The 112,442-nt window shown below is 61.9% G+C and carries 110 protein-coding genes (1 of these 110 running past the window's edge); 52 read left to right on the forward strand and 58 right to left on the reverse strand.

The window, feature by feature from the left end; genetic code table 11:
- The 6 genes in view from EI293_RS09360 to EI293_RS09385 are tightly spaced (at most 13 nt apart) and all read left to right on the forward strand, a layout consistent with a single transcriptional unit that may run on beyond the window.
- Positions 1-159, forward strand: partial view of a hypothetical protein gene (locus EI293_RS09360; protein WP_125436860.1) — the 3' portion only. The gene continues 1,236 nt to the left of window position 1, outside the view; the window shows 159 of its 1,395 coding nt (coding positions 1,237-1,395); the start codon falls outside the window, past its left edge; the stop codon is at positions 157-159.
- The gene (locus tag EI293_RS09365) at positions 137-1,153 is read left to right on the forward strand and encodes a DUF6712 family protein (protein WP_125436861.1); all 1,017 of its coding nucleotides are present in this window, start codon (positions 137-139) and stop codon (positions 1,151-1,153) included. The genes EI293_RS09360 and EI293_RS09365 overlap by 23 nt, the downstream gene beginning before the upstream one ends.
- On the forward strand, positions 1,153-1,680 hold the full coding sequence (locus tag EI293_RS09370; RefSeq protein ID WP_125436862.1) for a phage holin family protein: 528 nt from the start codon (positions 1,153-1,155) through the stop codon (positions 1,678-1,680). The genes EI293_RS09365 and EI293_RS09370 overlap by 1 nt, the downstream gene beginning before the upstream one ends.
- Positions 1,677-2,135 carry a lysozyme gene (locus EI293_RS09375; protein ID WP_125436863.1) on the forward strand — a complete coding sequence of 153 codons (459 nt, stop codon included), beginning with the start codon at positions 1,677-1,679 and terminating at the stop codon, positions 2,133-2,135. The genes EI293_RS09370 and EI293_RS09375 overlap by 4 nt, the downstream gene beginning before the upstream one ends.
- A complete protein-coding gene (locus tag EI293_RS09380) occupies positions 2,132-2,527 on the forward strand; it encodes a hypothetical protein (RefSeq protein WP_125436864.1) in 396 nt (131 codons plus the stop codon). The genes EI293_RS09375 and EI293_RS09380 overlap by 4 nt, the downstream gene beginning before the upstream one ends.
- A 13-nt stretch (positions 2,528-2,540) precedes the next feature.
- The gene (locus EI293_RS09385) at positions 2,541-2,840 is read left to right on the forward strand and encodes a hypothetical protein (protein ID WP_125436865.1); all 300 of its coding nucleotides are present in this window, start codon (positions 2,541-2,543) and stop codon (positions 2,838-2,840) included.
- Between the two features lie 58 nt (positions 2,841-2,898).
- Here the strand turns inward: EI293_RS09385 and EI293_RS09390 are convergent, their stop codons facing one another.
- Positions 2,899-3,867, reverse strand: coding sequence for a hypothetical protein (locus EI293_RS09390; protein ID WP_125436866.1), 969 nt, complete (start codon positions 3,865-3,867; stop codon positions 2,899-2,901).
- A gap of 196 nt (positions 3,868-4,063) precedes the next feature.
- Here EI293_RS09390 and EI293_RS09395 point away from each other — a divergent pair, with 196 nt between their 5' ends.
- Genes EI293_RS09395 through EI293_RS09420 form a run of 6 tightly spaced genes read left to right on the forward strand, consistent with a single transcriptional unit; the run spans position 4,064 to position 12,445 of the window.
- Entirely contained in the window at positions 4,064-4,873 is an 810-nt protein-coding gene (locus EI293_RS09395; RefSeq protein WP_125436868.1) for a hypothetical protein, read from the forward strand.
- A gap of 11 nt (positions 4,874-4,884) precedes the next feature.
- Positions 4,885-5,427, forward strand: coding sequence for a hypothetical protein (locus EI293_RS09400; RefSeq protein WP_125436870.1), 543 nt, complete (start codon positions 4,885-4,887; stop codon positions 5,425-5,427).
- A gap of 3 nt (positions 5,428-5,430) precedes the next feature.
- Positions 5,431-7,374, forward strand: a complete 1,944-nt coding sequence (locus EI293_RS09405) for a SprB repeat-containing protein (RefSeq protein WP_125436872.1) — start codon at positions 5,431-5,433, stop codon at positions 7,372-7,374.
- A complete protein-coding gene (locus EI293_RS09410) occupies positions 7,371-8,846 on the forward strand; it encodes a hypothetical protein (RefSeq protein WP_125436874.1) in 1,476 nt (491 codons plus the stop codon). Before EI293_RS09405 ends, EI293_RS09410 begins: the two co-directional genes overlap by 4 nt.
- A complete protein-coding gene (locus tag EI293_RS09415) occupies positions 8,843-9,292 on the forward strand; it encodes a hypothetical protein (protein WP_125436876.1) in 450 nt (149 codons plus the stop codon). The genes EI293_RS09410 and EI293_RS09415 overlap by 4 nt, the downstream gene beginning before the upstream one ends.
- 12 nt (positions 9,293-9,304) lie before the next feature.
- Positions 9,305-12,445: a hypothetical protein gene (locus EI293_RS09420; RefSeq protein WP_125436878.1), complete on the forward strand. Its 3,141-nt coding sequence runs from the start codon at positions 9,305-9,307 to the stop codon at positions 12,443-12,445.
- A 91-nt stretch (positions 12,446-12,536) separates the two neighbouring features.
- Here the strand turns inward: EI293_RS09420 and EI293_RS09425 are convergent, their stop codons facing one another.
- Positions 12,537-13,943 carry a hypothetical protein gene (locus tag EI293_RS09425; RefSeq protein WP_125436880.1) on the reverse strand — a complete coding sequence of 469 codons (1,407 nt, stop codon included), beginning with the start codon at positions 13,941-13,943 and terminating at the stop codon, positions 12,537-12,539.
- Between the two features lie 42 nt (positions 13,944-13,985).
- Positions 13,986-14,735, reverse strand: a complete 750-nt coding sequence (locus EI293_RS09430) for a porin family protein (RefSeq protein ID WP_125436882.1) — start codon at positions 14,733-14,735, stop codon at positions 13,986-13,988.
- 291 nt (positions 14,736-15,026) lie between these two features.
- Here EI293_RS09430 and EI293_RS09435 point away from each other — a divergent pair, with 291 nt between their 5' ends.
- Positions 15,027-15,590: a recombinase family protein gene (locus EI293_RS09435; protein ID WP_125436884.1), complete on the forward strand. Its 564-nt coding sequence runs from the start codon at positions 15,027-15,029 to the stop codon at positions 15,588-15,590.
- A gap of 70 nt (positions 15,591-15,660) precedes the next feature.
- Positions 15,661-16,035, forward strand: a complete 375-nt coding sequence (locus EI293_RS09440) for a hypothetical protein (RefSeq protein WP_125436886.1) — start codon at positions 15,661-15,663, stop codon at positions 16,033-16,035.
- Between the two features lie 98 nt (positions 16,036-16,133).
- On the opposite strand, the gene EI293_RS09445 is transcribed toward EI293_RS09440, so the two are convergent.
- The 3 genes from EI293_RS09445 to EI293_RS09455 all read right to left on the reverse strand — a co-directional run bounded on the left by EI293_RS09445 (position 16,134) and on the right by EI293_RS09455 (position 17,850).
- A complete protein-coding gene (locus EI293_RS09445; RefSeq protein ID WP_125436888.1) occupies positions 16,134-16,697 on the reverse strand; it encodes a hypothetical protein in 564 nt (187 codons plus the stop codon).
- 166 nt (positions 16,698-16,863) lie between these two features.
- Positions 16,864-17,226, reverse strand: a complete 363-nt coding sequence (locus EI293_RS09450) for a hypothetical protein (RefSeq protein ID WP_125436890.1) — start codon at positions 17,224-17,226, stop codon at positions 16,864-16,866.
- A 120-nt stretch (positions 17,227-17,346) separates the two neighbouring features.
- Complete coding sequence (locus EI293_RS09455) at positions 17,347-17,850, reverse strand: hypothetical protein (protein WP_125436892.1); 504 nt, start codon at positions 17,848-17,850, stop codon at positions 17,347-17,349.
- Positions 17,851-17,980: 130 nt separating this feature from the next.
- Between EI293_RS09455 and EI293_RS09460 the strand changes: the two genes are divergently transcribed.
- Together EI293_RS09460 and EI293_RS09465 are read left to right on the forward strand one after the other, a co-directional pair.
- A complete protein-coding gene (locus EI293_RS09460) occupies positions 17,981-18,958 on the forward strand; it encodes an NAD(P)H-quinone oxidoreductase (protein ID WP_125436894.1) in 978 nt (325 codons plus the stop codon).
- A gap of 168 nt (positions 18,959-19,126) precedes the next feature.
- A complete protein-coding gene (locus tag EI293_RS09465; RefSeq protein ID WP_125436896.1) occupies positions 19,127-19,786 on the forward strand; it encodes a Rossmann-fold NAD(P)-binding domain-containing protein in 660 nt (219 codons plus the stop codon).
- Positions 19,787-19,858: 72 nt separating this feature from the next.
- Here the strand turns inward: EI293_RS09465 and EI293_RS09470 are convergent, their stop codons facing one another.
- Positions 19,859-20,485, reverse strand: coding sequence for a thioredoxin family protein (locus tag EI293_RS09470; RefSeq protein WP_125436898.1), 627 nt, complete (start codon positions 20,483-20,485; stop codon positions 19,859-19,861).
- 27 nt (positions 20,486-20,512) lie between these two features.
- Positions 20,513-21,001, reverse strand: coding sequence for a TlpA disulfide reductase family protein (locus EI293_RS09475; protein WP_125436900.1), 489 nt, complete (start codon positions 20,999-21,001; stop codon positions 20,513-20,515).
- Between the two features lie 142 nt (positions 21,002-21,143).
- Here EI293_RS09475 and ispG point away from each other — a divergent pair, with 142 nt between their 5' ends.
- The 3 genes from ispG to EI293_RS09490 all read left to right on the forward strand — a co-directional run bounded on the left by ispG (position 21,144) and on the right by EI293_RS09490 (position 24,504).
- Entirely contained in the window at positions 21,144-23,225 is a 2,082-nt protein-coding gene (gene ispG / locus EI293_RS09480) for a (E)-4-hydroxy-3-methylbut-2-enyl-diphosphate synthase (protein ID WP_125436902.1), read from the forward strand.
- Between the two features lie 65 nt (positions 23,226-23,290).
- On the forward strand, positions 23,291-23,806 hold the full coding sequence (locus EI293_RS09485) for a hypothetical protein (protein WP_125436904.1): 516 nt from the start codon (positions 23,291-23,293) through the stop codon (positions 23,804-23,806).
- Positions 23,807-23,838: 32 nt separating this feature from the next.
- Positions 23,839-24,504, forward strand: coding sequence for a Rossmann-fold NAD(P)-binding domain-containing protein (locus EI293_RS09490; protein ID WP_125436906.1), 666 nt, complete (start codon positions 23,839-23,841; stop codon positions 24,502-24,504).
- Positions 24,505-24,818: 314 nt separating this feature from the next.
- Here the strand turns inward: EI293_RS09490 and EI293_RS09495 are convergent, their stop codons facing one another.
- Positions 24,819-25,277: a nuclear transport factor 2 family protein gene (locus EI293_RS09495; protein WP_125436908.1), complete on the reverse strand. Its 459-nt coding sequence runs from the start codon at positions 25,275-25,277 to the stop codon at positions 24,819-24,821.
- 349 nt (positions 25,278-25,626) lie between these two features.
- On the opposite strand from EI293_RS09495, the gene EI293_RS09500 reads away from it, so the two are divergent.
- Positions 25,627-27,396: an AMP-dependent synthetase/ligase gene (locus EI293_RS09500; protein ID WP_125436910.1), complete on the forward strand. Its 1,770-nt coding sequence runs from the start codon at positions 25,627-25,629 to the stop codon at positions 27,394-27,396.
- A gap of 110 nt (positions 27,397-27,506) precedes the next feature.
- On the forward strand, positions 27,507-27,680 hold the full coding sequence (locus tag EI293_RS22085; protein ID WP_170170322.1) for a DUF6728 family protein: 174 nt from the start codon (positions 27,507-27,509) through the stop codon (positions 27,678-27,680).
- A gap of 75 nt (positions 27,681-27,755) precedes the next feature.
- Here EI293_RS22085 and EI293_RS09505 read toward each other — a convergent pair whose 3' ends face one another.
- The gene (locus tag EI293_RS09505) at positions 27,756-28,427 is read right to left on the reverse strand and encodes an LEA type 2 family protein (RefSeq protein WP_125436912.1); all 672 of its coding nucleotides are present in this window, start codon (positions 28,425-28,427) and stop codon (positions 27,756-27,758) included.
- A gap of 159 nt (positions 28,428-28,586) precedes the next feature.
- Between EI293_RS09505 and EI293_RS09510 the strand changes: the two genes are divergently transcribed.
- Complete coding sequence (locus tag EI293_RS09510; RefSeq protein ID WP_125436914.1) at positions 28,587-28,946, forward strand: MmcQ/YjbR family DNA-binding protein; 360 nt, start codon at positions 28,587-28,589, stop codon at positions 28,944-28,946.
- Between the two features lie 76 nt (positions 28,947-29,022).
- Here the strand turns inward: EI293_RS09510 and EI293_RS09515 are convergent, their stop codons facing one another.
- A complete protein-coding gene (locus EI293_RS09515; RefSeq protein WP_125436916.1) occupies positions 29,023-29,943 on the reverse strand; it encodes a bestrophin family protein in 921 nt (306 codons plus the stop codon).
- Positions 29,944-30,081: 138 nt separating this feature from the next.
- On the opposite strand from EI293_RS09515, the gene EI293_RS09520 reads away from it, so the two are divergent.
- Positions 30,082-30,522, forward strand: coding sequence for an Rrf2 family transcriptional regulator (locus tag EI293_RS09520; RefSeq protein ID WP_125436918.1), 441 nt, complete (start codon positions 30,082-30,084; stop codon positions 30,520-30,522).
- Between the two features lie 75 nt (positions 30,523-30,597).
- Positions 30,598-31,248, forward strand: coding sequence for an NAD(P)-dependent oxidoreductase (locus EI293_RS09525; protein ID WP_125436920.1), 651 nt, complete (start codon positions 30,598-30,600; stop codon positions 31,246-31,248).
- A 342-nt stretch (positions 31,249-31,590) separates the two neighbouring features.
- Here the strand turns inward: EI293_RS09525 and EI293_RS09530 are convergent, their stop codons facing one another.
- A complete protein-coding gene (locus EI293_RS09530; protein ID WP_125436922.1) occupies positions 31,591-34,575 on the reverse strand; it encodes a leucine--tRNA ligase in 2,985 nt (994 codons plus the stop codon).
- A gap of 721 nt (positions 34,576-35,296) precedes the next feature.
- Here EI293_RS09530 and EI293_RS09535 point away from each other — a divergent pair.
- Positions 35,297-36,742, forward strand: coding sequence for a TIGR00341 family protein (locus EI293_RS09535; RefSeq protein WP_125436924.1), 1,446 nt, complete (start codon positions 35,297-35,299; stop codon positions 36,740-36,742).
- Between the two features lie 28 nt (positions 36,743-36,770).
- Here the strand turns inward: EI293_RS09535 and EI293_RS09540 are convergent, their stop codons facing one another.
- Positions 36,771-37,454, reverse strand: coding sequence for a spheroidene monooxygenase (locus tag EI293_RS09540; RefSeq protein WP_246010589.1), 684 nt, complete (start codon positions 37,452-37,454; stop codon positions 36,771-36,773).
- Positions 37,455-37,693: 239 nt separating this feature from the next.
- Positions 37,694-38,206 (reverse strand): pyridoxamine 5'-phosphate oxidase family protein, encoded by a 513-nt coding sequence (locus tag EI293_RS09545; RefSeq protein WP_125436926.1) that lies wholly within the window; start codon positions 38,204-38,206, stop codon positions 37,694-37,696.
- Positions 38,207-38,345: 139 nt separating this feature from the next.
- On the opposite strand from EI293_RS09545, the gene EI293_RS09550 reads away from it, so the two are divergent.
- Positions 38,346-38,954 (forward strand): acyl carrier protein phosphodiesterase, encoded by a 609-nt coding sequence (locus EI293_RS09550; RefSeq protein WP_125436928.1) that lies wholly within the window; start codon positions 38,346-38,348, stop codon positions 38,952-38,954.
- On the opposite strand, the gene EI293_RS09555 is transcribed toward EI293_RS09550, so the two are convergent.
- Together EI293_RS09555 and EI293_RS09560 are read right to left on the reverse strand one after the other, a co-directional pair.
- Positions 38,951-39,535 carry a hypothetical protein gene (locus EI293_RS09555; protein WP_125436930.1) on the reverse strand — a complete coding sequence of 195 codons (585 nt, stop codon included), beginning with the start codon at positions 39,533-39,535 and terminating at the stop codon, positions 38,951-38,953. The genes EI293_RS09550 and EI293_RS09555 overlap by 4 nt on opposite strands.
- Positions 39,536-39,568: 33 nt before the next feature.
- Positions 39,569-40,009, reverse strand: a complete 441-nt coding sequence (locus EI293_RS09560) for a hypothetical protein (RefSeq protein ID WP_125436932.1) — start codon at positions 40,007-40,009, stop codon at positions 39,569-39,571.
- Between the two features lie 191 nt (positions 40,010-40,200).
- On the opposite strand from EI293_RS09560, the gene EI293_RS09565 reads away from it, so the two are divergent.
- From EI293_RS09565 to EI293_RS09575, 3 genes are all read left to right on the forward strand, one after another.
- Positions 40,201-41,196, forward strand: a complete 996-nt coding sequence (locus EI293_RS09565; protein WP_125436934.1) for an aldo/keto reductase — start codon at positions 40,201-40,203, stop codon at positions 41,194-41,196.
- A 369-nt stretch (positions 41,197-41,565) separates the two neighbouring features.
- Positions 41,566-42,477, forward strand: coding sequence for a helix-turn-helix domain-containing protein (locus tag EI293_RS09570; protein WP_125436936.1), 912 nt, complete (start codon positions 41,566-41,568; stop codon positions 42,475-42,477).
- A gap of 173 nt (positions 42,478-42,650) precedes the next feature.
- Positions 42,651-43,712, forward strand: a complete 1,062-nt coding sequence (locus EI293_RS09575) for an aldo/keto reductase (RefSeq protein WP_125436938.1) — start codon at positions 42,651-42,653, stop codon at positions 43,710-43,712.
- A gap of 242 nt (positions 43,713-43,954) precedes the next feature.
- Here the strand turns inward: EI293_RS09575 and EI293_RS09580 are convergent, their stop codons facing one another.
- The 12 genes from EI293_RS09580 to eat all read right to left on the reverse strand — a co-directional run bounded on the left by EI293_RS09580 (position 43,955) and on the right by eat (position 53,272).
- On the reverse strand, positions 43,955-44,470 hold the full coding sequence (locus EI293_RS09580; RefSeq protein WP_125436940.1) for an FKBP-type peptidyl-prolyl cis-trans isomerase: 516 nt from the start codon (positions 44,468-44,470) through the stop codon (positions 43,955-43,957).
- A 228-nt stretch (positions 44,471-44,698) separates the two neighbouring features.
- Positions 44,699-46,681 carry an AAA domain-containing protein gene (locus tag EI293_RS09585; protein ID WP_125436942.1) on the reverse strand — a complete coding sequence of 661 codons (1,983 nt, stop codon included), beginning with the start codon at positions 46,679-46,681 and terminating at the stop codon, positions 44,699-44,701.
- Between the two features lie 92 nt (positions 46,682-46,773).
- Positions 46,774-47,049: a hypothetical protein gene (locus EI293_RS09590; RefSeq protein WP_125436944.1), complete on the reverse strand. Its 276-nt coding sequence runs from the start codon at positions 47,047-47,049 to the stop codon at positions 46,774-46,776.
- On the reverse strand, positions 47,024-47,389 hold the full coding sequence (locus EI293_RS09595; RefSeq protein ID WP_211339533.1) for a DUF7710 domain-containing protein: 366 nt from the start codon (positions 47,387-47,389) through the stop codon (positions 47,024-47,026). The genes EI293_RS09590 and EI293_RS09595 overlap by 26 nt, the downstream gene beginning before the upstream one ends.
- Positions 47,390-47,403: 14 nt before the next feature.
- Positions 47,404-48,165 (reverse strand): ethanolamine ammonia-lyase subunit EutC, encoded by a 762-nt coding sequence (gene eutC / locus EI293_RS09600; protein WP_125436946.1) that lies wholly within the window; start codon positions 48,163-48,165, stop codon positions 47,404-47,406.
- Positions 48,166-48,176: 11 nt separating this feature from the next.
- Complete coding sequence (locus EI293_RS09605; RefSeq protein WP_125436948.1) at positions 48,177-48,578, reverse strand: hypothetical protein; 402 nt, start codon at positions 48,576-48,578, stop codon at positions 48,177-48,179.
- Between the two features lie 17 nt (positions 48,579-48,595).
- Positions 48,596-48,904, reverse strand: a complete 309-nt coding sequence (locus EI293_RS22640; RefSeq protein ID WP_125437171.1) for a DUF433 domain-containing protein — start codon at positions 48,902-48,904, stop codon at positions 48,596-48,598.
- Between the two features lie 30 nt (positions 48,905-48,934).
- On the reverse strand, positions 48,935-49,189 hold the full coding sequence (locus EI293_RS09615; protein WP_125436950.1) for a hypothetical protein: 255 nt from the start codon (positions 49,187-49,189) through the stop codon (positions 48,935-48,937).
- 10 nt (positions 49,190-49,199) lie between these two features.
- Positions 49,200-49,676, reverse strand: coding sequence for a cupin domain-containing protein (locus EI293_RS09620; RefSeq protein ID WP_125436952.1), 477 nt, complete (start codon positions 49,674-49,676; stop codon positions 49,200-49,202).
- Between the two features lie 167 nt (positions 49,677-49,843).
- The gene (locus EI293_RS09625) at positions 49,844-50,212 is read right to left on the reverse strand and encodes a VOC family protein (RefSeq protein WP_125436954.1); all 369 of its coding nucleotides are present in this window, start codon (positions 50,210-50,212) and stop codon (positions 49,844-49,846) included.
- 80 nt (positions 50,213-50,292) lie between these two features.
- Positions 50,293-51,675, reverse strand: coding sequence for an ethanolamine ammonia-lyase subunit EutB (locus EI293_RS09630; protein WP_125436956.1), 1,383 nt, complete (start codon positions 51,673-51,675; stop codon positions 50,293-50,295).
- A gap of 193 nt (positions 51,676-51,868) precedes the next feature.
- Positions 51,869-53,272: an ethanolamine permease gene (eat, locus tag EI293_RS09635; protein ID WP_125437173.1), complete on the reverse strand. Its 1,404-nt coding sequence runs from the start codon at positions 53,270-53,272 to the stop codon at positions 51,869-51,871.
- Between the two features lie 250 nt (positions 53,273-53,522).
- On the opposite strand from eat, the gene EI293_RS09640 reads away from it, so the two are divergent.
- From EI293_RS09640 to mgrA, 3 genes are read left to right on the forward strand one after another with little or no spacing between them, the layout of a single operon-like run.
- Positions 53,523-54,038: an SRPBCC family protein gene (locus EI293_RS09640; RefSeq protein WP_125436958.1), complete on the forward strand. Its 516-nt coding sequence runs from the start codon at positions 53,523-53,525 to the stop codon at positions 54,036-54,038.
- Entirely contained in the window at positions 54,025-54,474 is a 450-nt protein-coding gene (locus EI293_RS09645) for an SRPBCC family protein (RefSeq protein WP_125436960.1), read from the forward strand. Before EI293_RS09640 ends, EI293_RS09645 begins: the two co-directional genes overlap by 14 nt.
- A gap of 53 nt (positions 54,475-54,527) precedes the next feature.
- Positions 54,528-55,517 carry an L-glyceraldehyde 3-phosphate reductase gene (gene mgrA, locus EI293_RS09650; protein WP_125437175.1) on the forward strand — a complete coding sequence of 330 codons (990 nt, stop codon included), beginning with the start codon at positions 54,528-54,530 and terminating at the stop codon, positions 55,515-55,517.
- 159 nt (positions 55,518-55,676) lie between these two features.
- On the opposite strand, the gene EI293_RS09655 is transcribed toward mgrA, so the two are convergent.
- Positions 55,677-56,102: a DUF1810 domain-containing protein gene (locus EI293_RS09655; RefSeq protein ID WP_125436962.1), complete on the reverse strand. Its 426-nt coding sequence runs from the start codon at positions 56,100-56,102 to the stop codon at positions 55,677-55,679.
- 98 nt (positions 56,103-56,200) lie between these two features.
- Positions 56,201-58,003, reverse strand: a complete 1,803-nt coding sequence (locus tag EI293_RS09660; protein WP_125436964.1) for a S41 family peptidase — start codon at positions 58,001-58,003, stop codon at positions 56,201-56,203.
- 206 nt (positions 58,004-58,209) lie between these two features.
- Between EI293_RS09660 and EI293_RS09665 the strand changes: the two genes are divergently transcribed.
- Positions 58,210-60,642, forward strand: coding sequence for a zinc-dependent metalloprotease (locus EI293_RS09665; protein WP_125436966.1), 2,433 nt, complete (start codon positions 58,210-58,212; stop codon positions 60,640-60,642).
- A gap of 140 nt (positions 60,643-60,782) precedes the next feature.
- Here EI293_RS09665 and EI293_RS09670 read toward each other — a convergent pair whose 3' ends face one another.
- The 11 genes from EI293_RS09670 to EI293_RS09720 form a co-directional block, all read right to left on the reverse strand.
- Positions 60,783-62,387 (reverse strand): TolC family protein, encoded by a 1,605-nt coding sequence (locus EI293_RS09670; RefSeq protein ID WP_125436968.1) that lies wholly within the window; start codon positions 62,385-62,387, stop codon positions 60,783-60,785.
- 9 nt (positions 62,388-62,396) lie between these two features.
- The gene (locus EI293_RS09675) at positions 62,397-65,576 is read right to left on the reverse strand and encodes an efflux RND transporter permease subunit (protein WP_125436970.1); all 3,180 of its coding nucleotides are present in this window, start codon (positions 65,574-65,576) and stop codon (positions 62,397-62,399) included.
- 190 nt (positions 65,577-65,766) lie between these two features.
- Positions 65,767-66,915, reverse strand: a complete 1,149-nt coding sequence (locus EI293_RS09680) for an efflux RND transporter periplasmic adaptor subunit (RefSeq protein WP_125436972.1) — start codon at positions 66,913-66,915, stop codon at positions 65,767-65,769.
- Between the two features lie 94 nt (positions 66,916-67,009).
- Entirely contained in the window at positions 67,010-67,336 is a 327-nt protein-coding gene (locus tag EI293_RS09685) for a four-helix bundle copper-binding protein (RefSeq protein ID WP_125436974.1), read from the reverse strand.
- Between the two features lie 51 nt (positions 67,337-67,387).
- Positions 67,388-67,666 (reverse strand): hypothetical protein, encoded by a 279-nt coding sequence (locus tag EI293_RS09690; protein WP_125436976.1) that lies wholly within the window; start codon positions 67,664-67,666, stop codon positions 67,388-67,390.
- Positions 67,667-67,979: 313 nt separating this feature from the next.
- Positions 67,980-69,353: a sensor histidine kinase gene (locus tag EI293_RS09695; protein ID WP_125436978.1), complete on the reverse strand. Its 1,374-nt coding sequence runs from the start codon at positions 69,351-69,353 to the stop codon at positions 67,980-67,982.
- Between the two features lie 166 nt (positions 69,354-69,519).
- Positions 69,520-70,197, reverse strand: coding sequence for a response regulator (locus EI293_RS09700; protein WP_125436980.1), 678 nt, complete (start codon positions 70,195-70,197; stop codon positions 69,520-69,522).
- 119 nt (positions 70,198-70,316) lie between these two features.
- Complete coding sequence (locus tag EI293_RS09705) at positions 70,317-70,676, reverse strand: Imm51 family immunity protein (RefSeq protein ID WP_044002222.1); 360 nt, start codon at positions 70,674-70,676, stop codon at positions 70,317-70,319.
- A 32-nt stretch (positions 70,677-70,708) separates the two neighbouring features.
- Positions 70,709-71,398 carry a 2'-5' RNA ligase family protein gene (locus EI293_RS09710; RefSeq protein ID WP_125436982.1) on the reverse strand — a complete coding sequence of 230 codons (690 nt, stop codon included), beginning with the start codon at positions 71,396-71,398 and terminating at the stop codon, positions 70,709-70,711.
- Positions 71,399-71,417: 19 nt separating this feature from the next.
- Positions 71,418-71,768 carry a hypothetical protein gene (locus tag EI293_RS09715; RefSeq protein ID WP_125436984.1) on the reverse strand — a complete coding sequence of 117 codons (351 nt, stop codon included), beginning with the start codon at positions 71,766-71,768 and terminating at the stop codon, positions 71,418-71,420.
- 283 nt (positions 71,769-72,051) lie between these two features.
- Positions 72,052-72,591, reverse strand: coding sequence for a hypothetical protein (locus tag EI293_RS09720; RefSeq protein WP_125436985.1), 540 nt, complete (start codon positions 72,589-72,591; stop codon positions 72,052-72,054).
- 113 nt (positions 72,592-72,704) lie between these two features.
- Between EI293_RS09720 and EI293_RS09725 the strand changes: the two genes are divergently transcribed.
- Positions 72,705-73,196: a 2-dehydro-3-deoxyphosphooctonate aldolase gene (locus EI293_RS09725; RefSeq protein WP_125436987.1), complete on the forward strand. Its 492-nt coding sequence runs from the start codon at positions 72,705-72,707 to the stop codon at positions 73,194-73,196.
- A gap of 75 nt (positions 73,197-73,271) precedes the next feature.
- On the opposite strand, the gene EI293_RS09730 is transcribed toward EI293_RS09725, so the two are convergent.
- The gene (locus EI293_RS09730) at positions 73,272-75,572 is read right to left on the reverse strand and encodes an efflux RND transporter permease subunit (RefSeq protein ID WP_125436989.1); all 2,301 of its coding nucleotides are present in this window, start codon (positions 75,570-75,572) and stop codon (positions 73,272-73,274) included.
- A 182-nt stretch (positions 75,573-75,754) separates the two neighbouring features.
- Here EI293_RS09730 and EI293_RS22090 point away from each other — a divergent pair, with 182 nt between their 5' ends.
- The 4 genes from EI293_RS22090 to EI293_RS09750 all read left to right on the forward strand — a co-directional run bounded on the left by EI293_RS22090 (position 75,755) and on the right by EI293_RS09750 (position 78,558).
- Positions 75,755-75,985, forward strand: a complete 231-nt coding sequence (locus tag EI293_RS22090; protein WP_170170323.1) for a hypothetical protein — start codon at positions 75,755-75,757, stop codon at positions 75,983-75,985.
- Between the two features lie 107 nt (positions 75,986-76,092).
- Positions 76,093-77,205 carry a type I restriction endonuclease gene (locus EI293_RS09740; protein ID WP_125436991.1) on the forward strand — a complete coding sequence of 371 codons (1,113 nt, stop codon included), beginning with the start codon at positions 76,093-76,095 and terminating at the stop codon, positions 77,203-77,205.
- A 139-nt stretch (positions 77,206-77,344) separates the two neighbouring features.
- Complete coding sequence (locus tag EI293_RS09745; RefSeq protein ID WP_125436993.1) at positions 77,345-77,641, forward strand: TIGR03643 family protein; 297 nt, start codon at positions 77,345-77,347, stop codon at positions 77,639-77,641.
- Between the two features lie 122 nt (positions 77,642-77,763).
- Complete coding sequence (locus tag EI293_RS09750; protein WP_125437177.1) at positions 77,764-78,558, forward strand: thymidylate synthase; 795 nt, start codon at positions 77,764-77,766, stop codon at positions 78,556-78,558.
- 162 nt (positions 78,559-78,720) lie between these two features.
- On the opposite strand, the gene EI293_RS09755 is transcribed toward EI293_RS09750, so the two are convergent.
- Positions 78,721-79,356 (reverse strand): alpha/beta fold hydrolase, encoded by a 636-nt coding sequence (locus EI293_RS09755; protein ID WP_125436995.1) that lies wholly within the window; start codon positions 79,354-79,356, stop codon positions 78,721-78,723.
- Between the two features lie 25 nt (positions 79,357-79,381).
- Positions 79,382-80,197: a hypothetical protein gene (locus EI293_RS09760; RefSeq protein WP_125436997.1), complete on the reverse strand. Its 816-nt coding sequence runs from the start codon at positions 80,195-80,197 to the stop codon at positions 79,382-79,384.
- Between the two features lie 694 nt (positions 80,198-80,891).
- Here EI293_RS09760 and EI293_RS09765 point away from each other — a divergent pair.
- Positions 80,892-81,095 (forward strand): hypothetical protein, encoded by a 204-nt coding sequence (locus EI293_RS09765; protein WP_125436999.1) that lies wholly within the window; start codon positions 80,892-80,894, stop codon positions 81,093-81,095.
- A 37-nt stretch (positions 81,096-81,132) separates the two neighbouring features.
- Here the strand turns inward: EI293_RS09765 and EI293_RS09770 are convergent, their stop codons facing one another.
- The 3 genes from EI293_RS09770 to EI293_RS09780 form a co-directional block, all read right to left on the reverse strand.
- On the reverse strand, positions 81,133-81,969 hold the full coding sequence (locus tag EI293_RS09770; protein ID WP_125437001.1) for an aminotransferase class IV: 837 nt from the start codon (positions 81,967-81,969) through the stop codon (positions 81,133-81,135).
- A gap of 263 nt (positions 81,970-82,232) precedes the next feature.
- A complete protein-coding gene (gene dprA / locus EI293_RS09775; protein WP_125437003.1) occupies positions 82,233-83,375 on the reverse strand; it encodes a DNA-processing protein DprA in 1,143 nt (380 codons plus the stop codon).
- Positions 83,376-84,023: 648 nt separating this feature from the next.
- On the reverse strand, positions 84,024-84,386 hold the full coding sequence (locus EI293_RS09780) for a MerR family transcriptional regulator (RefSeq protein ID WP_125437005.1): 363 nt from the start codon (positions 84,384-84,386) through the stop codon (positions 84,024-84,026).
- A 213-nt stretch (positions 84,387-84,599) separates the two neighbouring features.
- On the opposite strand from EI293_RS09780, the gene alaS reads away from it, so the two are divergent.
- The 8 genes from alaS (at position 84,600) to EI293_RS09820 (ending at position 94,467) form a co-directional block, all read left to right on the forward strand.
- Positions 84,600-87,284 (forward strand): alanine--tRNA ligase, encoded by a 2,685-nt coding sequence (gene alaS, locus EI293_RS09785; RefSeq protein WP_125437007.1) that lies wholly within the window; start codon positions 84,600-84,602, stop codon positions 87,282-87,284.
- A 103-nt stretch (positions 87,285-87,387) separates the two neighbouring features.
- Positions 87,388-88,131, forward strand: a complete 744-nt coding sequence (locus tag EI293_RS09790) for an energy transducer TonB (protein WP_125437009.1) — start codon at positions 87,388-87,390, stop codon at positions 88,129-88,131.
- Positions 88,132-88,151: 20 nt separating this feature from the next.
- Positions 88,152-89,123 carry an LIC11966 family surface protein gene (locus EI293_RS09795; RefSeq protein ID WP_125437011.1) on the forward strand — a complete coding sequence of 324 codons (972 nt, stop codon included), beginning with the start codon at positions 88,152-88,154 and terminating at the stop codon, positions 89,121-89,123.
- Positions 89,124-89,298: 175 nt separating this feature from the next.
- A complete protein-coding gene (gene gatB, locus EI293_RS09800; RefSeq protein ID WP_125437013.1) occupies positions 89,299-90,756 on the forward strand; it encodes an Asp-tRNA(Asn)/Glu-tRNA(Gln) amidotransferase subunit GatB in 1,458 nt (485 codons plus the stop codon).
- Between the two features lie 296 nt (positions 90,757-91,052).
- Positions 91,053-91,577, forward strand: coding sequence for a TlpA family protein disulfide reductase (locus EI293_RS09805; protein ID WP_125437015.1), 525 nt, complete (start codon positions 91,053-91,055; stop codon positions 91,575-91,577).
- Between the two features lie 98 nt (positions 91,578-91,675).
- Positions 91,676-92,707 (forward strand): TlpA disulfide reductase family protein, encoded by a 1,032-nt coding sequence (locus EI293_RS09810; protein WP_170170324.1) that lies wholly within the window; start codon positions 91,676-91,678, stop codon positions 92,705-92,707.
- A gap of 141 nt (positions 92,708-92,848) precedes the next feature.
- Positions 92,849-94,006 (forward strand): TlpA disulfide reductase family protein, encoded by a 1,158-nt coding sequence (locus tag EI293_RS09815; protein WP_125437019.1) that lies wholly within the window; start codon positions 92,849-92,851, stop codon positions 94,004-94,006.
- Positions 94,007-94,113: 107 nt separating this feature from the next.
- The gene (locus EI293_RS09820) at positions 94,114-94,467 is read left to right on the forward strand and encodes a hypothetical protein (protein WP_125437021.1); all 354 of its coding nucleotides are present in this window, start codon (positions 94,114-94,116) and stop codon (positions 94,465-94,467) included.
- 3 nt (positions 94,468-94,470) lie between these two features.
- Here the strand turns inward: EI293_RS09820 and EI293_RS09825 are convergent, their stop codons facing one another.
- The 3 genes from EI293_RS09825 to EI293_RS09835 form a co-directional block, all read right to left on the reverse strand.
- Positions 94,471-95,343 carry a hypothetical protein gene (locus tag EI293_RS09825; RefSeq protein ID WP_125437023.1) on the reverse strand — a complete coding sequence of 291 codons (873 nt, stop codon included), beginning with the start codon at positions 95,341-95,343 and terminating at the stop codon, positions 94,471-94,473.
- A gap of 61 nt (positions 95,344-95,404) precedes the next feature.
- Entirely contained in the window at positions 95,405-95,926 is a 522-nt protein-coding gene (locus EI293_RS09830; RefSeq protein ID WP_125437025.1) for an acyl-CoA thioesterase, read from the reverse strand.
- A gap of 140 nt (positions 95,927-96,066) precedes the next feature.
- Positions 96,067-96,723: a protein-L-isoaspartate(D-aspartate) O-methyltransferase gene (locus tag EI293_RS09835; RefSeq protein ID WP_125437027.1), complete on the reverse strand. Its 657-nt coding sequence runs from the start codon at positions 96,721-96,723 to the stop codon at positions 96,067-96,069.
- Positions 96,724-96,928: 205 nt separating this feature from the next.
- Here EI293_RS09835 and EI293_RS09840 point away from each other — a divergent pair, with 205 nt between their 5' ends.
- Together EI293_RS09840 and EI293_RS09845 are read left to right on the forward strand one after the other, a co-directional pair.
- Positions 96,929-98,344, forward strand: coding sequence for a sugar transferase (locus tag EI293_RS09840; protein WP_246010590.1), 1,416 nt, complete (start codon positions 96,929-96,931; stop codon positions 98,342-98,344).
- 113 nt (positions 98,345-98,457) lie between these two features.
- A complete protein-coding gene (locus EI293_RS09845; RefSeq protein WP_125437031.1) occupies positions 98,458-99,048 on the forward strand; it encodes a riboflavin synthase in 591 nt (196 codons plus the stop codon).
- A gap of 635 nt (positions 99,049-99,683) precedes the next feature.
- Here EI293_RS09845 and EI293_RS09850 read toward each other — a convergent pair.
- Complete coding sequence (locus tag EI293_RS09850; RefSeq protein ID WP_125437033.1) at positions 99,684-100,271, reverse strand: phosphatase PAP2 family protein; 588 nt, start codon at positions 100,269-100,271, stop codon at positions 99,684-99,686.
- Positions 100,265-101,227: an oxygen-dependent coproporphyrinogen oxidase gene (hemF, locus tag EI293_RS09855; RefSeq protein WP_125437035.1), complete on the reverse strand. Its 963-nt coding sequence runs from the start codon at positions 101,225-101,227 to the stop codon at positions 100,265-100,267. Before hemF ends, EI293_RS09850 begins: the two co-directional genes overlap by 7 nt.
- Before the next feature lie 333 nt (positions 101,228-101,560).
- On the opposite strand from hemF, the gene EI293_RS09860 reads away from it, so the two are divergent.
- Positions 101,561-102,592, forward strand: coding sequence for an MBL fold metallo-hydrolase (locus EI293_RS09860; protein WP_125437037.1), 1,032 nt, complete (start codon positions 101,561-101,563; stop codon positions 102,590-102,592).
- A 119-nt stretch (positions 102,593-102,711) separates the two neighbouring features.
- Here EI293_RS09860 and EI293_RS09865 read toward each other — a convergent pair whose 3' ends face one another.
- Entirely contained in the window at positions 102,712-103,239 is a 528-nt protein-coding gene (locus EI293_RS09865) for a GNAT family N-acetyltransferase (RefSeq protein ID WP_125437039.1), read from the reverse strand.
- Between the two features lie 128 nt (positions 103,240-103,367).
- Between EI293_RS09865 and EI293_RS09870 the strand changes: the two genes are divergently transcribed.
- Positions 103,368-105,578, forward strand: a complete 2,211-nt coding sequence (locus EI293_RS09870) for an alpha-ketoacid dehydrogenase subunit alpha/beta (RefSeq protein ID WP_125437041.1) — start codon at positions 103,368-103,370, stop codon at positions 105,576-105,578.
- A 111-nt stretch (positions 105,579-105,689) separates the two neighbouring features.
- On the opposite strand, the gene tamL is transcribed toward EI293_RS09870, so the two are convergent.
- Positions 105,690-108,329, reverse strand: a complete 2,640-nt coding sequence (gene tamL / locus EI293_RS09875) for a translocation and assembly module lipoprotein TamL (protein ID WP_125437043.1) — start codon at positions 108,327-108,329, stop codon at positions 105,690-105,692.
- Here tamL and EI293_RS09880 point away from each other — a divergent pair.
- Positions 108,320-109,069 carry a TrmH family RNA methyltransferase gene (locus EI293_RS09880; RefSeq protein ID WP_125437045.1) on the forward strand — a complete coding sequence of 250 codons (750 nt, stop codon included), beginning with the start codon at positions 108,320-108,322 and terminating at the stop codon, positions 109,067-109,069. The genes tamL and EI293_RS09880 overlap by 10 nt on opposite strands.
- Positions 109,070-109,169: 100 nt before the next feature.
- Here EI293_RS09880 and EI293_RS09885 read toward each other — a convergent pair whose 3' ends face one another.
- The 4 genes from EI293_RS09885 to EI293_RS09900 form a co-directional block, all read right to left on the reverse strand.
- The gene (locus tag EI293_RS09885) at positions 109,170-110,333 is read right to left on the reverse strand and encodes an outer membrane beta-barrel protein (RefSeq protein WP_125437047.1); all 1,164 of its coding nucleotides are present in this window, start codon (positions 110,331-110,333) and stop codon (positions 109,170-109,172) included.
- A gap of 27 nt (positions 110,334-110,360) precedes the next feature.
- Complete coding sequence (locus EI293_RS09890) at positions 110,361-111,197, reverse strand: hypothetical protein (RefSeq protein WP_125437048.1); 837 nt, start codon at positions 111,195-111,197, stop codon at positions 110,361-110,363.
- On the reverse strand, positions 111,178-111,762 hold the full coding sequence (locus EI293_RS09895) for an RNA polymerase sigma factor (RefSeq protein WP_125437050.1): 585 nt from the start codon (positions 111,760-111,762) through the stop codon (positions 111,178-111,180). The genes EI293_RS09890 and EI293_RS09895 overlap by 20 nt, the downstream gene beginning before the upstream one ends.
- Positions 111,763-112,033: 271 nt before the next feature.
- Positions 112,034-112,393 carry a CoA-binding protein gene (locus EI293_RS09900; protein WP_125437052.1) on the reverse strand — a complete coding sequence of 120 codons (360 nt, stop codon included), beginning with the start codon at positions 112,391-112,393 and terminating at the stop codon, positions 112,034-112,036.
- Positions 112,394-112,442 lie beyond the last annotated feature (49 nt).

The following is a 112,442-nucleotide window of genomic DNA, read 5'->3' on the forward strand; positions in this document are numbered from 1 at the left end:
ATTCTGGAGCCGCTCTACCTGATCCGCGACTATAACGGCTGGCCCGCCGACCTCGAATTCCGCTTCCTCAACCCACTGGCCCAGACCGCCGACGTGTCCACCTCCAACACTTCCACTGCTACCGGCGGCCAACCCGATGCTTATCCTACTGACAACTAGCACGGAGCTGAGCCGCTACGTGACCCTGGACACCCCCATCGTGCCCGAGCCGGTGCAGCGCGAAGCAGAGCGCCTGCGCACCCAGCTGCTGCTGCCCCTTCTCGGGGCCGCGCTGCTGCACTGGCTGGACGACGCGTACGCCGCCGGCACCACGGCCGACGACGATACGCTGGCCGGCCGGCTGCTGGCCCGGGTGCAGGCCCCGCTGGCGCGCCTGGCCGTGGCCGGCGCGCTCGATGAGCTGCAAGTGAGCCTGGACAGCACCGGTATCCACATCGTGACCACGGAAACGCACAAAACGGCTTTCCAGTGGCAGATTACGGCCCTGCGCCGCACGCTCAGCCGCAAGGGCTACCAGGATCTGAACGCGCTGCTGGCCTGGCTGGAGGAAAGCCGCGCCACCGATCCGATGCTGACGGCCTGGGCCGCCGGCCCCGGGCAGCTGCACCGCCGGCAGCTGCTGGTATCGGCCACGGAGTTTTCGCGGTTCGAGAATATCCAGGAGTCGTGGCCGGTGTTCCAGGCCCTGCGGCCCCTGATCAGCACCCAGGAGCTGTTCATTCTGGAGCCGCAGCTCGGCTACGATTTCCTGAGTGAACTGCGTGAGCAGGTGCGCACCCGCACCGTGTCGGCCGAGAACGAGGAGCTGCTGGAGCAGTTCGTGCGGCCCGGCCTGGCCAGCCTCACGCTGGCGCGGGCCATCCCGGAGCTGGGCCTGCGCCTGACCGGTGACGGCATTGAGCTGGCCGTGGCCCGCCTCGATACCGACAACTCCAAGGAAGCCGACGCCGGCCTCGACCAGCTGCTGGCCGCCCGGGCCTTCGAGGCCCAGCACTCGGCCGACATCCGCCTGGAGCGGATGCGCCAGTTTCTCAACCAGCGAGCCTCCGCCACTCGGTACGCTACCTACTTCACGCTCGGCCCGTACCGCGCCCCCAGCACGCCGGTCGTGGCGCTCAATACGGCTGAATCCAAGGTTATCCGCTTCTGCTAATGCTGACGCTACTACTGCCGCCCGCGCTGTCAACAGCGTGGACCCTGTTTGAAAAATACATTTTCAACGACTGGAGTGCCCTGGGCTTTTTGATGGTGCTCTTCCTGATCGACACGCTGCTGGGCATGGCCCGCAGCTTCCGGCAGGGCCGTTTCCACTCCCGGGGCATGCGCCAGATGTTCACCAAGCTGCGCGACTACGGGGTGGGCATCGTGGTGGCCCACGTGTTCAGCGCCATCGAAATCGACGGCAGCCGCGTGCCCTGGGCCGACTACATGAGCCTGGGCGTCAAGTTCACCATCTACCTCTTCATCCTGATCATCGAGGCCAAGAGCATCGATGAGAACCTGCGCAACCTGGGTGGCATGGGCCTGCCGCTGCCCAGGTTCCTGCGCAAGGGCATGCAGGACTGGGAAGAAACCGGCCAGTTCCGCAGCAAGATTCCGCCCGAGGAGCTGCCGCTGGCGGAGCCCGAACCCGCTTTATCAACGGTGCCTGAAGCAGGTGCCATACCCCCCGCCATATGAGCGAAAACCTGAAAACCGACGCCGCCGGGCGGGCCTTCCTGACCAAAGAGGAAGGCGAAGTACTCAAAACCTATCTGTGCGCGGCCGGTGTGCTGACCATCGGCGTGGGCCATACAGGCCCCGACGTGGTGGCGCCCATGACCATCACGCGGGAGCAGAGCCAGGCCCTGCTCACCAAGGACCTCTTGCGCTTCGAAGCGGCCGTGAACCGGCTCGTAACCGTGCCGCTCACCCAGAACCAGTTCAACGCCTTGGTCTCGTTTACCTTCAATCTGGGCGAGGGGGCCCTGGCCAAGTCCAGCCTACTGCGCTACATCAACGCCTCCGCCAACGGTACCCGCGACCAGGCCGCGCTGAAGAATTACTTCCGGATCTGGCGCAACGTGAATGGCAAGCCCAGCGCCGCCATCGAAAACCGCCGGCTGCGCGAGTGTGCCTTGTTCGTGAAGCCATGAGGGGCCTGCGTTTCAAGGACTGGGCGCTGATTGCCCTGGTGCTGCTGATCTTCTACCTGGCCGCCGGCTGCTCCGCTACTCGGGAGTTGCCGCCGCTGGTGGCGGCCCCGACTCCCGAGCAGCTGCAGGCGCAGGCGCAGCTGCCGCCGTACCTGGTGCCGCCGCCGGCCACGGCCACTCCCAAGCAGCGCGACAAGTGGGTGGAAGCCCAAACGCAGGCCTTGGCCAACGTTGGCGCGCCGGCCGGTAAAGTCAAGCTCAAAAACGTCGGCAATACCGACTCCCACGTGTCGGTGCAGCAGGGTATCACCGGTCGGCAGCTGGCCACCGTCGCGGTGCTGCTGGGAGTCATTGGCCTGATCTGCTGGCTGAAGCCTTGGCGTTCATACTAACTGGTGTTGAGACATGGACAAGAAAACGATACGCCCTATCGGCTTCAACCGCATGGACCCCGACCCGAATGGTACCGGCGACGGCTGGCGCCTGGATGTTGAGGAGCCGAATGCCGATGAGCCGCCGCCTGGACCGCCGCCCCGCCAGCCCAAAGCCCCGCCGGTGTACGTAGGCACCAGCGTAGGCCTGGAGATTCTGGCGGCCTACGACCTGTTTGCCCTGACGCCCCTCAGCCAGCTCGAACAGCAGCTGCTCCAGGTAGTAGCCGGGCTAGAACAGGAACTGGATACACGTGCCTCTCGTCCCACCTAACGAAAACGAGCCCGCTGCAACCAGCGGGCTCGTTTTCGTTAGGTGGGACGAGAGGTGTTTAGTTGCAAGCCGTGGAGGTTACCTGCCCGTTTGAATAGCCAAGTTTGGTCCAGCCGTTACTGGCCGTCTTCTTGGAAAGGGTTAGCCCGCTATTCATTTGACTCAGCAAGCGCAATAAACCCTGCTCATTTTGCTCCGTGGTGTAGTTCTCTGCCATCCACGTCGTGCCATTGAGAGCACCCAGTACCACGCTCAAGTCCTTTCCGCAGAAACTATCGAAGTTGGTCGTATTCGAAACGGTCAACGTGTACACGTTGCCCTGGTGCGTGGTCACCGTGTAGGCAAACGTGCCGGTGTTGGTAATGTTACCGTTGTTATACATCGACTGCAGGAAGGCAAGGTCATCGTAGCTGAAGCCCGAGAATCCGCCAGATGTGTGGTTGTGTACCAACCCATCTAGGGTGGGAGTTGACCAGGTAAACCCATACGGATCCACGGCTACACCGCTGTTGCTTTGTCCGATGAACGACTGGGTCACCGTGCTGCCCGAGCGAACGTAGCCATAGGCGGCTTCTACATTGCCATTTGTGGCAAGACCGGAGAGCAGGTCCAGTTTCGTATTAAACTCAGACGAATTGTTGAGGGCCGCAGTGGTTTGACAGGGCTTGGGAGCTGGGGGCGTTGGCTCACTGCCACACAGGCGGCACTGGGGAGTGCTGGGCGAGTCGCCACCCGGGCCGGTATCGCCACCGCCGCCACCGCCACCACCGCCGCCGCCGCCGGGCGTGCTGCCGCCATCGCAGTAGGTGCCAATGTAAACCTCGTCCACAATCTCGCCAGTGTACGTGTTGTAATACACGTCCCATATCTCATAGCAGCTGCCGTCCAGCAAGCCCGAAACAGGAACCTTGTTTTGCCGTTTGCTCATCTGCGGCTCCGGAGCATCGTTAGTACAGGCGCTGAGGGCAAAAAAGAAGAAGGTGATCAACAGCCATGCTGATCGTCGGAGTAAAGCAGTAACCTGCATAAATGGGTGGAAAAATGGTGGGAAATGGATGGGATTTGCTGGAAAGATAGAAGGTTGTTTTCACTGAATTGGAGGATTATAACGTATTTTTCTGTTGCGTCCCTGCTGAGTACAATTTGGAGCAGCGCAAACCACCTGACGTTCAACCGGTTTTTGTGTCCTTTTTCACCGTGGCAGCCGGCGGCAGTTTTGCCCCATGGAACGACTCACCATCTGGGGAAAAGACTATTCGCCGGCCAGCACCTGGGACGAACTCACCCGTGCCCAGCTCGCCAGCGTCCTTGAGGTGCTTTACGGCCCGGAGCAGTTCTGGCCGGCCAAGCTGCGGCTGCTGCACATCGTCAGCGGCGTGCCCATGGCGCAGCTGCTGGAGCTGCCGATACTACAAGTAAAGCAGCTCTACGGCCTCACCGACTTTCTTTTCTCGGAAGAGCACCACCTTACCCGCCAGCTGGTCCCCGAGCTGCGGGTGGCCGCGCCCAAGCCGCGCACCCTGGCCGGCCCAGGCGACGCGCTCAGCGGGGTGCAGTTCGGCGAGTTCATCTTCGCCGATACGTACTTCTGCCTCTACGCCAAGCGCCAGTCGGCTGAGGCCTTCGACCACTTCCTGGCCGCCCTGTACCGGCCGGTGCGCGCCGGCAAGGGTTTGCGCCCGGGCCATCCGGACTGGAATGGCGACGCGCGGGAGCGGTTCAACGAACACAACGTGGGCTATTTCGCCCGCTACTTCAGCCAGGTCCCGGACGTGGACCGGCTCAGCATCCTGCTCTGGTACCGGGGCTGCCGGCAGCAACTGGTGAACGAGTACCCCGACGTGTTTGACGTGGCCACCGAGACCGGCCCCGGCAGGCGGGCCGAGTCGGCCGACTGGGGCCGGGTGCTGCGGCAGCTTTCCGGCGGCGCCTTCGGGCCGCTGGAGCAGACCGCCGGCCAGCACCTGCGCACCATCCTGGCCGAAATGAACGACCGGGCTAAGGAAGCCCGCAACCACCAACCAACCCGCTAATGCCCCTGCTCATGCTTCGTCACTCCGAGTACGTCGCGGTATTCCGCGAACTGGCCACGCGCCATCAGAAAATTCAGCACACGCCCCAAGTGGCCCGCTTCGCCCGGGTGGTGGTCAGCATCGACCCCTTCCAGAAAATGGTGGACCTGGCCGAAATGACCAGCACGCAGCTCGGGCGCAACTACCAGGAGGGCGCCACCTCGCAGATGCTGGTGGTGGAAAGCTGCCATACGCAGTACCTCGATAACGGCGGCGACCATAAGCAACGCCGCCGGAGTGGGGCCTTCTACGTGTTCGAAAAGCTGCCCAAGGGCTTTACCCAGGACCACATCGAGACGGCCATCGACGCCACCGAGCAAACCGGGGAGCAGATCCTGGCGGCCGTGCTCCACCAGCTCAGCGGCCAGGTGAAAGTGCGCATCGACGAGAAGTCGATTTCCAGCGACACCATCGGCCCGGTGGGCGATGGCACCTGGTACGGCACCCGCTTCGATTTCGACTTTACCAACCCGGCAGGCGCCGCGCTGGTCTACAATTCAGCCGTTTTCAGCTAACCCATGCGTGTACTTTTAAAGCAACTCTGGTCGCAGAACGGCACCTGGGGCGACCGGGAGAATGATCAGGCCTACGGCTACTACCTGGGCGCGGAGGCCTGGGAGTTCGATACCGTCTCGCGCACGGTGGTCTACACCCCGTTTCCGCAGTCCGCCAGTTGGACGGTGGACCAGAGCGTGGGCGAGGCCCCGCCCGAGGATTTCAGCAAGCCGCTGGGGGAGCTGGTCTTCAGCCTGCCGAGCTTCCTCGACCCGGTGGCCACCACCGTGGGCTTTTTCCACGACGGCAACGCCGGCGTGCGCACCCTGATCCTGGACCTCACGCAGCTGCGCACCATCTGTTTCGGGGCCAGTACCGGCGAGTTGCAGTTGACCGTGGGCGGCACCGTGCCCGGGCCGTACACCTACCTCTGGGACGATGGCACCACCACGCTGGCCCGGGGCCTGGTGGCGGCCGGCACCTACCACGTGACCGTTACGGAGGAGGCCACCGGGGCCGCGTGTACCGTCACGCTGCCGGTGGGCCAGAACGCGCGCATCGACGTGCTGGTGGAGCGCCGCGACGGCCAGCTTACGCTCGTGCCCAGTGGCGGCACCGCGCCCTTTACTTTTTTGTGGGACGATGGCAGCACGCTGGCCACGCGCTCCGGCCTGGCCAGTGGCACCTACAGCTGCGTCATAACCGACGCGCTGGGCTGCACGCGGGAAGTCACCGTGGACTTCTCGCGCCTGGGCTACTATTTCTCCCGCAACCCCATCCCGCTGCGCCTCGACGCCGGCGACGACTACCGGGCCGATCCGACCACGCTGCCCAGCCTCACGTTCACCTGCCAGGTGCTGGTGGAGGAGCAGTACCTGAGCGAGGAGTTCACGGCCGTGGGTACCGCGCTGGAGCAGCCGGCCGACCAGCAGGGGCGCACCAGCTTCCAGGTGCAGGAGCTGCTGGCGCCCTACCTGACCTACCACGTGCCGGCCCCCGCTGGCCCGGTCGGGGAGCGGGCCACCAGCCTGTTCAAGCGGTTTTTCCTGCGCCACGCGCCGGTCAGCGGCAACCCGCCCACGGCCGGTACCAGCACCGGGGCCGAGCAGCATTACGTGCTGCTGGGGGGCCTGAGCTTCACCGAGGCCCAAGCCCGCACCTGGTTCGACTCCTACCAGCCGCAGGTAAAACCTTTCCTGAGCTGGGACGCCAACGACAAGTGGGTGCTGGCCGACCAGCCCGAATTCCTGTATTTCCAGGCCCTGAGCGCCACCGACGAAATCCGCTGCGCCGTGCGCGCCCGCTTCGCCGACGGCACCAGCGCCGCGTTCGTGGCCGCGCAGCTCAGCGACGTGCTGCGCTACGAGGTGTACTGCTTTGCCGTTGGCTACGCCCAGGTGCTGGCCAGCCGGCTCACTAGTGCGCAGGCGGCGCAGCTCACCGGCTGGGAGGTGCAGGTGACCGACTCGGGCGGCGACGCGCTCAGCGAGGTGCGCCGCTACTACCTGGAGCGGAAGCGACCGGCGCAGGTGCGCTACCTGCTCTACGGTAACTCACTGGGGGGCATGAATACGTTCGTGGCCACCGGCGAGGCGCAGCAGGATGCGGAAGTGAGTGGCGACCAGGTAGAGCTGAACCTGCCGCTGGACTACGACCCACTGCTGGGCGACACGGCCGTGCTGGAGCGGGAGCTGAAACCGGTGCTGAAACTGGCCTCGGGCGTGCGCCTGGGCCGGGCTGAGCACCTGGGCTTGCAAGAGTTGCTGCTCAGCCGCCGGGTGCTGCTGCTCAACCAGGGCCGCTGGCTGGCCGGCTACGTGAAGACCAAAACGTTCAGCCTGGTGGACGAGGGCAAGCGCGTGCCGACCCTGGAAGTAGACTTCGTGCTGCCCGCCGAGCGGCAGTTTACGCCCTACCTGCCGCCGGCTGCCACGGCGGCCGTGGGGCCTGACAGCGGCGCGCTATGATTGCCCTCGTCAACGGTGCCGGCGGCCTGGATCTGGCCGCCGGCACCACCATCAGCCTGGAAATTCAGAACCCGCTCTTCAAGTTCGACGCGGTACCCGGCACCACCAGTTACACGTTTGTCATCCCCTGGACGCCGAATAATCTGCGGGCCCTCAACTTTCCGCACGTGCGGGCGGCCCAGGGCGAGCGGATTGCCCCGGAGCTCTACGGCCTGGTGCTGGATGGCGTGCTCTGGCGCCAGGGCAGCCTGGTGTACAAGGACTGCGACGAGCAGAAGCGGGTCTGGAACTACACCTTCGCCGCCGGCGCCGCCGACTTGCAGGCCCGCATCGACGGCCGCACCCTGCGCCAGCTTGACCTCGGCCGCGCCGCCCTGGAGCTGCGTCCGGACGCGGAACTCTACGCGCTGCCGATGCACCATAATCCGCAGTTCTATACCAAAAACGACAGCTTTAGCACTGGCGCTGGGTTCCTTAACGACTACCGGAATGGGGCCTACCGGCTCAACGCCGGCGGCACCTGGCGGTTTCCGCTTGTGCCGTTTCTGCGGCTCGTCCCGCTGCTGGAGCGGGTGTTTGGGGCGCTTGGGTATCGGGTTTCAGGCGAGTGGCTCACCGACGCGGCCGACCTGGTGTGCTACTCCGACCGGGCCGTGGAGGTACTACCACCCGCGCCGGCGACCGTACCCATACTGCCGGCCGACTTTGCCCTGAACGCGCACGTGCCGGATCTGGGCGTAGGCGAGCTGCTGGTGGCGCTGCAGAAACTCTTCGGCCTGGGCTTCGACTTCCACCCGGTGCGGCCCGAGGTGCGCATCGTGCGCCTGCGCGACGTGGTGGCCGAGGACGCCTACGTGGAGCGCACCGGTGGCCCGGCCCGCAGCGTGCCGGCCGAGTACGGCGGCTTCCTGCTGAAAATGAGCCTGGAGGATGAGGAACTGAATAAAACCCGCGACACCAGCTGGGCGCAGCTGCGGGTTGGCAACGGCAAAACCAGTATTGATACCGTGGCCGGCACGCTGCACCTGCTGGGGGTGCTCGATAAGAGCGACAACTCGAAACGCCTGGTGCCGGCGGTGCTGGCCAAGGGGGCCTCGCCGGCCTTCGAGGCGGGCGAGGACAGCCGCGCTGGCCTGCGCCTGCTCTACGACCGGGGGCTGCGCACCTACCAGGGCAGCACCTACCCGCTGGCCACCAGCGCCAGTCCGGGCGGCGGGCTGCCGGGGCTCTATTGGCCCGGCTCCGATGGCCTGTACGCGGTGAGCTACCAGGCCTGGCTGGATTTCCTGGACCGGGCCGGCCGCGAGGAGCGCACCATGGTATTCCGGGTGGCCGACCTGCTCAGCCTCGACCCGCTGCGCAAGGAGCTGGTCGGGGGGCGAAAATACCTGTGGGAGAAAGTGAGTGTAAGCGTGAGCACCGCCCGCCGCCTCGAATCTGCCCGCTTCACCTACCGACCCATCAGACGATGACCGACCTGACCCTCGACCAGCAGGAGCTGGAAATGGCCACCAAGTGGCTGGATTTTACGGTGGAGGCCTTTATCCGCAACATACGCCAGCTGCGCATCAAGCAGACCGGCGCGCTCATGGCCAGCTTCCGCAAGCAGGTGGTGGGAGCCGCCAGTGGCCGGCTGCAGTTGCAACTGAGCTACGCGCTATACGGCAAGTTCGTGGATATGGGCGTGGGCCGGGGTATGGGCCAAGGCATTCGGAAAGGCGACGATGGCTACGACCGGATGCGCAACAGCCGGGGCCAGCTCAAGCGCCGGGAGCGGAAAGCGAAGAAGTGGTTCTCGAAGGCTCTGGCCTACCAGACCAAGCGTCTCGCGGAGCTTATGAGCGAATTGCACGGCACCCTTCTCATCAGCCAGGTCAGCGACGCGCTGCCGGCCCAGGATGTGGTAGTAAATTTTTAAGAGACGATTTCGATGGCTGAAAATAGCGAAGAACGGAAAGTACGTATCCTGCTGGATGCCCAGCAGGCCAACGCCAGCATCCGGGATATGTCGGCCGCCGCCGGCATTATGAATAGTCAGCTGGCCAAAATGGCCGCTGACGACCCCGGTCGGGCGGCCTTGCAGCAGGACTTTGCCCGGCTCACGGCGCGCATTAACGAGGCGCGCACGGCCCAGCGCACGGTTATTCAGACCACCGAGGAACTGGCTGCGGCGCAGAGCAAGCTGGTGGCCGAAAACCGCGAAGTGGTGCTGAATGGCCAGAAAGTGGAGGCCACGTTCAACGACATGAAGCGGGCGGCGCAGCAGCTGGAGCGTGAGCTGCACGAGATGAGCGGCGACGACCCGAACCGCGCCAAAATGCTGAGCGACTACCAGGCGCTGCAGGGACGGATCGAGGGCGTGAAAAAGGAGTTGGGTGGGGCGGCCAGTAATGGCAGCTTTTTTAAGCAGAGCATGGCCAGCGCCCTGGGCGTGCTCACCGGGGGCGGCGTGCTGGAGCTGGCCGGCAAGGCCTTCGAGTTCCTGGGCGGCGCCAAGGAAGACTTCGAGGCCAGCGCGCAGGCCGGGGCGCAGCTGGAAGCTACGCTCAAGTCCACGGCCAACTCGGCCGGCATCGCCAAAGAGGAAATCGAGGCCCTGGCTACGGCGCGCATGGGCGTGACGCTGTTTGACGACGATGACACCAAGGCCTCGGCCTCGCTGCTGCTCACGTTCACCAACATCAAAAACGGGGTGTTCCAGGAGGCCATGCCGGCCATTCAGGACCTGGCCCAGAAGATGGCAGGCGACGGGCCGGCTGACCTGAAAGGGGCCAGTATCCAGGTTGGAAAGGCTCTGAATGAACCGATTAAGGGTATTACGGCCCTGAGCCGGGTGGGCGTGTCGTTCACGGAAGAGCAGAAGAAAGTTATCGAGCAGCTGGTGGCCACCGGCGACACGGCCGGCGCGCAGCGGATTATTCTGGCGGAACTGAACAAGGAGTTTGGGGGCTCGGCCGAGGCAGCCCGCACCGCCGGCGGTGGTCTGGCCTCGCTCCGGATGAATTTTGCCGATACCAAGGAAACTATTGGGGGCTTCGTGGTGGAGGGGCTGAATCGGGCCACCGACTGGCTGGGCCGGCTCTGGGAGCGTACCCAGCCCGTGCGCGACATCTTCGTGGAGTTGTGGCAGGAGGGCACGCACCTGTACAGCAACCTCTACGATATTGCCGAGAGCCTGGGGCTGGTGTCGGATAAGGGCGACTCGGTGGGCTTGGTGGCCAACCTGCTGATTGGCTTGTTCACGCTGCTGCTGGCCCCGCTGCGGGCCAGTGTGGGCTTGTGGAACGCCATGAGCGACAGTTTCGTGGAGCTATACAATAAGAGCAGCTTGTTCCGGGGCGTAGTAGGCGGCTTTGTGCAGGTATTTAAGGAGGTTGGGCAAGCCGCGTGGGACTCGCTGAAGGGCGTGGGCAACCTGCTGGTGGGTATATTCACACTCGATACGGAGAAAATCAAGCAGGGCCTGAAGCAGACGTTCGATGGTCTGGGTGAGGTAGCCTACCGGGGTGGCATCGGGGCGGCCGACAGCTTTTACAAGGGCTACGTTTCCTCCAAGGATAAGCGCATCGTGCGTAAAGTGCAGGTGGAAACCACTGCCACGGCAACCGGTGCCGGTGCGCTACCTGCCACGAATGGCGAGGAGGGAGAAAATAGCTTGCAGGCTGCCGCCGCCGCGAAAGTGGACAAAGCTGCCGCTGCCGCGACGCGTGCGCAGGAGGCAGCGCATAAAAAGGAACTGGCGGCGCAGAAGAAACAGGACCAGGCCCGGCTGGATGCGACCAAAAAGTGGGTGGCGGAGGAAGGGGCGCTGCTGGATTCGCGCCTGGTGCTGCGTGAGCAGCTGGCCGGGCGTGAGCTGAGCGACGAGATGCAGCGCCGCGAACAGCAGCGGCAGAAGCTGTTTGATGAGGCGGATAAGAAAGCAGCCGGCCTCACCGGCAAGGAGCTGGATTATGCTGAGCGGGTGCGCGCCATCGTGGAGGAGCGGGACCTGAGCCTGCGCGAGCTGCAGGCCAAGTTCGACGCCGAGTCGGAAAAGCGTCGGCAAGAGGGGCTGGATAAGAAACTGGCCCAGGCCCAGGCCGACGATGAGGTGCGGCTGGCTGAGCTGCAGCTGAAGCTGGCCAACGGCGTGCTCGATGAGCAGGCCTACCAGGATGCGGTGCACGCCGTGAAGGTGGCCGCCATGGAGCGGGAGCTGGAGTTTGCGCGGCAGAAGTATGGGGAGGGCTCCACGGAATACAAGAAGCTACTGGCCGACAAAATCAGTCAGGATGCGGACTATGTCGGTAAAAAACGCAAGCTGGAGGAGGAGCAGAGCAAGTTCGAGCAGGTTCTGGCGTTTGCCAAAAAAGCCATCAGTGCCGCCGACGTGGCGACCCTGGGCGAGGTGCTGGGTAAAAAGAACGTGCTCTATAAAGCCGCTCAGGCGGCGCAAAAAGCCATTGCCATTGCGGAAATCGGCATGAGCTTACCGAAGCAGTGGGCCGCTAATGCAGAAGCCGGCGCGAAAATTTCGGCCATGGCTCCGCCGTTCACTGTGCCGCTGGGCGTGGCCTACACCATCGGCACCAACGCGCTGGCCACGGCCGGGGCGGCAGCGGCTACGGCCAAAATCATGGGCTTCCGGGAAGGCGGGCGCACGCTGGCTAGTGGGGGCAAGAACCTGCTCGACATGAACCGCATGAGTGTCGCGCCAAACGGCAAGCTTCTGGATCAGGACGGCTACCCAGTGGCCGGCGTGGTGCACGAGAATGAGTACGTGATTCCCGAGTGGATGCGCGCCGATCCGCAGGTGGTGCAGGTCGAGGAGTTCCTGGAGCAGAAGCGCCTGCGCGGGTACCGCGAGGGCGGGGCCACCTCGGCCGACGTGGCCCCGCCGGCCGCCGGCACCGGGGCCGCCGCTACGGAAACGCAGCTGCAGCTGCTGGCTGTGCTCGGCCGCCTGGACTTGCGCCTGGCCGACGTGGAGCAGTGGGCCCGGGAGGTAAACGTGGTGCTCGACGTCTACGGTCTGGAGCAAACGCTGGAGGAGCGGGAAGCCACCCGGAAGGCGGCCGAAGTCCGGTAGGAATATACTTGCTGAGGTCAATAAGATGATACACAAAGAAGCCCCGACCATCAGGTCGAGGCTTCTTTGTGTATCATCTTATTGACCAAACTTAGCTCTTCTTGTTTGCAGTAAAGCGAGTACGTTGATCCTGCACTAGCTTTTCTAACTCTTTGGCTGCCGTATTGTAGCGGGAAATATCAAGCAGCTTGAGGCGGGCCAACAGCATCTCCGCTTCATCAAAGTTATTCATCCATAGATTCGCTTCGGCGTCGTTGAGGAGAGTAGCAGCAGTTACTTTTTCGTCAATACGCGCCTTCTTGTCCTTCGGATTAGATTCGGTCAAAGCCTTCTCCCAGAGCGCTACGCTCTCGCTGAGATGCTTTTTTGCGTCGGTTGCACGGCTGGCATCAGCTAATATTTTGTAGCCCATCAAAGCTTTCATGTAAGCCTGAGGATACTCGTCGTAGTTGATTTTCTTGTCAGTCACAACCCAGATAGCAGTGCTACGCGTGATAGAGCGCTGGCCAAATTTGCTGTCCAGATACTCGGCCACCTGCTTCATATTGGTCTTCGTGATGTCCTCATCCAACTGGCGCAAAAAGGTGGGCTGGTTGGCGCTACCATATTCCTGCGTAGCAACTGTCGTGTAGGAGGTAGAAGATTCGAGCAATTCGTCAGAAAGCACCGTGCCGTCTTTGGTCGTTACTTTAACAGAAACGGGGGACTTGTAGGATACTTCATAAGCTTGCTTCAGTCCTGGGCCCGGGGATAGGTTGGGATCAACCTTCTTGCCATCGCGCATCATAACAGATGTCGTGGGTCCCAGGGTGAAGCCATCCAAGCTCACAGTTACGCGCAGATCTCCATCAGTACCCTGTGCCCGCTGCAAGCCACTGATGGTGACATAAGTCGAAGCCAGCGTCTTGCTATCGTACACTTGGGCTGTGTAGTTGGCCGGCGGAATAACGGCCTCACCCGGCTTACGCTCATCGAGTAGAATGCGGTTGAGCGCTTTGTCCTTTAAAGACATGGCCTTATAGTCCAGCTTGTCTTTCTCTGCTTTGGCCTTGGCCTCCGCTACGGCAGCAACGTGGTCAGCTTTCTGCTGTTCCACTGCGTTCTGGTAGCGTAACACAACTTCCGGCGAGAAGGATTTGGTACTGGCTGGCAGTGGAACCAAGGGTAAACGCACATAGTCAAAGGTGACTTTCTGTGCGTCGATGCTTTGCCCATGGGCCGCAATGGTGAGGAGCATCGAGGCTCCAAGCAATAGTAAAGATTGACGCATATTGCGTAGGAAAAGAGGAATAATGAAAAAAGGCCCACTACGGGTCCTGCAAGTTACAATGACTTCCTGCTTTTTGTGCAGAATTTTTGCAGAAGGAACAGCCGGAGATATTGCAGCTGCTGTCCAAAAAACGGATGGTTTACGGACGGTATGACCAGCATTGACAACGCCCCCAAAAACGTAGTTTTCGGGGGCGTTGTTGATATCCTTTTCTGGACAGTCGTTCATATCCAGAAACTGAGTATTCGCTGGACAGACATTCCTACTGCCTTACTTATTGGAGCCAAACAAATAAGCTACCGAGAACTGGAAGGCGTGGCTGCGGTAAGTCGGCGGTTTCGCATTGGTGCGACCGGCCTCGTACTTGGCCCCGAGTTCACGCAGGCCCTGGCTGTAGCCGAGCTGCATTTGCAGACCGTTGCCAAAGCCGTAGCCCAGGCCCCCTTGCAGGCCCACGTCAAGGCCTTGGGAAACGTACGGGTCCTTAGGGCCATTCTTGTACGTATCGCCGGCCTCCACATCTCCCTCACCGGAGCCGCCGCGGGTAGCGCCGTTCCCGTACCGGCCGTTTTGCGCAGACTTATACTTGCCACCCAGTAGGAAACCCACGTACGGGCCGGCGAACACCTGCAGGCCCTGACCGCCCTCCTGCGAGCTGTACATCACGTTAAGGGGCACGGCCAAGTAATTGAAGCGGAACTCGTACTCCCCGTGATAGGTGTAGTCGTAAGGCGCGTCGTAGGCATCTTCGTCAAAAGAAAAGCCTTTCTGCGAGTACAGCACCGCTGGCTGTACGGACCAGTGGGTGCCTAGACCAACCTGCGCCACCAAGCCTGCCTCTGCTCCACTACGGGAGGAGTTGGTAACCTTCAGGTAGTCGTTACCGGGATACTCGAAACGGCCGAACGATTGGTTGATGCCCACTTTGGGGCCGATCCGGAAGGAGGACTGGGCGTGAGCACTTGTCGCGGCCAGCACCAGCGCACTAGCGAAAAGGATAGGAGAAAAGGTTTTGTTCATACAGGGGAATAAGGGACGTATATGTTGGGGTGGCGAAAGCCGGGCAGGTATAGGAACACGCTTACTAATTGCTCGTTGCCGAAAACACGTCACCGGAGCGTTTCGCCAGTCCAAAACTACGGCATATTGCCAGTGTGGGCAAACCGGGTTGCAGACGTATGCACGAGGTGGCTCAAAAAGGTACACCTAAGTGAGCCAGCCCGAGCTAAGGTGGGCGCACGGGGAAATAATGGCTCATTAAGTCGGCTCACGGTATTATCTTCGTGAGCCGTACTTAATGAGCCGTTTACTATGATTTTCGGATACGCCCGGGTTTCTGCCAAAGACCAGAACCCCGACACGCAGGTCGAGCAGCTGATGGCTGCTGGCTGCGACCAGCTGTTTGTGGAGAAGATGAGTGGCACGACCACCAGCCGCCCCGAGCTGGATAAACTCCTGCAGCAGCTGCGGCCGGGTGATACGGTGAAGGTCGCCCGATTGAACCGGCTCGGCCGTAACACCCGCCACGTGCTGGAGCTGATTGCCCGGTTTGCCGAGCAGCAGGTACGCTTCGTGTCGCTCGATCTGGGAGTGGACACGGCCACGCCCGCCGGCAAGATGATGGTCGGAGTATTTGCCGTGCTGGCCGAATATGACCGGGAGATAAACCGGGAGCGGCAGGACCACGGCCGTGAGCTGGCCAAAACTGCCGGCACCCACATGGGCCGCCGGGCCGGCCTTGACCCCAAGCGTCTTGAGCAGGTGAGCATGGCCATAAAGTCCGGGCACACTAGTGCGGGTGCCATTACCAAACTCACCGGCCTGCCCCTGGCGACGGTGAAGCGCTACAAAAAAGCCGTGGAGAGTAAGGATTAGTGTCCTTTTTGCCAGCCGGGCTGAGGGGGAGTTTTGGGCTTTAATCAACCAAAAACCAACCCCTCAGTTTATGAGAAACTTCCTTGTGCTGCTGCTTGGCAGCTTCGCTCTCTTGCTGGCCACCGCCTGCAACCGGCCGGCCCCGCCGTCGGTACCCTCCGTGCCGGTCGAGTACTTTTATCAGCAGTACCGGGCCTCGCCGGTGCCAGACTCCGCCAGTGCTGCTGCCAAGCAGCAGACCCGCGTGAGTCAGGTGACCACGCCAAGCAAGCAAGTCGCCGCTCCGTCGCCGCGCTTTTACACCAGGTGGCGTAGGGTACACGGCCGCTGGTATCACTTCACCTACCGAGTAGGAGATAAGCGCGCCATGGTACAGCATCCAGATCCAGGCTGGCGAATCACCGGCCCCCAAAAAGGCCCCCATAAAGTTGATATGTGCGGTTAGAGTGCATAAGAGTGTATTCAAAGAAGAAAGTCGTTCCCGGGTGGGGACGGCTTTTTTTTATGCCTGCTTTCTGCTGCTTGTCACAAGGCGCCGCCTGTTCAGAACAGCAGCATCACAGCCAGGGTAACCAGCCACAGCAAGCCACTGACTACGGACGTGTTTAGGCGGGTTTCGGCCGAAAAGGGTAACAGCAGACCCAGGCTGGCCACTAGCAGCAGCATAACAGGAAACGCCGCCACGGCCGAGTTATAGACGCCGCCCCCATAAGGCGAAAAAGGCTCCCGGCCGGCGGCTACGGTTGGGGCCTTCACGAGCCGCACCACCTGCAGCAGCGGCGTGCGCCATACCGTGACGGTGTGGGCATCCTGCACCCGAAAGGCCTGGCGCGTGTGCAGCCGAAAGCTGGTGTGGGGCGTCAGGATGCGGTACGCCATCTGGGGGTTGGAAAGCGTGGCCCCAATGGAAACCGGCCGCCGCTCCAGAATGGGCTCATCGGGAAACTGCTGCAGGGGTAAGGCCCAGTCCAGGGCCAGTACCACGCAGAATACCACGGCCGCCCGGTTCACCCAGCGGGCATTATGCGCCATCCGGGACATGCGTGCCTCCTCGGCCTCCCGGCGCAGCATGACCAGCGTACGCGCATCGGGACGATAATTGGTCATGCAGGAGGTGACTGTTTAGTAATAGAAAAGCAGGAAAACCGGCGGGCTGCTCAACGGCGCAGAAATCCGAATAACCGAAACGCTACTGAAACCTGCAACGCCCCGGCCAGAGGCCGGAGCGTTGCGGTAAGAAGCCTCATGCACGCAGGCAGTTTGGCAGGAAAGCCTAGGCAAATGGCACCAGCGCCGCCAGCAGCGTTGTGGTAATCTGATGCCAGCGGGCGTAAGGCCATGCGGTGCCGGGCGCGGTGCCGGCTTGGGTAATCTCACGCCGGGCGGTAAGTACCCAGCTCAGCAGTACGTGGCGGTCCGGCAGAGGCTGGCCGGAGTGCAGCGCCTCGGGCCAGTCGGGTAGGGGCCACTCCTGCAGGAAGTACTCCGTTTGGTCGGCAATGCGGGCCAGGCGAGCGGGGCCATATGGGTCGGTGGAAGGCAGGTGACGGGCAGCTCGGTATAGGTCGCGTAGGGCTGTCCGGGCCGGCGGAAAGGCTATCTTTCCGCCCGGCAATGGGGCAGGAGTTTGTTTCATCTGCGCCCACTTACGGCTCTCTTTCAGAGGCTGGATTGTACGGTAGAGCTTCAAAATCAATAAAAATGAATAAAATTCGGCAGGGGAATTTTTTGCGTTTAAACCGGGTTTAGGGCCGATTTAAGCCGAAAGCTGCTGGGGCAGCGGGGTATCATCGGGCAGTACTTCGGCGCCGGTGCCGTGGTCGGGAACGAGGCGTTTCCAGGTGGCCTGCTTCAGCTCCTCCAGGCGGGTAAGCGTATCCTGCACCGTAGCGGTTGACCGTAGCCTGTCGAACAGCCCCGACTTGCGGGCCACTTTCAACAGCTGTTCCACTACCACCGGCAGCACCCAGCCGACTACGCTGGATGCCAACGCCCCCCGCAGACCAATGCGTAGCAGTAGGCGGGTGGCCATCCGTTCCAGCAGCAGCGCCCGGGCCGTCGGCAGGGCTTTGCCCAGCAGAAATTCCCGTACCTGTCGCACGTTGCCTTTTTCCACCTCAGCCCGCAGCACCTCCTGCACCGAGTCGAGCGCGGTGCTGGCCACCTTGCGGAACAGCCGACCCGTCTGCCAGGCTTTCAGGCCGGCAAACTGGCCGGCTGTACGTACGAAATCGGGCAGGCGCGGAAACGGTGTCATCATCTAATCAGAAACTTACCCGCTTTCGGTGGCTGAAGGTAATCCGGCGAGCCGCTCGTACGTAGTAAGTACCCGTTGTTTACGTGGGCTGCTTGCGCATGTTGTTGCAACGCTTTTATCTTTTTTGCTGCTTATGAACGCAATTATCATCCGTACGCCCGGCGGGCCGGAAGTACTGGAAATACAATCCGCCACAATGCCTGTTCCGGCTGCCCACGAGGTCCTGATCCGGGTGGCGGCAGCCGGTGTAAACCGCCCCGATGTACTGCTGCGCCAGGGCAAATACCGGGGCAGCGGCGACGTGTCCGGCCTGATTCCGGGCCTGGAAATAGCCGGTACGGTAGTGCAGTGCGGCGCGGAGGTTATGCGCTGGCACCCTGGCGACGCGGTCTGTGCGCTGCTGGCCCAGGGCGGCTACGCCGAGTACGCCGTAGCGGATGCCCGGCATTGCCTGCCCGTGCCCGCCGGCTGGACATTGCCCGAAGCCGCCAGTCTGCCCGAAACAGTGTTTACCGTGTGGCACAACGTGTTTCAGCGGGGCCAGCTCCAGCCCGACGAAACCCTGCTGGTACATGGTGGCAGTAGTGGTATCGGTGTTACGGCCGTGCAGCTGGCCCACGCCCTGGGCAGCCGCGTAGCCGCCACGGTTGGTAGTCCGGAGAAAGCCGCTGCTGTTCATGCGCTCGGGGCCGATACCGTCATCAACTACAAGGAAGCGGACTTCGAAGCGGTGCTGGCCGACACTGGCGGAGCAGATGTGGTGCTGGATATGGTAGGCGGCGACTACACTGCCAAAAACCTGCGCCTACTGCGCGAAGATGGCCGGTTGGTGTTCATTAACGCCATGCGCGGCGGCCCCGCTGAGTTCAACGCGCTGGATATCATGGCACGCCGGCTCACCATCACCGGTAGCACCCTGCGGCCGCGCTCCGCCGGATTTAAGGCGGCCCTGGCCCTGGAGGTGGAACGGCACGTCTGGCCGCTGCTGGCCAGCGGGGCCGTGCGGCCGGTACTGCACGCTACCCTGCCGCTGGCGCAGGCCGCCGAAGCCCATCGGTTGCTGGAGAGCAGTACCCACATCGGCAAAATCGTACTTACAGTAGCCAACTGAGCTGCCTGACCACGCGGGGAAAGTGGTTGAAGTACAATATTCCCAAAAAAGGACAGATTTTTTCCTCCTCAGGCACAACAGTAACCAACGAAAGGCGTCTTTAGTGGTTGTACGGAGTGTCTGCCCGTCGGGCAGCTCCCTGTTCTTTCTGCCCTACCACACCTGTTTATGTATTCAGCACTTCTTATCGGGGCTACCGGCCTGGTGGGCGACTACCTGTTGCGCCAGCTGCTGCTCGATGACCGGTTTACCAGTCTGAAAGTCTTTACCCGACGCCCAACCGGCTACCAGAATCCCAAACTGGAAGAGCATCTGGTGGACTTTGACCAGCCCCGCGGTTGGAACCACCTGCTCACCGGCGACGTGCTGTTTTCCTCCCTGGGTACTACCCTGCGTCAGGCCGGCGGACAAAAGGCGCAGTATAAAGTAGATTATACGTATCAGTTTCAGGCTGCTCAGGCTGCCGCCGAAAACGGGGTGCCAACCTACGTGCTCATTTCAGCGGCCAATGCTGAGCCGGACGCGCTGGTGTTCTACAGCCGCATGAAGGGCGAGCTGGAGCGGGACATTAAACGCCTGCCGTTCCGGCGCATCCGCATTTTGCAGCCCGGTATTCTGGCCGGTAACCGCGCTGCGCCGCGGCTGGGCGAACGGCTGGGGCTGTTGCTGGCCACCGCCGCCGGTACTATTCCGCTGCTGCACGCCTACCGGCCCATCCATGCCCGCATTGTCGCTCAGGCAATGGTTAAGGCCGCTGTTGATGAAACGCCCGGGGTCCGGACCGATACACTGGAAGATGTATTCCGCCGGGCCGGACAGTCGGCCTGACGCTTTTGTTTTCCCGCAAAAAAGCCCGCTACAAAGCGGGCTTTTTTGCGGGAAAACGAATGATGATACACGCTAGGCTTTCTTCCATTTGATGGTGCAGCCGATGGCTTTGGTGGAGCTGACGGAAGCGGGCTTGCCAGCCACCAGCTCGGTCATGGCGTTTTCCAGGTATTTGGTTTTCACCAGCTTGGCATCCTCCGAGTTGTCATCAATGGCCCCGATGTAGCTCACCACGAAGCTGTTGCCCTGGCGGGTGAGCACGTATAGGTGGGGTGTGCGGGTGGCGCCAAACTGGTGGGCTACCTGCTGGGTTTCATCCTGGAGATAGGGGAAGGCATACTTCTTCTCCCTGGCTCGCTTCTGCATTTCGGCAAATGAGTCGCCGGGTACGGTGGCCGCGTCGTTAGGGTTGATGGCCACCACTGGGTAGCCCTGTGGTGCGTACTTAGTATTCAAGTCGATGATGCGCTGCTCGTAGGCCTTAGCGTAGGGGCAGGTGTTGCAGGTAAACACCACTATGTAGCCTCTGGCGGCCTTGTTATCGGCCAGGGATACCAGTTTGCCGTCCACGTTTTTTAGCTTGAAGTCGGCGGCTTTGTCGCCCACCTGGTAGCCCGCATCGGCCACGGGGCGCAGCATGATGAAGCTGCTGAAAGCCAGCACCAGAAGGGAAGCCAGGAATGGAAGGAGCTTTTTCATTGGAGCGAAGATGAGAGTGAAAACGGATTACTTCATAAATGCCTGCAGCTGCTTTTGCAGCTCCTCGGTAGTGAATTCCTGCTCGAAAGTTACCCGTTTGCGACGGGTGTTGTTGAGTAGCAGGGTGAAGGGCAGGGAGCCGGTCCACTTGGGGTCAATCTGGGTTAAGTAAGTGTTGGGGTCGGTTTCGTTGAGCAGCACCACCTCCGATTTCAGGGCGTTTTTCGCCACGAAGGGCTTTACCTTCTTGTCCAGTTGGGATGCGTAATCCATACTTACCAGCAGCACCTTCACTTTCTGGTTTTTATACGTGGTCGTGAGCTTGTCGAAATGAGGCAGCTCCTTTACGCAGGGCCCACACCAGGTGGCCCAGAAATTCACCACGTAGGTTGTGTCGGTGGGGCGCGCGAGACGCTTCTGCAGCTCGGGCAGCTTGATTACCTGCACCTGCTGGGCCTGGGCGGCCGTGGTCAGGAGCAGCCCGGCCAATAGGACAATGAATTTTAATCGGTTCATGTTTACGGGAAAGGGATTTGCCGGAAAGACAGCGGAAGCCGGCCGGAAGTTGCCGGATGCGCCGTAGTTCTGCTTATCTGCGGAGTACAAACCTTGCGTACCTTTGTTATTCCCTGAGAAAAAACGCCTCCCAACCGGGTTTATGAATACGACTTATTGCCCCAGCCTCACCGAATATAAGCGCCGCCTCTCCCGAGAAGTGAAAATCGGCGACCTGCCGATGGGCGGGCTCAACCCCATCCGGGTGCAGAGCATGACCACCGTGGACACTATGGACACGCTGGGCTCGGTGGAGCAGACGCTGCGCATGGTGGAAGCCGGCTGCGAGTACGTGCGCATCACGGCCCCCAGCGTGAAGGAGGCCCAGAACCTGCTGGAAATCAAGAAGGAACTGCGCAAGCGGGGCTGCTCGGTGCCGCTCATTGCCGACATCCACTTCACGCCCAACGCCGCCGAGCTGGCCGCCCGCATCGTGGAGAAAGTGCGCGTGAACCCCGGCAACTACGCCGATAAAAAGAAATTCGACGTCATTGAGTATACCGACAGCAGCTACGCCGCCGAGGTGGACCGCATCCGGGAGCGGTTCCGCCCGCTGGTCCAGATCTGTAAGCAGTACGGCACGGCCATGCGCATCGGCACCAACCACGGCTCCCTCTCGGACCGCATTCTGAGCCGATATGGTGATACGCCGCTGGGCATGGTGGAGTCGGCGCTGGAGTTTCTGCGCCTCTGCGAGGAGGAAAACTACTACGACGTGGTGCTGAGCATGAAGGCCAGCAACACCCAGGTGATGGTGCAGGCCTACCGCCTGCTGGTGCAGAAGCTCGACGAAGAAGGCCTGCAGCCCTACCCGCTGCACCTGGGCGTCACGGAAGCCGGCGAGGCCGAAGACGGCCGCATCAAAAGCGCCGTGGGCATCGGCACGCTGCTCGAAGACGGCCTCGGCGACACCGTACGCGTATCCCTTACCGAAGCCCCCGAAGCCGAAGCCCCGGTAGCCAAAGCCCTCATTGACCGGTACACCAACCGGGCGCAGGAAGCCAAGCCAATCAAGGAATTAGTAATTAGTAATGAGCAATTAGTAATTGAAAACGAGGCCGCTGCTGCCACGCCCGCATCCGCTGCGCCCGCCAATTCTTCATTCCTAATTCCTAATTACTCATTACCGATAGACCCCTTCCAATACCACCGCCGCGCGACGCGGGAGGTGCTGAACCTGGGCGGGCAGAACGTGCCCCGGGTGCTGGTGGATATTTCCCGGCTCTCGTCGGTGGAGTATGCCGATTTGCGCGCCGTGGGCCATTTGTATTCGGCCTTCCTCGACAAGTTTCAGATGAATGACCTCGGGGCCGACTACCTCTACAGCGGCCAGCGCCCTGTGCCGTTCATGCTGCCCAACGGCCTCCGGGAAGTGGTGGACTACGCCGCCTGGCTCGACGCCGGCCAGCGCGCCGACCACTACCCGGTACTCACTTCAGCCGAGTACGCCACCGCCGGAGCCCGCCACCCCGAGCTGAACTTCGTGCGCCAGACCCTCGATTCGCTGATGCCCGCCATGCTGGTGCAGCTGCGCGACGATGCCACGGCCGTCCTGCTTCTGCGCACCGATAACGCCCACGCCATGCCCGAAATCCGCCGGGCGTTTTTCGAGCTGCTGAACCACGCGGTGCCCAACCCCGTCATCATCCAGCGCCAGTACCCGGCCCTCACGCCCGAGCAAACCCAGCTCTACGCCGCCACCGACGTGGGTGGCCTGCTCCTCGACGGCCTCGGCGACGGGGTGCTGCTGAGCACCGAGCTGCTGCCGGAGCGCCCGAAAGAAGAGTGGCTGACTACGCTGGACCAGCTCAACCAGCTCAGCTTCGGCATCCTGCAGGCGGCCCGCACGCGCATGAGTAAAACCGAGTACATCAGTTGCCCCAGCTGCGGCCGTACCCTGTTCGATCTGCAGGAAACCACTGCCATGATCCGCAAGCGCACCGACCACCTGAAGGGCGTGAAAATCGGCATCATGGGCTGCATCGTGAACGGTCCCGGCGAAATGGCCGACGCCGACTACGGCTACGTGGGCGTGGGCAAGGGCAAAATTGCTCTCTACCGCGGCCAGGAAGTCATAAAGAAAGCCGTACCCGAAGAACGCGCCGTGGACGAGCTCATTGAGCTCATGCGCGAAGACGGCCGCTGGCTGGAAAAAGAGCTGCTGGAAGAGCCGATGGCGGGGTAGTTGAGAGAATAACCTGATGGAAACGGGATTGAGCTGTACGGTTCAATTCCGTTTTTTGCATCCTGATGATGGATATACAAAAAATGCAGGCGGCACTGGATGCGGCTGGTATCAACGGAAAGAAGCACCGGGAGCCGTTGCGCCCCGAAAACGCCGAGCTGCTCCGGCAGTGGGGCGTTTCGGAGGAGGTGCAACTGTTTTTAGCGGAATTCTCCTTTGACACCGACCTGACAGTATGGGAGGTGCATTTTGACCAGGTGAACGGCCTGAGAAAGAAACTGGATTGGGAAGATGATTTCCAACGTGCTCTACGGGCCGATTTGCTGTTGGTAGGCAGTGGGTTGAATGGTGACCCCATTGCGCTGGATATCCGGGATTCGCAGGTAGGCTACCTGTTTCACGACTACTTCTGGGAAGAGGAAGCCGAAGACCCGCGCAAGTTCTTTATCAAGCTTAATTGCACGCTGGGCCAGTTTTTCTGGAACACCCAGTTTGTGGAGGACTATCCGGTAGACGCTTATGCAGCAGCCGCGTACATGGGCGCGGAGTTTACCGGCTATTGGAGTCCCGACGAGTCGTAAAACATCCGCGCCGCATATCCGTCCTCACCTTCATGAAACTACGCGTAATCCTGACCGGCACGACCGGCATGGTGGGAGAAGGGGTGCTGCTGGAGTGTCTGAGTAACCCCGAGGTGGAGCAGGTGCTCAGCATCAGCCGGCGGCCCAGCGGGCACCAGCACCCCAAGCTGCGGGAGCTGCTGCACGAGGATTTCCAGAACCTCACGCCCATTGCCGACCAGCTGCGGGGCTACAATGCCTGCTTTTTCTGCCTGGGCGTGTCGTCGGTGGGGATGCAGGAGCCGGAGTACCGCCGCCTCACCTACGACCTGACCCTGCACTTCGCCCGCACCCTGCTGGCCCATAACGGCCCCGACCTCACGTTTTGCTACGTCTCGGGCTCCGGCACCGACAACACGCTGCGCAGCCGCCAGATGTGGGCCCGCGTGAAGGGCGAAACCGAGAACGAGCTGCGGCAGTTGGGCTTCCGGCAGGCGTTCATGTTCCGCCCCGGCTTCCTGCGCGCCACCCCCGGCCAGCGGCACGCGCTGTCGTACTACAAGTATTTCGGCTGGCTATACCCCGTGGTGCGGGGCGTGGCCCCCAAGTTCGCCTCCACGCTGGTGGAGCTGGGCCAAGCCATGCTGCACGTAGCCCAGCGCGGCTACTCTAAACCCATCCTGGAAGTACCCGACATCGTGGCCGCGGCAAAAGGGTAGAGACGCAATATCTTGCGTCTCATCGTTGCTGACGTTGTTTATGGGGTCAGTTCTGGTCGTTCAACGACGAGACGTATGGTGTAGAGACGCGACACTTCGCGTCTCGTCGTTGCTGATGTTGTTTACCTGGCGGTACGGTTCCGGCCATTCAACGGGGAGACGCGAAGTGTCGCGTCTCTACATCGTGCTGTCGGCGCGGTTCCGGCCGTTCAACGCGAAGACGCAAAATATTGCGTCTCTACTACATCGTGCTGTCGGCGCGGTTCCGACCGTTCAATGGGGGAGACGCGAAGTGTCGCGTCTCTACACCGTTCCTACCTGCACGGCTCCTTGCGCCGCGTATCGATGACGTGGGCGATGCGCCAGCCCTCGGTCAACTTCACCAACTGAAACGAGTTGTAGCCGCAGTGGCTGAAGGTGCTGCCCCGGTAGAACTGGTAGGGCGTCCAGACGCTGGCCAGATTGGCGTCGATGAGCACTTTTTCGAACGTGATGCGCTCATCCCACACCTCCGGGTGCGGCGTGCCCACGGCTTTCACGAACTCCGAGGGGTTTTCGGGGCGCAGCTGCGTCTGGCCGTTTTTGGTAGCGAGGGTGTGGAACACGGCGCCCGGGGCCAGCGTGGCGCGCACGGTGGCACTGTCGCCGCGGCGCATGCCGTCGAAAAACCGACGGATGATTTGCTGCACGGCTTCGGTTTCGGCGGTCGTCTTGGTTTGGGCGAAGGCCGCCGAAGTGGTGAGCAGCAGCGGTAGCAGGAGCAGAGGCTTCATAAACAGGGCACGAGGGTGGAGCGTGCAAAGTAACAGAACGCTAGGCAGCGTCGCCGAAGCATCATGCGGGCCGATGTTGGATGTAGAGACGCGACACTTCGCGTCTCGTCGTTGCTGAGGTTGTTTGATCTGCGTAATACCGGTCGTTCAACGACGAGACGCGAAGTGTCGCGTCGTTGAACGACCGGTGCGTTTCCTTTCGTGAAAGGCCAAGACGCGAAGTGCCACGTCTCTACACCGCCCGGCTGCCCGTGGCTTGATAAAATTATGGCGTGCCGCCATTGCCACTCGGAAGCGGCCTATTTTTGCGGATTGCCGCAGTTTCGGCAGCTTTCCCCACGCTTCTCCCATGACGTTTTCCCGCACCTTCGACCTCCTGGCTCACCTGGCCCACACCACCCCCGAGGCCGATTGCCTGGTGGAGAAAAAGGACGACCAGTGGCAGCCGCTGAGTGCCGCCAAGGTGCAGGAAATGAGCAACCAGGCCAGCCTAGGGTTGCGCGCCCTGGGCGTGCGGGCCGCCGATAAAGTGGCCATCATCTGCCCCAACCGCCCCGAGTGGGTGGTGGCCGATATGGGCATTGCCCAGCTCGGGGCCGTGAGCGTACCCATGTATCCCACCATCACGGTGGAAGATTACCGCCACATTTTCCAGGATGCCGGCGTGCGCGTGGTGCTGGTGGAGGGCGAGAAGCTGCTGGCCCGGGTGCAGGAGGCCGTGGCCGGGCTGCCACACGGCCCCGAACACATCCTCACCTTCGAGCCCACGCCCGGCCACCGCTCCTTCGCCGACCTGCTGGCCCTGGGTGCCGCCGCCGATGTGGCCGCGCTGGAATCCCTGAAAGCTGCCGTGCAGCCCGACGACCTGCTCACGCTCATCTACACCTCCGGTACCACCGGCCGGCCCAAGGGCGTGATGCTAAGCCACCGCAACATCCTGTTCAACTGCCAGAACCTGCTGAGCTACCTGCCGCTGGCCCCGGGCCACAAAACCCTCAGCTTTCTGCCCCTGAGCCATATTTTCGAGCGCACCGCCACGTTTTTGTACCTGCAGCTGGGCTTCAGCATCTACTACGCTGAAAGCGTGGAGCGCATTGCCGACAACCTGCGCGAGGTGCAGCCGCACGTATTCACCACGGTGCCCCGCCTGCTCGAAAAAATCTACGACAAGATTGTGGCCACCGGCCAGCAGCTCACCGGCCTCAAACGCAAGCTGTTCTTCTGGGCCCTCGACCTGGGGTTGCGCTACGACACTCAGAAAGATCAGGGCGCGTGGTACAACGCCCAGCTGGCGCTGGCCAACAAGCTGGTATTCAGCAAGTGGCGGGCGGCCATGGGCGGGCAGGTGCGCTACATCGTGAGCGGGGGCGGGGCATTGCAGCCGCGGCTGGCGCGGGTGTTCTGGGCGGCCGGTATCCGGGTGATGGAGGGCTACGGCATGACGGAAACCTCGCCCGTTATTGCTGCCAGCCAGCCCGTGCCCGAGGGCAACCTCATTGGGGCCGTGGGGCCGGTGCTGCCGGGCGTGGAAGTGAAAATTGCCGCCGACGGCGAAATCCTCACCCGCTCGCCCTCCGTGATGCAGGGCTACTACAACCGCCCCGACCTCACGGCCGAAGTCATCGACGCCGAGGGCTGGCTGCACACCGGCGACATTGGCGAAATGGTGCAGGGCCGCTTCCTTAAAATCACGGACCGCAAAAAGGAGATGTTCAAGACCTCCAATGGCAAGTATGTGGCCCCGCAGCCGCTGGAGTCGAAGCTGTCGGAGTCGCCGCTGGTGGAGCAGGTGATGGTGCTGGGCGAGGGCGAAAAGTATGCCGCCGCCCTGCTGGTGCCCGCCTTCACCGAGCTGCGCGCCTGGGCCCGGCAGCACCAGCTCCCCGCCGACCTCTCCGACGCCGCCCTGGCCGCCCACGCCCAGGTGCGCCAACTCTACGAGCAGCTGGTGCAGCAAACCAACGCCGCCTTCGCGCAGTGGGAGCAGATCAAGAAAATCGAGCTGCTGCCCGCCCTCTGGAGCGTAGAGTCGGGCGAGCTGACGCCCACGCTCAAAGTGCGCCGCAAAATCATCAGCCAGAACAACCAGCAGCGCATCGAGAACCTGTTTCGGGGCTAGCGCGGGGGCGCGAACTACAAAGTTCGCGCTACTGCCCGGCTATCCGGCCGTTGCGCAAATCTTTTCCGCGCCCCGGGTGTTATATTTCCGAACCCGAATCCAACTGCCTCATGCGCAAAGACCTGTTCAATTTCGGCCCGATGTTCGGGTATTTTTTCCGCAAAGACGACCCCACGCGCCACACCAATTTCAACCTGCGCACCATGCACTTCATCAATAAGCTGAGCATGGCCATGTTTCTGGTGGGCCTTATGGTGCTGATTTACCGCTGGTTTATCCGCTAAGCCGCACCCCACAAAACGGCCCCGACAGCTGCTGCAAGGCAGGTGCCGGGGCCGTTGTAATTAGGGCTGGCGTGGCTAGGGGCGCGTTTTCAGCGAGTCGCGCTTGTCGATGGCGTCGAGCACCTGATTGGCCGTGAAATCCTTGTCTACAGTGATGTAGCCGGCGGGCGCGATGCGGCGGCCGCTGCTGGTAATAAACGTGGGCCGGATGCGCATCGTCAGGCGCACGGGCTGCCGGTCACGGTCGGCCAGACCCAGCACCAGGTCGGCCAGCGCCTCCCCGGACTGTTCCCCCACGGCTTCGCGCAGATTGCTTTCCAGCGTGACGGGGGCCAGCGCGGTGCCGTTGGGCGCCACTTCGATACGCTCGGTGGAGCGGCCGGTGGCTACCTGCTTGCCATCGATGAGGGCAATGTAGTCCAGCTCGTTGAGGGCGGCGGTTTCGTCGTTGGGGTTGCGGATTTCCAGATTCACGCGCATGCGCAGCGGCAGGTTGCCGGTGGCGTAGGCGGTAGCCAGCCGGGCCTTATCGATGGTGCTCAGGTCGCCGGGGCGCCGGATCTGGGTCACGTCGATGCCGGCCACGGTGGCCTGCTCCACCGACGCCAGCCGGATCTGGGTGTCTTTGAAGGCTTTGGCCTGTTGCACCTGTTCGGAGATGCCGCAGCTGCCGAGGCCCAGGGCCAGCAGCAGGCTGCCGGCAAACAGGGAAAAGTGGGGTTTAGTAGGAGTGAGGCGGTGCAGCATGGTGGTTGGCGAGGGGATTGAGCGGAGAAATTTGACTGGCTATACCGGCTTCTGTTCCAGTGGGTTATTGTTGAGCTGCTGATCTGACCGGATTTTGTGCAGCATCCTGCCCTGCGCGCGAAGGCCCGCCGAATCTGCCAAAACCGGTAGCTTAGCCGCATGAACATCGAAGACTTCCGCGACTATTGCCTGCTCAAAGCCGGCGTGACTGAAGAAACGCCCTTCGGCCCCGAAACGCTGGTGTTCAAAGTTGGCGGCAAAGTATTTGCCCTCACCGACATCGAAACCTTCGGTAGCATCAACCTGAAATGTGACCCCGAGCGGGCCCAGGAGCTGCGCGAGCAGCACGACTACGTGCTGCCCGGCTACCACATGAACAAGAAGCACTGGAACACGGTGCTCATCGGGACGGGCGCGCCGGAACGGCAGCTGCGCGAGCTGATCGACCATTCCTACGACCTGGTGTGCGCCTCCCTGCCCAAAAAGCAGCGCGATGAGCTGGCCGCCGCCGAGCAGTAGCCGGCTACGCTGCCCGCCCAGTTCACTGCCTGCTAAACGGCCGGTGCTGCGGTTTTGGGAACGTGTTACGGCTTGCTTAATCGACGATGTAGCCGGGGCGGCGCGGCGCGGGGGGCAGGGCCGGCAGGTCGGCCAGCTCGCGCAGGCTGGCCTCGATGGTCGTGCTCAGGGCGTTGAGGGGCAGGTCGTTGTCTTCCAGGCCAAACGGCTCCTCGATTTCGCCGATGATGGCATCCAGCGCCATAAACGTGTAGCCGATGTACACCACAATCAGGGGCGTGGCCCAGCCGCTGGTTTCCACCAGCCCGAACGGGAGCAGGAAGCAGTACAGGTACACGGTGCGGTGCAGCAGCACGCCGTAGGTGTAGGGCACGGGCGTGTTGGCCAGCCGCTCGCAGCCCCCCACGATGTCGGAGAGCTGATTGAGGTTGCGGTCGAAGGCCAGCTGGGTGGTTGAGTCGAGGTGGCCGGTGGCGCGGGCCTGCCGGAGCCAGTGGCCCATTTCGCGCAGCAGCAGTACCGGCTGAAACCGGGCCTGCTGCACCGTGGCGGCCAGTTCGGGCGGCAGCAGGCGGTGCAGGTCGGCGGTCGGACTGGTGTGGCGCAGCTGGTGGCGGAGCGCGTGCGAGAAGGCGATGAGCAGGCGCACGAAGTGCTGCACCTGCGGCGCATCGGGCGGGTAGCCGCTGAGCGTAAGCGCCTGCCGGGCCAGCGAGCGGGTGTCGTTGAGCAGGGCGCCCCAGAGCTTGCGGCCCTCCCAGAACCGGTCGTAGCTGACGGAATTATAGAAGCCCAGGAAGATGGCCAACGACACCCCAAACAGGCTGAACGGCGCCGCCGTGAGCGGCACGTGGTACTGGAAAATAGTGCCGTGGAAATACGTAACGGCCGTCGAGACGAGCAGCAGCAGCAGCAAGCGAGGCAGAATCTGGGGCAGCACCGAACCGTGCCACACGAACAGCATGCGGAACCAGTTGTACTTCGGACGGATGATCATGGGGCGGGGCGGAGGGGCCGGGGGTGGCCGGCAGAGAGTTGGGCTACGGGATGAAATCAGCGCCCGAAAACCAATTTGTAACAAAGGTAGTTACAATGCTACCTTTGTTTTTCTGAATTCCCGCTTTCCTCTTTCCCCGTGCAGATCAGCAGCCGTTTTTCCGTCGCCGTACACGTGCTTTCCCTGCTGGCTTTGCCGGAGCAGGATGGCGTGCTGTTGACTTCGGAGCGCATGGCGGGCAGCGTGAACACCAATCCGGTGGTGATTCGGCGGATTCTGGGGCAGCTCAAGAAGGCCGGGCTGGTGGAAGTGCGGCCGGCTTCGGGCGGCACGTTCCTGACGCGCCAACCGGCCACCATCACGCTGCTGGAGGTGTACCGGGCGGTGGAAGTGGTGGAGGAAGGCCAGCTGTTCAGCGTCCACGACAAGCCCAACCCGGCCTGCCTGGTGGGCCGCCACATTCAGTCGGCGCTGGACGACACGCTGCAGCGCGCCCAGACGGCCCTGGAGCAGGTGCTGGCCCACACCACCCTGCAACAGGTCACCACCGACATTGCGGCCAAAGCCCTTATTGCCTGATTTTTTTTTGCGCCCGATTGTAACCGTGTTGGTTACAACGTGTTTCTTTTTATCTTCACTTTACCCTTTACTGCCATGAAAATTGCCCTCATCGGTGCCACTGGCTTTGTTGGCTCCCGCATCCTGGCCGAAGCCTTGCAGCGCGGCCACCACGTAACCGCCCTCGTGCGCGACCCCGCCAAGCTCACCCAAACCTCCGACCACCTGACTGTAGTAACCGGCGACGTAACCCGCGTCGAGGAAACTGCCCGCCAGCTGGCCGGCCACGACGTGGTGATCAACGCCTTCAGCGCGGGCTGGACCAACCCCAACCTCTACCACGACTTTCTGGAAGGCTCTCGCGCCATCGAAGCGGCCACCGTACAGTCGGGCGTGGCGCGGCTGGTGGCCATTGGCGGAGCCGGCAGCCTCTATATCAACGGCCAGCAGCTGGTCGACGGCCCGGACTTCCCCGCCGACATCAAGCCCGGTGCCCAGGCCGCCCGCGACTACCATAATGAGCTGAAAACGAACAACACCCTCGACTGGACGTTCATCAGCCCCGCCATCGAAATGCACCCCGGCATCGACACCGGCCGCACCGGCCATTACCGCCTCGGTACCGAAAGCCCGGTCTTCAACGCCGAAGGCCGCAGCATCCTCTCGGGCGAAGACCTGGCCGTGGTGATTTTGGATGAAGTAGAGCAGCCCAAACACAGCCGCCAGCGGTTCACGGCGGCGTATTAGGGTATTGCTGCCAGCACGGCGCCACCAGAATGTCATTCCGAGTGCAGCGAGGAATCTCGCGTGCTGACGTTGCCAAAGTAACCGTCATGCTTCATCTGGCGTCCGCTTGTCGAAGCATCTCTACCGCTTCGTTTGGGCGGTTTAGTAGCCCAGGGTTTAAACCCTGGGCTATGGAGCGGTAATCGGTATAATCAGGTTGATTAGCCAGCGGTAGAGATGCTTCGACTGCGGCTGCGCACCCTGGCTTGATACGCCACATGCTCAGCATGACGTTCCTAGTAAAGCAAAAAGGCCCGCCGGATTCATCCGGCGGGCCTTTTTGCTACTGGTTAACGGCTAAAACTACACCACAACGTTCACCATGCGGCCGGGCACGACGATGAACTTCTTGGGCTCCTTGCCTTCAGCGAAGCGGGGCAGGAAGTCGGAGGCGCGCACGGCGGCTTCGATGTCCTGGGCGGTGGCGGTGGCGGGGAACTGCAGCGTCTCGCGCACCTTGCCGTTGATAGCCACGGGGTAGTTCACGGTGTCTTCCACCAGATACTCCTCCCGGAACTCGGGGTACTGGGCGTGGCTGATGCTGCCGGCCGGGTGGCCGAGCTGCTGCCACAGCTCCTCGGCGAGGTGGGGGGCGTAGGGGGAGAGCAGCAGCACCAGCGGCTCCAGTATGGCGCGCTTGTGGCAGTCGAGGGCCGTTAGCTCGTTCACCGTAATCATCAGGGCGCTGACGGTGGTGTTGAATGAGAACTTCTCGATGTCCTCTTCCACTTTCTTGATGGCCTTGTGCAGGGCCTTCAGCTCCTGGGGCGTCGCGGCCTCGTCGGTTACGGCGAAGGTGCCGTCCTGGGGGTGGTAGAGGCGCCAGAGCTTCTTGAGGAAGCCCGCCACGCCGCTCATGCCGTTGGTGTTCCAGGGCTTGAACTGCTCCAGCGGCCCGAGGAACATTTCGTACAGACGCAGCGCATCGGCGCCGTACCGCTCAATCAGCGTGTCGGGGTTCACCACGTTGTACTTCGACTTCGACATCTTCTCGACTTCCACGCCCACTATGTAGGTGCCGTTTTCTTCGAGGACGAACTCAGCCGTGGCGTACTCCTCGCGCCAGTTTTTGAAGGCTTCAATATCCAAAATATCATTCTCTACCATATTCACGTCGACATGGAGAGGTGTGAAGCTATCTGGCATGCCTAAGAAATAAGTATGCACTTCAACTTTATAAGCAGGATGCTTAGCACTTAATTTTTGCTCCAACTCAGCTAATTTTTCCTCAAGCTTGATAACCGCAGATGGTCTTTCCTCTTCTAAAGAATTCGATAAAACATCAAATAGTGATTTAGACACAAATAGAGTTGGAAAGGCTACTTTTTCCTTGTTGTTATCAAAGGCCATACTTGTGCCGTCTACACGTCCAATCAGCCAATTGATATTCATCCGGTACACGAAGTTCGAGCGGCCCAGGATCATGCCTTGGTTGATGAGCTTCTGGAAGGGCTCGGGGGCCGATACCACGCCGAGGTCTTTCAGGAACAGGTGCCAGAAGCGGGAGTAGAGCAGGTGGCCCGTAGCATGCTCTGCGCCACCCATATATAAATCCACCTGCTGCCAATACTGCTCGGCTTCCTCGCCCACGAAACGGCCGGTATTCTGCGGGTCCATGTAGCGGAGGTAGTACCAGCTGGAGCCGGCCCAGCCGGGCATGGTGCTCAGCTCGTACTCGTAGAGGCCCTTGTATTTCCAGTCCTTGGCGCGGCCCAGGGGCGGCTCGCCGGTTTCGGTGGGCTTGTACTCGTCGATTTCCGGGAGTACCAGGGGCAAGTCGGCTTCGGCCACGCCGTAGGCGGTACCTTCCTTATAGTAAATCGGGATGGGCTCGCCCCAGTAGCGCTGGCGGCCGAAGATGGCGTCGCGGATGCGGAAGTTGGTTTTGCCCTTGCCGATGCCGCGCTGCTCCAGCTCCCCAATCAGGGTTTGGGTGGCCTGCTTGTAGTTCTGGCCCTTGATGAGGCCGTGCAGGTAGAGGCCGTCCTTGGTGGGGTCGGCCTGCTCGTCAATCTGCTGCGCATCCACCACCTGCGTGATGGGTAGGTTGAAGTGCTTGGCGAATACGTAGTCGCGCTGGTCGCCCGAGGGTACGGCCATTACCGCGCCGGTGCCGTAGCCGGCAAGCACGTAATCGGCAATCCAGATCTGGATGGGCTCGTTGCTGAACGGGTTGAGGGCGTAGGAGCCGGTGAAGGCGCCGGAAACTGTTTTGGTGTCGGCCATCCGGTCGCGCTCCGAGCGGCGCTTGGTGGCGTCGATGTAGTCCTGGATTTCCACCTGCTGCCCCGGCGTGGTCAACTCCTTCACCAACTCATGCTCGGGCGCCAGCACCAGGAACGTAGCGCCGTAAATGGTGTCAACCCGCGTCGTATAGACCTTGATTTGTGCCTGCTCGTGGTCCTGGACCTGGAACGTGACTTCGGCCCCGATGCTTTTGCCGATCCAGTTGCGCTGCATTTCCTTCACGGCGTCGGGCCAGTCGAGGGTGTCGAGGCCCTGGAGGAGGCGGTCGGCGTAGGCGGTGATGCGCAGGTTCCACTGGGGCATCAGGCGGCGCTCCACGGGGAAGCCGCCGCGCTCCGAGAGGCCGTCTTTTACTTCGTCATTCGAGAGCACCGTGCCCAGGCCGGGGCACCAGTTCACGTAGGTGTCCTGCTGATAGGCCAGGCGGTAGGGGTGTACGGCCTGCAAACGCTGCTTTTCCGAGAACAGCTTCCACTGGCCCGCCGTGAAGCTGTGGCGCTCCTCGTCGTCGCCGGCGGCGCGGATTCCTTCGCTGCCGTTCTGCTCGAACTTCTCCAGCAGCGTTTTCAGCGGCTCGGCCTTGTTGGTGTCGAGGTTGTACCAGCTATTGAACAGCTTGAGGAAAATCCACTGCGTCCATTTGTAATACGCCGGGTCGGAGGTGCGCACCTCGCGGCTCCAGTCGTAGCTGAAGCCCAGGGAGTTGAGCTGGCGGATGTAGGTGTCGATGTTCTGCTCGGTGGTCAGGGCCGGGTGCTGGCCGGTCTGGATGGCGTACTGCTCGGCGGGCAGGCCAAACGAGTCGAAACCCATCGGATGCAGCACGTTGAAGCCGCGCAGGCGCTTGTAGCGCGACACGATATCGGAGGCAATGTAGCCCAGCGGATGGCCCACGTGCAGCCCCGCCCCGCTGGGGTACGGGAACATGTCGAGCACGTAGTATTTGGGCTTGTCGGAGGCGTTATCGGCCCGGAAAGTCTGCTGATCTTTCCAGTGGGCTTGCCACTTTTTCTCAATATCCTGGGGATGGTAGCCGGGCATGGGCAGTCGGGTATGCAATGAATCGGAACGGGCGAAATTACGCGGAATTGCCGGGAAAACGCCGCCTTCTTCGTTTGGGGCCGATAGGCGGACCGTAGCGCGAACTTTGCAGTTCGCGCCCTTGCGCCGTTCGGGGGGCTGCAAACGGCGCAAGGGCGCGAACTACAAAGTTCGCGCTACTACCCGTCCGGAGTTGCCCGGAAGCACTTCCGGAAGTCTGGAAGTGCCTCCTGCCTAGCCTAGGGCGGCTTCTGGGATTCCGGAAGTGCTTCCGTCCTTGCCTAGGGCGGCTTTTGGAAGTCCGGAAGTGCTTCCGTCCTTGCCTAGGGCGGCTTTTGGGAATGTGGAAATGCTTCCGTCCTTGCCTAGGGCAGCTTTTAGGAATGCGGAAGTGCTTCCGTCCTTGCCTAGGGCGACTTTTGGGAATGCGGAAGGCCTTCCGTCCTTGACGAGGGCACCGGAACGATGTAGAGACGCGACACTTCGCGTCTCGTCGTTGCTGACGTTGTTTAGATGAACGGTGCGGTTCCGGCTCGTTCAATGGGGAGACGCGAAGTGTCGCGTCTCTACACCGTTCTGTTCGCCAGTTGAATCGTGCTGCGGCACCCGCTCCGTAGCCCAGGGTTTAAACCCTGGGCTAGTGAAGTCCGATGTGCTTCAGCCAACGCCCGCGCCACGCCACCGTAAGCACTCCGAACCCTCTGCCCAACCCCGCCCGCCTATGCCCCTGATGGAATACCCCGCCCTGTTGCTGCGTTTCCTGCGCCAGCGCTTTGATTTGCGCGACGATACTGCCGACCCGGACGTCATCGAGGAGAGCGTGGAGTCGGGCGTTTCGTTTCGGGGGACCAACCTGTGGGTGCTGATTTTCGCCATCCTCATTGCCTCGGTGGGGCTCAACGTCAATTCCACGGCCGTTATCATCGGGGCCATGCTGATTTCGCCGCTGATGGGGCCGCTGGTGAGCGTGGGGTACAGTGCCGCCACCAACAACCCCGACCTGCTGCGGCGGGCCGTGAAAAACCTGGGTCTGGCGGTGGTCATCAGCCTGATTACGTCCACGGTGTACTTTCTGCTGACGCCCCTGAGCGGGGCGCAGTCGGAGCTGCTGGCCCGCACCGAACCCACCATCTGGGACGTGCTCATTGCCCTGTTTGGGGGGCTGGCCGGGGCCGTGGGCCTCACACGCCGCGAGAAAAGCAACGTCATTCCCGGCGTGGCCATTGCCACGGCCCTCATGCCGCCGCTCTGCACGGCCGGCTACGGGCTGGCCTCGGGCCACTGGGAGTACGCGTTGGGCGCGTTCTACTTGTTTTCCATCAACTGCGTGTTCATCACGCTGGCCGCTTTTCTGGTGATTCGGTTTCTGGGGCTGCCGGCCCACCGGTTTCAGGATGAAACCCAGGCGCGGCGGGTGCGCCGCCTGATGCTGGCGGCGGCCGTGGTGGTGGCCGGCCCCAGCGTGTGGCTGGGCTACCGCATTGTAGAGCGCTCGGTGTACGCCCACGCCGCTGAGGAATTTGTGGCCAAGGAGCTGAATTTCGCGGGTACCTACGTGGTAACGCGGCAGATTGACCCCCGGCAGCGCGCCATCAACGTGCTGCTGGTGGGCCGCCCCGTGGATACCACGCGGCTGGGTGCGGCCCGACGGGAGCTGAGCCGCTACCGCCTCGGCGGCACCGCGCTGGTGGTGCGCCAGGGTTTGCAGGCCTACGATTCCTTGGATGCCCAGACGTTGCGCCAGAGCCTGCTGGAAGACGTGCGCGCCCGCCAGAGCCAGGCCCAGAGCCGCTACGAGGTGGAGCTGAACCGCATGCAGCAGCTGGTAGTAGCCGCCCGCACCGCGTTGCCCGCCCCCGAGGCCCTGCTGCGCGAGGTGCAGGTGGAGCATCCCGCCGTGCGCCGCCTGGCCCTCACGGTGCTGCCCCGCCCCGCCATCCCCCGCGACTCGCTGCCCGCCGATACCGTGCTGGTGGTCAGCGCCGAAATCCGCGACACAGTACCGGCACCGGAGCGGCAGCGGCTGGCCCAGTGGCTGCGGGCCCGCACCAACCGCCCGCAGGTGCAGCTACTGCTGACGCCCGTGCGCCGGGCCGCGCCTAAAGTGGCGTTGCCCGCCGTGCGCGTGCAGCCTGCGGCCCGGAAAGAGCCAAAGCGTAGCCGATAGATGAGCATGACGGGCTTTAGCACACTGTTTACCGGGCCACGCCGTCCCAGGTGCCTGCGGTGCGCAACACCCGGAAGCGGGCGAACAGCTCCTCGCCATACCAGTCTTCCTGGCGGGTGAGGCGGATAACTTCCTTGTGCTTGGGGCTGCGGTAGGCGTAGTCCTGCATGGCCTGAGCCGAGTCCCAGAGGCTTACGGTGGCCTGGCGCACCACCGGCAGTTCGCCCAGCCCGATGGCGGCGCGCACGCCCGGCGCGTCGGCAATAGAGGCACTCACCGGAGCCACGTAGCGCCAGAAGCGCGGCGTTTTGCGTAGTCGGATGGAGGCCCGCGTGAGCACCATCATCGGTCCATCGGCCGCGCCGGTTTCGTTTGCGTAATCGAACGGGTTCACCCCATCCCAGAGGCCGTGCGACTTGAGGGGAGCCAGCTCGGCCGTCCAGATTTCCGAGGTGCGCTGCCGGTATTGCTGCCACAGTGGGTGCTTGTCGAGGAACGCCCGGGCCGCCTGCTCGTCGTCCCACACGGCCATGAAGCCGTAGCGGTGCAGGTTGGGCAGGGCCCCGAAGCCGCCCGCGCCGCTGCCCAGCAGTTTCTGAAACCGCAGCCCCGGCACGCGCTGCAAGGGCCGCTGGGCCGTGCCCATCTGCGCAAAGCCCCAACGCCGTTGGTTGGGCAGGAGGGTGAGGATGGAAAGGGTGGTGAGAGGCAAGGGGCGGAGCTGGAGTTAGAAATGCTAGTTCCCCTCCTTGGAAAGGAGGGGCTAGGGGTGGTTGATGCTTTCAGAACTATTATTAGCGTTAGAAGCTGGCGGGTCGTTCAACGAATCAACCACCCCTAACCCCTCCTTTCCAAGGAGGGGAACTAGTTTCTAGCGCTAGTTGCACTGTCAAAACAACAAAAAAGGCCCGGAATTGCTTCCGGGCCCTTCTCAATAGCAGCAGGCGAAACCTACTTTACTTCTACTTTGGCGTGCTCGTTTACGTCGTCGGAGGTGCTCCGCTCGCCGGTGGCCAGGGCTTTCACGTAAGCTACGGCTTGGGTAATGAGGCTGCTGGGGGTGTCCCAGTACTCGCCCTTCTCGATTTCCACTTTCAGGATGTAGATGCTCTCGTCGTCCTTGCCTTTGGGGAACCAGGCGCGCATCGGCTCGCTCCAGAGCTTGTCGATTTCGGCCTGGTCGCGGTAGGCATTGGCGCGGCCCGATACCGACACGTACACGTTGTCGTCGGGCTTGCCGTAGCTCAGGTTCACGTGGCTGTCTTTTTTTACTTCGTACACCTTGGCCGAGTCTTTATCAGTTAGGAACACCAGGGCGCTGCTGCCGTCGGGTTTCTGGGTGTACATGGGGCGGCTGCGCAGGCTGCCGTCCTCATCCTGGGTGGTGAGCATGGCAATGCGCACGTCCTTGATTTTTTCGAGCAGGGTGGACAGGTCGTTGGTAACGTTGGTCTGGGTTGACATGGGAGGCGGAGTTGGGATAGAAAATTCAGCGGAAAGGCGGCCGATTACCGGGCCAGCCTGTTGGCTAGTACGGCCGGGCGCGGCTGCGGGTTGAGTCGGCCCGGTCCGATGCCCCAATTTTACCGTACTTCCGAACCGCATGAATTTCCTCGCCCACCTGCTGCTTTCCGGCTCCCCCGCCACCACTCCCGACTACGAGGACCTCGTCATCGGCAACTTCGCGGCCGAGGCCGTGCGGGGCCGCGCCGGCCTGCTGACCTACCCCGAAACCGTGCAGCGCGGCATCCGCCTGCACCGCTTCATCGACTCGTTCACCGACACGCACCCCGTCGTGCGCCGCACCACTGCCCGCCTGCGCGCCGCCGGTCTGGGCAAGTGGGCCGGCGTGGTATCCGACGTCGGTTTCGACCACCTACTGGCCCGCGACTTTGCCCACTACCACCCCCAGGAGCCGCTGCCCGAGTTTGCGCAGCGTCAGTACCAGCTGCTGCACCAGCGCCGCCACGAGCTGCCGGAGCGCCTCCAGGAAATGCTGCACTACATGCGTCAGCACGACTGGCTAACCGGTTACGCCCACCCCGAAGGCCTGCACCGCGCTTTGCTGGGCCTGAGCCGCCGCGTGCCCGCCGCCGCCGTGCTGGCTACCGGCGCCGCCGCGTTTCTGGCGGAGCTGCCGGCGTACGAGGCGGATTTTCAGGAGTTCTGGCCGGAGTTGCGGGCGGGGGTGGAGGGGGAAATGGCCATTTAGAGCATCAGCCGATGCCCGGAGTAACGACGCCAGGGCGCATCCCGGGAATGAAGTAGTTGGTTGACGATGCCGAGTTTGTCGGCCGACTGATTTCCCAGAATACCTGTCCAATAACCCACTATGCTGTCGTGCCTGAATTCGAACAAGAGTACTCTGGTGAATACGCCCACGCCGCCCACGTCGTAGGCCAGCAGACATGTGCTTTGGCCTACTCCTAAATAACGTAACTGCCGCCCGGGTAATCCTTTTTCAGCCGTACAGCCTGCATTGAAACGCTGTCCGTAATCAGCTACGGCAAACGGCTCGTTATACAGGCTGTCGTTTTGGTGCAGGAAGGCGGAAATAACGGGTGGAATGGCATTGGCTTTTCGGTGTTCGACCACGCTGTCACGCATGACGGCGGCCAGAAGCTGTGTAAGGTTTTGATTGGTAAGAATTGCGGCCGTATCGGGCGTGTAGATTGGGTACTGCTTGGGTGGGTTTGAGCTTGCCTTAACCGCGGAAGCAGCTGATGCAGGCTGTTTTGCGGCCTCCTGGCAACTCACTAGTAGCAGGCCGGTAAACAGCAAAAAGTGCTTCATAACAAGTAGAGTAATCTGCCCCAGGCCTAAGCCCTAGCGCGAATACGTAGCCTCAATCGTAACCTTCTGGTTCATGACGATGGCCGGGAGCTGGTAGTACAGCACCAGTTTGCGGCTGGTCAGCTCCCGCACTTCCCGCGAGAGGTCGGTGCGTGGGTTGGTGCCTTGCATGCTGATGGTGGAGCCAGCGTAGGTGTAGGGAGCCGTGAAATTGAGCTGGCTGCCCCGGTACTCCTCGAAGGTGCTGGCCGAAACGTTCAGGTAGTCGCCGGTAGTGCCGGGCTGGTGCTGCTCGGTGAGGGTCTGGCCCGTGCTGGCATCGGTGTTGATGCTGTGCTGGGTCACCAGCTGCCAGCGGCCGGGCAGCGGGGCCGGCTCGTCCTTCTCGTCTTCAGAGCCGCAGGCCATGAGCGTTGTGAGGGAAAACAGCACGGCCCAGGCGGCCGGGCGAGAAAACAGCGTAGAAAGGAGCATGCGTAGCAGGATGGAGAGGCCGGCAAAGAAAGAAGGAATATCCGGAAAGATACCGGGCAGTGGAAAATTGATTTGCCCGCTGCCTTGCGTCGGTTTGTATTGCAGATGCGCGGGTTTGTGTAGCTCCGGTAGGGCGGCGGCAAATGACCTTTGTAACGGAAAATACGTCACCCTTTTACGACTCCGTTACGATGAGCAACCTCAAACGAGTACCCCTGGGCAGCCAGGGTTTGGAAGTGCCAGTCGAAGGCCTCGGCTGCATGGGCATGACCAGCGGCGTCGGCGGCATGAGCGTGTACGGCGAGGCCGACGAGCAGGAAAGCCTGGCCACCCTGCACCGCGCCCTGGAGCTGGGCGTGAATCTGCTGGACACGGCCGACCTCTACGGCCCACTTCTGAACGAGCAGCTGATCGGCCGCGCCATTGCCGGCCGCCGCCCCGATGTTATTCTGGCCACCAAGTTCGGCTTTGAAGTCGATGACAGTGGCACCTTCACCGGCCAGCTCAACGGCCACCCGGCCTACGCCCGCAAGTCTCTGGAACGCTCCCTGCGCAACCTTGGCACCGACTACGTGGACCTCTACTACCTGCACCGCCAAGACCCGCAGGTGCCCATCGAGGATAGCATCGGGGAGATGAGCCGCTTTGTGGAGGAAGGCAAGGTGTGCTACCTGGGCGTGTCGGAAACGCCGGTGGAGGCGTTGCGTCGGGCCCACGCCGTACACCCGATTACAGCCTTGCAAACGGAATATTCGCTCTTCGACCGGGGCGTGGAGGAAACCGGTGCCTTGCAGGCGGCGCGGGAGCTGGGCATCGGGTTCGTGGCCTACTCGCCGCTGGGCCGGGGCTTTCTGTCGGGCGACATCAAGAGCCCCGATGATTTCGAGGCCAGCGACTCGCGCCGGATTTTCCCGCGCTTCCAGGGCGAGAATTTCTACAAGAACCTGGAGCTGGTGCAGAAGCTCGAAACGCTGGCCGCAGCCAAGGGCGTAACCTCGGCGCAGCTGGCGCTGGCCTGGGTGCTGGCCCAGGGCGTGGTGGTCATTCCGGGCACCAAGCGCCGCAAGTATCTGGAGCAAAACGTAGCCGCAACCCACCTGACCCTCAGCCCCCAGGAGCTGGCCGAGCTGGAAGCCATTATGCCGGTCGGTGGTGCGGTCGGCGCAGCGTATCCGGCTGGTTTCTAAGGTCCGGATGGATGTAGAGACGCAATATTTTGCGTCTCGTCGTTGCTGACATTAAAGCTGTGCGGAAGTCGGCTGAATTATAAAAGAACGTCATGCGGAGCTTGCCGAAGCATCTCGCGTGCTGACGCCGGATTACTCCTACAACATCAGCACGCGAGATGCTTCGGCAGGCTCCGCATGACGTTCTGATTATCGTCGGTGGCTTTTCGGATAGAGTCGGGCACGATGTAGAGACGCGACACTTCGCGTCTCCTCGTTGCTGAGGTTGTTTGTCCTGCGCAGTACCGGCCGTTCAACTGCGAGACGCGAAGTGTCGCGTCTCTACATCATGTCGGTCGACCTATCTTGCTCTTTCCCTGTTCTCCTGTTATGAAACCAGCCGCCCCGCCATTCCGCCTGCTTGCTTCGGTGAGCGACTTTGCCCAGCACTTCGGGTTTCCGCCGCCGGTGCATCCGCTGCTGTCGGTGATTGATCTGGGGCAGCACCGCAACCCGCCCGTGACGGGGCCGGCCCTGCGGCAGCTCTACATCATCACCCTGAAAAAGGGGCTCAAGGGCCGGTTGCAGTACGGGCACCGCACCTACGATTTCAGTGAGGGCGTGCTGGCCTTCTACGCCCCCGGCCAGGTGTGCGCCAGCGACCCGTCGGTGGATTTGTCGGAGCTGGAGGGCTGGATGCTGGTGTTTCACCCGGACCTGCTGCTGCGGCACCCGCTGGGCCGGAAGATCCTGGGCTACAACTTTTTCTCCTACCAGGTGAGCGAGGCTTTGCACCTCTCGGCCCGCGAGGAGCAGCTGCTGGAAGGGCTGATAGACACCATTCGCGCCGAGCACGAGCAGCCGATTGACACGTTCAGCCAGGACGTGCTGGTGGCCCAGCTCGACGTGCTGCTGAGCTACGCCAACCGCTTTTACCACCGGCAGTTCCTCACGCGCCGCACCGCCGAGCACGACCTGCTTTCCCGCTTCGAGCAGGAGCTGCACCACTACTTCGAGCAAAGCGCCGAGCGGCCCCTGCCCACCGTGCAGCACTTCGCCGACGCCCTGCACGTGTCGCCGGCCTACCTCGGCGATATGCTGCGCACCCTCACCGGCCAGAGCACCCAGCAGCACATCCACCAGACGCTCATCGAGAAAGCCAAACAGCTGCTGCTCAGTACGTCGCTGTCCGTGAACGAAACGGCCTACCAGCTGGGCTTCGAGTATCCGCAGTATTTCACCCGCCTGTTCAAAAGCAAAACCGGCTTCACGCCCGCCGCCTTCCGACTGTCGGTGCAGTAGGAGTGGGTAGATGGGGGCGGCTTAAAACGAAGTAGAGACGCAATATTTTGCGTCTCGTCGTTGAACAATTTGCGGACGGGGAGACGCAAAATATTGCGTCTCTACTTCGTTCCTGCTGCTCCCACTAGATGCTCCCATCTTCCCTGACGGCTACACTTTCCACCCCCTTTCCTATGCAACTGACTGATTTTCGCACCCTGGGCCGCTCGGGCCTAGTGGTGAGCCCGCTGGCGTTGGGCACCATGACGTTCGGCACCCCGCGCTGGGGTTCTTCAGATGAAGAATCTGCCGCCATTTTCCGGGGCTACGTGGAGGCTGGCGGCAACTTCATTGATACGGCCAACGTGTACGCCAAGGGGCGCAGCGAGGAGCTGGTGGGCCGCTACGTGGCCGAAGGGCAGCTGCGCGACCAGTTGGTGCTGGCCACCAAATCGGGGTTTCATAGCGGGCAGCCGGGCAATCCGCACGGCGGCGGCAACGGCCGTAAGAACATCCACCAGGCCCTGGAAGCCTCCCTGCGCCGCCTCCAGACCGACTACGTGGACCTGTACTGGCTGCACGTCTGGGACATGGTGACACCCGCGGAAGAGGTGCTCCAGACCCTCGGCGACCTGGTGCGGGCGGGCAAAATCCGCTACTTCGCCTTCTCCGATATTCCGGCTTGGTACGCCACCAAGGCCGCCACGCTGGCCGCCGCCCACGGCATTCCGGGCCCCATTGCCCTGCAGCTGGAATACTCGCTGGTGGAGCGTAGCATCGAGCACGAATACATGCCCGCCGCCCGCGAGTGTGGACTGGGCATAACGCCCTGGAGCCCGCTGGCGGCCGGGTTTCTGGCCGGCAAATACCAGCGCGCCACCGGCCCGGGCACCAAAGCGCAGGGCGAAGGTCGCCTCGCCGGTCCCAATCCGTTTCAGGACAGCAAGTTCACCGACCGTAACTGGCAGATTCTGGCGGTGCTGCAGGCCGTAGCCGCCGAGCTAAACCGGCCCCCGGCCCAGGTGGCGCTGGCCTGGGCGCTGGCGCAGCCCGGCATCACCTCGCTCATCCTGGGGGCCAGCCAGCTCACGCAGCTCCATACCAACCTCGCCGCCCTCGACCTGCCCCTGACGCCGGCGCACCTGCAGCAACTGCACGAAGCCAGCGCGCCAGCCCCGGCCTTTCCCTACGCCATCTTCACGCCCGCCGTCAATAGAAGCGTTTTCGGCGGTGCATCCGTGCAGGGTTGGCGTTAAGGTGGTTGTGTGAGTATTGGACGTCAGGCAGGGAGTAGTAGCCGAAGCCTTTGGCGTGCTGATGCTGGAACGATGTAGAGACGCAATATTTTGCGTCTCGTCGTTGAACGACCGGTATTGCGCAGATCAATCAACGTCAGCAATGACGAGACGCAATACTTTGCGTCTCGTTATCATCCCTATAAAACAAGAAGAGCGACCCTGACGAGTCGCTCTTTTTGCTTAGCAGAAAGCCGAGAAACCTAGTGCTGATGGCCGCCTTCGCCGTGTACGTGGCCGTGGTCCATTTCTTCCTGGGTGGCGTCGCGGACTTCGGCTACTTTGCCGTCGAAGTGCATGACCATGCCGGCCAGGGGGTGGTTGAAATCCATTTTCACGGCCGAGTCGCCGATTTCGACCACTTTGCCCTGCATGTGGTGGCCTTGGTTGTCGGCCATGGGCAGGAAGTTGCCGACCTGCAGCATCTCGCCGTCAATCTGGCCGTCGATTTCGAACACGTTCTTGGGGATTTCTACCACGGCCTGCTCGTCGTACTCGCCGTAGGCCTGCTCGGGGGTGAGCGAGAAGGTGAACGAGTCGCCGGGGTTTTTGCCGCTGAGCTGGCGCTCGAACTCGTCGGGCAGGCCGCTCTGGCCGAACAGGAACACCATCGGCGCGTCTTCCTCGGCCGATTCTACGAGGACTTTCTCTTGATTTTCGTCGGTTACGCTCAGGTCGTAGGTGATGGTAACGACTTTGTTTTCGCTGATTTGGGCCATATGCGGGGTAGGCGCGGGCGCGCCGGAGCATGGGGGTGAGGAATGTGTTTGAGTAGGCTAGTTACGGAATTAGCCCGGATTAGTCGAACCCATAACCGCCAAAGCTGGCCCGTGGCGGCGTTTTCGGGCTTATAATATTTCGGCTTTCCCGGAGGTGGCGCAGGCCTGTAGACATCCGGTTAGGGGCAGAGGCTGACTCCTTGCACGACGTGGCGTACTCCCGTTCGCCTACTGCATCTCCCAAGCCGTGCGGTAGGCCCCGATGCTTTCCACATAATCCAGGAAGGCCTTGTAGAACGGGTGACTGCCGAGCGTGCTGGAGTCGCCGACGAGCAGGAGCTTGCGGCGGGCCCGGGTCATGCCCACGTTCATGCGGCGGATGTCACTCAGAAAGCCGATTTCGCCCTGGGGGTTGCTGCGGGTGAGGCTGATGGCAATGATGTCGCGCTCCTGGCCCTGGAACGAGTCCACGGTGCCCACGCTCAGCATGCGGTGCTCCATGAGGCCCACCAGCTCGTCGTTTTCCTCGATGGCGTCCTTGAGGTAGTTGATCTGGGCGCGGTAGGGGGCAATGACCCCGATGGTGAGCAGGTCGGCTTCGTGGTCGGCCTGGTCGTAGGGCTCCAACAGCTGCGCCAGGCGCTTGAGAAGCAGGTCGGCTTCCTCGGGGTTGGCCGTGGAGCGGCTTTCCTCGATGGTGATTTCCTGGAAGCCGAAGCCGGCCGTATCCAGAAACTCCACGGCCATGTCGGGGGCGAAGCGCAGGTCGTAGTCGGGTAGGTCGGCGTGGGCCACGGTGGGGGCGGCTTGCAGCTTGCCGTCGTAGAACTGCTCGGAGCTGAAGGCCATAATCTGCTCGTGCATGCGGTACTGCACCTGCAGCATGCGGGCCGTGTCGGGCTGACGCACGATGCACTTCTCGAACAGCGTCTCGCGCAGACCGTCGCGGGCCGCCTTGTCGCTCTTCACGGTGGGCGGCAGCTGCTGATGGTCGCCGGCCAGCACCACGCGGTTCGCCTTCGTAATCGGAATCCAGCAGCCCGGCTCCAGCGCCTGGGCGGCCTCGTCGATGAACACGGTTTCGTAGGTGAGGTGGCGGATGGCGCGGTTGCCGGCGCCCACCAGCGTGCACGTAATCACCTGCACCTGCTCCAGCAGATCCTCCGTGATGTAGCGCTCCAGCTGGTCCGACTCCTGCAGCAACTGGTGGGCCTGCTCTTTCAGCAGGCGGCGCTGCTCCCGCTCCTCCCAGCCAAAATGCTTCTTGAATTTGCCGGCCTGCTCCCGGTACTGCTCGGCAGTCTGGCGCAGGCTGCGCAACTCGGCGTAGCTCTTGTGGGCCATAATCTGGGCGTCCAGCGTGTGCTGCAGCAGCAAATCCGACACCCGGGAGGGGTTGCCCATCCGGATGACGTTCACGCCGCGCTCGGCCAGCTTTTCCGTCAGCAAATCCACGGCCGTGTTGCTGGGGGCGCACACCAGCACCCGCCGCTCGCGCCGGATGGTTTCCAGAATCGCCTGCACAAGGGTGGTGGTTTTGCCGGTGCCGGGCGGACCGTGAATGATGGCCACGTCCTGGGCCGCCAGCACGTGGCGCACGGCCGAAAGCTGGCTCTCGTTGAGGGGCGAGGGGTAGTAGAGCGTAGCCTCAGCCTCGGGCCGGAACCGGGCCGGTTTGGCGCCCAGCAGCACGTCGCGCAGTTCAGCCAGGCGCGAGTCGTAGGCACCCATCACCTTGCCCAGGGCATACTCCATTTCGCGGTAGCTCACCTCGTCGAAGGTCAGGTCCACGCCCAGCTTGCCCTCGTCCACCCAGTCGGGCAGGTCTTCCTTGGTGGTCGCGAGCAGGATTTTGTTGCGCTTGACGCTGGTGACCACGCCCGAAAGCGTGGGCCGGTCGGAGCCCGAGCGGCCGGGGATGTTGCCGAACAGGGCCGCATTTTTGCCCACCTGAAACAGGTGCAGCCCGCTGGTATTGCCCTGGCGTTCCAGCTCAATGACGAGCTTGCCGCCGAAGCCGATGTCTTCCTTCGTGATTTTGACCGGGTACCAGGTGAGGCCCCGTTTCTGGCGCTCGGCAATGGTGGCCTGGGCGCTTTTGATTTTGAACTGTTCGAGGTCCTCCTGCTGCTCGAGCTTCATGAGGGCCTGCACCTTGCGCAGCTCCTTTTCGAGGGCGTAAGGTTCGGTATAGGTAGGTCGTTCAGCCAACAGCTTGGGTTCTATTGTAGGGTTGGTTTCTAACAACGAAACCGGGGAAAAGGTGGCCGAAGGTCGGGAGGATTTTGGGAATGAGCCGTTGGTCAGTCAGCGGTTGGCAACGTTGTTATGTAGCGCATGTGCTCATCGTAGATGGTTACCTCTACTTTCGGATACATGATCAGGATACCTGTGGCCCGACGCCGGGCTGCTTCCTCATCATTAACATCAACCTCTATGTACGGCACCGCAGTTGTGCCGGTAAGGTTCTGGAAGTAGGTCATGCAGTCCTGCATCAGCACAATACCGGTGGCCGCTTCGCAAATGAGCAGATAAAAGCGCCGCTTGGGTTGCTCATGCATCACACTTGCCGTCCTCATAGTGGTAGTGTTCCTGGCTGGCCGATGTGAAGCGCTGGATAAAGCCCGTAGTGTACTGCTCCGGTTTGGTTGGCTGGAAAATGCCTTCCTGTTGCGCCCAGTCATAGGCGCTGATTCCCAACGGATATTTAGTGAGGATGCCGCTCAATTGATACTGCTGGATAAACTCTTCTGCCTGCTGCCGGGAAGTGAATATGCCGCTGGTGAAACGGCTGCCGGCTCCGTGAAATACCCAAACCTCGCTCATATAGGAGTAGATGTAATGTGTGTCCAAGGTAAATGGAACCCAACGAAGCGGTAGAGATGCTTCGGCAAGCTCAGCATGACGTGCTGTTTTCACTCGTTATTGCTTATTCACTCGCCCAAGAGCCCCGTTTCATCCTTCAACGCCACGCCCGAGAGCTGGCGGCGTAATGATTCATGGATCAGGTAAAACAGCTTGTCGGCGGCGGCGGCGTAGGGGAGGCCTTCGGGGCGGATGTTGGAGACGCAGTTGCGGGCCTCGTCGGTGCGGCCGGGGCGGGGGGCGTAGGTGAGGTAGGCCCCGAGGCTGTGCGGGGCGCTCAGGCCCGGCCGCTCCCCGATGAGCATCAGCGCCAGCCGCGCCCCCAGCAACTCCCCGATTTCGTCGCTGAGGGCCACGCGGGCCTGCTCGGCCAGCACCACGGGCGCGAGGCGGAAGCCGGCTTGCTGTAGCTTCGGCAGCAGCTCACGCAGCAGGGGCAGGGCGTGCTCGTTCACGGCGGTGGCGGAGAGGCCGTCGGCCAGAATCAGGGCTACGTCAGCGGCTTCGGGAGCCGAAGCGTCCTGCAGCAGCTGCCGCGACTCCTGGGTTAGCTGGCGGCCATAGTCGGGGCGCTGGAGGTACTGCTCGCGGGTTGCGGCGCGGCTGCGCACGGACTGCGCCGGTAGCGCGAGGGCCGTCAGGCCGGCGGTGAGGCGGGGCAGGTCGAGGATGGAGTACACGGCGTCGCGGGCGTGGGCGTGGGCCAGCCGGAACGCCAGCGCCTCCCGCAGCGGCACGCTGCTGCCGGTGCGGCCCAGGGCAATGCGGGCGGCGGTGTAGGCGCGCAAGCCGGCCCAGGGGTCGTCGGGGAATACGGAGGGTTCAGGCATCATTACACGGGCTACCAGCCGCCGCCGGGCGAAAACAGGAATTCAATGGGTGTATCAATATCGTAAAGCCATTGATATGCGTCGAGATTCCCTGCGCAGAAGGGCTCTAAAAGACGAATCATGTTCTCATATTCTCCTTTGGTTAAGCGGCAGAAGAATTGATAGTTGTCGGCGGAGATAATACCGATGGATTCAGGGGTTACTTCCAGCGTCAGACGGCAATTGATGGAATGAATGAAGTCCATCGATGCCAGGGATATAGGAGCAGCGTCAAGCATGATTTTTCTGATAATATTATCTCGAAATTGACATGCCTCGTTTTGATCAAAATCGTATAGTCGAATAAGCTGGTCTGTCACAACACCGTTAAATTCGCCACCAGCACTTATGTCATTTAGGAATTCTAGCTTCATGTCATATTGAGTAGTGATTAAGGAAAATACTCTCTGAAAAGCCTGTCTGCTCGCTTCCAGTTATCTTGTTCATCACCGTCAGCCTCGCCTTCCTGCTGAACGCGTAGCGTGCAGTTATGACAGAATTTTATAGGCTTGTCTTTCACACATTGCAACGTTCGGCAGTAGTGTAAAGCTTGTCTGGCTTGCTGCAGTGTGATTTCATAATCCTGCAGCGCCTCATAGATGGTCGAGTTTATATCAATCTGACTTACAATATCACCGACTGCCAATCGTCGGTTTTCTAGTCGCGGTTGGCCCCACAGGCAATTTTCAGTAATGACTATTTCAGGAAACTGCTTGTAATTCGAAGAATTCTAGTGCTGCTCAAATTCTTCTTTTATGATTTCATAGGGAACAAAATCTATATCAAGAGGTGCTTCAGAAAGTCCTCCCAATTTATCCTCCACATAGTTTATATCATATTTTAGTACCTGCCCATTTCCAAAGACTTGTAACTGTCTTTGAACACATAGCTGCTCATCTGTTTCGAAATAAAAACAGGAAGTGCCCCAATTGTCGGTAGCTATATCTCCGGTGGTTTCTTCCCAGTACCGTTTGTAATATCTCATAGCGGTAATGCTAGGTAAACTGCTCCACCACTTCCGCCGCCTGCGGAAACTCCGCGACCAGCGCCGCCCGCTCGGCCAGCTCAAAATCGGCGAAGTCGAAGCCGGGGGCCACGGTGCAGCTGACCAGCGCGAAGCCGGCGCGGTGCGGCAGGTGGGCCGCAAACCACGTATCGGCCGGCACGACGGCCTGCGGTAACTCGCCGCGGCTGAAGTCGCTGCCCAGCACGAGGCGGGTGGGCTGGCCGGGCGTCAGCAGGATGATTTCCAGTGGTTGTCCCTGGTGGAAAAACCACAACTCATCGGACTTGATGCGATGGAAGTGCGACTTGTCCTCGTTTTCGAGTAGGTAGTAAATAGCCGTGCTCACGTTGCGGGTGTGCCCCCCTGCGCTGGTCAGGGTGTCGGCGGCGCGGTAGGTTTCGCGGTAGTAGCCGCCTTCTGGGTGGGGCGTCAGGTGCAGATGGTGGATGATATCCTGGGCAGTCATAGGGTCGGGATGAGCTGGGTTTGGGTAAGAGAATGATGATTGAACCTTCCAGAACGTCATGCTGAGCTTGCCGAAGCATCTCTACCGCTTCGTCAGGGGCATTTCAACGAAGCGGTAGAGATGCTTCGGCAAGCTCAGCATGACGTTCTGGATGTTATCGAACAGTGCTAGCCTTTAGTGAACTCGCCGATGTGCCACAGCACACCGGCGGGGTCGTGGACGAAGCACTCTTTGCCCCAGGGCTCGTGCTGCACGGGCAGCAACCGGACGCCGGCAAACTGCCCGGGCAGATCCAGCGCCGTCAGCTCCTGCCAGTACTGCTCCGCATCCTCCACTTCCAGAAACAGCATGGTGTTGTCCACCCAGTCCGCCACGTAGGCATCCTGCAGGTAAAAGCTCACGCCTCTCAGCGTAAACAGGCACATAGCCGGCGACAGGACGGTTTCGGTGAAGCCAAAGGCACTGTAGAAGCGGCGCGAAACGGCGTAGTCTTTGGCCCCGATGAAGGGCCGGAGGGAACGGATTTTTTGCGTCATAGGGAGTGTAGGGAAGGATACGGCTGTAGAGACGCAAGATATTGCGTCTCTACAACTGTGCGGAATAACAGCGCCATTCATCAACGGCCCAGCCCGCCCGCGCCCAGCAGCCGGTGCCCCGCTGACGCCGGGAGCAGCTGGCCTTGCTCCCCGAAAACCCCCTGCCGCTGGAGCCAGGCTTCGAACTCGGGGGCGGGGCGCAGGCCCAGGACCTGGCGCAGGTAGAGGGCGTCGTGGAAGGAGGTGGACTGGTAGCCGAGCATGATGTCGTCGGCGCCGGGGATGCCCATGATGAAGGTGCAGCCGGCCACGCCCAGCAGCGTCAGGAGCGTGTCCATGTCGTCCTGGTCGGCTTCGGCGTGGTTGGTGTAGCACACGTCCACGCCCATTGGGAGGCCCAGCAGCTTGCCGCAGAAATGGTCTTCCAGGGCCGCCCGGATGATCTGCTTGCCATCGTAGAGGTACTCGGGGCCGATGAAGCCGACCACCGAATTCACCAGCAGCGGCCGAAACTGCCGGGCCACGGCGTAGGCGCGGGCTTCGCAGGTCTGCTGATCGAGGCCGTGGTGAGCGTTGGCGCTCAGGGCGCTGCCCTGGCCGGTTTCGAAGTACATGACGTTCTGGCCCAGCGTGCCCCGGTGCAGGCTCAGGGTGGCCTCGTGGGCTTCCCGCAGCAAGCTCAGACTTACCCCAAAGCTGGCGTTGGTGGCCTCGGTGCCGCCGATGGACTGGAACGTGAGGTCCACGGGCGCGTCCTGCCGAATCAGCTCCAGGGTGGTGGTGACGTGGCCGAGCACGCAGGTCTGAGTCGGAATCTGGAACTGCTCCCGCACGCCGTCGAGCAGCTCCAGCAGCTGACGGATGGCGCGGGGGCTGTCGGTGGCCGGGTTAATGCCCAGCACCGCGTCGCCGCTGCCGTAGAGCAGGCCGTCCACGAGGCTGGCGGCAATGCCCCGGGCATCGTCGGTGGGATGGTTGGGCTGCAGACGGGTAGCCAGGCGGCCGCGCAGCCCCAGTGTATTGCGAAACCGCGTGATTACCTCCACGCGCCGGGCCACGCCAATCAGCTCCTGGTTGCGCAGCAGCTTGCTCACGGCGGCCACCATTTCGGGCGTGAGGCCGGGAGCGAGGCCCTGCAACGCCGCCGTGTCCGCCGCCTCCGACAGCAGCCAGTCGCGCAGCTGCCCCACGGTGAAGTGGCCGATAGGCGCGAAGGCCGCCGCGTCGTGGGTATCGAGAATGAGGCGGGTGACGTCGTCCTGCTCGTAGGGCACCAGGGCTTCGGTGAGAAATTGGCGTAGCGGTACGTCGGCCAGGGCGTACTGGGCGGCCACGCGCTCCTCGTAGGTCTCGGCCGCTACGCCCGCCAGCTGGTCGCCGGAGCGCAGGGGCGAGGCGCGCGCCAGCAGCGTCCGTAGGTCCGGGAAGGTGTAGGTGCGCTGGCGGATGGTGTGGCGGTACATGGTGTTAGTAGCGAGTAGGTAGTAAGGAGTAGCGAGAATCGTTCTGGCAGATGTAGAGACACGACACCTCGCGTCTCGTCGTTGAACGGGGTTCTAGCTCTAGTCGCCTCACCCCCCGACCCCCTCTCCGAAAAGGAGAGGGGGCTCTAGCTGTAATTTCTAGCTTTTAGCTGAATACGAATTCAACCCGCCTTCAATAAAGTAAGTCGTCTGGCTCCCCCACTCCTTTTTCGGAGAGGGGGGCAGCCCCGGAGGGGTCCCGTGAGGCGCCCCATTGAACGGCTGGCACCGGCCGCCGATGCCGGCCCAGCAGCACGTACACCGCCAGCGCCAAGCCCAGCCCGACGAAAAACACCACGCTCAGCCACACATTATAGTACACAATGGCCCCCAGACTCAGCAGCGTGAGGGCCAAGGCCAGCAGCGGAAACCAGGGGTAGAACGGAGCCACGAAGGGCCGCTCCAGCTGCGGCTCGCGGCGGCGCAGGGCAAACAAACTCAGCAGACTAATGGCGTACATCACCACCGCGCCCAGTACTGACAGTACAATCACCTGGGCCGTGGTGCCGGTAAGCAAAGCCGCCGCGCCCACCACGCCGCCGGCCACCAGGGCCCAGTGCGGCGTCTGGAAGCGCGGGTGTACGCGGGCCAGAAACCCGGGCAGGTAACCGCTGCGGGCCAGGGCAAACACCTGCCGCGAGTAGCCGATGATGGTTCCGTGAAACGAGGCCACCAGCCCAAAAAGCCCGATGCTGGCAAACAGCTGGGTAAGCCGGCTGTGGCGGCCCAGTACCACGGCCAGGGCTTCGGGCAGGGGGTAGTCGATGCGGCTGAGGGTGCGCCAGTCCGTAACGCCGCCGGTGAGCACCATCACGCCCAGGGCCAGCACCACCAGCGTGCCCAGGCTGTAGAGGTAGCCTTTCGGGATGGTCTTTTTGGGGTCTTCGACTTCCTCCGCTACCATGGCCACGCCCTCAATGGCCAGGTAAAACCAGATGGCAAATGGCAGGGCCGCAAACACGCCCGCCGCCCCCAGCGGCACCGGATGGGCCAGAAAGTTACTGACCCGGAAGCTCGGCGCCACCAGCCCCATGTACACCACCAGCTCGGCCACGGCCAGCAGCGTCACCACCAACGAGAACCGCGCCGACTCCTTCATGCCCAGCAGGTTCAGGCCGATGAACACCGCGTAGCAGACCAGCGCCGTGCCCAGCACCGGCACCTGCGGGTGCAAAAAGTGGCCGTAGCTGCCCAGCGCCAGCGCAATGGCCGGCGGGGCCAGCAGAAACTCCACCAGCGTGGCGTAGCCGGCCACCAACCCGCCCAGCGGTCCGAAAGCGCGGTAGGAGTAGGCAAACGGCCCGCCCGCGTGCGGAATGGCTGTGGTCAGCTCCGTGAAGCTGAAAATGAACGTCACGTAGAGCACCGTCACCAGCAGCGTAGCTACCAGAAACCCCACCGGCCCGGCCACCGCCCAGCCGTAGTTCCACCCGAAATACTCGCCCGAAATCACCAGCCCCACGGCCAGCGCCCACAGGTGCAGAGGCCGGAGCACTTTCCTCAGGGCCGGCGCGGTGGCAGTTGGGTTAGGTGTCATCGGCAGCAGAAAATGGTCCTGCTGCCTAATGTAGGGCATCGGGCGCGGAAAGCGGCCAGCGGGTCAGCAATTGTCGGCGCCGCAACGTACTACCTTGCATCGTGTAGGACAGAGTAGCGCGAACTTGGTAGTTCGCGTCTCCGCGCCGTTTGCAGCCAGCCGAACGGTGCGGGTAAGCGAACTGCCAAGTTCGCGCTACGGTATGCAAACTCGAAAACTGCTCCAGGCTCCTGACCCATAAAACCAGCTCATGCAAGCAGCGCATACAGTTCGGGTAATTGAATCGGACGTTTCCATTGCCGCCCCCGCAGCCGTGGTGTGGGAGCACATTACCAACGTGCAGCTCGACCAGTTTGCCGACCCGATGCTGTTCCGGCTGCTGGATATTCCCAAACCGCTCCGGGCCGAGCTGCTGACGCAAGGGGCCGGCGGCAGCCGCACGGCATATTTTGCCAACGGCAAAAAGTTTGAGCAGCAGTTGCTGCGCTGGGAGCCGAACACGTACTATTCCTTCCGCTTTAATCCCGAGCCCGGGTTTCGGGTGGGCTATCTTTTCGAGCTGTCGGCTGGCATCTTTCGCATGCTCACCGGGGCCTACGAGTTGCGGGAAGCAGCGGGCGTGACCCGGCTAACCCTCCGCACCGAATACAGCGTCCAGCGCAACCTGCGCTGGGTGCTGCTGGGGCCGATAACGGCCGTGTTATACCTGTTTCAGCGTTATTTGCTGAATTCCATCCAACGCAATGCCGAGCATGCAACTGCATAAATTCACGGAATCAATCCGCATTGCCCGCCCCCAGCAGGTGGTGTTCGACTATACCCAGGACTACGGTCAACGGTTGAAATGGGACACGTTTCTGCGCGAAGCGGTGCTGCTTGATGGGGCGGAGGCGGCGGGGCTGGGGGTAAAATCATGGTGCGTATCGAAGCACGGCATCGGCATGGAAACCGAATACGTGTCGTTCAACGCGCCTCGCGTAGTGGCCATCAAGCTGACGCGGCCCGCCGGTCTGTTCAGCGCTTTTGTGGGCTCCTGGCGCTTTGCGGCGCTTGAACCTGAGCTTACCGAAGCCACGTTCACCTACTCCTTCGCTCTGCGCGGACCTCTGCGGTTGTTGTCCGGGCTTGCCAGATACGTGCTTCAGCTAAATGTGCGCGGCCGCCTGCGCGACCTCAAACAGATACTGGAACAACCTGTTTGAGGCTCTCCCTGCCAAAATCCACCTCTTTTATTCCTGCCACCACCACCACCACCATGCTCTACCAACCTAGCCCCGGCCGCTACGCCGACATGCCTTACCGCCGCATTGGCCGCAGCGGCCTGAAACTGCCGGCCGTGTCGCTCGGCCTCTGGCACAACTTCGGCGACGTGGACGTGCTGCAGAACTTCCGCGCCATCCTGCACAGGGCCTTCGACTCGGGCGTCACCCACTTCGACCTGGCCAACAACTACGGCCCGCCGCCCGGCTCGGCCGAAACCAACTTCGGCCGCATTTTGAAGCAGGATTTCCGCGGCTACCGCGACGAGCTGGTGATTTCCACCAAGGCCGGCTACCACATGTGGGAGGGGCCCTACGGCGAATGGGGCTCGCGCAAATACCTCGTCTCCAGCCTCGACCAGAGCCTGCGCCGCATGAAGCTGGACTACGTGGACATCTTCTACTCCCACCGCCCCGACCCCGAAACGCCCCTGGAGGAAACCATGGGCGCCCTCGACCACGTGGTGCGCCAGGGCAAGGCCCTGTACGTGGGCATCAGCAACTACGCGCCCCGGGAGGCCGCCGAGGCCATCCGCATCCTGCGCGAGCTGGGCACGCCCTGCCTGATTCACCAGCCCAAATATTCCATGTTCGAGCGCGGCCCGGAAAACGGCCTGCTGGATTTGCTGGGTCAGGAAGGCGTAGGCTGCATCCCGTTTTCGCCGCTGGCCCAGGGCTTGCTCACCAACAAGTACCTGCACGGCATCCCCGACGATTCGCGGGTGGCTAAAGGCGTAGGCTTCCTCACCGAAACCCAGCTCACCGAAGCTCGTCTCAGTCAGATTCGTCAGCTCAACGAGTTGGCCCAGCAGCGCAACCAAAGCCTAGCCCAGCTGGCCCTCAGCTGGATTCTGCGCGACGAGCGAATCACGTCCGTGCTCATCGGGGCCAGCAAACCCGAGCAACTCACCGACTCGCTCCGCTGCCTGGACAACCTGCAGTTCAGCCCTGAGGAGTTAGAGCAGATTGAGGCGGTTTTGGGGTGATTGGCAATAGGAAAACGCTTTTACTAGAACGTCATGCTGAGCTTGTCGAAGCATCTTTACCGCTCCGTGGCAATGCCATGCAGGCAAAGCGGTAGAGATGCTTCGGCAAGCTCAGCATGACGGGGTCTTTGTCGTTTGCCGTCCCGGCAGCACCGGCCACTACGGATGCTGCCGCAGAATCTGCAGCGTTTTGGCGTCCGATGCACCCGCAAAAAACTTATCCAGTACCTGCTGAAAAACCGGGTGTGCGCCTTCTAGCGCGGCAAACAGCGTCATCGACGACTTCAGCTTCACGTCATCGGGGCTGCCCATGATGCGGGTAGCGTCGGTGCTTTCCAAGGCCAGCAGTGCCGTGCTGATTTCTTGTAGACGCGGGCCTAACACGGGGTGTCGCAGGTAGCCTTCAGCTTCCTGCCGGTTCTGGATGGCGTAGAACCGGGCCGTTTCGCTGTAGCCCAGGCCCTGCATCTGGGGGAAGATGTACCACATCCAGTGGCTGCGCTTGCGGCCCGTTTGTATTTCAGCCAGGGCTACTGCGTAGTCGCGCTGCTGGGCGTCGAGGAAGCGTTGCAAGTTGCGGGGCATGGTGGAGCAGAAAAGAGAGAGTAGCTGCTTGGGTAAGCGGTTGGATAATTACGTCCGAAATGGCCTTTTAGCTGCCAACTGCCGCGGGTAAGAGCTGCTTACCTGGGCGGCGGGGCTTGCTGCAGCCATTCCAGTGCCTGCAGCAGCTCGGCATCCTGCTGCCGGGCCAACTGCCGGCGGGTAGGCACTACCAGTAGATCTGGCGTGAGCCCCGTGCCCTGGTAAGGCTGCCCCCGGGATACCACGCGGCGGCCCGTCCAGCTCAGCAGAAAGGCCCGCCCGATGGCCGCAAAGTTCATTTCGCCGTTGGTGCCGCCGGTTGGCTGGCCTACCAGCAGGCCGAGCTGGTGCCGCCGCACCAGCTCGGTAATAGTTTCGCCGTAACTGTAGGTATGCGGGCCTGTCAGAAATACCTTGGGTGCCGCAATAAATGGTAGCTGAGGCGGCTTCCGCGCGGCTTGCTCCCCTGAAAATTTTGGGTGTTCAAAGTTCGGTTGGCGCAGCATCGGCATGGTCAGACTGTCAGAAATTAGCGGCTGCTGGCTGAAATGAAGCAGAATGCGCAACAGGTCGTAGTGCGGGCGCTGGCGCAGGTCGATTACCACGCCCCGGGCGGCTTGCAGCTGCGGCAGGGCCCGCCGGAAATCGGCGTAGCGCAGGCGGGCCGCCTCCAGGTACACCAGGCCGGGCGCAACTTCCCGCACTGGCGGCAGCTGCTGGTACAAGCTGCCCCGCAACTGCCGGAACGCCCAGCGGAGGCAGGTGCTGTGGCCTAGCGAGTCGCGGAGTGTGAACGTAGCTGCCGGAGCCGCGGCGGCCAGCTGGGAGAGAAGTTGTCCGGTGGCCAGCTGGCGGGCTACTGCCGGCGTGGTAGCGGGCTGCATCAGCTGCAGCGAATCGAGCCAGTGCGCCACCGGTCGGCCGTTCACGTGCGTGACAACGTCCCCCGGCACCACCTGGGTCCGCAGCCTGGGCGGTACCTGCTGCACCACCACCACTTGGTCTTCGGCCAGCACCAGCCGCAGCGCCCACGGCGGCTCCACGATGCGCAGGCCGGTGCGGGTTTTGGGGCCGATGGCCACGTGCCGGTCGGGCAGGCGGGCCAGCAGGGTGCGGCAGGCGGCCAGCAGCTCGGCTTCGGTGGTGGCCGGGGCGGCTTGCCGCAGCGCCGGACCCAGGGCCGCTTCCCACTGGGCCCGCGCCAGCACCGCGCGGTAGGGGTAAAAGTGCTGCAGCACATTCCAGACCAGCATAATGGTGGCCAGTCGATGCTCCGGCGTGCGGGCCGAAAGCCGGCGCACCCGCCGCCCCAGGTGGTACGAAAGCCGCTGCCGGTACTGCGCTGCCGTGAGCACCAGCGGTAATTCCAGCCGCACGGAGTCGGTGAGGGCGGCCGTGTACCGGCGCTGCTCGTTGGGAAACAGGCTGTCGGCCGCTGCCCCCGCTGCCGCCCGAATGGTGCTGGCGTAGGGAATGCCCGCCAGTTTCAACATCAGCCGGACCACTGGCAGCCCGGCTTTGTCGCGTCCCAGGCTGTGATGTTCCCAGAAGTACACCGGCCCCGTACCCATCGGCGCGAAGCCGGCCGGCTCCGACTCCGCTGCCGCTGTATGTAGCCTAAGTAGGATTTCCGGGGCCAGTGGGCGCAGCAGGCTGTCGAGGGTGCGGGCCAGGGCGGCATCGGTGCGGGCGTGGCGCACGGCCGGAATGCTGCGGACCAGCACCGTTTCCCAGCTCAGGCGCGCGGTGTGGCGGTTGGGGTAGAAATATTTCACGTCGCCCACCAGCTTGGTGAGGGCCGTGAGGTTACGGGTTTCGCGAGCGGTAAGCGGGGCCGGTGAAGCGCTGGACGCAAACGGCAGGGCCAGGAGCAGGAGTACGCTGGAGCGCAGAAAATTCACGAAAAAAGGATAGAGTGAACACAGCGAAAGAGCCGCCTGCTCGGCCGGGCGTTGCAAGTGGCGTCTGGAATACGGCAAATTGGCTTGCTACCAGCCAGCTACGATGGGGGAGTAGGCTCAATAGAGGCTGAGAAACCCCGTCGGCGGGTGCCCAACTCCCAACTTCCGTTTCTACCTTACGGCTCCCGACTATTCTCTCTTACTGCGTGAAAAACATCTACTCCCTGCTGTTAGGCAGCTTCCTGCTGAGTGCGCCGCTGGCTTCGGCCCAAACCCTGGCCGAAAAGACGAAGGGCCTCCAGAAATTTCCGGGTTATTTCCCGTTTTACTGGGATGAGAAAGGCGGCCGGATTCTGCTGGAAATTGACAAGCTCGACCAGGAAATCCTCTACGTAAGCAGCCTGCCCCACGGCGTGGGCTCCAATGATCTGGGCCTTGATCGGGGCCAGATCGGGCAGCAGCGCATCGTGAAGTTCGTGCGGAGTGGCCCCAAGATTCTGCTGCTGCAGCCCAACTACGACTACCGCGCCGTGAGCCCCAACCCCGACGAACGCAAATCGGTGGAGCAGGCGTTTGCGCAGTCCGTTATCTGGGGCTTCAAGTCCGAGGCCCAGGAAGGCAACCGCGTGCTGGTTGACCTCACGCCTTTCCTGCTGCGCGACTCCCACCAGCTCGGTGACCGGCTCGACGACCTGAAACAGGGTAGCTATAAGGCCGAGGAAAGCCGCTCGGCGGTGTTTCTGCCCAACACTAAGGGCTTCCCGCAGAACTCCGAGTTTGAGGCCGTCATCACCCTCATTGGCAAGGCCAAGGGGAGCGAAATCCGGTCCGTAACGCCCGACCCCAACGCCGTGACGGTGCATATGCACCACTCCTTCATCCAGCTGCCAGATGCCGGCTATACGCCCCGCGCCTTCGACCCGCGCGCCGGCTACTACGCCAACGAGTTTATGGATTACGCCACGCCCATCGACCAGCCCATCATGCAGCGGCAGCTCGTGCGCCACCGGCTGGTTAAAAAAGACCCCACCGCTGCCCAGAGTGAGGCGGTGGAGCCGCTGGTGTACTACCTGGACCGGGGCGCGCCCGAACCCGTGCGCTCCGCCCTCATGGAAGGCGCCGCGTGGTGGAACCAGGCCTTTGAGGCCGCCGGCTACCGCAATGCGTTTCAGGTGAAGCTGCTGCCCGAAGACGCCGACCCGATGGACATCCGCTACAACCTGATTCAGTGGGTGCACCGCTCCACCCGGGGCTGGTCGTACGGGGCCAGCATCACGGACCCGCGCACCGGCGAAATCATCAAGGGGCAGGTGTCGTTGGGCTCGTTGCGGGTGCGCCAGGATTTCCTGATTGCCGAGGGCCTGCTGCAACCCTACGAGGATGGTAAACCTACCAGCCCCGAGATGCTGCAGATGGCCGTGGCGCGCCTGCGCCAGCTGGCGGCTCACGAGGTGGGCCACACCCTGGGCCTCTACCACAACTACTCGGCCAGCACCCGCGAACGGTCGTCGGTGATGGACTACCCCATGCCGCGCATCAAGATGCGGCCCGATGGCAGCATCAATCTGAGCGAGGCCTACGCCGTCGGCATTGGCAGCTGGGACAAGCGCGCCATCCTCTACGGCTACCAGGATTTCGGCCCCCGAGCCGATGAAAAGGCGGCCCTGCAAGCCATTATCAAGCAGACGCTGGCCGAGGGCTACGTGTTCATCTCCGATGCCGATGCCCGCGCCGCCGGGGGCGCGCACCCCACGGCCCACCTCTGGGACGACGGCCCCAACGCCGCCGATGAGCTCAACCGCCTCATGGACGTGCGCCGACAGCTGCTCAGCCGCTTCTCCGAAAAAGCCCTGGCTCCCGGCCAGCCCATGGCTATGCTGGAGGAGGTGCTGGTGCCCATGTACCTGCTGCAGCGCTACCAGGTGGAAGCGGCGGCCAAGCAGCTCGGCGGCCTCTACTACACCTACGCCCTGAAGGGCGACGGCCAGACCGTTACGCAATTCGTGACGCCCGCGGAGCAGTGGAAGGCCTTTGACGCGCTGCTGCGCACGATTTCGCCCCGGGAGCTGGCCCTGCCGGAGGAGTTGCTGGCCAAGATTCCGCCGCGCCCCGTGAACTACGGCCGCAGCCGCGAAACCTTCCCTGCCCGCACCGGCCTCACCTTCGATGCCCTCGGCGCGGCCGAATCGGCGGCGGCTACCACGCTGGAGTTTCTGCTGAATCCACAGCGGGCGGCCCGTCTGGAGGAGTACCACGCCCGCCACCCCGAGCAGCCCGGTCTGCGCGCCGTGCTCGATAAGCTACTGGCCCAGACCTGGGGCAGCAAGCCCGAAACCGGCTACGCCGGCGAGCTGCAGCGCCTTGTGCAGATGCTCACCCTGCAAAAACTGCTGGCCCTGGCCGCCGCCGCCCAGGCCCCGGTAAGCGTGCAGGCCGTAACTGCGCTGAAGGTGGAGGAGCTGAAGCAGCAGCTAGAAAAAGACCGGAAAGCCCGCGACGAAAACCGCCGTGCCACCGCTTTGCTGGGGTTGCGCACCATCCAGCAGTTCGAGGAGGCCCCCGAGAAGTTCCAGCCCGCGCCCGCCCTCCCCATGCCCGACGGCGCCCCCATCGGCTCCGACGACTGCGGAGAATTGTAACAGGTGGGGTATAACCAGCCTATTCACTACGCTTCAGCGGCTACCGCGCCAGCCGTTGAGGCTTAGTGTTTTTTGATAATGAACAAAAAGAGCCCCGCCAACTGGCGCGGCTCTTTGGGTATAAGGCCGGCTACCGGGCGCTAGCGCAACGCGGCCGCGTCTGAAGTGGCCAGCGGGGCGCCGCCGCCCAGGGCGCGGTACAGGTCGATGAGCTGCAGGAACTGCTCGCGGCGGGTGGTGGTCAGGTTCAGCTCGGCTTCCAGGGCGCTGCGCTGGGCGGTGATGACTTCCAGGTAGGTGGCGTAGCTGGCCGTGTAGAGGTCGTTGGAAATGTCCACGGCCTTGGTCAGGGCGGCCACTTCCTGCTGCTGCAGGGCGTACACGCGCTGGTAGTTCTGCAGGCCCCGCAGGCTGGTCGTTACTTCCTCAAACCCGGTCTGGATGCTGCGCTGATACTCGAAGTAGGCGATGCGCTGCCGGGCCGCCGACTGGGTGTATTCGGCCCGCAGCACGTTGCGGTTGAAGAGCGGGGCCGAGACGCCGGCCAGCAGCCCGTAGGCCAAAGAGCCGGGCGTGCTCAGCAGCAGCGAGGCCTTGTAGGCGTTCAGCCCCACGTACGGCGACAAGGTGAGCGAAGGCAGGAAGGCGGCCCGGGCGGCGGCCACGTCGGCCTTGGTGGCCAGCAGCGCCAGCTCGGCCTGCTGCACATCGGGGCGGCGCAGCAGCAGCTCGGCCGGCAGCCCGGTGGTGAGCACGGCAGGCAATGGCTGCTGCTGGATGGGCAGGCCCCGCGCAATGGGCTGGGGGTAGCGGCCCAGCAGGCGGTTGAGCTGGTTTTCAGTGGCCAGGATGCGCTGCTGCACTTCCACCTCGCCGCTGCGGGTGCGCAGCAGCTGGGCCGTGAACTGCTGCACGGCCAGCTCGGTGGCCCGGCCGCCGACCTTCTGCACCCGCACAATTTCCAGGGCCCGGCTTTGCAGCCGCTCGTTTTTGCCCAGCACGTCCAGCTGGCTGTCCAGCGTCAGCAGCTCGTAATACAGGCGGGCCACCTGGGCTACCAGCGCGGTTTGCACCAGCCGGCGGCCCTGCTCGGTAGCCAGCATCCGGGCTACGGCCGCCCGGCGGCGGCTCCGCAGCTTGCCCCACAAATCAATTTCCCAGGCGCTGCGCAGCCCCAGGAAGTAGTCGGGAGCCACCGTGGGCAGCTGGCGGCCGTCGTTGGTTGCGTTGTAGCCGGTGCCGCTGAGGGTGGCAAACCGGTCGGCGCTGGCGGCGGCCACGCCGTTGACGGCGGGCAGCAGTGCCCCCCGGGCCGCCTGCACGCTGGCGCGGGCCACTTCCACCCGCTGCACGGCAATCAGCAAATCGGGGTTGGCGCGCAGGGCCGTATCAAGCAGCCCGATCAGGTTGGGATCCGCAAAGAACTGCTGCCAGGGCTGGGCGGCAATGGACGCCGAGTCGGTTGCCCCCGCAGTGGCGGCGGCCGTGCCGAACGTGGCTGGCACGGCCGTGGCGCGGGGCGTGAGCACCGGCTGCATGGTCTGGCAGCTGCCCAGGGCCGCCAGCGTGAGCAAAAGCAGCAGGCGGCGCACCTCCAGGCCCCCCAGCCCCCGGGCAGAAGCAGAGGAGCTGGTTTTCGAGGGACTATCCGCTGCCAGCGGCTGGCTGCCAGCGGTTGCGGGTTCCCGCTCTGCGGAAGAGAGGAAGCCAGAGAAGGAAGTACGGAACAGGCGGAACAGAGTCATAGAGCAGGGTTAGGCGGCCGCGTGGGCGGGCTCGGGGTGGGCGGCGGGAACGGGGTGAGCCGTGGGCTCGGACACTGGTTGGGCCGGCTTCTTGTCGCGGGCAAACAGCACGTAAAGGCCCGGAATCAGGACCACCCCGAACAACGTGCCGATGAGCATGCCGCCCGCCGCGGCCGTGCCGATGCTGCGGTTGCCCATGGCACCTGCGCCGGTGGCAATGCACAGCGGAATCAAACCGGCCACGAAGGCGAAAGAGGTCATCAGGATGGGGCGCAACCGGGAGCGGGCGCCTTCCACGGCCGCATCCAGCACCGACAAACCTTCCTGCTGCCGCTGCACCGCGAATTCGATGATGAGAATGGCGTTCTTACCCAGCAAGCCGATCAGCATTACCAGCGAAACCTGGGCGTAGATGTTGTTTTCCAGCCCCAGCAGCTTGAGCGCCAGAAACGCCCCGAAGATGCCGGTAGGCAAGCTCAGCAGCACCGGCAGCGGCAGCAGGAAACTCTCGTACTGCGCCGCCAGCAGCAAATACACGAACACCAGCACAATACCGAACACGTAGAGCGCCTGGTTGCCGGAAATGATTTGCTCCCGGGTCATGCCGCTCCACTCGAAGGTGTAGCCGCGCGGCAGCTCCTTGGCCGCCACTGCCTCAATGGTTTTGATGGCGTCGCCCGACGAGTAGCCGGGGGCGGTGTCGCCGTTGAGGGTGGCCGAGGTGTACATGTTGTAGCGCGTGAACTGCTCGGGGCCGTACACCCGCTCCAGGCGCACAAACGTGGAGTAGGGCACCATCTCGCCCCGATTGTTTTTCACGTAGAGCTTCAGCAAGTCCTCGGGCTTGGTGCGGTAGCCGGGCAGGGCCTGCACCATCACCTTATACATCTGCCCGAAGCGGATAAAGCTGGCGGCGTAGTTGGCGCCCATCAGGGTTTGCAGGGTGCCCATGGCGCTGGCCACGGTCACGCCCTTCTTGGCGGCCAGGTCGGCATCCAGATGAATGAGGTACTGCGGAAAGGTGGGGTCGAAGCCGGAGAAGGTGTTTTCGATGGCCGGCGTGTTGTTGAGGGCCTTGATGAACCGGTCCGTCACCTCGTCGGTGCGGCGCAGGTCGCCGCGGCCGGTGCGGTCCAGCACCCGCAAGTCGAAGCCGCCGGCGTTACCGAAGCCGGGCACCGTGGGCGGGGTGAAGAACTGCACCTGCGCCCCGGTAATGTGCTTGGTTTTGCTGCGCAGCTGGGCCATCAGCTCGGTTACCGACTCTTTGCGCTCATCCCAGCCTTTCAGGTTGATCATACCCATGCCGTAGCTGGCCCCCGACACGTCGTTCATGAGCGAGTAGCCGGCCAGCGTCGATACCGATTCCACGGGTTTCATGGCCTGGGCCACGTGCTGCACTTCCTGCAATACCTGCTGGGTGCGCTCCATGGTGGCACCGGGCGGCGAGGTCACGTTGATGTACACCATGCCCTGGTCTTCGCTCGGAATGAAGCCGGTGGGCAGCACGGAGTTAACGCCCCAGGTGGCCGCGAAGAAGAACAGCAGCAGCGCCACCGTCACCAGCCGGCGGCTGGCCATGGTGCGCACCAAGCGTTGGTAGCCATCAGCAAACCGCTCGTAGCGGCTATTGAAGCCTGCAAAGAAGCGGCCCAGCAGCCCGGTGCGCTCGGCATCCGGCGTGGGTTCCTTGAGCAGCAGTGCGCACAACGCCGGCGTGAGCGTGAGGGCATTCAACCCCGAAATGACGATGGAAATAGCCAGCGTGAGCGAAAACTGGCGGTAGAACACGCCCACCGGCCCGCTCATAAACGACACCGGAATAAACACCGCCGACATCACCAGCGTGATGGCAATAATGGCCCCGCTGATTTCGTGCATGGCTTCCAAGGTGGCGTCCATAGCCGAGAGGTGCTTTTCGTGCATCTTGGCGTGCACGGCTTCCACCACCACAATGGCGTTATCGACCACAATGCCGATGGCCAGCACCAGCGCAAACAGCGTGAGCAAATTGATGCTGAAGCCCAGCAGCTGCATGAAAAACAAGGTGCCGACGAGGGCCACCGGCACGGCCAGGGCCGGAATAAGGGTGGAGCGCCAGTCCTGCAAAAACAGGTACACAATCACGAACACCAGCAAAAACGCCTCGAACAACGTGCGCACTACCTCGTGAATACTGGCATCAAGGAAGCGCGACACGTCGTAGCTGATGTTGTAGGTCATGCCGGGCGGGAAGCTGGTGGCTTTCAGCTCGGCCATGCGGGCCTTCACCTGCGCAATAACGTCGGAGGCGTTGGAGCCGGGCAGCTGCTTGAGCAGGATGGCCGCCGAGGGCTGGCCGTTGCTCTTGGACAGCATCCGGTAGGTCTGCACCCCAAATTCCACGTCAGCCACGTCCTTGAGGCGCAGCACCGAGCCGTCGGCCTCGGCCCGAATCACGATGTTGCGGTACTGCTCGGGCTCGAAGAGCTTGCCGGTATAGCGCAGCACGTATTGCAGCACCTGGGCCGAGCGGCCCGAGCTTTCGCCGGTGCGGCCGGGGGCGGCTTCCACGCTCTGGGTCTGGATGGCCTCCACAATTTCGTCGGCCCCCACGCGGTAGGCCAGCATCCGGTCGGGCTTGAGCCACACGCGCATGGCGTACTCGCGGCTGCCCTGAATTTCGGCCAGCCCCACGCCCTTGATGCGCTTGAGCTCCTGCAGAATGTTGATGTCGGCGAAGTTGTAGATGAACTGCTCGTCGGCCGTGGGGTCTTCGCTGACGATGTTCAGGTACAGCAGCATGCTGTTCACTTCCTTTTCCGTCACCACGCCGGCCTTAATCACCTCCTGGGGCAGCTCGTCGAGAATGGTGGTTACGCGGTTCTGCACGGCCACGGCGGCCAGGTCGGGGTCGGTGCCCACCTCAAAGAACACCTCCACCAGGGTGGTGCCGTTGTTGGTGGTCACGGTGTTCATGTAGGTCATGCCCGGCACCCCGTTGATGGCCCGCTCCAGCGGCGTGGCCACGGCCTTGGCCGACACCTCGGCGTTGGCCCCGTTGTACTTGGCCCGCACCGTCACGGACGGTGGCACGATGTCGGGGAACTGCGTGACGGGCAGCGTGAACAGCGCCCCCACGCCCAGTAGGGTGATAAACAGCGAAATAACCAGCGACAAAACCGGCCGTCTGATGAAGATAGAAAACATAGATTGGGAGTAAGTGAGGAGGTGTGCCGCTGGACGGCGGGCTGGTAGGCCGTCAGCCCGTCATGCTGAGCGAAGCCGAAGCATCTCTACCACTTCGTTGGGTTTAGTCTTGCAACGAAGCGGTAGAGATGCTTCGACTGCGGCTGCGCCTTCGCTCAGCATGACGGACTGACGCTGCTAGGCTGACCGGCTACAAAGCGGTGGTCAGGCTGGCGAGGGTCACCGGGCGGGGCGTGATGCGGGAGCCGTCGCGCAGGTCCTGCACGCCTTCGCACACAATCCGCTCCCCGGCTTTCAGGCCGCTATCCACCACGTAAAAGGCGTCGAGGCGGCTCTGGGGCACGAAGTTGCGCTGGCGCACCTGGCCCCGGGCATCCACCACGTACACGTAATTCTTGTCCTGCTGCTCAAACACGGCCTTCTGGGGCACGAGCAGCGCGTCGGTTACGGTGTTGGCCAGACGCACCTTGCCGGTGGCCCCGTGCTTGAGCAGCCGCTCGGGGTTGGCGAAGCGGGCCCGGAACGCAATGGCCCCGGTACCGGCCTGAAACTGGCTTTCCACGGTTTCAATCTGGCCGGTGGGGGCGTAGAGCGTGCCGTCGGCCAGCACCAGCCGCACCTGGTTGGTGCTGCGGGCCGAATCCTGCCGGCGCGTTTTCATGTACCCCAGATACTCCGCCTCCGACACGTTGAAGTAGGCATACACGGCCCGCGTATCCGACACCGTGGTCAGCAGCGTGCCGTCGTCGATGAGGCTGCCCACCTTCAGCAGCTCCCGGTTCACCACGCCGTCAAACGGGGCGCGGATGGTGGTGTAGCTGAGCATGAGGGCGGCGTTGGTGGCGGCCGAGCGGGCTTCCTGCACCGTGGAGCGGGCGGCCGTGAGCTTGGCCTGGGCCACGTCCAGCTCGGTTTTGGAGATGATGTTCTTCTGGGTCAGCATCCGCACCCGATCCAGCTCCAGGCTGGCCACCCGGGCCTGGGCCAGGGCGTTGTTGAGCGTGGCCTGGGTGCGCGCCAGCCGGGTTTTGTACTCGGCGTCGTTGAGGTGAAACAGGGCCTGCCCCTGGCGCACTTTCTGGCCTTCATCCACGTAAATCTTTTCCAGAAAGCCCCGCACCCGGGCCCGCAGCTCCACGTTGCGGGTGGCCTGCACGTCGGCCACGTACTCGCGGCTCAGCACCGTGTCGCGGGCCGCGAGCTGTACTACGGGCAGGGAAAGCGGCGCTTCCGTGGCGGTGGCAGATTCAGCCGCGCTGTCGGCGCCGCAGCCGGCCAGGGTGGCGGCGGTCAGCGGCAGCAACAGCCAGCGGAAAGATTTCAACAAGGAAACAGGCATAGGAGAAGGATGGGGGCAGAGGGTTCGTTACAAAGCTGCCGCGCCGGCATTAGAGCCGCGTGAGGCTCACATTAGAAAAGGTTAAAACCGGGCCTTACACGAAGGCCGTGCGGCAGGCATCCTCGCCCCGACGGCAGGCCTCGGTGCAGGCGCGGTGCTGGGGCGTATCGAACTGGGTGCATGCGTTGGCGCAGGCCCGGCACAGCTCGGCGCACTCGCGCAGCAGGTGGGGCGTGTGCTCGGCCTCGCGGGCCAGGAAAGCGGCCGTCAGGCGGCACAAATCGGCACAGTCGCGGCTGAGGCGGAAGCTGCGCAGGTGGGCCAGAAGCGGTAGGTTGGCCAGGCCGAGGGTGGTACATTGGTCGCAGGCAGTGGCGCAGGTGGCCAGGGCGTTGAGGACGTGTTGTTGGCGGGGAAGCATGAAAACAGGAAGCGGGAAAACACGAAAAGCCAGCGGCAAAACGCCGGTGGCTCAGGGAGTAGCAGAAAGTAGGGGAACGGTCAGCGAATCGGGAGCGGCTACGGCCAGCGGCTGCCGCGCCCGGCACTCGGCCAGGGCCCGGCGCGTCTGCACCAGCTCCAGCTCGGCCGCCGATTCCAGCAACGGGCCGTCCGGGTCGTAGGCCAGCGGGTAGGCGGGTTCCTGGCACAGCAGGTACAGGTTCAGCCCCGTGGACAGCAGCAGCGTGCCCAGCAGTAACCCCAGCAACAGGGCGCGGGAGCCGCGCAGCATGGTCCGTTTCCCCATCATCCCCCAAAGCACGCGTGGCGGGATTAAAACGGTATGAGAAGGAAATTAGAAGAGGTTAAAAGGCCCCGCTGGCCCCTTGGTTCGGTACCGTCGGGCAGTTACCGTTTCGTAGGGTGTCCGGCTTTGGGTCCGACGAGATGCTGGGCGACCTGGACTGGGAAACCGTTCAGCAACCGACGCGCATGACCGCGTCTCGCCTGGCCAAACGGCAGGATTACTGTGGCAACGTCAGCAAGCGAGATTCCTCGGCTTCGCTCCGCTGCGCTCGGAATGACGTTCTATTTTACCCTCACACCCTCACACCCTCACACCCTCACGCCGCCGCCGTCGGCAGCTCTATGGTGGCGGTGGTGCCGTGGCGGGGCTGGGAGGTGAGGCGGATTTCGCCGCCGTGGACCTGCACGATTTTGCGCGTCATGGGCAGGCCCAGGCCGTAGCCGGGGGCCGCAGTGGCCGAGCCGGCCCGGTACAGCGGCTCGTAGATGCGGGCCAGCTCGTGGGGCTCCAGGCCGATGCCTTCGTCCAGCACCTGCACCCGCAGCACGGCGGGCGTGGGGTAGCCCAGCACCACGCGCACCGGACCGGCGGAGTACTTGCAGGCGTTATCGAGCAGGTTGAGAAGGGCCGTGGTGAGCAGCTGCTCGTTGCCGCGCACCATAAACACGTCGTCTACCTCGGCGGGCAGGTTCCCGAATTCCTGGCGAAGCTCGCGGCCGGGGTGGCGGCGCTGGCAGGCGGCCAGGGCCTGGGTAAGACACTCATCCAGGCGCACGGGCTGCTGCCGGAACGCCGGATCGGTAACCTGGGCCAGGCTCAGCAGGCCGTTGGTCAGCTCGATGAGCTTCTTGATATCTTCCACTGCCGAGCCAATGCTCTGGCGGGCTTCCGGTAGGGTGGTGTCGTAGGCGTAGGCGGTTTCCAGGGTGCCCAGCACCGAGGCCAGCGGCGTGCGCAACTCGTGGCTGGCGTTGCTCAAGAAGCTTTTCTGCGACTCAAAGGCCTGCTCCACGCCGCCCAGCATGTGGTTGAAGGTGCGGGCCAGCTGGGCAATTTCATCGGTGCCGTTGCCTTCATCTACCCGCACGCTGAGCCGGGAGGCCGTGATGCGCTCCACCTGCCGCACCACCCGCGAAATCGGCTTCAGCGACTCATCAGCAAAGTACCAGCCGGCCAGAATGATGAGCACCAGCGCCCCCAGGTTAGCCGCCAGCAGAATCAGGCGCAGCTTGTGCAGCTGGCTCAGCCCAAAATCGTCGTGGCCGGCTGCAAACAGCCAGTAGGGCTGGCCCCGGTACTGGTAGAGCAGGCCCACGGCTTCCAGCTCGCCATCGGCAAAGCGCACCGGCCGGCCGGGCTGCACCCGCCGCAGCTGCCGGGAGTTCAGGCGCTGGCTGAGGTTATCGGCACTGGTGTAGAGCAGGTGCTGGCCGGGGCCGTAAATACTGACTTGCTCCTGCGGGATGGTGAACAGGTCGCGGCGGTGCAGTTGGCGCAGCAGGCTTTCATCTACCCGGCCCCCGCGCCGCACCAGCAGGCGGGTGGTCATAGTGGCCTTGGTGGTGAGGCGCGTCATGAACCGCTGCTCCCGGGTAGTAGCCTGGAAATAGTATAGAAACGCCGAAAAGCACAGCTGAATCCCCACCACCAGCAGCGTAAAGCGCAGAATCAGCTTGTTGCGGATGAGCATGAATCAGGTGGTGAAGTGGTGAAATGGGGTGGGCAGCCGCCATGCTGAGCAGCGTGCAGGCTCTTATCCCGTTAGGGTGTGTGGATAGAATAGAAGAAGAACATCATGCTGAGCGGAGCCGAAGCATGACGGTTGGCTGAGCTACCGGGCACAACTTCACCTTTGCCTACCCTTCCCGCAGCACGTAGCCCATGCCCACCACGGTGTGGATGAGCTTTACGGGGTAACCTTTATCGAGCTTTTTGCGCAGGTAGCTCACGTACACATCGATGACGTTGGTGTTGGTGTCGAAATTCAACTCCCAGACCTTCTCGGCAATATCTACCCGGGAAATGATTCTGCCCCGGTTCAGCAGCAGGTATTCCAGCAGGGAATATTCCTTGGTGGTCAGGTCGATGCGCTGGCCGGCGCGGCTGACGGTTTTGGCGTCGAGGTTCAGCTCCAGGTCGGCAATGCGCAGGGTGGGCTGCACGGTGGCGGCCTCGGTGTGGCGGCGCATAAGCACCCGCGCCCGTAGCAGCAACTCCCTGAACTCGAAGGGCTTCACCAGATAATCGTCGGTGCCGGCCTCGAAGCCCGTAACCTTGTCGTCGAGATTGTCGAGGGCGGTGAGCAGCAGCACGGGCACGCGGGCATCCTGGCGGCGCACCAGTCGGCACAGCTCGAAGCCGTTCACGTAGGGCAGGTTCACGTCCAGAATCACCAAGTCATAGCGGTTCTGCTGAATCAGGGACTGGCCCACGCGGCCGTCGTAGGCCACTTCAATTTCGTAGCCTTCGTTGCCGAAGCCTTTTTTCACGAAAGACGCCAGCTTGGGCTCGTCTTCCACTAGGAGTATTTTCATGCGAAAAAATGCGAAGCGCCGTGGTAGGAAACGGCCGTGGCATTTACGCAAAAAAAGCACGGTCGGCGGGAAAATTAGCCGGCATCCGGGCGCTTAGCCGGAAAAAGCAGGTCTGTGCCTTACTCGAAAAAGTCGCCGGGGTCGGCTTGGCTGAGGTATTTGCTGAGGCTGCCCAGGTCGCCGAAGATGGGCTGGATGAGGGCCAGAAACTGCTCGGTAGCGCCGGGGCCGTCGGTGTAGACCCCGAAGATTTCGCCCTGGCCCAGCAGCTCTACATGGTCGAGCAGGGCGGGGGCGTGTTCTTCCAGGATGGTTTCGATGTGCTCAGCCCAGCTGGCCCCACTGCCGCTGAAACCGTACTTCTCGAACACGTTGTAATAGTCGTCCATGTTGGACAGATTCACCAGCAGGCGCTGCTGGCGGCCGGGCGTGGCTTGGTCTTCGAGGTCGGCAACCAGAAACGGATAAGTGGTAGACATGGGCAGGAAATGGAAAGGTGGCGGCAAGGTAGTCAGGGCCGGCCCAACGGGTACGTTCCCAGCAGCTCGGTAGTACGGGCGCGCTGGTACCAGGCGTTGAACACCAGCTCTACCGCATCCACCACAAACGTACCGATGAACTGCTCCTGATACTGCGCCAGCCGGGCCACCAGCATCGGCGCATCGGTGAGCGGGCGCGTGAAGCGGATGACGGTGGAATGGGCCGTGTGAATACTGTAGCGCGCATCAATGGACTGTTGTAGCCCGGAGGCGCGGAAAAAAATCCGGGTGGCCTCGCGCAGTTCCTCCAAGCCTTCATCTTCCGGAAAACCCTGCACCATAATCCCGCCGGGCGAAGCCGTGAGTCCCTCGTAGCGAATCCGGAAGGGCCGCGCCAGCCAAGTAATATCTCGCAGGGCACGATGGTACGCGGCCGGGTCAATCTGGGCCAGGGTAAAGCCCGGGTAGCAGGAAATGAGGGAGAGAATAGTGAGGTGAACATCGGCGGCGGGGTAGTAGTACTGCGCAGGTTCCAGGTGCCGAAAATCGGCCAGTATGGTTTCGATGGCTGCCGTGATGGGCGCCGGGGGCCGGACCAGCAGCGTGAGGCCCCGGCGGTTGTCCTGCGGTGAATGGAGCAGCAAGTCCGGGTCGGCACCTTCGTGCAGCAGCCGGTGCATGGTGGCCTCCCGCATGGCCGCGTAGTGTTCGGACAGGTTCATGGTAGCTAAAACCGTGGCATTACACCGGAAATTCCGCGTGGCACTGCGGGCATCGGTGCAGCACCGTGCCCGCGTAATAGAGCCGCTGCCACCACGCCGGCCGGGTGAGCGGCGCGGCTCCCTCGGCCCGGCAGCGGGGGCAGCGCAGTACCGGCGGCGTGGCGCGCTGTTGCTCAAAGGCTTCCACCAGGGCCTGGGCCAGCGGTACGTCGGCCTGCTCAATCAGCAGCTGGTAATACATGCCGTCACCGAAGGGGAAGGAGGGCGGGCCGCAGGTTTTTACCAGCGCATCCACGTCGGCGTCCCGGAGCTGCTGGTACAGCGCCACCGCCTCGGCGTAGGTCAGGAACTGGGCGGCAGGGGTGAGCATGGGGGAGAAGCGGCGTTGAGATAACAGAACGTCATGCTGAGCCTGCCTAAGCATCTCTACCGCTTCGTTGGTCGATTGTAGAGACGCGACACTTCGCGTCTCTTTGTTGCTGACGTTGGGGCGGCCGATTCGTTCTGGCAGGAGACGCGAAGTGTCGCGTCTCTACATCGTTCAATGAGGTTAGTCAGCGGTAGAGATGCTTCGGCGGCGCTCAGCATGACAGGAGTACGTTAACAACGTCAGCACGCGAGATTCCTCGCGCTGCTCGGAATGACATTCTATACTACTTCCGGCGTTTCACCGGGGCGCTGCGTTGGCCGCGCAGCTTTAGCACGTAGAACAGCAAACCCGCACTCAGCACGGCTAGGGCGGCGGCCAGCAGCTCGCGGGAGGTGCGGGCGGCGGTGGCTTCGTCGGCGGTGGCTTGCAGGTCCTGGAGCTTTTTCTCGCGCTGCCGGTCGCGCTCCTGCAGGTTGGCAATCTGGTTTTCCAGGTCGTGAAAACGCTCCTGGGTGCTGCTCTGGTCGGTTTGGGCGACGGTGATTTGCTGGCGGGCCTGCTGGTTTTCGGCTACCACGGCGGCAGTTTTGCGCAGGGTGGCGGCCTGCACGGCCCGCACAATCTCGGTGTCTTTGCGGATGATGCCTTTTAGGGCATCCACCACTTCCTGCAGGTCTTTTTTGCTGGGTTTGTTGGCCAGAAAGGCGTTGCGCTGGCCGTTGGCAGCCTCGTATTGCTGCACCATCTGCTGACGCTCCTGAATCAGGCGGGGCAGCGGGTCGTCGGGGGAGGTGGCGGGCGTTTGGGCGAGGGTAGAACCCAAGGTCAGACCTGCTGATAAAAAAAACAGAGAGAAGCGATGTGAAACGGATGAGGAAACCAAAATAAGATGGGGCAGGGAGTGGGGTGAAAGGCGATTTTGTGTAAATCGATTCTATGAAACGTATAGTCTATCTACTAAGTCTATGTGCGGTGCTGGCTATGCCCGCCTGCAAGACTGCCAAAACTACTTCTGGCACCAATGAAAAACCGAACATTAGCGGCTCTACCAAGTTACCGCAAAGCTACTATGACAATGCGCGTCAAACTGTAGCCCCGGCTTCCGGGCTTGCTGCAGCCACCGACCCAGAATATGGTGTAACGCAGCAGAAGCCCGTTTGTGTGGGCGGCAAAACCGACTCGGGTGCCCGCAACCAGCAGCGTTACCTAAACGCTCTGCGCGGTCCTGGCGGCGAAGAAATCAGCTACCGGCGGCGCGGCAGCTGCTGCGCTTTCAAAACGCCCAATGGCATTATCGGCGGAATGGGCATGCTGGATGTATACGAAGTAACCTGGGCTGGAAGTACCAAACCCGTGCTGCTCTACCTCAATTTCTACGACGAAGGTCCGTTGTTAGCTCCGGTAGGCCTTACGCTGGTCAAGCCCTGATCAGTAGCAGCCAACACCAGAAACGGCCGGCCCGCTTTTTAAAAGCGGGCCGGCCGTTTCTATATAAAGATTATTTTACCCCCCCAACGCCGGCACCGGCTGCCGTATTTCCTTCGGCTTGTGCCGGTAAAACCACAGAATCAGAATCGGCAGCAACGTCAGCTCGGCCACTACCCCAAACAGCAGCGTCAGGCCAATCAGCAGCCCCACGTAGAAAGTCCCATCAAACGAAGAAAATATCAACGTCGAAAACCCGCCTACCAGAATCAGGGAGGTGACGATGACGGCTTTGCCGGCCATCAGGTAGGTTTTGCGCACGGCTTTGAACAGGCTGGGCTCCTGGAGCAGCACCAGTTTCAGCTTCGAGATGAAGTGAATAGTGTCGTCGACGGCAATACCGAAGGCAATGGTGAAGATGATGCTGGTGCTCACCTTCATGCTCACGCCGGCCGCGCCCATCACGCCGGCCACAATCAGGATGGGCACCAGGTTGGGGATGAGCACCACCACCGTCATGCGCACCGAGCGGAACAGCAGCAGCACAATCAGGGTCACCATCAGAATGTCGATGCTCATGCCCGTAATCATGTTGCGGGTGAGGGTTTCGTTGTTTTTGTCGATGAGGTTGGCCGAGCCGGTGAGGCGGGTTTGCACCACCGTGCTGTCCACGGATGTGCGCAGGAAGCGGCGCAGGCCGGTGTTGAGTTGCCCGGCCCGCACGCTGCCCACGTCGGGCATGCGGCCGGTGAGGCGGCCTTCGGAGCCGTCGGGTAGGGCCAGCGCCCGGAACTCCGGCTTCTTGCGAAATAGCTTCACCTTGCGCATCAGGCGCGCCAGCTCGGCCTCCGAATCAGGCAGGCGGTACTCGGCCAGCAGGCCGCCGTTCAGGGCCTTGCGCACCGATTTGATGAGCGTGACGGGCGAGGCCACGAAGTTCAGGCCGTAATCCTTTTGCAGATAGTTCTCAATCTGCTCGGTCTGGCGCAGCACGTTCAGGTCGTACACCGAGCGGCCGGGCGCTGGCTTCAAATCCAGCTCGAAAGGCCGCACGCCGGCAAACTGCCGCTCGAAAAACTTGAAATCCAGCTTCACCGGGTCGTTTTGCGAGAGGTCGTCGAGCAGGGCCGAGTTGATGCGGATCGTGGAGGCCGAGGCCACTGACAGCCCCAGTACCACCGCGCTGATGGCCACCACCCAATGCCGCCGCGCCAGCACCGTCCGGAACAGGCGGCCCAGCACGCCGTCCCAGCTGTGGCCGGTTTCGCGGGGCACCCGCAGCTGGGGCTTGCCCAGCAGCAGCAGCATGGCCGGCAGCAGCGTGAAGCTGAGCACGAACGTGAGCAGCACGGCAATGCCCGTAAACAGCCCGAAGTTGTAAATCGGCCGGATGGTGCTGGTCATCAAAGTGAAAAACCCGATGCTGGTCGTCAGCGCCGAGAGCCCCGAGCCGAAGCCCGATTCCTTGAGCGCAATCAGCAGCGAAGCCTTCTTGCTGGCCCCGTAGCCCAGCTCCGTGACGTAGCGCGTGATGATGTGGATGGTATCCGACATGCCCACCACGAACAGCATTACCGGCAGCAGCGCCGTCATCAGGTCAATGCTCACCCCGAAGGCCGACATCACGCCCAGCCCCCACAGAATGGAGCCCAGCACCACTACCAGCGGCAGCACCACGCCCCACCAGGTCCGGAACGTGAGCCACAGCAGCCCCGTCACGAGCACCACCGAGAGGCTCATAAACACCAGCAGCTCCATCTGCAGCCGGTCCACGAACACCGACTGGGCCACCATCTTGCCGGCCAGGTGGTACTCGTTTTCGGGGATGCCCTGGCGGGCCAGCTCCGTGCGCACGGCCGCCAGCAGCGAGTCGCCGGGCGGTTTGCTCAGGTTGGGCGAGGTCTGGAACAGGATAGTCACGGCCCGCGCATCCCGGGAAATCAGGTTGCCTACCAGGCCCGGCGTGCGGTACACCAGTGCCGAGTCGGTGGCGCGCCGTTCGGGCTCCTGCGGGTGCAGGTAAGGCACGTTGAACACGCCCAGCCCTTCCACCACCGGGTTGCTGGCCGTCGTCGGCGAGGATACCTGCGTGACGTGCCGCCGCGCCCGGATAAAGCGCGTGAGCGAATCGACCTTGGTCAGGAACCGAGGCTCGAACACGGTCTGGCCGGCCGGGGCTTCCAGGCCCAGCAGCACGTAGTCGTTGTCGTTGCCGAAGCGGCCGGCATACTGCTCGTAGTAGTCCAGGTCCGGGTCGCCGGCGGGGTAGAAGTCGTTGAAATTGTAGTTGAACCGCAGCTGGGCCACGAAAAACCCGGCCAGGGCCGTGAGCAGCCCGAGGGCCAGCAGCGTCAGGTGCGCGAGTTTGCGAAGGGGCATAGAAACCAGTACCGCGCCGCCGGAGCTGCGCGCATCGTTGAACGAAAAGTGGCCGCCGAAGCGCCGCCACAAAGGTAGGCCTGCCGCCGCGCGGGTTTCTGCCGAATCCGCGCTACTTTAGGGCAACCAGGAGCCAACCCGGGCTTTTGGGTTTTTGTTTCCTCTTTACTTCGATACGTCCCATGAAAAACGCCCTGCTTGCCCTCGCCCTGTTCGCCTTCGCCGGTTCCGCTACCGCCCACGAGGGCGACAAAGCCGCCGCCAAAGGCAAGAAGAAAGAAGCCTGCTCCTCCGAAATGGCCGCCAAGTGCGCCAAAACCGGTGCCACCGCCGGCACGCCCTCGTGCTGCATGAAGAAAGGTGCCAAAACGGCGGCTGTTACACCGGCCGCGCCGGTTGTGAAGTCGCTGTAGGCTATAAATCAAGTAGTAAACAAAAAGTCGCTCAAATCGAGCGGCTTTTTGCGTTTTTGGCCTTAGTAAATACATTTAGGGAATGTGTAACAATTCTAATAAACTGTATGGAGCTTATTGACCAACTGACCAATCTTGCGTCCCGGGCGCAGAAGCAAATCACCCACATCCAAACCGAGGAAGCCACGAAGAACGCGCTGGTGATGCCATTTATCAATGCGCTGGGCTACAACGTGTTTGATCCGACGGAAGTGGTGCCCGAGTTTATCTGTGACATCGGCACGAAAAAGGGGGAGAAGATTGATTATGCCATCATGCGCGACGGCAAGCCCATTATCCTGTTCGAGTGCAAACACGTGGGCGGCGACCTGACTATTAACAATGCCAGCCAGCTATTCCGCTATTTCCACGTTACGGAAGCCCGGATTGCGGTGCTTACCAACGGCGTGCATTACCGGCTATTTACTGATCTGGAGCAGCCCAACAAGATGGATGAGCGGCCCTTCATGGAGTTTGACTTATTCAATTTCCAGGAATCCGATGTGGCCGAAATCAAGAAACTGAGCAAGGCCGCTTTCAACATTGAAGACCTGCTTTTTGCGGCCTACAATCTGAAGTACATGCGGGCCTTCAAGAAGTATTTTGACGAGCAATTCACCCAGCCTTCAGCCGATTTCATCAATTTCGTTTCCAAGCAGATCTACGACGGCGTGCTGACGCCCAAACTCAAGGAGCAGTTCAGCGTGCTGGTGCATCGGTCGTTCCATCAGTTTCTGAACGACAAAATCACCATGCGGCTGCGGTCAGCCATGCTGGATACCGGCAACGGCATATTGGCAACCGAAGTACCGACATTGCCCACGCTGGAAACGGCTGCTACTTCGGTGGCGGCTGAGCCCGTAGACAAGGAAATCGAAACCACTGTGGAAGAAACGGAAGGCTTTATGATTGTGCGGGCTATCCTGCGCAAGATGGTAGCCGTGAACCGGGTGGTCATGCGCGACGTGCAATCGTACTGCGGTATTTTGCTGGACGATAACAACCGCAAGCCCATTTGCCGGCTGCACTTCAACGGCAGCAAGAAGTACGTAACCGTATTCGATCAGGAAGGCGGGGAGCGGGTTGATATTACGTCGCTGGACGATTTGTATGGCCTCGCCACCCGCATCCGGGCCGCCGTGCAGCGCCACGAAAAGAAGCCTGCCGAAGCAGGAGCGTAAATTCAATAATCAGGTATGATACCAGAAAGCCATTCCGTAAGGAGTGGCTTTTTTGTGTTCCCACCCGCCCAAAACATCCCCCAAAGCCCGACGGTTGCAGAAGTGCCGGGCACGTTAGCCCCGTACAAATCGTCCTCCGATGCCCGAAAATCCCGCTTCTGCCGCTGCTTTATCTCCCGAAGACATTGACCGCATCATCGAAATGGGGTGGGAGGACCGCACGCCGTTCGAGGCCATTGAAACCCAGTTTGGCCTGGCCGAAAAGGACGTCATTGCCCTGATGCGCCGCGAAATGAAGGCGTCCTCGTTTCGGATGTGGCGGGCGCGTATGAGCGGCCGCGCCACCAAGCACCGCGCCCTCCGTCCCGACGACGTGGACGGTTTCAAAAGCAACCAGCAGCGCAGCATCACCCACAACAAAATCAGCAAGCGGTAGGCACGCCGCGTTTCCCCCGAAAGCCATCCGGCCAGAAAAGCCGCCCGAACCGGGCGGCTTTTTCTATTTTTGGCGGCTTGTCCGCTTCGGCGCACGCTAAAGCTTACGCTACCATCCGCTCCATGAACCAGTACCACACCCTGCTCCAGCACATCCTCGACCACGGCACCCAGAAAACCGACCGCACCGGCACCGGCACGCTGTCGGTGTTCGGCTATCAGATGCGGTTTGATTTGCAGCAGGGTTTCCCGCTGGTGACTACCAAGAAGGTGCATTTGAAAAGCATCATCCACGAGCTGCTGTGGTTTCTGCGCGGCGACACCAGCAACCAGTCGCTGGAAGACGTGGGCGTGAGCATCTGGCGGGAGTGGGCCGACGAAAATGGCCAGCTCGGCCCCATCTACGGCAAGCAGTGGCGCAGCTGGGCCACGCCCGACGGCCAGAGCATCGACCAGATTGCCCAGATGGTCCACCTGCTGCGCACCCAGCCCGATTCGCGCCGCATGGTGGTATCAGCCTGGAACGTGGCCGAGCTGCCGCTGATGCGCCTGACGCCCTGCCACGCCCTATTCCAGTTCTACGTGGCCGACGGCCGCCTCAGCTGCCAGCTCTACCAGCGTTCCGCCGACGTGTTCTTGGGCGTGCCCTTCAACATTGCCAGCTACGCCCTGCTCACCCTCATGATGGCCCAGGTCACCGGTCTGGAGCCCGGCGAGTTCATCTGGACCGGCGGCGACACCCACCTCTACAGCAACCACCTAGAGCAGGCCCGCCTCCAGCTCACCCGGGAGCCCCGCCCGTTGCCCCGGATGCGCCTGAGCCCTGCGGTACAGGACATCTTCGTTTTCCAGTACGAGGACTTCACTCTGGAAAACTACGACCCCTGGCCCGCCATCAAAGCCCCGGTGGCGGTGTAGAGACGCATATTCGCGTCTCGTCGTTCAATGACCGGAACCGCGCCACCCGCCGGATGTAGAGACGCGTATTCGCGTCTTGTCGTTGAACAACCGGAGCCGCGCCACCTACTTGAACAACGTCAGTAACGACGAGACGCGAATACGCGTCTCTACATCGGGCGGTCAGGGCTGCTGCACGCCCAGAAACTCCAGCACCCGGGCGTTGAACTCCCGGGGCTGCTCGTGCGGCACGAAATGCGAGGCTTCGGGGAAAATATGCAGGCGGGCGCCGGGAATGGCTGCCGCCAGGGCACGGGTGTGCGCTTTCAGGATGATATCGTACTGCCCGGCCAAAACCAGCGTGGGCACGCGCAGTCCGGCCAGATCGATGGGGCGCAGGTGGGGCTCCTGTAACAGCAGCTGGTACCAGCGCGCCGCGGCCGAGGTGGGCGGCAGGGCGGCCAGCTCCTGTTGCAGGTACGCTAGCAGGGCGGGGTCCACGGCCTCGGGGGCGGGGGGTAGGTTGGCCCCCACCAGCACCAGCGCGGCTACGTAGCCGGGGGCGCGGCGGGCCAAGTGCAGGGCGGTATTGGCCCCGTCGCTCCAGCCCAGCACGCGCACTTGGCGCAGCTGCAAGTGGTCCAGCAGCTGGCCCACGTCCTCGGCCAGCAGGTCGTAGGTCAGCTCCGGACGGGTTTCGTCGAGGCTGCGGCTGTGGCCGCGCGTATCCACGGCCAGTACCCGGAAGTGCTTTGCCAGCTCCGCAATCTGCCGGTGCCAGGCTGCAATCGACTGGCCGTTGCCGTGCAGCAGCAGCAGCGGTTCGCCTTGGCCGTAGGTTTCATTAGTAGAGGCGCGCCCCGGCCACCGGCACCGTGCGGCCCCGGGCGGTACTGTCGCCGTAGTGGCGGGAGGAGCGGGGCGGAAACCTTGTGGCCTGCATCAGCCGGAACAGCGGGCTGGGCAGCAGGGACTCATCAGCAGGGAGTGCCGCAGCAGGAACGGCCGGCCTGGTCCCGCCGGTCGGTAGTCCCGGGGCCGCCGTCGAGGCCGTGAAGTAGCAGACCGGAGCGCTGCCCGGCGTCAGCAGCCAGGGCGCGGCCGGGTCAGGCCGACTCAGGTAGCGCAGCCGGCGGCCGGTGCGGGCGGCCAGCACCAAGCCGTGGCGGTGCAGGGCCGTGGTGGTATCCCGCTCCCAGTGCAGGGTGGCCGCTACCGTTTGCCCGGCGGCGCAGTGCAGCCCGAATTCCCGCAGGTCCACGCTCACCCATCCGCGCTTCTGGGTTACTACCACCGGAATGCCGGCGGGCACCAGCTCCGTGGTGGGCCGGCCCTGCTCCACGCGGTAGAGCCGCCACCGCACGCGCACTTCCCGGAACGTGTTGAAGGCGACCTGGAAATTGAAATCCTGCAAGCTGGCGGCTTGTTCTACGGTCAGCAGGCTGCCTATTTCCTGGCGGCCGGTTGCGCCAATGAGGTTGCCGGCGTTGTAGAGGGCCGTTGTCAGGCGCTGCCCATTCTGCAACGTCCCTACCGTCACCATTTCCCGTCCCGGCCGGATGACCACTTCCGTCAGACTCACTGGCCGGTCGGTGAGCACGAGCGGCTGTTCACCGGTGCCAAACGTGCCGACTAATGCCGTGGCCGGCAGGTAGCCCACCGCCGACGCGGAAGGGAACCGGCTGCTGCCGGCCGTCGAGAGTGCGGCCCGTCAGCACCCGCGTCTGGGCTAGGCCTGAATCCGGGTACCAAAGAAACCACAACAGGCAGACGGTAAGCAGCATTATCGACCACCAGGTCGGGGCCTGTGGCACTATGCTTAGCTCCCACCGAAAAGTAACGAGGTGAATGAATAGTATTTTTATAATTTTTTTCATAAATTTATAAATCAATGAACGAAGAAAAAAGGCAAGGCTATTGAGGAAAGGAAGGTTTATCCGGAGAATAGACGAACAGCGAATTGAGGATTTTTTCAATTCAGATTGAGAATGTAAATCTAGAAATAGGAACAAAAGCGTAGCTACGGCATGGTACAATTCTCTACTCACTCTATTCCGCTAAGCATCAAGCCGGGGCTTTCCTGTCAGCACCGCGCCTGGGTTGCGCTGTATTCGCTTCAGAATAGCGGTACGGACCGCAATATGGTATTACTGCAGAACAATGTGACGGAAACTGATCTGCTTGACCACCTTGCCAGCTGGCACCGGCTACGGCACGACCGGCGACTATCAAAAAGCTAGAAAAAAAACCTTTTTGGGAATGCAGGGGCTGGTAGAATAATTATAAAATCCGGGCGTTGAAGTAGTTGCGTAGCTAAGGGCATGAGTTGAACCTTTACCTCGTACTGTTTCGTTATGGCCGCTTCGTTTTCTATCTCCTCCTCCGGACTGAGCCGGCGGCATCGGACCTGGATTGCATTATACACGCTGGACGCCATGCACTGCGACCGGGAAGCAGTGCTCCGGGAGAACAACGTCACCGAAGCCGATCTGGCGGAGTTTTTCGAAAGCTGGTTTCAGCTCCGCAACCGCCCTGCGGCAGTGGCACTCGTAGGCTAACCCGAAAGATAAACAGCCGGTTGCGGCTACGCGCTGGTTAGTAGCCAGCACGATTTTCCTGTTCCGCCGCGCACAACTGTCGCAGGAGTGAATGACTGGCTGAGTGAAACCGGGCCGTGCCTACCATCTCCACCGCCCGAATCCCGGCCACGTTAGCCGTAAATACCGCCTCTGCCCGGAGTAATTCGTCCGGCTGGTACAGGCCCGCCTGCCACTCAATGCCCAGTGCAGTGGCCACTGCCCGCAGGTGCGACAGGCGCGTGCCCGCCACCCCGCCAGCTGCTTCCGCCGGCACGTACACGGTGCCGTGGCTGATCCAGCCGATGGCCGCCGCCACCGTTTCGGCTACGTGGCCGCTGCCCGATAGCAGAATCACCTCATCTAGTTCGCGCTGTTGCCGTTCCCGGGCCGCCAGCACGTAAGTGAGGGCATTGGGGCCTTTGCAGAACGATACCGGTGAGTAATGCAGGAGCACTGTTTCGGCGAAGTCGCACCGCAGGATGGGCTTTTCGGCGGGGGCGAAGGGCTGGGTGGTCAGCAGCCAGTGGGCTTGCTTGGTGGTGGGTGTGTAGAGGCCACCGCCGCCGCGCCAGAGCTGCAGCCGGATGCGCTGCAGCGGCTCCGGGGCGGTGCCGGCTAGGTGGTGCACAGTGGCGGTGAGGGCCGGGCCGGTGGCCAGGGCCGGGGGCAGCTGCAGGCCCAGGGCGGCGGCGGCCCGCTGCATGCGCGCCAAGTGGTAGGGCAGGTAGCGCAGCCCCGCCGGCTCCCAGACCAGCGTCTCGAAAAAACCGTCGTTGAAGTACAGGCCCCGGTTGGGCAGCGGCAGGCGCACCGCGTCGGCCGGTATCAGCTCGCCGTTATAAAGCACCATCATGCCCGCAAAGAAAGCAGGCCCGGCCGGAACAGGTCAAGACAGATCGGCTAAGACGCCTCCGGCCGGCTTACTGCAACCAGATAGACAATTGCGAAACACCGAAAATGAGGTGCACTCTGCCGCCGCTACAGATTTTGTTGATTTATTTCTGACAGCCTAAGCCGCTGAAAACTTGCTGCTCCGGCGCAAAAAGCGGCTTTGCAATACCAAGGTTCCCCGTGGAACATTTTGAGGTTCCACGATTTTGATTATTATCTGAGAGCCTACAGCAGCCCGAACCGCTTGCCCGGCAGCGCCTTCAGCACGTTCCGGAATTCCAGGCCCAGCAGGAGGGAAGCCACCTGATGCACTGGCTGCTGCGCTTTCCAGGCCAGCGTGTCGAGGTGTTCCTCGCGGTTGGGGGCGGCTTGCAGCACCAGCAGCAGCTGCAGCTCCTCGGGCGTGAAATCCAGCGGGTCGTAGGTGGCGGGGCTTTTGGGCTTGCCGGTGAGGTGCAACGCCAGGTCCCAGTTGAGCAGCTGCTCAATGTCCGCAGGCTCGGAGTAGAGGGCGGCGCGGTTGGCTTTGATTAGTTCGTGGCAGCCTTCGGAAGCCGCCGAGCCCAGCGGGCCGGGCACGGCCAGCACGTCCCGGTCGTAGCCCAAGGCCAGGTCGGCGGTGATGAGGGCACCGCCTTTTTTGGCGGCTTCCACTACTACGGTGCCGTCGGAGAGGCCGGCAATAATGCGGTTCCTCGACGGAAAATTGTATTTGTCGGGCTGGGTGCCGAAGGGAAATTCGGTGAGCAAGCCGCCCTGGGTGAGCATCTTCTCAGCGGTTTTGCGGTGTACGGCCGGGTAGAGCACGTCTAGGCCGGTAGCCATGACGCCCACGGTTTCCAGGCCTTCCTGCAGTGCGGCGCGGTGGGCGGCTATGTCTATGCCGTAAGCCAGGCCGCTGACGATGAGCGGTTTGTGCGAGGCCACGCCCTTGATGAGCCGCTCGGTTTGCTCGCGGCCGTAGTCGGTGGCCTGGCGGGTGCCCACGATGGCCAGGGTTTTGGGCTGGTTGAGGTCGGCGGTGCCCTGGTAGTAGAGCAGGGCGGGCGCATCGGGAATCAGCTTGAGGCGGGCTGGAAACTGCTTGCTGGTGTAGAACAGCAGCTGCACGCCGTCCTTCTCTGCCCGGCGCAGACTGGCCTCGGCCTGGTTCAAGGCTTCAGTGCGCGACTTGCCCGAGAGGATGGCCGCCGTAGCCGGCCCCACGCCCGGAATCTTCAGCAGCTTGCCCGGCGGCAGGTGCAGCACGTTCCGCGCCGAGCCCCCGTAGCTCATCAGCTGCCGCGTCAGCTGCGGCCCGATGTTGGGAAAAAGCGTGAGGGCGACTTCGTGGAGGAGGGTGTCGTCGGGAGAATTTTTTTGGAGCATAATCTTGTCTAGCGGTCAACAGAACTTCTTGCTTTATGTACAGAAGTGGTATTGACGGCTTGCCACGGGGCTTGAAACACACTATCATCAGTTACAGGTCGACTCCACTGAATGCCTGGCAAAAGCGGAGTGATAATAACCCGTCGTGGCTCGCCGCCCCATAGGGTATGGAGCAGTTGCTGAGCTACAACCCGGTTTCCCCAACGGTAATGGATAGTATGTGTATACCAAGTATATCTTTCAAACGGGGTACGTAACTGGGCAGTAAATACATCTTCAAGGATGATAACGGTATAGCGAACATTCAAGAAGATGTTGTGGGTGGGATAACTAATGTATGACTTGATAGAATATGCCAATTGGAGGGCTAAAAGCGGCACCCAAAGCAGCCACGGTATAGATTTCCAGAGCCACGGTAAAATCTTGGTAGATGATCTAAGCCACTGCGTAGCTGGGATGACCAAGAACCATAGACCCCATCTAGGTAGATAAGTTAGCTGAATCGGGTTAAATTCTAGCGGAGTGAATGTGATTAGCAGTACAAGTACTAAGCTGACTAACCAAATTGTTGTAATGAATTGATTGACGTGTTTTTCGCTGTAAGTCAATTTATTGAATTGTATAAATGTGTAATATACATCCTCTTGTCTACCCCTGCTGCGCCTTCCCGATAGTGTCCAGTTCCTTCTTCATGGTCACCATGAACTTGCGGATTTTTTCCAGGCTCTGGATGACGTCGATTTTTTCCTTGAGCTGGGGGCCTTTCTGCTTGAGCATGTCGCGGGCGCCGGGGATGGTGTAGCCGCGCTCCTTTACCAGGTGGTAAATCGTGCGGAAAATGTCCACGTCCTGGGGCGTGTAGAGGCGGTTGCCCTTCTTGCTTTTGCGCGGCCGCAGTTCCTCAAACTCCGTCTCCCAGAACCGGATCAAGGACGGGGCCACGTTGAACTGGGCCGCCACCTCGCCGATGGTGAAGTACTGCTTCTCGATTTCGCGGTCTTTGTAGGGCATGATGTAGTAATGAGGACTGAGTACAAAGTACTGAGTCGGTGCCGGAATACCGGCCGCTGAAACAATGTCTCATTACCCGGTACGCAATACTCAATACCTTTTACCTTTGCCGGCGGCGCAATTCCTGTTGATTGCGAAAAGTAGCCAAAATACCGGCTGCGGCCAATTCTAACGAACCCTACGCGTCGCGAAGCCTGCCTCCGCGCTACTCTTATGTCACTCCCTACCGCCTCCCACGTCCGCCAGCAGTTCCTGGACTTCTTCGCCTCCAAAGGCCACCACATCGTGCCCTCGGCCCCCATTGTGGTGAAGGACGACCCCACGCTGCTGTTTATCAACTCGGGCATGGCCCCATTCAAGGACTATTTCCTGGGCAACAAGCCCGCGCCCTTCAAGCGCATCGCCGACACCCAGAAGTGCCTGCGCGTGAGCGGCAAGCACAACGACCTGGAAGAGGTGGGCTACGACACCTACCACCACACCATGTTCGAGATGCTCGGCAACTGGTCGTTTGGGGATTATTTCAAGAAGGACGCCATTGCCTGGGCCTGGGAGCTGCTCACCGACGTGTTCAAGCTGGAAAAGGACCGCCTCTACGTGACTTATTTCGAGGGCGACAAGGCCGACGGCACCGCCGCCGATACCGAAACCCAGGACCTCTGGCGCCAGTACACCACCGACGACCGGATTCTGCCCGGCAACAAGAAGGACAACTTCTGGGAGATGGGCGACACCGGCCCGTGTGGTCCGTGCACCGAAATCCACATCGATTTGCGCTCCGAACAGGAGCGGGCCGCCACGCCCGGCCGCGACCTGGTAAACGCCGACCATCCGCAGGTGGTGGAAATCTGGAACAACGTGTTCATGGAGTTCCAGCGCCTGGCCGATAAGTCTTTGATCAAGCTACCCGAGCAGAGCGTGGACACCGGCATGGGCTTCGAGCGCCTGATGATGGCCGTGTCGGGCGTGAAGTCCAACTACGACACCGACGTATTCCAGCCGCTGATCAAGTTCATTGCCAGTGAGGTAGGCCTGGAGTACCACGGCACCGCCCCGGCCACCGTGAACGACCAGCCGGCCACCGAAAATGAGAAAACGGACATTGCCATCCGCGTTATTGCCGACCACATCCGCACCATCAGCTTCGCCATTTCCGATGGGCAGCTGCCGAGCAACGTGAAGGCCGGCTACGTGATTCGGCGAATTCTGCGCCGGGCCGTGCGCTACGCATTTTCGTCGCTGGGCCAGAAGCAGCCCTTCCTCTACAAGATTGTGCCCGTGCTGGCCGACCAGATGGCCGGCATCTTCCCCGAGCTGAAGCAGCAGCAGCAGTTTGTGCAGCGCGTGGTGGAGGAAGAGGAAATTGCCTTCCTCAAAACCCTCGAAAACGGCCTGCGCCGCCTGGAAACCCTGGAAGAAGGTTTCCGCCAGAACGGCAGCCGCATCGACGGCAAAACTGCCTTCGAGCTGTCCGATACCTTCGGCTTTCCGCTGGACCTCACTGCCCTCATTGCCCGCGAAAAGGGTTTGAGCGTGGACGAGGAAGGCTTCAAGAAGGAGCTGGAGCAGCAGAAAAGCCGCAGCCGCAACGCCCAGGAAACCGAGCAGAGCGACTGGACCGTGGTGCGCGAATCCGAAGAGCAGCCCGCCTTTGTGGGCTACGACCAGGAGCAGGCCCCGGCCCGCATCCTGCGCTACCGCCGCACCGACCGCAAAGGCAAAACCGAGTACCAGGTGGTGCTCGACCAGACGCCGTTCTACGCCGAGTCGGGCGGGCAGATTGGCGACACCGGCTACCTGGAGTCGCCGCTGAGCAAGGTGCGCGTGCTCGACACGAAAAAGGAAAACGACCTCATCGTACACACCGTGCTGGAGCTGCCCCAGGACCTCGACGCTGAGTTCACGGCCCGCTACGACCACGCCCGCCGCGCCCAGATTCAGCGCAACCACTCCGCCACCCACCTGCTGCAGGCCGCGTTGCGCGAAATAGTGGGCAGCCACGTAGCCCAGAAAGGCTCCCTGGTAAACGAGAAGCTGCTGCGCTTCGACTTCTCGCACTTCACCAAAGTCACCGACGACCAGCTGCGCCAGGTAGAGACGCTGGTCAACGCCCGCATCCGCCAGCAGATTCCGCTGGATGAGCGCCGCAACGTGCCCATCCACGATGCTAAAGCCCTCGGGGCCACGGCTCTGTTCGGGGAGAAATACGGCGAGTTCGTGCGCGTCATCACCTTCGACCGGGAGTTTTCGGTAGAGCTGTGCGGCGGCTGCCACGTGCGCACCACCGGCGACATCGGCTTCTTCAAAATCACGAGTGAAAGCGCCGTGGGTGCGGGTGTGCGCCGCATCGAAGCCGTGACGGCCGAGGCCGCCGAAGCCTTCGTGAACCAGCAGCTGGACTTGCTGGCCCAGGTGCGCGAGGCCCTCGGCAACCCCCAGCACCTGCTACCCGGCATCGAGAAGCAGACCGAGGAAATTGCCACCCTGCGCAAGCAGATCGAGCAGTTCGCCCAGCAGAGCATCAACCAGCAGAAAGACCAGCTGGCCGGCCAGGTGAAGGCGCTGCACGGCGTGAACTTCCTGGCCGCCCAGGTGCAGGCCACCTCCGCCGACGGCCTCAAAACCCTGGCCTTCAACCTGCGCCAGGCCGTACCCAACTTAGTTCTGGTTCTTGGTGCCGAAATCGAAGGTAAGCCCCAGTTGGCCGTGATGCTCGACGACGAGCTGGTGAAGGGTGGCAAGCTCAACGCCAGCACGCTGGTGCGCGAGCTGGCCAAGGAAATCCAGGGCGGCGGCGGCGGACAGCCGTTCTTCGCCACGGCCGGCGGCAAAAACGCGGCCGGCCTGGGCGCGGCCATTGCTAAGGCCGAAGGCCTGATTGGCGGCCTGCTGGGATAAATCAGGCACTGGTAGAGTTGTGAAAAAGCAGTTTTTAATCGGATATTCAGGCTGGAATTACAGCTGGATATTCGATTGAAAACTGCTTTTTTATTGCGCTTCGATGCTTTATCGTGTTACGTTGGGTATACTGTTGCTGAGCTGGCTGCTGAAGCCGCATGATATTGTTGCTCAGACGGAAAACCGTAAGATGTTTGTGTTTTATTCCGTTCAGCATCAGCCCTTATCTTCTTCTAAAGGTGCTAGCTATGCTATTGAAACAGAGTATTTGGATAGTGTCAGAGCTACGGAACGTGTGTACTGGGCCCCGCAGAAACTTCGGGAAACTGCCACCTTCTCCAACCTCCGCCTGCGCCGCCGCGACGGAGAAACAATAGTCTACTATAATGACGGTACCATAAAACGGCGGGAGCAGTACCGTGATGGTGTCCGGCAGGGGGAAGGGTTTGCCTATTATCCAAATGGCAAACTGCGCCGACACGACAGATACGATGACCGAAGCAGGAAATCTGAGGAGTGCTTCGATGCTGTCGGAAACTCAGTTGACTGTGATACACTGGCTCTTCGAGACGTTTGTCCGAATGCTGAAATAATGCCGGGAAAAAGCGCGCCGATATATTTCCCAAGCAAGGCATTGAAGCTCGGAATAGAAGGAGTCGTGAAAGTCAACTTTACAGTAAGCCGAACCGGACAATTAGCAGATGTGCAGATAGTAGAATCTCCTTCCCATATCCTGAGCGCCGCCGCAGTAGATGCCATACGCCGCGCAAAGTGGAGCATCCGGTTGGATAACTGTGACCCGGTAGACGTCCGCTACACAATTCCCATCACCTTTGCCATCAAATAAATTTCCACTCACCTTATTCTATGCGCCTTTCTACGCTCTTGCTTTCGGCCGGCCTGCTCGCCGGGCTGACCACCACGGCCGCCTCGGCCCAAACGTTCAAGGACCCCGGCTCCTACAACAACTTCATCGTGAGCGAGCAGCGGGCCATGCTCAAGAAAAACCTGCGCTACATCAGCAAATCGGCCCATTCCGACAACGAGAAGAAGATTGATGCCAAGCGCCAGGACCTGGTGAAGCAGACGGAAGCCTCCTTACAGAAGCTTGCTAGGCTGCCTGCCTTCGAAGATGATAAAGGCTTCAAAGAGCAGACCACCGAAGCCTTTTACCAGCTGCTGAAGGTGTATTCCGAGGATTATAAGGCCGTGGATCTGCTGGCCGCCACCCGTACGGCTACCGTGGAGAACATGGAGCAGTACTTCAAGCTCCAGGAACTAGCCGAAGCTAAGCTGCAGGTGGTGAATGATTCAGTGGACGCGGCCCAGGCTCGGTTCGCGCGCCGCCACAACATGACCATTTCGGAGGACCCCGAGGGCAAGCGGCTGGCCCAGTACATGCGGCAGGTATCGGAGGTGAACGGCTACCAGCACAAGGTGTACCTGGCCCAGTTCCGCATCGAAAAAGCCAGTGCCCGCCTCATCGATGCCCTTAATGCGCAGGATGCCGCCGCTTTCGAGCAGGCCCGCGTGCAGCTGGCCACCGATGCCCAGACTGCCACTACTGAGCTGACGGCTATTGCACCCTTTCGCGGCAAGGATGCCCACTACCGCGACGCGGCCCGCAACATGGTGAAATATTACGGTGCCTTCGCCCAGGCCCAGGCTGTGCAGATGAAGGAGCTGCTGGAGCGCAAAGACCGGTTCACCAAAGCCGATGCCGACCGCATGAACGGCTTGGTCAGTGGCTACAATACCCAGAACCAGAAGCTGGTAGCCGCCTACAACCAGGCCGGTAACGCCTTGCAGGACACGTACATTCCGGTTTTTAATGATTGAGGAAGTCCTCATGGGCTGCCTTTGCCACCGGAAGGAAGCTGGAATAATCAGCGCAGAGAGTTAACCCGGATTCCTCTTGTTCGTCGGAGTAGCCGCGCTATGGCTCCGCCGGAATAGTGCTTACTTTGCACCAGAAATCAGCGCAATCAGCAAAATCTGCGCGAATCTGTGATCCATGGACGACAGCATCAAATCAAAATACCAGCCCGTAATCGGCCTTGAAGTACACGCCCAGCTGCTCACGCGCAGCAAAATGTATTCCTCCGACGAAAACGAGTACGGCGCTTTGCCCAATAATAACCTGAGCGTCATTACGCTGGGCCACCCCGGCACACTGCCGCGCGTGAACTACTCGGCCGTGGAGTTTGCCATGAAAATGGGCCTGGCCACCAACTGCCACATCCGCCGCGACAACCTGTTTGCGCGCAAAAACTACTTCTACCCCGACCTACCGAAGGGCTATCAAATCACCCAGGACAAAACCCCGATCTGTCACGATGGCCACGTCGATATCCGGCTGGCGGATGGCTCGGTGAAAAAAATCGGGGTGACGCGCATCCACATGGAGGAGGACGCGGGCAAGAGCATGCACTTGGCCGGCGAGGTGGAAACCCTCGTGGACCTGAACCGGGCCGGGGTGCCGCTGATCGAAATCGTGAGTGAGCCGGATATCCGGAACGCGGAGGAAGCCTACGCCTACCTGGCCGAAATCAAGAAGCTGGTGGAATACCTGGGCATCTGCGACGGCAACATGGAGGAAGGCTCCCTGCGCTGCGACGCCAACATTTCGGTAATGCGCAAAGACGCTACCGAGTTTGGCGTGAAGGTGGAGGTGAAGAACATGAACTCCTTCCGCAATGTGCAGCGGGCCATTGAGTACGAAATTGAGCGGCAGATTGCGCTGGTGGAAGCCGGCGAAGTCATCGACAGCGAAACCCGAGGCTTCGACGCGGCCACCGGTACCACCAACGGCCAGCGCAGCAAGGAAACCATGAACGACTACCGGTACTTCCCGGAGCCGGACCTGCCGCCCGTTATCATTTCTGACGAGTGGCTGCACCGCGTGCAGGCCGAGCTGCCGGCCCTGCCGCAGCAGCTCTACGCCCGCTTCACCGGCGAGCTGGGTCTCTCGGATTATGATGCCACGGTGCTGACAGCTGAAAAGGAAGTGGCTCTGTTCTTTGACGAACTGACCCGCCTGACGCCCAACGCCAAAGCCGCCGCCAACTGGGTAACCGGCCCGGTGAAGGCCTATCTCAACGAGCGCGCCCTCACCCTCGACCAGTTCCCGCTCACCACGCAGCACCTGGCCGATATCATTCAGCTCATCGACGAGAATAAGGTGGGCCACTCGGTAGCCAGCAAGCAGCTGTTCCCGTTCCTGCTAGAAAACTCCGCGCACACCGCCGCCGCCGCCGCCGAGGCCCAGGGCCTGCTCCAGCAGTCCGACGCCGGGGCGTTGGAAACGATGATTCAGCAGGTGCTGGATGCCAACCCGGCCAAAGTGGCCGAGTACCGCGCCGGCAAGAAGAGCCTCACGGGCATGTTCATGGGCGAGCTGATGAAGCTCACCGGCGGCAAAGCCGACCCCAAACTAGCCAACCAGCTTCTGCGCCAGAAACTCGACGCGTAAGCAGTTCTGTTACGATGTGAAAAGCCACCAACCGTCCAGTTGGTGGCTTTTTTTGGTGTAGGAGCTGTTTAGAATGTCGCCGCAGTCAGTAGAAACGTCATGCTGAGCCTGTCGAAGCATCTCTACCGCTTCGTTGAAGTACCATCACAACGAAGTGGTAGAGATGTTTCGACAAGTTCAGCATGACCTTTACTGCTGCTGATGCGGCTGGCCCATCGTGGCTGCTCTGGCAATAAGGTGGCGCGGTTTTTATTTGTAACATCTGTCTTCCTGCTCACTTCACCACCTGAATAGCTATGCGTTGCGTTGTTGTCGGATTATGCGTGCTGCTGACGGCTTGCCAGCGGCCTTCAGGGCCGGCCGCTACGACCTCATTGGGAGCGGGCGAGCGGCCAGCTGCTTCAATCCGCCGCGCCCCCGGTTTTACCCTGCCCACGGCCGCCGGCTCGTCGCTCACGCTCAGCAGCCTGCGTGGCAAGTATGTACTGCTTGATTTCTGGGCCAGCGGGTGCGTGCCCTGCGCGGCCGAAAGCCCAAACCTGCACAAAATCTACGGGCAGTTTCACTCGCGGGGGCTGGAAATTGTGCGCGTGTCGCTGGACGAGGACCCGGCCCGCTGGCACGCGGCCGTGGCCGCCGATACAATGGCGTGGCTCCACGTTTCGGACCTACGGGGCTGGCGGAGTCCGGTAGCCCAGGCCTACCAGGTGCGGATTCTGCCGTATTCGGTGCTGCTGAGTCCGGAGGGCCGGGTGCTGGCCACCAACCTGCGCGGCCGGGCCCTGGGCCAGAAAATATCCGGATACATTCCGCTGGATTGAAAGGGGCAAGGAACTGCACAATTACATCGGAATTTTGGGATATATCGGGCGAAATGGGCAGTTTCGCGGTAGTATTTCCTTCTCTTCTATTCATTCCGATGCTTACTGCTTTATTCCCCTGGCTGCTGGCCGTAGCCGCCACCCCGCCCGCCTACGTGCTGCAGGGCCAGCTGACGGACGTTCCGGCCGGTACCACCATCTACCTCAAACATTACCAGAGCGGCTGGCACACAATTGATTCGGCCACGGTGGACGCTACGGGCCGCTGCGAAATGCGCGGGCTGCTGGACGCGCCTCTGCTGGCCTCGCTCCAGCTGAAAGGGCAGAAGCACATGTACCAGCTGCCGCTGCATCCTGGTGATGAGCTGACGTTTACGATGGAGCCAAATCCCAAACGGGAAACATTCCACTTTCAGGCCCGCGGGACGGTAGGGGTGGAGCAGTGGCAGCAGTTTCAGCAGGATATCTACCCGCAGATGTTTGGGGTGGCCCAGCTGCCGGCTAAAAACCGGGGCCTGCGCGAGCTGCGGGCCTTGGTGCGCCGCACGCCGGATACCTTTCTGGCCGCGCATCTCACCAAAAATTACCTGAGCCGCCAGGCCAGCCAGCAGGCGTTTGTCGATTCCATGACCACGGTACTGGCCCGGCGGCAACCGGCCCTGGCCGAAACCCAGAACCTGAGCACCCGCACCCACACGGCGGCCCTCACCGAAAAAGGCGGTGAGGTGGCCCCCGATTTCACCCTGCCCACGGCGGCTGGCCCCTCGTTCGCGCTCAGCAGCCTGCGCGGCAAATACGTACTGGTGGATTTCTGGGCCAGCTGGTGCGGCCCCTGCCGCGCCGAAAACCCGCGTCTTCGCACCTTGTATCAGCAGTACCAGGCCAAGGGACTGGAAATCGTGAGCGTATCGGTGGATGCGGACGGGGGGAAGTGGCGCAAAGCCGTGAGCCAGGACCAGCTGCCCTGGACGCAGGTATCGGACCTAAAGGGCTGGGACTCGCCGGCGGCGCAGCTCTACGGCGTTTTAGCCGTACCCACCACCGTACTCATTGCTCCCGATGGTCGGGTACTGGAGCGTAATCTGCGCGGGGAGGCTTTGGAAAAGCGGCTGCGGAAGCTCCTGCCCTAGGGCTGGGGGAAGCGGTGAACCAGCGTGGCCGGGAAGTGGTTACAGGGCGGGCGGGGCAATTCCGGCCAAAATAGGCAACTTGCGGCCCGTTTCCCCGTCCCTTTTCTACTCCGCCGATTCATCTGTCGGTCTGCTTTCTGAATGATGCACAAAATGAAGAGCCTGCTCTACCTGGGTGCCCTGCTGGGCATGGCCAACGCCTGTAATAAGAACACAACTCCTACCACTGGCGACACTGATGCCACGGGCTACCAGCTTAATGGCCAGTTCCAGAATGCCCCGGCCGGCACCAAGGTGTACCTGGCTGAGCTGGGTGAAACCCAGTTCGTATCGCGCGATACGGCCACGGTGGACGAAAAGGGCCAGTTTAAATTTGCCGGTGCTCTGCCCGAAACTGGCCTCTACCAGGTGAAAACCTCCGACCAGAACCAGGCCCTGGTGGTGCTCGGCAACGGCAGCCGCCTGGAACTGACCGGCGACGCGCAGAAGCTGGCCGCCACCTACGCCGTGAAAGGCTCCCCCGACTCGGAGCTGCTGCGGCAGGTAAACCAGGCCCTGCAAACCAGCCAGCAGCAGATGCAGCAGCTGATGCCGCGTCTGGAGCAGCGGTATACCCAGGCCGCCCAGGCCGGCCGCCAGGATTCGATGCAGGCCATTCAGCGGCAGGCCGAACTGGTGCAAAGCATGGGCCAGCGCGAGGTGGTCCGGCTGGTGCGCCAGAACCCCGGCTCCATCGTGTCGGGCTTTGTGGTGAGCAGCGTACTAAACCCCGATGAGAACTTCACCCTGGCCGATTCGGTGGCTACGCAGCTGAAAGTCAGCCAGCCCAATTCGCGCTATACCAAGGCCCTGGTGGCCCGCCTGGAGCCGCTGCGGGCCACGGCTGTTGGTACCACGGCCCCGGAAATCAGCCTGGCTGCTCCCGATGGCAAGAACTTGCCGCTGACCAGCCTGCGCGGCAAGTACGTGCTCATTGATTTCTGGGCCAGCTGGTGCGGCCCCTGCCGCCGCGAGAATCCCAACGTGGTGAAGGCCTACAACAAGTTCAAAGGCAAAGGCTTCGAAATCTACGGCGTCTCGTTCGACCAGGACCGCGCCAAGTGGCTGAAGGCCATCGAAGCCGACGGCCTCGTGTGGAAGCACGTTTCGGACCTGAAAGGCTGGGAGTCGGCCGCCGGCCAGACCTACGGCATCAAGTCCATTCCCGCCTCCATTCTGCTCGACCCTCAGGGCCGCATCATCGGTAAAAACCTGCGCGGCGAAGCCCTGGAAGCCAAGCTGGCTTCGGTGTTGAAGTAAGGTGAATTGCTAAAAACAGAAAGCCGGCTCTGAATAGGGCCGGCTTTTATTGTTTTATTCGCGTCAATAAATGACAATACAAGTAGAAAGTAAAATTTAGAATAAAAATGAAACGAGAGAAAGGATACCAGCTAATCGAAGTGGATATTTCTAATGCTTTGATACATCACACCGCAATAGAGGTTGCAGTTACAGTATTCTTATGGCTAGTAGATACTCTAAAAAAGGATAAAGCATTAGATAGCCTACCTGTGGAAATAGAATTGATTGCTGCACAATACGTTAATCAATATCCATGTATAGGTGTTTATTATCTAGATCCTAGTGTAAAAGATATTGGTCCTCTGATTGAAAAATTAGTTAATTCTTATATGAATAGCGCAAGCTTTATAGACTTTTATAAATTTGCTATTGCTAACGAACGTGCTGTTGATGATTTTATTCGGTACTTAAAAGAATAACCGTTACCCCAGAAACATCCGTTGTACAGACTGCCAGAGCTGTTTTTTGCGGCCGGCATCGTACTCCAGCATCTCGATTTCACTGGCCCCGAGGAAGGCGGTGTCGCCGTAGAGGAGCACGGGCTCGTAGGGCTGGGTGGTGTACACGGCCACGTCGAGCAGGTTTTTGCCGAAGGCCAGAAACTGCCGGGCTGCCAGGTGCTGGCGCAGGCTACACAGGGCTACCGGGAACTTCTCGTGCTCCACGTTCACCAGCACCACGTCTTCCATCACCAGGCGCAGGGCCTTGAGTAGGTTATTGAGGAACACGTTGCGCGGCAGCTTGCGGAACTGCTCGGGCGACACGCGCACCAGAATCACCAGCCCCTGGGCGTTGCTGCCCAGCGTGGCAAACGGAATGTGCGCCACCGGCGACTGGGTGGGCGTGGGCTGCACCCGTCCCGCCGGGGCCGGCGCGGCGGCCGGCAGCTGGGCCAGCGGTAGTGTGCCGAGGGGCTGCACCGGAGTGGATACCGCCTGCACCGGCGCGGGCGGCACTGAGGCTACCGCTTTTGGAGCGGGTGGTAGTGGGGCAGGAGCCGCCGCGGCAACGGGCGGAACCACCGGAGCCGACACAGGTACGGCCGGGCGGGCAGGAGCCAGCGGCGCAGGTGCGGCCGCCGGAGCTACGGGTGGCTGAGGCGCTACTGGCCGCGGCGTGAGCAATGGTTGGGTGTTGGCTGGCACGGGAACAGCCAATGGCAGGTTTCCGGCCGGATGGGTAGCTGCCGCCACCGCGCTGGCCTCTGGAGCCACCGCACCGGGCTCGGGCACTACGTAAAGCGCGGAGCCGGTGTAGAAGTTCTGAAAAAAGGCGAGTGTGGCGGCAGTATCCATCGACGAAAACAGGAAAGCAATAGAAAAAATGCATCGGTGGGAAGCCGATGCAGCTTAGGCCTTATTCCAGCTCAAATAATGCTCTCAGCTCGGTAGCCTCGTGCGGGTTCATGCGGCCGCCCAGCACCAAGCGCAGCTGGCGGCGGCGCAGGGCACCTTCGTAGAGAGCAATTTCCTCGGCCGTTTCGGGCACGGCGTCCGGCACGTCGATAGGGCGGCCCGACTGGTCCACGGCTACAAAGGTGAGGAAAGCCTCGTTGCTCTTGATTTTGGTGCCGCTCGGAATGTCCTCGGCCCACACGTTGATGTGCACTTCCATGCTGGAACTGAAGGAACGCGTCACCTGCGACTCGAGCGTGACCACGCTGCCCAGCTTAATGCCTTCCCGGAACGAGACGTTATCCACGGAGGCCGTCACCACGATGCGGTTGGAGTGGCGCTGGGCCGAAATGGCCGCGCACACGTCCATCAGGTGCATCATGCGGCCGCCCATAAGGTTGTTGAGCGTATTGGTATCGTTGGGGAGCACCAGTTCGGTCATTCGAACGAACGAGTCTTGCACCGGCTTCTGTTTGCGCAGCATCAGGAAAAAAAGGTCAGGTAGTACAACCGCAAAGGTACAAGGGGTGAAATTGTGAAGTGGTGAAATTGTGAGTTTGCTGCTCGGCATGCGCTATCAGTGCAGATTGAACATCGAACTCATAATTTCACTACCTCACCATTTCACATCTTCCCCCAGCCGGCCTGGCCCAGCAGCGGCACGAAGCGGAATTCCTCCAGCTCCTGGCGGGAGAATTCCTCCTCGCTTTCCCGCACCACGCGCATCATGCGCTGGGTGGTTTCGTCGCCCACCGGAATAATCAGTGCGCCGCCCACGCGCAGCTGGCGCAGCAGGGGGCGGGGCAGGGTAGGCGAGCCGGCCGTAACGATAATCTTGTCAAAGGGCGCGTGCTGGGGCAGGCCCATTGAGCCGTCGCCGCAGAACAGGTGTGGGGTGAGCTGCATGGCCGTGAGGCGGCGGGCCGTGCGCTCGAACAGCACCTGGTTGTACTCGATGCTGAATACGTGGGGTGTGAGCTCCAGCAGCACGCTGCACTGGTAGCCCGAGCCGGTCCCGATTTCCAGCACCCGGTCGGTGGGGCGTACCTGCAATAGCTCGGTCTGGTAGGCCACCGTGTAGGGCTGCGAAATCGTCTGGCCCTCGCCGATGGGGAAGGCCTTATCCTGGTAAGCGTGGGGCTGAAAGGCGGCGTCGAAAAACAGGTGGCGCGGCACCGTGCCGATGGCCGTCAGCACCCGTTCATCCCGGATGCCCTTGCGGCGCAGCTCCTCCACCAGGGTGCGGCGCATTCCTCGATGACGGTACGTATCGGTGTGCATAAGCGGCAGGAAAAGGCGAAACCGGCAGCCTGTCGGCCCCGGCAAAAGCAAGCGGCCGTTCGGATAGCGGGGTTTTCCTACCTTTGCGCAACTCCGAAAAATGGCCCGCACGGGCTTTTCAAGGCCCGGCCAAAGCGTAAAACTACAGCTTCGGCCGCACAAAATCACCCCCTGGTACCGGTCCGGCCGGTTAGTTCTTCTGCTCTTGATTCGTACTCTCCAAAAACTGAAGCTGATAGCCGCCGACTTCGGCGCGGCCCTGTTGGCGTGGGTATGTTTTTTTCTGCTCCGTAAGTACCTGCTGCGCGAAATCAGTGCCGAGTACCACTTTGCCGCCGATGCAGCTTTCCTCTCCGGCTCAGCCCTGATGATTGCCGCCTTCTGGACCGGTCTCTATGCGCTGCTGGGCGAGTACAGTGACATTTTTCGTAAGTCGCGGCTGGCGGAGGTTATCCGCCTGGGCCGCGTGTCGCTGCTAGGGGCCATCCTGATTTTCTTCGTGCTGCTGCTCGACGATCAGGGCGTGCAGAACTACCGGAGCTACTACAAAACCATTTCGGCCTACTTCCTGCTGCACTTCACCATTACGGCCGTGCTGCGCATCTGGGCCGTGAGCAGCGTGCAGCGGCTGGTGCGCGGAGGTGTTATTTCCTTTAACACCTTGCTGGTGGGTTCCGGGGCCCTGGCCCGCGACACGTTTCAGGAGCTGCAGCGCACCGGCCGGCACCTGGGGCTGCAACTGGTAGGCTTTACGCCTCTGGGCGATACGGTGGATGAGATGCTGGCCGCCGACCTGCCCGCCCGGGGCTCGTACCGCCGGCTGCCGGCCCTCATCCGGGCTCTGCACGTGGAGCAGATTGTCATTGCCATTGAGCCCTCGGAACACCGCGTGATTGAGGAAATCCTGACGCTGCTGGAAGGCTCGCCCGTGCGCATCAGCATCCTGCCCGACCTGTACCAGATGCTGCTGGGCTCGGTGAAGGTGAGCCACGTGTTCGGCACCCCGCTCATTGAAATCAAGCAGGACCTGCTGCCGCTCTGGCAGAAAGTGCTCAAGCGCCTGATTGACGTGGTGGCGTCCTGCCTGTTTCTGCTGCTGGCCTGGCCGGTGTATGCCTTCACGGCCGTGATGGTGAAGCTTTCCTCGCCGGGGCCGGTGTTTTACTCGCAGGAGCGCATCGGGCGGTACGCCCAGCCGTTCCGCATCTACAAGTTCCGCTCCATGTACGTGGACGCCGAAAAGCAGGGTCCCGCCCTCAGCTCCGACCACGACCCGCGCATCACGCCCTGGGGCCGCTTCATGCGCAAGGTGCGCCTCGATGAGCTGCCCCAGTTCTGGAACGTCATCAAGGGCGATATGAGCATTGTGGGGCCGCGCCCGGAGCGCCGCTTCTTCATCGACCAGATTGTGCAGATTGCGCCCCACTACCGCCACCTGCACCGCGTGCGGCCCGGCCTCACCAGCCTCGGCCAGGTGAAGTACGGCTACGCCGAAACCGTGGCCCAGATGGTCGAGCGCCTCAAATTCGACATCCTCTACATCGAAAACATGAGCCTGGCCATGGACTTTCGGGTGCTGCTCTACACGTTGAAGATTATCATCGAGGGGCGGGGTAAGTAGGAATTAATTCTGAGAGATGAATGCTGAATTATGAATTGGAGCCGGTGGCAAACTGTGGCGGGCTTCAGGGGTTAATTCATCACTCATCACTCATCACTCATAATTCAATAGCATTGTTCACCGGCATCATTGAAACTCTTGGCACCATCACGGATGTGCGCCGCGAAAACTCCAATATTCACTTCACCGTGCAGTCGGGCTTTGCCCAGGAGCTGAAAATCGACCAGAGCGTGGCCCACGACGGCGTGTGCCTGACGGTGGTAGCCGTGGACGGCATGGCCGGCACCCACGTGGTAACCGCCATCGACGAGACGCTGCAGAAAACCAACCTGAACGCCTGGGCACCCGGCCGCCGCGTGAACCTGGAGCGGTGCCTCTCGGCCAACGGCCGCTTCGATGGCCACATTGTGCAGGGCCACGTGGACCTCACGGCCGAGTGCGAGTCGGTGGAGGACCAGAACGGCAGCTGGCTCTACCGGTTCCGCCACGTGCCCGGCCCCGGCCGCGTAACGGTGGAAAAAGGCTCCATCTGCATCAACGGCACCAGCCTCACCTGCTTCAATAGCACCGACGACGGCTTCTCCGTGGCCATCATTCCCTACACCTACGAGCACACCACCTTCCAGGACCTGCGCCCCGGCCACCAGGTAAACCTGGAGTTCGACATCGTGGGCAAGTACGTGGCCAAGCTGCTGGGGAAGTAGGCGGGAACTGCTTAACCCCGATACGGAACCAGGCAGTGGCCTACCTGAGCAATTAGCTTAAGCGCCCTGCCCCGGCTACCAACAAGTGTATGTAGTTGGGACAGGGTGCTTTCAATATAAAATCAACTATAAAGTGTGTGTAGAATGTCGTTACGTCGATACCTGAAATTAGCACCTCTTCCGCAGCAGCTCACATACCTGCGCCGCTGGTGGATGGTACTGGGTGTGATTGTGCTGCTGGGGAAGCTTATGTGGTATATGACTTCATATGCTAAGCTTGATGCATCGGTGTTAGAAACCAAGCAATTTATCCAACAACTACGTAGCCTGCATATACACTTACTTACATATATTCTACTTCTGGCTATCAGCTATACAAACAGACGGGTATTTTGGAGTTTAGCATTGATTATTAGCAGCTATAAGCTATTCATGCTGCTACGTATGTTCTCTTTTGGTGACTGGCTTATTATGGAATATTCTTATCCACAAGAGCTAACGCACCTTTTTAGGTATATCCTCTCTTATTGGGTATTTCACTTGCTCTTCAATGTGGGCCCAGTTTTCGTAACTTTCCTGTCCACCGTGTACCTGTACTGGCTTATCGGCTGCGTCCGGATGATTCGGTACCTGACTTACACCACTGCCGGTTCCGCCGAGCCAAACCACCGGATTGCCAGCCGTTGATACGCCCAGGCGCAGAGCCAAGCCAGACCAGAGCCGAGCAAGGCGCCGGCCAGTACGTCGGAGGGGAAGTGGGCGGCCAGGTACATGCGGCTGTAGCTTACCAGGGCGGCCCACACAAACAGCATCCACTTGGCCACGCGGTAGCGGCGGGGCAGCACTAAGGCCACAAACACGGCCAGCGCGAAGGAATTGGCCGCGTGCGAGGAAATAAACCCGAATTGTCCGCCGCAGCCGTTTACTAGGTTCAGGGTGGCCGAGAGGTCGGGGTCGTGGCAGGGGCGGAGGCGGGCGAAGTAGGGCTTGAAGAAGCGGCTGGATATGCCGTCGGCCAGGGCCACGCTTAGGCCCAGCAGCGGCACCAGCAGCCGGGCGCGGCGGCCGTACAGGTACGCCAGCACCACCAGCAGCACCAGGTAGGCCGGAAACCACACGAAGCGTTCCGTGAAAAACACCATCCACACGTCCAGTTTGGGCGTGCGGTGGGCGTTGGCCGCTACCAGCAGCCACCGGTCCAGGGCTTGCAGCTGCTCTAGCACGCGGCAGTGGGTTGGGCGTTCAACCAGTCCACGCCCTTGCGGAGCCACTGCTGGGTATCGGCTTCCGCCGAGCCGGGCTCAGGCTGGATGTTGTAGTGCCACTCGCACTGGGGCGGCAGGCTCATCAGGATGCTCTCGGTGCGGCCGCCGGTTTCCAGCCCGAAGCGCGTGCCCCGGTCGATGGCCAGGTTGAACTCGGCGTAGCGGCCCCGACGCACCAGCTGCCACTGCTTCTGCTGTTCGGTGTGGGGCAAACCGGCGTTGTGGCGCAGCAGGGTGGTGTAGGTGCGGCCGTACACCTCGGCCACAGCGCGCACAAAGGCAAACAGGCTCTCGGCGTCGGCCTCTTTGCCCACGATGAGCCGGTCAAAGAAAATGCCGCCGATGCCCCGGGTTTCCTGGCGGTGCGGGATGTAGAAATACTCATCGGCCCAGTGCTTGAACCGCTCGTAGTAGGCCGGGTTGTGGCGCTGGCACACCTCGGCAATCTGGGCGTGAAACCAGCGGGCCTGCTCCAGATCCACGTAAATCGGCGTCAGATCAAGCCCGCCGCCAAACCAGGCCTCGCCGTTGCCGGCCTCGAAGTAGCGCACGTTCATGTGGGAGATGGGCACGTGGGGGCTGCGCGGGTGCTGCACCACCGATACGCCGGTGGCGAAGTAGTTGGGGTCGGGCATGAGCAGCACGCGGGCGGCCTGCTCGCTCATCTGGCCCTCCACGGCCGAAAAATTCACCCCGCCTTTCTCAATAGTAGCTCCCTCAGTGAGGATGCGGCTGCGGCCCCCACCGCCGCTGTGGTGCTGCCAAGCGTCCTCGCGGAAGCGGCCCAGGCCGTCGGTGGTTTCCAGTTGCTGGCAGAGCCAGTCCTGAAACTGGCGCATCCAGGCCTCTACGGTGTCGCGGAAACGGGGCTGCGCGGTGGGCGTAGGGAACGGAGAAGGGGCGGAGGTGAGCATAGAAAGCAGGACAGCAGGCGGCAAGTTCGGGGCAAACTTTAGCTGGCAGAAGGAGCCAAAAACTGGCGAAAGTCAGTAACCTCTGCTGTTTTGTGTCTGGCAAAGGTAAAGATTTCCCGTAGCTGCGCCGCTGGTCTGGGGGCGGCAAGCCATTGGGGCGGTGGCCGCGTACTGATGTTGCTGCGCCGTCGGGCAGTCGACTTCGTTCCGGCGGCAACCGGCCCGATGGACGCTGTCGGAATGAGGCCGACTGCCCGAACCGTTGGGGGCGTAAAGTAAACTTCCGCTGAATTCGTCCTGTTGGTTACCGGCCTCTTTCGGGCCGCCTTGCTTATGCTTCACGTATTCGGGAAAAATCCCACCCGCGACATTCAGCGCCGTTTTGCCGGCCTTACCAACTACCAGAACGGCCGGTTCGAGAACCTGGGTGGCGTCAGCTTTCGGCCCACCGATGCGCCGATGGGGAAGATGCTGCGCGACTTTCTGCGCAAGCCCCGCACCGTCACGCCGTCCCGGCCGCTGCCTGTCGTCCAAACCGATTTGCACCATCCTGTTTCGGAACTGCCCACCATTATCTGGTTTGGCCATTCTTCCTACCTGATTCAGGCCGGTGGCCGCAATATTCTGGTAGATCCGGTGTTCAGCGGAGCTGCCTCGCCGGTTTCCTTCGCCGTGAAAGCCTACCCCGGTTCCGATATCTACCAGGTGGCTGATATGCCGCCCATTGACGTGCTGGTGCTTACCCACGACCACTACGACCACCTGGATTACGCCACCGTAACCCAGCTGCGCGGTAAGGTACGGCACGTGGTTACGCCCCTGGGCGTGAGTGGCCACTTGCGGTCCTGGGGCTACGCGCCGGAGCAGCTCACGGAGCTGAACTGGCACGATGCGGCCGAGCCGGTGCCGGGCGTGCGCCTCACCGCCACGCCGGCCCAGCACATGTCGGGCCGCAGCCTGGCCCCGCAGCGTACCCTGTGGGCCTCGTTTGTGCTGCAACTGGATGGGTTTCGGTTGTTTCTGGGTGGCGACAGTGGCTACGGGCCGCACTTCCGGGCCATCGGGGAGCAGTATGGCCCTTTTGATGTGGCTTTGCTCGAAAACGGTCAGTACAACCTGAGCTGGCACGCCATTCATTGCCTGCCCGAAGAAACCGTGCAGGCCGCCCAGGACCTGGGCGCTAAGCTGTTGCTGCCGGTCCACTGGGCCAAGTTTACGCTGGCCTACCACCCTTGGAATGAGCCGATTCAGCTCGTGCTTCAGGCCGCTGATGCGGCGGGGCTACCCGTTACCGTTCCCCGTATCGGCGAGGCCTACACGCTGGGCACCCCGCCAAAGCGGGACGCGTGGTGGGCGTTTGACTGATGCTCAGTGCTGTAATTACGAACGAAGTGAGGAAACTGAGTTTACCGCGTAGCGCCTACCCCAGATTCCTCACTTTGTTCGGAATGACAGCTACTCTACATAATAGCAGAATGAGCGGCTTACAGCTCCTTCCGCAGCACCAGCAGTACCAGCGGCTCCGCTTGGCGCGGAATGCCGAACCGGGCATCGGTGGGGAAGTCCACGGTGGCGCCGGTGCGGCGGAAACCCAGCCGCTCGTACCAAGCCAGCAGTTCGTGGCGCACCGAAATAACGCTGATGCTAATACCGGTGCAGCCCAGCTTACGGGCAAAATCCTCAGCCGCTGTAACCAGTTGGCGGCCCAGGCCCTGAGCCTGCCGGGTGGGCTCCACCGAGAGCATTCCCAGGTACAAATCGGGGTGCTGGTGTTGCAGAAATACGCTGCCCACCAGCTCCTGCGTTGGGATGTGGGCCAGCAGAAACGTAGCGCCGGGGCTGTGCAACTGGTCCCGTAAGTCGGCCTCGTCGGTGCGCTGGCCGGCCAGCAGGTGGGCTTCGGTGGTCCAGCCCTGTTCGGAGGCTTCGCCCCGGTAGGCCCGGTTCACGAGGCAGTTGAGGGCAGGCAGGTCGGCTTCGGAGGCGGGGGAGAAGTGCAGGAGCGGGTTCATAGTGCGAAGGTAAGCGGAGAGTAGTCAGGAGGAAATCCCAAAAGCAACTGAACTATTGGCGTTGCTTGCTACTTCATTACCGCATCCCGCCAAACCTGTACCTTCGCCCCAGCACCCACCACCCGCACATGACTACTGAAACCGCCTTTTTGCCGGAAACTGAGTTTACTGCCACCCGCCCCGATACGGCAACCCTGCGCCGGGCCTACCGGCTGATGCGCACCGCCGACGAGCTGGCCCGCCTCTACGAAGAAAACAAGGCCGTCACGGCCCGCTACGTACACGCTACCGCCCGGGGCCACGAGGCCATTCAGCTGGCCGCCGCCTTCCACCTCGGCCCCCAGGACTATGCCGCGCCCTACTACCGCGACGATGCCATGCTGCTGGGCATGGGCCTGACGCCTTACGAGCTGATGCTCCAGCTCATGGCCAAGCGCGACGACCCGTTCTCGGGCGGTCGGACCTACTACAGTCATCCCTCTTTGCGCCGGGCCGGTTTCCCTACTATTCCGCACCAAAGCTCTGCCACCGGCATGCAGGCCATTCCGGCTACCGGCGTGGCCCACGGCATTAAATACCTGGAAAGCCAGGGGCTGGCGACAATTAGTAATGAGCAATTAGTAATTAATAATTCGTCTGTAAGTATGCCAACGGATTCAGGTTCGATGGATGCTGAACAGCCAATTCTTAATTCTTCATTACTAATTACTAATTCAGAAAAGAAGCCGTTGGTTTTGTGCTCCATCGGCGACGGGGCCATGACGGAAGGGGAAGTGGCCGAAGCGCTGCAGATGGCCGCGCTGCACCAGCTGCCCATCATTTACCTGGTGCAGGACAACGACTGGGGTATTTCCGCTACCGGCCGTGAGATGCGCAGCATGGATGCCTACGAGTTTGCCGCCGGCTTCAAAGGGCTGTACCGTCTCCAGTTAGACGGGGCCGATTTCCTGGCCAGCTACGCCGGGATGCAGCAGGCCGCCGAGTATGTGCGGCAGCGGCGCGGCCCCGTGCTGGTGCACGCCAAATGTCCGCTGCTGGGCCACCATACCAGCGGGGTGCGCCGCGAGTGGTACCGCGGCGACAACCTGGCCCAACACACTACCCTCGACCCGCTGCCGCGCTTCCATCAGCAACTACTGGAGCTGGGTTTTGCCGAGGAGGAGCTGCAGCAGCTGGCCGCCGAAGCCCGCGCCACCGTGCAGGCCGATTACGAGCGGGCCCTGGCCGCGCCCAACCCCGACCCGGCTACCTTTGCTGACCACGAGTTCGCCCCGCCCGCCGTGACGGAGGAGGCCGGCGAGCGGAGCCCTGCCGGGGCCGAAAAAGCCCTGATGGTGGACGCCGCTTTGCACGCCGTGGATGACATTCTGCGCGAATTCCCGGAGGCCCTGTTCTACGGCCAGGATGTGGGTGGGGAACTGGGCGGCGTGTTCCGGGAGGCGGCCCTACTGGCCAAAAAGTACGGCGACGCCCGCGTGTTCAACACGCCTATTCAGGAAGCCTACATTGTGGGCAGCACCGCCGGCATGAGTGCCGCAGGAGCCAAGGCCATTGTCGAAATTCAGTTTGCCGACTACATCTGGCCCGGCCTCAACCAGCTGGTGGAAGAGCTTAGCAAATCCTGCTACCTCTCCAACGGCCAGTTTCCGGTGCAAAGCCTGATTCGGGTGCCGGTGGGGGCGTATGGCGGGGGCGGACCCTACCACTCGGGCTCCATTGAGAGCACGCTGCTCACCATCCGGGGCATCAAGGTGGTGTACCCGAGCAACGCCGCCGACATGAAGGGCCTCATGCGCGCCGCCTTCCTCGACCCCAACCCGGTAATTATGCTGGAGCACAAGGGGCTGTACTGGAGCAAAGTGGCCGGTACCGAGGACGCCAAAACCGTGGAGCCCGCCGCCGGCTATGTGCTGCCGCTCGGCAAAGCCGCCGTGGACCAGGAAGCCGCCCCCGACAAGCTCCGCAACGGCGAAACCTGCGTGGTGATTACCTACGGCATGGGCGTGCACTGGGCCAGAACCGCCAGCCGGCAATTGCCCGGCCAGGTGGAAATCCTGGATCTGCGCACCCTTAACCCGCTGGACTGGGATGCGGTGCAGGCCGCCGTGCGTCGCCACGGCAAGGCTCTGGTGCTCACCGAGGAGCCTTTGCTGAACTCCTTCGCCGAGAGTCTGGCCGGCCGCATTCAGCGCCACTGCTTCCGTCAGCTCGACGCGCCGGTGTTCACGCTGGGGGCGGCCAACCTGCCCGCCATTGCCCTCAATGTGGAGTTGGAAAAGCAGATGCTGCCCAGCCTCGATAAAGTACTGGCTGCGTTGCAGGAGCTACTAGGGTATTAGGCGGTGAAAGGTAAAGTTGTGGTGGGTGCAAAACAGTTTCATCCACCACAAGCAAAACGCCCCGGCAGATCTGCCGGGGCGTTTTCTTTCGTTCACCAGTTCACTACTTGCCTAGAATGGATACCCAATGCCCAGGTTAAAGGCCGACTGGTCCTCGCGCAGGCTGAAGTTGCGGATAACCCACTTGTTGCCCGGCGCGGTGGGGTCGTAGACTTTGGTGGCAATATCCAGCCGCAGAATCAGGAAGTCGAAATCAAAGCGCAGGCCGAAGCCGGAGCCCACGGCCAGCTCCCGGTAAAACTTGTTGAGCTGAAACTGAGCCCCTTCCCGGCGGGGGTCGGCACGGATAACCCACACGTTGCCGAAATCCGTGAAGAAAGCCCCTTTGAAGAAGCTGTAAATTGGGAAACGGTACTCCACGTTGCCTTCCAGCAGCAACTCGCCGGGCTGTTCCAGGTCGTAGTCACGCACTTTCTGGCCGTTAACCAGTAGAAATTCCGTGGGGTTGTTGGGGTCATACTTGTACTGCGTATACGACCCAACCCCCAGCCGGCGCGGTTTCCAGGCCCGCACGCTGGAACTGCCCCCGGCAAACAAGTACTTGTCGTAGGGTACCAGAAAGGAGCGGTTGGTGGTTGGGACGCCTTCCACAATGGTCGTGACGCTGGTCGCACTCAGAGCCGTGGCCGCTCCGCCCGCCAGCCGGTACACCAGATACGAGTCGGGGCCCAGCTTGTGGTAGCGACGATAATCGGCCGTGAACTTGCCGAAATCGTAGATTTTGAGGGCGTTGCTTTTGGGGTTGTCCTGGTTGTTGATGAGGGGCTGATCCTGATACAGGCTGCGGGTGAGTCCGCCTAGCTCGGCAAACAGGCGCAGGTAGCGCGCGTCTCGGGTTTCGTTGAAGTCGTTGGAGTTGTAAAGGGCGGTGGCGTTGAAGCTGGGAATGAACAGGTTATCGAAGCTGCGCAGCAGCGGGGAGCCCTGCTGAATTTCCAGGTTGCGCAGATATTGCGCAAAGTCTGGGTCGATATTCGCCGTCCGGATAATGCTCACGTCAATCGGCGTGAGCACATACTGCAGATAGGCGGAGCGTTGCCAGAGGTAGTCGAACGTGCCTTCCACGTTCGTGCGGGTATAATCGGGGCGATTGACGTAGGTGTAGGAAGCGTTGAAGCGGGTGCGCGGGTTGTACTGGCTCAGGTAGCGGTTGCCCCGCCACGGCAGCAGAAACTGCGGCAGCACCAGGTTCACATTGCCGCCCAGCTGGGTGGTAAGTACACTTTTGCTGCCCGTGTCGCCCTCGCCGGTGTTGGTGCCGGTCAGGTTCAGCTGGCCTTCGAAACCCGCCCGCAGGCCAAACTCCAGCACCTCGGAGCCCCCGAATACATTGCGCACTTTAAGGCGAACGTTACCAAAAGGGCCGGGTCGGCCCGCCACGTACGTGCCGCCGAATTCAGTTGTTTCCTGAAATTTCTTGGCCGGAGAGGCATTCACGGTGGCATCCAGCAGGCCCCGGGCCGAGTCGGCCGGTGCTTCCGGGCCCCGCACGCGCCGGTACGTCACGGTGCTGAAGCGGAACATATCCAGGCCCGCCAGCTGCCGTTGGGTGAGCTGGGTTTTGCTCAGGCTGTACGGCTGGCCGGGGCGTACCACCAGCTTGCGGTCCAGGGACTTGGTGCCGAAGCGGTGCCGATAGGCCAGGTACTTCACCGAGTCGCGCACAATGGTGTCGCGCTGCTGCCCGAAGCGCACGATGCCGGCATCGGTAATGAAACTGACGTTGCGGATGGTGTACAGGCGGTGCTGCTCACCCCGCGTCGGCTTGCTGATAATTGTGCGCAGACGAACCGTCGTCGGGGCAAAGCTGGTATCGGCCTCCAGCGTAATATATTGCTGGCGGAAGTCGAAATAGCCCTGATTTTTCAGCAGATTCTCGATGCGGCCACGCTCATTGCCAATTACTTCCTCGTCGTACTGGTTGCCCACGCGCAGCAGGCTCTGCGCTTGGCTGGCCAGCACCCGGCGGGCCACGGCCGTGTCAGCAATGTCATAATCAAGCTGGGAGTACTTGAACGCCGGCCCTTCGTGAATCCGGTACGTCACGGTCACGCGCTGCGAGTCGGTATGGAAGGGGGACTGCAGGGCGAAGATGCGTAGCGGTGCAAACCGCCGCGTTGGCACCGTATCGGTGACGGCAACGGAGCTGCGGAAAAAGCCTTTCGATTTCAGAAAGGTGCCCAGCTGCTCGGCTGAAGTAGCCGTGAGTGAGGAATCATAGATAACTGGCGGCTCGCCCAGCCGCATAATGGCGTTGCCCTTATCCAGGGCCAGCTGGTGGCGGCGGACGTGCCGCTCCCGCTTGGTCAGGAGCTTGCCCACTTCCGAGGAATCGGTGCCGGCCGCCCGGATGAGCTGGTCGTATTTGGCACGGTCGGCCTCCAGCTTGCCCTGAATGCGCTCCTGGTTATAAAATGAGCGGCCTAGCTGGTAGATGGCTACCTTTGGCAGCGGAAAGGAACTGTTGGGCTTCTGCTGCACCAGCGTTTGCAGGCGCAACGCATCGGCCTCTTTCGTGCCTTCCACCTTCACCTGGCTCAGCAGCCGCTGGCCCGGCTGCAGCAGCCGCAGCGGTGAGCAGGCACCCAGCCCGCCCGCCAGCAGCAGACTGCCCAGCGCCAGTCGCGAAGGGTATTTTCCTCTAAAAAATCCCGTTGAGGGCTGGCCGTTAATCTGCGAATATGGTTTCAAAAGCAGTAGCGAAATACGTGCACGCGCTGCACCTGAAGAAGTACCGACTCCGGCACGGAGCCTTTCTGGTAGAAGGGGGGAAAAGCGTGCGGGAGCTGCTAAGTTCTGGGATTCTAACGGAACGCCTCCTCATTACGGCTGAATTCAACGAGAAAATTCAGGCGGAACTGCCCGCCGGCCTGCCCGTGGACGTGGTGTCGGAGGCGGAACTGACCCACCTGGGTACGCTCAGCACCAATAATACGGCCCTGGCCATTGCGCGCCTGCCCGAGGAAAAACCGCTGCTGCCGGACCCCAATCAGCTGCTGCTGGCCCTGGATGAGGTGCGCGACCCGGGCAACGTGGGCACCCTCATCCGGCTGGCCGACTGGTACGGGCTGGCCGGCGTCGTCTGCTCCGATACCTGCGCCGACCCCTGGGCACCGAAAACCGTGGCCGCCACCATGGGCTCGTTTACCCGCGTACCGGTGTGGCAGCGCAACCTGCCCGAGTGGCTCGGCAGCCTCGCCCCGGAGCTGCCCGTGTACGGCGCCGACCTGCACGGCGACAACGTGCACCGCCTGACGCTGCGCCCGGCGGGCGTGCTGGTAATGGGCAGTGAAAGCCACGGCCTCACGCCGCCCGTGGAGGCCTGCCTCACCCAGCGCCTGCACATTCCCGGCCGGGGCCAGGCCGAAAGCCTCAACGTGGCCGTATCGGCCGCCATTCTGCTGGATAATTTTTACCGGAACGAGCAGTGAAGTAGTGAGCTAAGTGAAATGGTGAGTTTGACGCTCTACCGGGCCTGATGGCGCAAGCAGAACGTCAAACTCACCATTTCACTAGCTCACTATTTCAATGCTAATTCAACAGCGAGACGCCGAAGCTCAGGGTTTGGGCCTGGGGGCCGCGGTTGGTTTTAAACGTATCGTTGAGGTTGTACTTCACGAACAGGTCGATGCCGCGGATGCCGATGAGGCCCTGCACGCCGTACTGGAAATCTTCCAGGTTGTAGTTGCCGCGGTCCTTGTCCTTCTTGGTGTTGCCGTCTTCCTGATACTTGATTTTGGTGCGCGAGCCCAGCCGGTAGCCCACAAACCCGCCGGCCCCGATCCGGAAGGCATCCTTGCCCTTCTTGTCCTGAAAGCTGAGCATGGGCATCAAGGGCAGGTTGAGGGTGGTAACGGCCAGCTTGCTTTTTTCCAGGTTGCGGCTCGCATCGGCCTGCACAATGGTGGTTACGCCATTGGTGCTGACGAACTGGTAGTTGCCCTCCAGCATGTAATTGCTGAAGCCCAGCTCGGGGCCGGTGCGTAGGTACAGCGGGGAGCCTTTGCGGCCCAGCCGGATATCGTAGTGCCAGTTCAGGCTGATATAGCGTGAGCCGATGGGCCGCAGGTCGGGCGTAACGCCGTTGGCCCCGGGACCCTTATCCACCAGCGCGTTCAGGCCCAGGTCGATATCAAAGTTGCTGTGCACGGCGCGGTTGGCGCGTTCCTCCTGCTTGGCTTTCCGCTCGGCGTTGCGCACCGAGTCGGAAGCGGCGGTAGCCCCCACCCGCACCGATACCCGGTCGGAGCCGCCATCGGTGCTTTCATCCACCGATACCCCGAACACGCGGCCCAGCGTCACATCCACGTGGTCGGCCGATTTGGTGGTTTTCGCGCCAGTGCCCTGGTTGCGCACCGTGATGCGGATCTGCTCGGGTACCTGCTTGCCGGGCTGCTCCTTGGCGGGGTAGAATTCCATGGTCACCTGCTCCGACTTGGAGTTTTTGCCGGCGGCCTCGGCCTGGGTGATGTAGCCATCAAGCAGCACCAGCAGGGAGTCGAGCTTGTACTGACGCAATTCGCGCAGCTGGGCTTTGTTTTTCACGAACAGGGTCATGGTGGCCTGGTTTGGCAGTTTCACCACAATGGTGTCGTCGTTGGCAACGGGGGGCGCGAGGCGGGGCAGCGTTTTGGCCTGGCTGGCGGAAGCAGCACCGAGAAGCAAAGCGGCGAGGAGAACGGGGAGGCGTTTCATAACGAAGGGCGCTGAAAGCGGGGAGAGTTAGAGTTGAATGACTTTGGTGAGCGTGTGACCCGCCAGGCGGGCCTGCACCGTCACCGATTCGGGCAAGCCGGCGGCCGTGAGGCTCACCTTTTCGCCCTGCACCACGTTGCGGGCCTGCCGCAGCAAGGACACCAGCCGGGGCCGGTGGGCCGGAACTACCGGGGCCGGAGCCGCAGCAGCGTTGCGCACTTCTACCTCAATGGGGCCGGTGAGGGCCACGGTGTGGGCAGGCAGGTCCGTGGGCTGAGCCAGGGGGGCTTCCGGGCGGTTGAAGGCCGTTTCGGCGGGATTCTGGTCCGTTGCCCGGGGCTGCACGGCTGGCAGGGAGGCAGCCACAGCCAGTTGCTGCGGCTCAGAAGCACGAGGCCGGCTGATCCGGCGGCTTGCGGGAGCGGGGTCCGGTTGTACACCCGCGGACCGGGCTTCCGAAGCGGGCGTCGTAGTGGCCACTACGGCGGCCGGCGCAGTGGCCGGGGCTTCTGTTGGGCTAGATGGCGAGGCGGAGGAAGGGGTTGCCTGGGCCAGCGTGTTTTTTTCGGAGTTTAGCTCGGTGGTGGCCGGCGCGGGCTGGGCCGGGGCCGACAAAGAGGGAAGACTTGGGGCGGCAGCCATTTCGGAACGGCCGGCGGGGCTACCGGTGCCGCCCGTCAGCACCCACCAGGCGCCGCCCAGCAGCGTGAGCAGGGCCACGGCAGCGGCGGCCAGCCACATGGCCGGCCGCCGCTTGCGGGGCTGAATTTCGGCCTCAATGGCGTCCCAGACGAAAGCTGGCGGGGTGGGGGCGTGGTTCGCGAGCTGGTCGCGAAACAGCTTATCAATATCTTCCGGTTGCATACAGTTCTTTGGGTGAGGAGGTGGAAGCGGGCCGGGCCTGGGCACTGGCCACCGCGAGGCGGCGCTGGAGCATGCCCCGGGCCTTGCTGAGCTGCGACTTGCTGGTGCCCTCCGAAATACCGAGCAGCTCGCCGATTTCGGGGTGGGTGTAGCCCTCCAGGGCGTACAGGTTGAAAACAGTGCGGTAGCCGGCGGGCAAGTCAGCCAGCAGGGCCAGCATATCAGCCGCGTTGAGCTGACTTTCGGCCTCGGCGGCAGTAGCCGGTACGTCGTAGGTCAGGTCGTCGATGGCCATGTGCAGCGGCTCCTTGCGGCGCAGCATCCCCAGGGCTTCGTTTACCACGATGCGCCGGATCCAGCCCTCGAAAGAGCCTTCGTGCCGGTACTGGTCAAGGGCCCGGAATACTTTAGTGAAGCCCACAATCAGGGCTTCTTCCGCGTCCTCGCGCCGGCGCAGGTAGCGCAGGCACACAGACAGCATCAGGCCCGCGAACCGCTCGTACAGCAGTTTTTGGGCGCGGCTGCTGCCTTGGCGGCAGGCGGCTATCAGCTCAACATCGGTCACGGGAAAAGGCGTAAAGTTTGCGTCAGGAGCAGGTCGTTTGAGGGGCTAGATGGCGGTGGGGCCGCAGGGGTTGCCTGGAAAGAAGAGAAAAATTTCGGGCAATGGAAAAACGGACAAAGCCCCGTTTGTCATCCTGAATGCCGCGAAGGACCTTATCACGTCAGAACGGTAATCGTAATAACGACTCGTTCCGCTCGCATGAAGGTTCTTCGCGGTACTCCGGATGACAAACGGGGCTTTGACTTTTGACGTGTAGTCTTTGCCTACGCTGTTAGTACTGCCCCACGCTTAGCATCACCAGCGTGCAGGCTTCTTCGGTTTGAATGCCGCGCTGCTGGGCCAGTTCTTCCAGCTCCGGGTTTTCAGTGCCGGGGTTGAAGATGATGCGCTTGGGGTTCAGGTCCAGAATATAGTCGTACCAGGCGGGTTGGTTCTGGGGGCCTACGTAGAGCGTCACGGTATCCACGCCCTCGGCGGCGGGCCGGTCGTTGCGGATTTCCAGGCCGGCTACCGAGCCTTTGCGGATACCCACCGGTACCACTTCATGGCCGTGGCTTTTGAGCTGATGCACGGCGCGGTAGGCGTAACGGGCGGGGTTATCGGTAGCGCCCAGGACAAGGGTCTTTTTCATGAGTTCAGTTAATGGCTGACGGCTGTTTTTGCTGACAGCTGGTTGGTGT

Origin of the sequence: Hymenobacter perfusus (genome assembly GCF_003944765.1) — a bacterium.
GTDB lineage: Bacteria > Bacteroidota > Bacteroidia > Cytophagales > Hymenobacteraceae > Hymenobacter > Hymenobacter perfusus.

Coding starts and splice junctions, on each gene's coding strand:
- EI293_RS09365 (WP_125436861.1), top strand. CDS start 137: ATGCTTATCCTACTGACAACTAGCACGGAGCTGAGCCGCTACGTGACC.
- EI293_RS09370 (WP_125436862.1), top strand. CDS start 1,153: ATGCTGACGCTACTACTGCCGCCCGCGCTGTCAACAGCGTGGACCCTG.
- EI293_RS09375 (WP_125436863.1), top strand. CDS start 1,677: ATGAGCGAAAACCTGAAAACCGACGCCGCCGGGCGGGCCTTCCTGACC.
- EI293_RS09380 (WP_125436864.1), top strand. CDS start 2,132: ATGAGGGGCCTGCGTTTCAAGGACTGGGCGCTGATTGCCCTGGTGCTG.
- EI293_RS09385 (WP_125436865.1), top strand. CDS start 2,541: ATGGACAAGAAAACGATACGCCCTATCGGCTTCAACCGCATGGACCCC.
- EI293_RS09390 (WP_125436866.1), bottom strand. CDS start 3,867: ATGCAGGTTACTGCTTTACTCCGACGATCAGCATGGCTGTTGATCACC.
- EI293_RS09395 (WP_125436868.1), top strand. CDS start 4,064: ATGGAACGACTCACCATCTGGGGAAAAGACTATTCGCCGGCCAGCACC.
- EI293_RS09400 (WP_125436870.1), top strand. CDS start 4,885: ATGCTTCGTCACTCCGAGTACGTCGCGGTATTCCGCGAACTGGCCACG.
- EI293_RS09405 (WP_125436872.1), top strand. CDS start 5,431: ATGCGTGTACTTTTAAAGCAACTCTGGTCGCAGAACGGCACCTGGGGC.
- EI293_RS09410 (WP_125436874.1), top strand. CDS start 7,371: ATGATTGCCCTCGTCAACGGTGCCGGCGGCCTGGATCTGGCCGCCGGC.
- EI293_RS09415 (WP_125436876.1), top strand. CDS start 8,843: ATGACCGACCTGACCCTCGACCAGCAGGAGCTGGAAATGGCCACCAAG.
- EI293_RS09420 (WP_125436878.1), top strand. CDS start 9,305: ATGGCTGAAAATAGCGAAGAACGGAAAGTACGTATCCTGCTGGATGCC.
- EI293_RS09425 (WP_125436880.1), bottom strand. CDS start 13,943: ATGAACGACTGTCCAGAAAAGGATATCAACAACGCCCCCGAAAACTAC.
- EI293_RS09430 (WP_125436882.1), bottom strand. CDS start 14,735: ATGAACAAAACCTTTTCTCCTATCCTTTTCGCTAGTGCGCTGGTGCTG.
- EI293_RS09435 (WP_125436884.1), top strand. CDS start 15,027: ATGATTTTCGGATACGCCCGGGTTTCTGCCAAAGACCAGAACCCCGAC.
- EI293_RS09440 (WP_125436886.1), top strand. CDS start 15,661: ATGAGAAACTTCCTTGTGCTGCTGCTTGGCAGCTTCGCTCTCTTGCTG.
- EI293_RS09445 (WP_125436888.1), bottom strand. CDS start 16,697: ATGACCAATTATCGTCCCGATGCGCGTACGCTGGTCATGCTGCGCCGG.
- EI293_RS09450 (WP_125436890.1), bottom strand. CDS start 17,226: ATGAAACAAACTCCTGCCCCATTGCCGGGCGGAAAGATAGCCTTTCCG.
- EI293_RS09455 (WP_125436892.1), bottom strand. CDS start 17,850: ATGATGACACCGTTTCCGCGCCTGCCCGATTTCGTACGTACAGCCGGC.
- EI293_RS09460 (WP_125436894.1), top strand. CDS start 17,981: ATGAACGCAATTATCATCCGTACGCCCGGCGGGCCGGAAGTACTGGAA.
- EI293_RS09465 (WP_125436896.1), top strand. CDS start 19,127: ATGTATTCAGCACTTCTTATCGGGGCTACCGGCCTGGTGGGCGACTAC.
- EI293_RS09470 (WP_125436898.1), bottom strand. CDS start 20,485: ATGAAAAAGCTCCTTCCATTCCTGGCTTCCCTTCTGGTGCTGGCTTTC.
- EI293_RS09475 (WP_125436900.1), bottom strand. CDS start 21,001: ATGAACCGATTAAAATTCATTGTCCTATTGGCCGGGCTGCTCCTGACC.
- ispG (WP_125436902.1), top strand. CDS start 21,144: ATGAATACGACTTATTGCCCCAGCCTCACCGAATATAAGCGCCGCCTC.
- EI293_RS09485 (WP_125436904.1), top strand. CDS start 23,291: ATGATGGATATACAAAAAATGCAGGCGGCACTGGATGCGGCTGGTATC.
- EI293_RS09490 (WP_125436906.1), top strand. CDS start 23,839: ATGAAACTACGCGTAATCCTGACCGGCACGACCGGCATGGTGGGAGAA.
- EI293_RS09495 (WP_125436908.1), bottom strand. CDS start 25,277: ATGAAGCCTCTGCTCCTGCTACCGCTGCTGCTCACCACTTCGGCGGCC.
- EI293_RS09500 (WP_125436910.1), top strand. CDS start 25,627: ATGACGTTTTCCCGCACCTTCGACCTCCTGGCTCACCTGGCCCACACC.
- EI293_RS22085 (WP_170170322.1), top strand. CDS start 27,507: ATGCGCAAAGACCTGTTCAATTTCGGCCCGATGTTCGGGTATTTTTTC.
- EI293_RS09505 (WP_125436912.1), bottom strand. CDS start 28,427: ATGCTGCACCGCCTCACTCCTACTAAACCCCACTTTTCCCTGTTTGCC.
- EI293_RS09510 (WP_125436914.1), top strand. CDS start 28,587: ATGAACATCGAAGACTTCCGCGACTATTGCCTGCTCAAAGCCGGCGTG.
- EI293_RS09515 (WP_125436916.1), bottom strand. CDS start 29,943: ATGATCATCCGTCCGAAGTACAACTGGTTCCGCATGCTGTTCGTGTGG.
- EI293_RS09525 (WP_125436920.1), top strand. CDS start 30,598: ATGAAAATTGCCCTCATCGGTGCCACTGGCTTTGTTGGCTCCCGCATC.
- EI293_RS09530 (WP_125436922.1), bottom strand. CDS start 34,575: ATGCCCGGCTACCATCCCCAGGATATTGAGAAAAAGTGGCAAGCCCAC.
- EI293_RS09535 (WP_125436924.1), top strand. CDS start 35,297: ATGCCCCTGATGGAATACCCCGCCCTGTTGCTGCGTTTCCTGCGCCAG.
- EI293_RS09545 (WP_125436926.1), bottom strand. CDS start 38,206: ATGTCAACCCAGACCAACGTTACCAACGACCTGTCCACCCTGCTCGAA.
- EI293_RS09550 (WP_125436928.1), top strand. CDS start 38,346: ATGAATTTCCTCGCCCACCTGCTGCTTTCCGGCTCCCCCGCCACCACT.
- EI293_RS09555 (WP_125436930.1), bottom strand. CDS start 39,535: ATGAAGCACTTTTTGCTGTTTACCGGCCTGCTACTAGTGAGTTGCCAG.
- EI293_RS09560 (WP_125436932.1), bottom strand. CDS start 40,009: ATGCTCCTTTCTACGCTGTTTTCTCGCCCGGCCGCCTGGGCCGTGCTG.
- EI293_RS09565 (WP_125436934.1), top strand. CDS start 40,201: ATGAGCAACCTCAAACGAGTACCCCTGGGCAGCCAGGGTTTGGAAGTG.
- EI293_RS09570 (WP_125436936.1), top strand. CDS start 41,566: ATGAAACCAGCCGCCCCGCCATTCCGCCTGCTTGCTTCGGTGAGCGAC.
- EI293_RS09575 (WP_125436938.1), top strand. CDS start 42,651: ATGCAACTGACTGATTTTCGCACCCTGGGCCGCTCGGGCCTAGTGGTG.
- EI293_RS09580 (WP_125436940.1), bottom strand. CDS start 44,470: ATGGCCCAAATCAGCGAAAACAAAGTCGTTACCATCACCTACGACCTG.
- EI293_RS09590 (WP_125436944.1), bottom strand. CDS start 47,049: ATGAGGACGGCAAGTGTGATGCATGAGCAACCCAAGCGGCGCTTTTAT.
- eutC (WP_125436946.1), bottom strand. CDS start 48,165: ATGCCTGAACCCTCCGTATTCCCCGACGACCCCTGGGCCGGCTTGCGC.
- EI293_RS09605 (WP_125436948.1), bottom strand. CDS start 48,578: ATGAAGCTAGAATTCCTAAATGACATAAGTGCTGGTGGCGAATTTAAC.
- EI293_RS09615 (WP_125436950.1), bottom strand. CDS start 49,189: ATGAGATATTACAAACGGTACTGGGAAGAAACCACCGGAGATATAGCT.
- EI293_RS09620 (WP_125436952.1), bottom strand. CDS start 49,676: ATGACTGCCCAGGATATCATCCACCATCTGCACCTGACGCCCCACCCA.
- EI293_RS09625 (WP_125436954.1), bottom strand. CDS start 50,212: ATGACGCAAAAAATCCGTTCCCTCCGGCCCTTCATCGGGGCCAAAGAC.
- EI293_RS09630 (WP_125436956.1), bottom strand. CDS start 51,675: ATGTACCGCCACACCATCCGCCAGCGCACCTACACCTTCCCGGACCTA.
- eat (WP_125437173.1), bottom strand. CDS start 53,272: ATGACACCTAACCCAACTGCCACCGCGCCGGCCCTGAGGAAAGTGCTC.
- EI293_RS09640 (WP_125436958.1), top strand. CDS start 53,523: ATGCAAGCAGCGCATACAGTTCGGGTAATTGAATCGGACGTTTCCATT.
- EI293_RS09645 (WP_125436960.1), top strand. CDS start 54,025: ATGCAACTGCATAAATTCACGGAATCAATCCGCATTGCCCGCCCCCAG.
- mgrA (WP_125437175.1), top strand. CDS start 54,528: ATGCTCTACCAACCTAGCCCCGGCCGCTACGCCGACATGCCTTACCGC.
- EI293_RS09655 (WP_125436962.1), bottom strand. CDS start 56,102: ATGCCCCGCAACTTGCAACGCTTCCTCGACGCCCAGCAGCGCGACTAC.
- EI293_RS09670 (WP_125436968.1), bottom strand. CDS start 62,387: ATGACTCTGTTCCGCCTGTTCCGTACTTCCTTCTCTGGCTTCCTCTCT.
- EI293_RS09675 (WP_125436970.1), bottom strand. CDS start 65,576: ATGTTTTCTATCTTCATCAGACGGCCGGTTTTGTCGCTGGTTATTTCG.
- EI293_RS09680 (WP_125436972.1), bottom strand. CDS start 66,915: ATGCCTGTTTCCTTGTTGAAATCTTTCCGCTGGCTGTTGCTGCCGCTG.
- EI293_RS09685 (WP_125436974.1), bottom strand. CDS start 67,336: ATGCTTCCCCGCCAACAACACGTCCTCAACGCCCTGGCCACCTGCGCC.
- EI293_RS09690 (WP_125436976.1), bottom strand. CDS start 67,666: ATGATGGGGAAACGGACCATGCTGCGCGGCTCCCGCGCCCTGTTGCTG.
- EI293_RS09695 (WP_125436978.1), bottom strand. CDS start 69,353: ATGCTCATCCGCAACAAGCTGATTCTGCGCTTTACGCTGCTGGTGGTG.
- EI293_RS09700 (WP_125436980.1), bottom strand. CDS start 70,197: ATGAAAATACTCCTAGTGGAAGACGAGCCCAAGCTGGCGTCTTTCGTG.
- EI293_RS09705 (WP_044002222.1), bottom strand. CDS start 70,676: ATGTCTACCACTTATCCGTTTCTGGTTGCCGACCTCGAAGACCAAGCC.
- EI293_RS09710 (WP_125436982.1), bottom strand. CDS start 71,398: ATGAACCTGTCCGAACACTACGCGGCCATGCGGGAGGCCACCATGCAC.
- EI293_RS09715 (WP_125436984.1), bottom strand. CDS start 71,768: ATGCTCACCCCTGCCGCCCAGTTCCTGACCTACGCCGAGGCGGTGGCG.
- EI293_RS09725 (WP_125436987.1), top strand. CDS start 72,705: ATGAAACGTATAGTCTATCTACTAAGTCTATGTGCGGTGCTGGCTATG.
- EI293_RS09730 (WP_125436989.1), bottom strand. CDS start 75,572: ATGCCCCTTCGCAAACTCGCGCACCTGACGCTGCTGGCCCTCGGGCTG.
- EI293_RS22090 (WP_170170323.1), top strand. CDS start 75,755: ATGAAAAACGCCCTGCTTGCCCTCGCCCTGTTCGCCTTCGCCGGTTCC.
- EI293_RS09740 (WP_125436991.1), top strand. CDS start 76,093: ATGGAGCTTATTGACCAACTGACCAATCTTGCGTCCCGGGCGCAGAAG.
- EI293_RS09745 (WP_125436993.1), top strand. CDS start 77,345: ATGCCCGAAAATCCCGCTTCTGCCGCTGCTTTATCTCCCGAAGACATT.
- EI293_RS09750 (WP_125437177.1), top strand. CDS start 77,764: ATGAACCAGTACCACACCCTGCTCCAGCACATCCTCGACCACGGCACC.
- EI293_RS09765 (WP_125436999.1), top strand. CDS start 80,892: ATGGCCGCTTCGTTTTCTATCTCCTCCTCCGGACTGAGCCGGCGGCAT.
- EI293_RS09770 (WP_125437001.1), bottom strand. CDS start 81,969: ATGATGGTGCTTTATAACGGCGAGCTGATACCGGCCGACGCGGTGCGC.
- dprA (WP_125437003.1), bottom strand. CDS start 83,375: ATGCTCCAAAAAAATTCTCCCGACGACACCCTCCTCCACGAAGTCGCC.
- EI293_RS09780 (WP_125437005.1), bottom strand. CDS start 84,386: ATGCCCTACAAAGACCGCGAAATCGAGAAGCAGTACTTCACCATCGGC.
- alaS (WP_125437007.1), top strand. CDS start 84,600: ATGTCACTCCCTACCGCCTCCCACGTCCGCCAGCAGTTCCTGGACTTC.
- EI293_RS09790 (WP_125437009.1), top strand. CDS start 87,388: ATGCTTTATCGTGTTACGTTGGGTATACTGTTGCTGAGCTGGCTGCTG.
- EI293_RS09795 (WP_125437011.1), top strand. CDS start 88,152: ATGCGCCTTTCTACGCTCTTGCTTTCGGCCGGCCTGCTCGCCGGGCTG.
- gatB (WP_125437013.1), top strand. CDS start 89,299: ATGGACGACAGCATCAAATCAAAATACCAGCCCGTAATCGGCCTTGAA.
- EI293_RS09805 (WP_125437015.1), top strand. CDS start 91,053: ATGCGTTGCGTTGTTGTCGGATTATGCGTGCTGCTGACGGCTTGCCAG.
- EI293_RS09810 (WP_170170324.1), top strand. CDS start 91,676: ATGCTTACTGCTTTATTCCCCTGGCTGCTGGCCGTAGCCGCCACCCCG.
- EI293_RS09815 (WP_125437019.1), top strand. CDS start 92,849: ATGATGCACAAAATGAAGAGCCTGCTCTACCTGGGTGCCCTGCTGGGC.
- EI293_RS09820 (WP_125437021.1), top strand. CDS start 94,114: ATGAAACGAGAGAAAGGATACCAGCTAATCGAAGTGGATATTTCTAAT.
- EI293_RS09825 (WP_125437023.1), bottom strand. CDS start 95,343: ATGGATACTGCCGCCACACTCGCCTTTTTTCAGAACTTCTACACCGGC.
- EI293_RS09830 (WP_125437025.1), bottom strand. CDS start 95,926: ATGCTGCGCAAACAGAAGCCGGTGCAAGACTCGTTCGTTCGAATGACC.
- EI293_RS09835 (WP_125437027.1), bottom strand. CDS start 96,723: ATGCACACCGATACGTACCGTCATCGAGGAATGCGCCGCACCCTGGTG.
- hemF (WP_125437035.1), bottom strand. CDS start 101,227: ATGCTCACCTCCGCCCCTTCTCCGTTCCCTACGCCCACCGCGCAGCCC.
- EI293_RS09860 (WP_125437037.1), top strand. CDS start 101,561: ATGCTTCACGTATTCGGGAAAAATCCCACCCGCGACATTCAGCGCCGT.
- EI293_RS09865 (WP_125437039.1), bottom strand. CDS start 103,239: ATGAACCCGCTCCTGCACTTCTCCCCCGCCTCCGAAGCCGACCTGCCT.
- EI293_RS09870 (WP_125437041.1), top strand. CDS start 103,368: ATGACTACTGAAACCGCCTTTTTGCCGGAAACTGAGTTTACTGCCACC.
- EI293_RS09880 (WP_125437045.1), top strand. CDS start 108,320: ATGGTTTCAAAAGCAGTAGCGAAATACGTGCACGCGCTGCACCTGAAG.
- EI293_RS09885 (WP_125437047.1), bottom strand. CDS start 110,333: ATGAAACGCCTCCCCGTTCTCCTCGCCGCTTTGCTTCTCGGTGCTGCT.
- EI293_RS09890 (WP_125437048.1), bottom strand. CDS start 111,197: ATGCAACCGGAAGATATTGATAAGCTGTTTCGCGACCAGCTCGCGAAC.
- EI293_RS09900 (WP_125437052.1), bottom strand. CDS start 112,393: ATGAAAAAGACCCTTGTCCTGGGCGCTACCGATAACCCCGCCCGTTAC.